Source organism: Aeromicrobium terrae (assembly GCF_008039565.1).
Taxonomy (GTDB): Bacteria; Actinomycetota; Actinomycetes; order Propionibacteriales; family Nocardioidaceae; genus Aeromicrobium; species Aeromicrobium terrae.
The window spans coordinates 167,483-276,441 of record NZ_VDUX01000003.1; the positions used below are offsets into that span (position 1 = coordinate 167,483).

The following is a 108,959-nucleotide window of genomic DNA, read 5'->3' on the forward strand; positions in this document are numbered from 1 at the left end:
TCGAGCCGGCACCGAGGTCGTCGCTGAGCTTCGCGCAACGCTCGAGGAGGCGGCTGTGCAGGTAGAAGACGTCGCCCGGGTACGCCTCACGGCCCGGCGGGCGGCGCAGCAGCAGCGACACGGCGCGGTACGCCTCGGCCTGCTTCGACAGGTCGTCGAAGATGATCAGGACGTGCTTGCCCTGGTACATCCAGTGCTGGCCGATGGCCGAGCCGGTGTACGGCGCGAGGTACTTGAAGCCCGCGGAGTCGGACGCCGGGGCGGCCACGATCGTGGTGTACTCCAACGCGCCGGCCTCCTCCAGGGAGCCGCGGACGGCCGCGATGGTGGAGCCCTTCTGGCCGATGCCGACGTAGATGCAACGGACCTGCTTCTCCGGATCGCCGCTCGCCCAGAACTCCTTCTGGTTGATGATCGTGTCGATCGCGATGGCGGTCTTGCCGGTCTGGCGGTCGCCGATGATCAGCTGGCGCTGGCCGCGGCCGATCGGCGTCAGCGAGTCGATCGCCTTGATGCCGGTGAGCAGCGGCTCGTGCACGCTCTTGCGCTGGACCACCGAGGGGGCCTGCAGCTCGAGGGCACGACGCTCGTCGGTGTCGATGTCGCCGAGGCCGTCGATCGGGTTGCCGAGCGGGTCGACGACGCGACCGAGGTAGCCGTCGCCGACCGGGACCGAGAGGACCTCGCCCGTGCGGCGGACCGTCTGGCCCTCCTCGATGCCGGAGAACTCACCGAGGATGACGACACCGATCTCGCGGGTGTCGAGGTTCAGGGCGAGGCCGAGCGTGCCGTCCTCGAACTCGAGGAGCTCGTTGGCCATCGCCGACGGGAGTCCCTCGACGTGCGCGATGCCGTCGGACGCGTCCGAGACGATGCCGACCTCTTCGGTCGAGGCCGCGCTCGGCGTGTAGTCCGAGACGAACTGCTGCAACGCGTCGCGGATCTCGTCCGGGCGAATCGTGAGTTCCGCCATGTGTCGTTCCTGCCTTCTCTGTCTGTCTTCGATGTGGTCTGTGGTCAGCCGACGAGACGTCGGCGGACGTCCTCGAGGCGCGTGGCGACGGAGCCGTCGATGACCTCGTCGCCGACGACGACCCGGAGGCCGCCGACGATGGACGGGTCCACGACGACGTTGAGCTGGACGTCGCGTCCGTAGCGTGCGGCGAGCGCCTGGGCGAGACGCCTGCGCTCGTCGTCGCCGAGCTCGTAGGCGCTGCGAACCTCCGCGAGCACCCGGTCGCGGCGGGCCGCGACCTCGTCGGCGAAGCGGTGGAGCACCGACTCGAACGCGCCCGTGCGGGCCGCTGCGGCCTGCTTCAGCAGAGCCAGCGTGGCGTCGGTGACCTTGCCGCCGAAGATCGACTCGATCAGCGGCGCCTTGCGGTCGGCCGAGATCGTGCGGTCACCGAGGACGCCGCGCAGGTCCGCCTCGTGGCGGATCAGCCGGCCGGCCTCGAACAGCTCGTCCTCCAGGGAGTCGAGCGTGCCCGCTGCCGACGCCGCCGCGACGTGGGCCGCCACGCCCGCGGCCTCGATCGTGTCGGTGAGGTCGCGCGAGGACGCCCAGCGTCCGCGGGCGGCCACGTCCAGCACGGCGAGGGTGGCCGGCGCGATCTTGTCGCCGAACACGGCCGCGGCCATGCCCGAGCGTGCGTCGGGCTCCGTGGCCGGGTCCGTGAGCATGCGGCGTACCGACGGCGTCGCGTCGAGCGCCGACGCGACGGAGAACAGCTCGTCACCGAGCTGGCCCGGCTCGCCGGTGGATCGCTCGACGACGTCGAGGACCGCCTCGCGTGACGTTGCCGATACTCCGCGCATCAGGCCTCCGACTTCGGTGCTGATTCCAGGCCGGCGATGAACTCGTCGACCGAACGCTTGGACCGCTCGTCGTCGTCGAACGACTCCCCGACGATGCGGCCGGCGAGCGTGGTGGCGATGGTGCCCACCTCGTTCTTCAGCTGCGCCAGCGCCTGGGCCCGCTCGACCTCGATCTGCGCCTGAGCGGCGGACGTGATGCGCTCCGCCTCCACGACGGCCTGCTCACGGTGCTGGGCGACGATCTGGGCGCCCTGCTCACGAGCCTCCTCGCGGATGCGCGACGCCTCGGCGCGCGCCTCGGCCAGCTGCGACTGGTTCTCGGCCTCGGCAGCCTGGGCCTCGGCCTTCAGCTTCTCGGCCTCTTCGAACTGGGCCTTGATCTTGTTCTGGCGCTCCGTCATCGCGTTGTTGATCGGAGGCAGGATCCACTTCCACAGGACGAACAGGATGATCGCGAACGAGACGAGCTCGAACAGGAACGTCGCGTTCGGCACGAGGAAGTTGTTCTTCTCCTCGGACCCGCCCTCCTCCGCGGCGGCCAGAATGATCGACGGGATCACGGATCAGGCCAGCGCGAAGACGAACAGCGCCATGAACGCGAGGTTGATGAAGTACATCGCCTCGCACAGGCCGACCGTCAGGAAGAAGATCGTCATCAGGCGGCCCTGGGCCTCCGGCTGACGGGCGACGCCCTGGATGGTCGAGCTGCCGGCCAGACCGTCACCGATGGCCGCGCCGACGGCGCCGCCTCCGAGGGCCAGGCCGCCGCCGACGAACGCGCCGGCGGTCTGAACTGCGGTATCGCTTACTGCCATGTCACTCCTTGGCTTTCACCGTCGGTCCGTCCAACGGTGGTCTGGGTGCTGCTTCTGGTGGATGTGAAGTTGTGGGGTGTTCTCAGGCGGGCTGGAGCTCGGGCTCGTGCTCCTTGGCCGGTGCCTCGTCGTGGCCACCTCCGTGGCCCTGCGCCGCCATGCCGAAGTACAGGATCGTCAGCAGGGCGAAGATGAACGCCTGGATGACGCCGATCGCCATGCCGAAGAGCTTCCACGGCACGGTGGGCAGGGGCGTCAGGTAGGCGGGCAGCAGTCCGATGATCAGCAGCATGATGCCGCCGGCGAAGATGTTGCCGAAGAGTCGCAGCGCCAGCGTGAAGGGCTTGATCAGCTCCTCCAGGATCGTCAGCGGCGCCATCACGGGGTACGGCTCGAGGAAGCCCTTGGCGTAGTCGCCGAGGCCGCGCTCGCGGACCGCGTAGACCTGCACCGCGATGATCACGACCAGGCCGAGGGCGTAGGTGAGGTTGGTGTCGGCGGTGGCCGGCGGCACCTTGTGCTCGGTGGGCACGACCTCGACCCAGTTCGAGATGAGGATGAAGACGAACAGCGTCACCGCGAGCGGGATGACGAACGGGTTGAGCTTGCCGAGGTTGGCCTCGACCTCCGTGGTGACCCAGTCGACGAGCGCCTCCCAGGCGAGCTGCATCTTGCCGGGGGTCTCGGCGCTGGCCGAGCGGCGCAGCATCAGTCCGAGCGCGATCACGATGATGCCGGCGATGACCGTCGAGGTGACGGTGTCGGAGTTGAACGTGAACGAGCCGATCGAGAACGTCGGGTGGTGGCCGATCTCGATGTCGGAGCTGACGAGGACACTCTGGGTCATGCCTTGCGGACCTCTCTGAGCAAGGGGATGGCGGTCAGGGTCAGCGCGATCATGTGGAAGATCGCGAGCCCGAAGATCACGGCGGCGCCGTCGGACCAGTAGATGAACGCGATGCCGAACGCGAGCACCGAGATGAACGCGAGCCGCAGGAGCGAGCTGGAGGCCCACGCCTGCTTGGTGACCATGTCACCGGAGGCGATGGCCTTCTGCATGGCGTACTCGGTCATCAGGTGGTTGAGCAGGCCGAGCACGAAGCCGGCGGCCAGGAAGAGGCCGATGCGCCACTCGCCCAGCGGGACGCTGATCCAGATCGCGGCGATGACCAGCGCGATGCCGAGCCAGATGGCCGGCTTCTGGTTGCGCAGGGTGCGCGCGACGCTGGCGGGCTCGGGGGGCAGCTGCGGCTCGACGGCCTCAGGCATCTCGCTCATCGGCCCCCCTCACGATCGAAGGAACGTGCGGACGCGGAGCCAGAACCCGACACCCGCGACGACGATGCCGACGGCGACGCCGACGAGCACGAAGACGGGCGAGGTGCCGGCACTGCTGTCGACCACGGCGCCGACGACGAGACCGAGGACGATGGACGCGACCAGGAAGCCACCGAGGGTGACGAGGTCGCGGGCGCCGAGCGACGTGGAGTCGTCGGCGAAACGGGCTGGATCGACGTACGCGTCATCGTCGTCGTCATCGTCCATCACCCTGACCACCTGCTGGAATTCCCGAAAAGTTCACGCTACCAAGGCACACGTCGCCCGTCATCGGGGCGTGGGTGCGCTCATGTGCGTCGGTCGTCATGTTCGGCGGCCGTCCTCGGCGAATTTCGGGGGTCGAACTCCAGGACCTGGAGTACGTGAAAACTATCACGAGCGTTCCGGACCCCCCGCGCGGGGTCAGCGTGGGGGGACCGGTCTCCAGCGGGGCAGGAGGAAGACGAATCCGGCGGTCAGGAGGGCCAGCACGACGAACCCGAGGATGGACGGCCAGCCGCTGAAGAGGGACACCACGACGGTGCCGAACGCGACGAGCCCGGCGACCGCGTACATGACCAGCACGGCGTTGCGGTGCGAGTGACCGATCTCGAGCAGGCGGTGGTGGATGTGCATCTTGTCGGGGCTGAACGGCGAGCGGCCGGCGCGCGTGCGGCGCACCACCGCGAGGGCGAGGTCGGCGAACGGCACGAGGAGCATCGCGACCGGCAGGACGATCGGCAGCAGCGACGGCAGGAAGCTCGCCTGCGCTCCCCCGATGCCCTCGGACAAGTTGGTGGCCGGGAACTGACCGGTGAGGCTGATCGAGGAGCACGCCAGCGTGAAGCCGATGAGCATCGAGCCGGAGTCGCCGATGAACATCCGGGCCGGGAAGAAGTTGTGCGGCAGTATGCCGATGCACGCCCCGGCCAGGGCCGCCGTGAGCAGGGCGGCAGCGATGGCGCGGGTCTCGCCGTTCTCGACCGCCAGCACGAAGGCGTAGACGAAGAACGCGACGGCGCCGATCGCGACCATGCCCGCGGCCAGCCCGTCGAGACCGTCGACGAAGTTGACGGCGTTGGCCGTGCCGACGATGAGGATCACCGTGAAGATCGACGCCTGCACCTGGTCGAGACCGAGCACGTTGCCGTACAGCGGCAGGTAGACGAACTGCAGGCCGAGCGCGACCACGACCACGCCGGCCAGCACCTGGCCGGCGAACTTGCTGAGCGCGTCGAGCTCGAAGAGGTCGTCGACGACACCCACCAGACAGATCACCGCCCCACCGACGATGACGGCACGGGCGTCGCCGAAGACGGCGTCCTCGGCGCGCGAGAGGAACGGCAGGTGCGTGGCCGTGAGGTACGCGGCGACGAGCCCGCCGAGCATCGCCGGGCCGCCAAAGTACGGAGTGGGGACGGCGTGGACGTCGCGGTCGCGGACCTTGGCCACCGCGCCGAAGTGCTGGGCGAGCATGCGGGCGATCGACGCCAGCAGGTACGTGACGCCCAGCGAGACGCCGAAGACGACGAGGTACTCGCGCACTAGCTCGTCTTCTCCTCCGGCGCGGCCGGCTCGATCGTGTTGTTGAAGGCGTGCAGGGTCTCGATGTCGATCGGCCCGGCACGGAGCACGCGCGGCGTGGAGCTGGTGGCGTCGAGGATCGTGGACGGGACGCCGGACGGGCTCGGCCCGCCGTCGAGGTAGACGGCGACGGACTCCCCCAGCATCGCCTCGGCCTCGTCGACCGTGGTGGCCGCGGGTTCGCCGGTGAGGTTGGCGCTGCTGACCGCGAGCGGTCCGGTGACCTTGAGGAGCGCGAGGGCACGGGCGTCGTCGGGCATCCGGACGGCGACGGTCTGGTGGGTCTCGCCGAGGTCCCAGGTGAGCGACGGCTGCTGCTTGCAGATGACGGTGAGCGGACCGGGCCACAGCGCCGTGGTCATGGCGCGCAGCCAGGACGGGACGTCGGAGCCGAGCGCCTCGAGCGTGGTGGGGGCGCCGACGAGGACCGGCGGCGGCATCTGGCGGGTGCGGCCCTTCGCCTCGAGCAGCCGCTGGACGGCCGCCGGCGAGAACGCGTCCGCGGCGAGGCCGTAGACCGTGTCGGTGGGCAGCACCACGAGCTCCCCGCGCTGCAGCGCCTCCTGCGCCGCCTCGATGCCACGGTCGAGCTCGTCGTCGTCGGCGCAGTCGAACCTCACCCCCGCAGACTACCGATCCGCTGACGAGAGACTTCCGGCACGCTGACGAGAGACTTTCGGCACGCTGACGAGAGGATTCCGGCACGTCGACGAGAGGGTTCCGGCCGGCATCCTGTGGACTCGTCACTCGCCACGTCGGGGCGATCTCACTTCGATGGCCCGATGGATTCACTGATCAACGACGGCCATCCGTTCCTGACCGTCGACGAACGAACAGCCGGAATGGCCCCACGCCAGGTTCGCGCCGCGGTGGCACGGGGCGAGCTCCGTCGGATGTATCGCGGATGCGTCGTCGACAACCGAGTCCCTGACTCTCGTCGTCTGCGCGTCGAAGCTCTCGACCTCATCAAGCCCAAGCACGGCGTCGCGTGCAACGAGACCGCCGCGTTCCTCTACGGGATCGACGCTTACAAGCCCTCGGAGCGCTTCGAGCTTCGGCCGTTCTTCGTCGTCCCACACGCCACGCCACGCATCGAACGGCCGAACGTTCGGTGTCGACAAGCGCTGATCGATCACGAGGACCTCGTCGAAGTGGAGGGAATCGTGGCCACGACTCCGGTTCGGACGACGTCGGATCTTCTCCGAGGTCTTTACCGCCCGTACGCGCTTGCCGCTGCCGACGCCTTCGCACGGGCCGGACTGATCCAGCGTGACGAGCTGATCGACTACATCGGACGGTTGAAGGGATATCGGTGGATCGTCCAGGCCCGTGGGTTGGCGGTGCTCGTCGACGGCAGGGCCGAGTCGCCGGGCGAGTCGTGGCAGCGGCTCCGCATCCATGACGCCGGCCTGCCACCGCCTGACCTGCAGGTCGAGGTCGCGCTGCCCGACGGTTCGCTGCGTCGGCTCGACCTGGCCTACCCCGAGCTCCTCATCGGTTCCGAGTACGACGGCACGATCTTCCACAGCCACGTCGACGACGTCGCTCACGACGTCGAGCGTCGACGCGAGCTGACCGAGATCTATGGATGGCGATGGGTCAACGGGACGCGAGCGCGGATCTTCGGCCCCGATCCGTCGTTCGAGATCGAGCTCGGTGAGCTGCTGGGGATTCCTCCCCTGCTTCCGCGCCGATGGGGTGGCCGCTGATCTCTCTCGTCGCGTCGCGTGCCGGAACTCTCTCGTCAGCGCGCCGGAACTCTCTCCGCAGCGCGCCGGAACTCTCTCGTCAGCGCGCCGGAACTCTCTCGTCAGCGCGCCGGAACTCTCTCCTCAGCGCGCCGGAAGTCTCTCCTCAGCGAGCCGGAACTCTCTCGTCAGCGGTTACGTGACGCCGTGGACGACGAACGCGATGGCGAGGAACTGGGCGGTGCGGCCGACGAAGACCATCGTCAGGAAGAGCCAGCGGGGCTGGCGGGAGGCGCCGGCCAGGATCGTGACCACGGCGAGGGGCGGGATGCCGAACAGTGACGACGCCATCACCGTGGCCGCTCCGAGGTAGGGGCGGTCGAGCAGGGCGAGCATCTGGTCGCCGAGCCGGCGGACGCGGGCCGAGAACGTCGAGCGGGGCGGCTTGCGCTCCACCGAGCTGCGGACCTTGGAGGAGCCGCGGCGCACCAGCTCGAACACGATCGCCTTGCCGACCACGGTGCCGACGCCGAGCGACAGGATCGTGACGACCAGCAGCGACCGGGGCACGAACGCACCCATGCCGATGACGTAGACCTCGGCGTTGAGGAAGACCGGCAGGATCCCCGAGCCGATGCCGAAGGCGAACGCGGCGCCGAGAAGTGCCAGGTCGCCGCCCATGGACGTCACCCTATAGAGCCGGAACGGCTCAGCGGACAGGACCGGGCACGTGGGCAGAACCGCGTTGCTGGCCGCTGAACGACGCGGGGCACGAACGGTCGGCGTCGAGTGGCTGCCGCACGGTGGACTGCGGGTTGGAGTCCTCCACGCCGTAGGAGCAGAGCGTGCCGAGGGCGATCAGCATGTTGGTCTGCATCCGGCCGCCTGCGAACGCGCCGACCAGGCTGTCCAGGCCCTTCGGGAACTGGACCAGCATCTCGCGGACGTGCGGGTCGTACGCCGCGAAGATCCCGGTGAAGGCGGAGAAGTCGCGCAGCAGCGGCGGAAGCGCTTCGACCATCGCGTCGGCGAAGTGCTGCAGCTCGGTCAGCTGCGCCGGGGTGGCGGCGAGGTGCTGGCGGAGCCGCGGGTCGTAGGAGTCGAGCCAGGCGGCCAGGCTGCGTGTCGATGACGCGAAGCTGCGGAAGTCGTCCGCGGTGTCGATGCCCGTGCGCAGCACGGTGCGGCCGTTCTGGAGGGTCCGCAGGGTCTCCGGCCAGACGGCGTCGAGCGTGTCGAGCAGCTCGCTGCCGGAGTCGATGACGCGGCCGAGGTCGTCGGGGTCGGCGAACGCCGCGCTCAGCTCGTCGGTGACGGTGCGCAGGTCCTTGACGTCGATCTGCGCCATCAGGCTGTCGACGGCCGCCAAGGTCTCGGCCACCGACGTCGGGGTGGACGTGTGGCTCGCCGAGATCCGGTCGCCGTCGGCCAGGTACGGCGCGCCGTCGCGCACCGGCTGCAGGTCGAGGAACTGCTCCCCCGCCGGCGAGAGCGTGCGGACGACGGCCTTGGTGTCGGCCGGGACCTTCGAGCCGGGGTTGAGCGACACGTCGGCCTCCACGTGGTCGCCGTCGAGGTCGATCGACGCGACGGACCCGACTCGCACGCCGCGGTAGGTGACGCCGGAGCCCTCGTAGAGCCCGCCGGTCTCGCTCAGCGACACGGTCACGTGGGCGGGGCGGGCGGCGATCGAGCCGCCGAGCACGGCCGAGTAGATGTACGCGACGATCAGCACCATCACCATGGCCAGCGCGAGCGCGCCGACCTTGTGCTTCAGCGGCATGTGGCGACGCATCAGCGATCACCCCCGAACAGGCCGAGCAGGCCACCGAGCAGCCCCGGACGGTCGCCCGACGAGGTGCGCGGCGCGAGGAGCTGCGGCAGGACCGGCGTGGTCAGCTTGTCGCGGAACGCCTTCGGGTCCAGCGGGTCGGGCAGCTCGAGGTTGGGCGCGTCCGGACCGGTGCCGGGCAGGCCGATCGTGAGGTTCCCGTGGAAGTGCAGGAACGTGTTCAGGTAGTCGGTCGGCACGCCCCGGTCGATGAGCTTGCCGAAGCTCACCAGCGTGTCGATGCCCGGGCCGAGGTCGTCCTTCAGCGAGTTCAGCTCGTCGAAGACCGGGGCCATCTCGCGCAGGGTCTGCAGGAGGTCGTCGCGCGTCGTCCTCACGACGTCGATGGCGACGTCGCCGAACGTGTCGACGCGCTTCAGCAAGGTGGTGAGCTCGTCGGTGTTCTCGCGGAGGACCTTCGCCGCCGGCGCGATGTCGCGGAGCGCGGCGTCGATCGTGTCGCTGCGCTCCTGCAGCGTGGCGGAGAGGTCGGCGAGCGCGTCGAGGGTCCGCCCGATGTCCTCGTGCGAGGCGTCGAACGCCTTGGCGGTGGTGACCAGACGGGCCATCAGGTCGCGCGCCGTGCCCTCGTGACCGCCGAGCGTGAGGTTGGCCTCGCGCACGATGGTCTCGAGCTGGCCCAGTCCCCCGCCGTTGATCAGCAGGGACGCCGACGTCATCGTGTCCTCGATCGTGGGCGCGGCGCTGGTGTCCTTCGGCCCGAGCCGTGCGCCGTCGCGCAGGGGCGCCGCCGACGGCTTCGCGTCGTCGATCTGCACGAACAGCTCGCCCAGCGGCGTGGTGGACCGAAGTCGCGCCGTGGCGCCCTCGTGCAGCCGGGTCGACGCGCGGACGTCGAGGCTCACCTGGGCGGTGAAGTCGACCGGCTTCACGTCGTGGACGCGGCCGATCGTGACGCCGTCGAGCTTGACCGGCGCGCCCTCGGCGAGGTTCAACGCGTCGTCGAACACCGCCTCCACGGTGTACGTGTCGCCGCCGACCCGGCTGCCGGGGAGCGGCAGGTCCTGGGCCGACGTGGAGCAGCCCGCCAGCACCAGGCCGGCGACGCTCAGGGCGACGATCCTCCTCATGGCGTCTGCACCCCCGCCAGCGCGTGGATCAGGTCGAAGATCGTGGAGACGCCCGCCTTGATCGGGTCGCAGACGCTCGGGTCGGGGGCGTTCGAGCAGATCACGTCGAGCGCCGCCTCGGTCGGGACCAGGTCGACGGGGCGCGTCATGAAGTTGAGCCGGTCGTTCTTGTCGATCGCCTGCGCGACGTTCTGCATCATCAGCGGCAGGCTCGCGACGAGCCGCTCGAGGCCCTCGCGACGCTCGACCATCCGGTGCACGATCGCCTGCATGTCGTCGACCTGGTCGACGACCGCCGCCCGGTGCTCGCGGGAGAACTCGGTGACCCGACGGACCATCGCGGCGAGCGCCTCGAACGTGGCCTCGAGCGACTCGTGCTCGTCGTCGAGCATCCCGGTGGCCCTCGAGACCTCGCTGCTGAACTCGCGGACCAGCGTGTCGTTGTCGGCGAGGGCGGCGGTGAGCGTGTCCAGGTTCTTGATCGTGGTGGCCGTGTCGCCCGAGCCCTCGTTCACGTCGTCGAGGGCGTCGGCGAGGTCGCCGAGCCCCTTGCCGATGGTCCTGCCCTTGCCGTCGAGCGTGCGGGCGGCGATCTCGAGCAGGTCGTTGACGGGCTGCGCCTTCTTGTCCGGGCCGGAGAGGTCTGCCGAGATCCGCCGCAGCGAGGCGAGCAGGTCGTCGAACTCGACCGGGGACCGGGTGCGCTGCCGCGACAGGACGGTGCCGCTCGCCAGCACGGGGCCGGAGTCGTAGACCGGCGTCAGCTCGACGTAGCGGTCCGTGGCGACCGAGCGCGAGACCACGACGGCACCGGCGTCGGCGGGGATCTTGACGCCGTCGTCGATGTGCAGGCTGACGTCGACGTGGTCGCCGCGCGGCGTGATCTTGGTGACCTCGCCGACCCGGACGCCGAGCACGCCCACGTCGTTGCCCTCGAACAGGCCGGCGGCGTCGTCGAACTGGGCGGTGACGTTGGTGCCCGACGACCCGCCGCACGACGTCAGCAGCCCCAGCGCGAGCAGCATCGCGACGGCAGCAGGGAGAAGTCGGCGGATCATTTCTGGCACACCGTCCCGCAGGCCAGGCTGTCCCAGAGGGCGACCGGCACGTGGAGGTCGATCCACGGACCGTTGCCCGCGGCGTTGGCGAAGTAGCGCGCCATCGTGCCGAGGCCGTCGATCGACGCGGTGACCTTCTTCTCCTGCTTTTTCAGGTTGGCCAGGGCCGCGTTGAAGTCCTTCATCAGCGGCTTCAGGTCGGCCTCGTTGTCGTCGAGGATCCCGGTGATCTGCTCGGCCAGCTGCCGTGAGTCGACGAGCATCGCGTGGATGACGTCGCGCCGCTTGGTGAGCTCGGTCAGCACGAGGTTCGACTGCCGCAGCAGGTCGATGATCTGCTGCGAGTTCTTGGCGAGGTCGGTGGTGAGGTTGCCGGACGCCTCGAGCAGCTGGCGCATCTGGTCGGACCGCTGGGCCGCTGCCGCGGAGAGCCGCGCGACGCCGTCGATCGCCGCCTGCGCGTCCGCGGGGGTGTCGCGCAGCGTGTCGGCGAGCGCCGACAGCGACTTCGCGACCGTGACGCCGTCGAGCTTGTCCAGCTCGCCGGTGGAGCCCTCGATGACGTCCTGCAGGTTGAACGGGACGCTGGTGTGCGCGAGCGGGATGGTGTCGTCCTTCAGCGAGCCCGGCCCGGCCGGCTCGACCTGCAGGAAGTGCGAGCCGAGCAGCGTCGCCACCTTGACCGACGCGCGGGTGTCACGGCCGAGCTTGATGTCGGAGTCGAGCGTGAAGTCGACCTTCACCGTGTGCCCGTCCAGGCTGATGCCGCGCACCTCGCCGGACCCGACGCCGGCGACCTGCACCTCCTCGCCCGTGCGCAGGCCGGCGCTGTGCTCGAGCACCGCCGTGTAGTGGGACTGGCCGAACGGGACGAAGCTGATCAGCGCGACGATCAGTCCCATCAGGCCCACGGCGACGACCCCGGCGATGCCGAGGGTGCGCTCGCTGTACCGCGTCAGGACGCTCATGACGAGCACGCCGCCGAGTAGTGGCCGCTCTTCGGGCCGAGGTTCAGGGGCTTGCCGTTCACGTCGACGGCCGCGTTGCAGATGTACATGTTGAGCCACGTGCCGTGCGACATCGGCCGCGCGAACGCCGCGGTGGCGCCCGGCAGGTTCGCGAACAGGTCGTTGATGCGCTTCATCTCCGCCACGGAGATGCGGCCGAACTCGCGGAACGCCTGGACGTCCTCGTGCAGCGGCTTGCGTGCCTCCGCCACGAGCGACGCGGTCGCCTCGGACAGCTCGCCGATGCCGTCGATCGAGTCGCCGATGCTCGTGCGCTCCTTCGCCAGCGCCGTCATGAGCGAGCGCAGGTTCGTGATGGTGTCGTCGATCTGCTCGCCGCGGCCGGCGAGGTCGACGAGGACGGGCGTCAGGTTGTCGAGCACCTTGCCGAGCACCTCGTCCTTGTCGGCCAGGTGCTCGGTGAGGGATGCCGTCTGCTCGAGGAGAGCCTCGACGGTCCCGCCCTGGCCCTGCATCACCGCGACGATCGACGAGGACAGCTGGTTGATCTGCTTCGGCTCCAGGCTGGTGAACAGCGGCTCGAAGCCGTTGAGCAGGGCAGTGAGGTCGAAGCCGGGGTCCGTGCGCTTGACCGGGATCACCGATCCCGGCGCGAGCCGCTTGGAGCTGGCCGCCCCCGGCAGCATCGCGAGGTACCGCTGGCCGAGCAGGTTCTGGTACCGCACCGACAGCCGGGTGTCCGTGTACACCGGCTGGTGCTCGCTGACGTTGAACGAGACGCGAGCCTTCGTGCCGTGCAGCTCGACCTTCTGCACCCGGCCGACGCGCACGCCGGCGGCCCGGACGTCGTCGCCCGGCCGCAGGTTGCTGACGTTCGTGAAGTCGGCCTGGAACGTGCGGGTGTCGCCGGAGACGCGGTTGAGCATCGTGTTGGCCAGCACGGCGAGCAGCATCAGGATGACGGCCGCGAAGGCGCCGAGCTTCAGGGCGTTGATGCGCACGGCCTTCATCGCGCACCACCTGCTTGGGAGAGAAGTCCGGCGATGCGGTCGATCAGGCCCGCGTCGGGATCGACCGACGGTGCACTGACCGTGCCGGCCTTGGGGGACGAGCCGCCGCCCGGGCAGTTGTCGCCGGCCGCGTCCCCGAACCGCGGGCAGTCCGCCGCCGTGTACGGCTTGTCGCCGCCGGTCTTGATGTAGACGTCGGTCTGCAGGAACGGACCGTCGGAGAAGCCGGCCGACCCGAGCTTCGCGAACTCGACGAACGACCGGAACCCGCCGGCGAGACCGCTGCGCTCGTCGTAAAGGGCGTCGAAGGCGACGGCCGAGTTGGCGAGCACGTCGACGATGTGCTGGCGCTCGGCCCGGACGAACGTGTCGGCGGTGGCCACGAGCCGGTGCGACCGCTTGAGCGTGTCGGCGAGCTCGCGCTGCCGGTCGACGACGGTGCGGGTCGTGGTCAGCCCGTCCTGGGTGGCGTCGAGGAGGTCGGGCGAGACGTCCGCGAGCGTCCGCAGGTCGATCGCGGCGAGCCGCAGGTCCTCCTGGACGAGCGGCAGGTGCGGCTCCAGCCGGGCGAGGTAGGTGTCGAGCGTCTCCAGGCTCCCGCCGAGCCGCTTGCCCTTGCCGCGGACCGCGTTGGCGATGCTGGTCAGCGTGGTGGCGAGCTTCGCCGGCTCGACGGCCTTGAGGACCCGGTCGGTGCTGTCCAGGGAGTCCTGGAGCTCGAGCGTCTTGGAGCTGCGGTCCTGCTGGATGACCTGGCCGGCCTTCAGCTGACCGGTGCGCGGCGTGCCGTCGGGCAGGACGAGGTCGACCGACGTGGTGCCGAAGACCGTGGCCGCGAGGACGCGCGCCTTCACCGTCGCCGGCACCCGGCGCGCCTGCTTCCCGTCGAGCGACATCCCGATGCGGACGCCGCCGTCCGTGGCGGTGATGGAGGTGACCTCGCCGAGGATCACGCCGCGCGACTTCACGTCGGACCCCACCGTCAGGGCGCCGCCCGCGTCGTCGACGACGGCCGACACCTTGACCCGGTCGGCGAACATCCCGCGGCCCCAGGCCAGCACGAGGGTGCCGAGCAGCGCGACGACGATCAGGCCGACGACGGCCCGCCGCACGAGCAGGGCCCGGTCGGTGGCGTCGCGGTCGATCATCTGCGGCTGGACCATGCGCTACCCCGAGATCCGCACGCCCGAGCTGCCGCCCCAGAACAGGAGGGTCATCAGCATGTCAATGAGCACGACGGCCACGATCGTCGCGCGGATGGCACGACCGGTGGCCTCGCCCACGCCCTCCGGCCCGCCGGTGGCGGTGAAGCCGTACCAGCAGTGGATCATCGCGACGGTGAACGCGAAGACGACGATCTTCACGACGGACAGCGCGATGTCGGGCCCCTGGATGAACGTCTGGAAGTAGTGGTCGAACGTGCCGCTCGGCTGGCCGAACACCACGGTGACCGCCACCCGGGTGGCGATGTACGAGCCGACCAGCCCGACCAGGTACAGCGGGACGATCGCCACCATCGTGGCCACGACGCGGGTGGCGACGAGGAACTCGATCGGCGACATCGCCATCGACTCGAGCGCGTCGATCTCCTCGTGGGCGCGCATCGAGCCCAGCTGCGCCGTGAACCGACAGCCCACCTGCGACGCGAGGGCCAGCGCCGCGATCAGCGGCGCGAGCTCGCGGGTGTTCACGACGGCGGACACGAAGCCCGTGAGCGGTGAGAGCCCGATCGCCTCCAGGCCGTTGAAGCCCTCGATGCCGAGCGAGGTTCCGGCGGACAGCGACAGCAGCACCATGACGCCGACCGTGCCGCCGCCGACCAGGATGGCTCCGGTGCCCCACGCGATGTCGGCCAGGATGCGGAACGTCTCGTTGCGATACGTGAACATCGCGGACGGCACCGCGCGGAGCACGCGGCGGACGAACGTGACCTGGGTGCCGAAGAAGGCGAGGACGTCGAGGGTGCGGTCGACCGGCCGGATGATCGCCATGGCTACGCCACCCGCTGCGGGACGAGGACGACGTATGCCTGCGTGATGGCCACGTTCACGACGGCCAGCACGATCACGCTGAGCACGACGCACTGGTTGACGGCGTCGGCGACGCCCTTCGGTCCGCCGCTGGCCTTCAGCCCCTTGTGGCAGGCGATGATCGTCGCCAGGAAGCCGAAGATCATCGCCTTGCCCTCGGCGAGCAGCAGGTCCGTGGGCTGGGAGAAGCTTGTGAACGAGCCGAGGTAGGCGCCGGAGCTGACCTTGCCGGTGCCGACGTTGAGCAGGTAGCCGGTGATCATGGCCGACACGGCCACCACGACGTTGAGCAGCGCGCCGACCGTGACGGCCGCGGCGAGACGAGGGGCGACCAGACGCTGGATCGGGTTGAGGCCCATGACGCGCATCGCGTCGACCTCCTCGCGCACCGTCTGCGCGCCGAGACCCGCACACATGGCGGACCCGACGGCGCCGGCCATCAGGAGCGACGTCACCAGCGGCGCGCCCTGGCGCAGCACGCCGATGCCGTTGACCGCACCGGTGAACGAGATCGCGCCGATCTGCTCGGCCACCGCGCCGACCTGGATCGCGACGATGACGCCGAACGGGATCGCCACCAGGATCGTCGGCAGCAGCGCGACGCGGATCATGAACAGCGACTGCTCGAGGAACTCGCGCCAGGAGAACCGCCCGCGGACGATGTCCGTCACGACGAAGACCGTCGCCTCCACGCCCATCACGATCATCGCGCCGAACGTCTTGAGTCCGGCGTCGGCCTTGTCGCGCGCGACGTCGGCGAGGTGAACCCGTGTCGTGGTCGACATGACTCCCTCTTTCACGGCTTCCTACCGTTCGGTAGGATTGGGCAACGATAGGTAGCAGTCCCCGACCTGTCAAACGAAGGAAGGCCCTGGATGTCACGCGAGAGGAGCGGTTCCACCCTGAGCACCAGGGCGGCGCACCTCGGCCCGGCCGTCCGCCGGCCACTGGTGCTCGATGCGGCCCTCGCGGTCTGGGCCGAGCACGGGTACCGGGGCACCACCATGGCAGCCATCGCAGCACAGGCGAAGGTCAGCAAGCCCGTCCTCTACGAGTGCTTCGACACCAAGGACGCCGTCCTGCGAGCCCTCCTCGACCGCGAGGAGGACCGGCTCATGCGGGCCACTCAGCAGGCGCTCACCGTCGACGCGTCGAGCGACCTGCGCACCACCGTCGCCCAGTCGTACGAGGCGTTCTTCGCCGCCGTCCTGGCCCACCCGGTCTCGTGGCGCGTGGTCTTCGACGCCCAGGGCGTGCTGCCGCAGGAGATCGACAACCGCTACCGGAAGGCGCGAGCCGTGTTCGTGCGCCAGATCGCCGAGCTGGTCCGCTCCCTCACCACCAGCGGCAAGGAGCTCACCGACGCGGAGGCCGCCGTGCTCGCGTCGAACCTGGCGAGGCTCGCCGAGGACAACGCGACGGTGCTGCTGTCCGACGAGGGGCACGACTGGACGCCGGCGACGCTCGCGGCGTTCGTCACCCGCGTCGCGCTCGACGCCTGGAGCTAGCCCGGACGGTGACGTCGCTTCGGTCGTTGACGCTTGGTCCCTAGCGCCGAAGGCGCGGGAGGGAGCTCTGCGACCGAAGGGCCTCCCGCGGCTCCGCCGCTAGCGACCGAAGATCGGCGTCAGGGCCTGCGGGCGGTCACGAAGCGCGGGCGGCCGGCGAGGTCGTCGTGGTCGCGGACGTCGGACCAGCGGGCGGCGAACACCGCCGGGGCCGACTCGCCCTGCACGTCGGCGTGCTCGGCGCCCACCGCTCCCCCGGGCTTGAGCAGCCGCCACGCGGTGGCCTCGATCATCCGCATCGTGTCGAGGCCGTCGTCGCCGGACCACAGGGCCAGCGACGGGTCGTGGTCGCGGGCCTCCGGCGCGACGCTCTCCCACGCGTCGAGCGGGATGTACGGCGGGTTGGCCACCACGACGTCGACGGTGCCGTCGAGGTCGGCGAACGCGTCGGCGGCGTCACCCTGGCGGAGGTCGATGCCGGTGCCGGCGAGGTTGCGCACCGCCCAGCCGTAGGCGGCCTCGTCCAGCTCGACGGCATGCACCCGGGCCGACGGCACCTCGTCGAGCACGGACAGCGCGATCGCGCCGGAGCCCGTGCAGAGGTCGACGACCACGGGGGCCTCGAGAGCTGCACAGCTCTCGATCGCCCAGCCCGCGAGCACCTCGGTCTCGGGGCGTGGGACGAACACGCCGGGCCCGACCTCGAGGTCGACGTAGCGGAACGCGGTGGAGCCGGTGATGTGCTGCAGCGGCACGCGGCGGGCCCGCGCGTCGATCATCTCGAGGTAGGTCTTCCGTTGGAGGTCGTTCGGCCGGGCAGCCACGGCAAGGAGAGCACGCGGCACGCCGGTGACGTGGCTGAGGAGCAGCTCGGCGTCGACGCGCGGCGACGGGACGCCGGCCGCCTCGAGCGCCGCCGTCGCGTCCTCGAGCAACCGCTTGGCGGTCACGAACCACCCTCGATGCCGGCGAGGCGCTCGGCGAGGTCGGCCTCCACGAGCGAGGCGATGACGTCGTCGAGCGCGCCGTCCATCACGGCGTCCAGGTTGTAGGCCTTGAAGCCGGTGCGGTGGTCGGAGATGCGGTTCTCCGGGAAGTTGTAGGTGCGGACGCGCTCGGAGCGGTCGACGGTGCGGACCTGCGACTTGCGCGCGTCGGAGGCTTCCGCGTCGGCCGCCGCCTGGGCGGCCTCCAGGAGTCGCGACCGCAGGATGCGCAGCGCCTGCTCCTTGTTCTGCAGCTGGCTCTTCTCGTTCTGGCAGCTGACCACGATGCCGGTGGGCAGGTGCGTGATGCGCACGGCGGAGTCGGTGGTGTTCACGCTCTGGCCACCGGGCCCCGACGAGCGGAAGACGTCGATGCGCAGCTCGTTGTCGTGGATCTCGACGTCGACGTCCTCGGCCTCCGGCATGACGAAGACGCCGGCCGCCGACGTGTGGATGCGGCCCTGCGACTCGGTGACCGGCACGCGCTGGACGCGGTGCACCCCGCCCTCGAACTTCAGCAGCGCGTACGGCGCCTCACCCGGCTCGGGCGTGCCCTTGGCCTGCACGGAGACGGTGACCGACTTGTAGCCGCCGAGGGCGGACTCGGTGGCGTCGAGCACCTCGGTGCGCCAGCCGCGGTGCTCGGCGTAGCGGCTGTACATGCGCAGGAGGTCGCCGGCGAACAGCGCCGACTCCTCGCCGCCCTCCCCGCCCTTGATCTCGACGATGACGTCCTTGCCGTCGGACGGGTCGCGCGGCACCAGCAGGCGCTGGAGCCGCTCGGCCAGCTCGGGGACACGGTGCTCCAGGTCGGCGACCTCGTCGTCGAGCTCGAGCTCACGCGCGGCCTCGAGGTCGTCCTGAGCCTGCTGCCACTCACGGTAGGTGCGGATGACGGCGGTCAGCTCGGCGTAGCGCCGGCCGACCTTCTTGGCCTGCGCGGCGTCGGCGTGCAGGGCCGGATCAGCCATGCGCTGCTCAAGGGCGGCATGCTCCTCGATCAGCGTCTCGACGGCTTCAAACACCTGCGCACCTCCTCACGAACCACGGGACAGAGAACGACGCCGACCCCTCCGGACGGAGGAGGTCGGCGTCGTGGGCGCAGCTACTTCTTGCCGTAGCGCTTCTCGAACCGGGCCACGCGGCCGCCGGTGTCGAGGATCTTCTGCTTGCCCGTGTAGAAGGGGTGGCAGGCCGAGCACACCTCGGAACGGATCGTCCCGTCGGTGGCCGTGGATCGGGTGGTGAACGTGTTGCCACAGGTACAGGTGACCTGGGTCAAGACGTAGTCCGGGTGGATGTCCTTCTTCATGATGTCCTCTCGTGGTCGCTGGGTCGGGACGCGTCGCGTTCCGTGAACCAGAACCGGGGATCAATGGTGCCAGACGGCACCAGGTACAGCGAAATCGTGGCGGTGCGTATTCCCCGGTCAGGCGGGGAGCAGAGCCTCGATGTCGTCGGCGATGTCCTCGGGCTTGGTCGCCGAGCCGTAGCGCTGGACGACGTTGCCCTCGGGGTCGACGAGGAACTTGGTGAAGTTCCACTTGATCGCGCCGCCGAGCACGCCCTTCTTCTCGGTCTTGAGCCACTGGTAGAGCGGGTGGGCGTTCTTCCCGTTGACCTCGACCTTGCTGAACATCGGGAACGTGACGCCGAAGCTGGTCTCGCAGAACGTCGCGATCTCGTCCTCGCTGCCGGGCTCCTGGTGACCGAACTGGTCGCACGGGAACCCGAGCACGACGAGGCCGCGCTCGGCGTACTGCTCGTACAGCTTCTCCAGCCCGCCGTACTGCGGGGTGAAGCCGCACTGCGACGCCGTGTTGACGACGAGGACGACCTTGCCCTTGTAGTCGGCGAGCTGCTGCTCCACTCCGTCGATCGTGGTCGCGGAGAAGTCGTGGATCGTGGTCATGTCAGCCTTCACCGTCCGTCGCGTCCTGGGGCATCGTCTTGTTGATCGACATCAGGAACTCGGCGTTGGTGGGGTTCTTCTTGAGGCGCTCGAGCATGAGCTCCAGGCCCTGCTGGCCCTCCAGGCCGGACAGGACCCGGCGCAGCTTCCAGACGACCGCGAGCTCGTCCTTGCCCATCAGCAGCTCCTCGCGGCGGGTGCTGGACGCCTCGACGTCGATGGCCGGGAAGATCCGCTTGTCGGCGAAGTCGCGACGCAGCCGCAGCTCCATGTTGCCGGTGCCCTTGAACTCCTCGAAGATCACCTCGTCCATGCGCGAGCCGGTCTCGACGAGCGCCGTGGCGAGGATGGTCAGCGAGCCGCCGTCCTCGATGTTGCGCGCGGCGCCGAAGAACTTCTTCGGCGGGTACAGCGCGGAGGAGTCGACGCCGCCGGACATGATCCGGCCGCTGGCGGGGGCCGACAGGTTGTAGGCGCGGCCCAGGCGGGTGATGCCGTCGAGCAGCACGACGACGTCGTGGCCCAGCTCGACAAGGCGCTTGGCGCGCTCGATGGCGAGCTCGGCGACCGTGGTGTGGTCGGAGGCCGGACGGTCGAACGTGGACGAGATGACCTCGCCCTTCACGGTGCGCTGGAAGTCGGTGACCTCCTCCGGACGCTCGTCGACGAGGACGATCATCAGGTGGCACTCGGGGTTGTTGGCCGTGATGGCGTTCGCGATGGACTGCATGATCATCGTCTTGCCGGCCTTGGGCGGCGACACGATGAGGCCGCGCTGACCCTTGCCGATCGGCGACATCAGGTCGATGATCCGGCCGGCCATGTTGCTCGCGTCCGTCTCGAGGCGCAGGCGCTCGGACGGGTAGAGCGGCGTGAGCTTGGAGAACTCGATGCGCTTCTTGGCCTCGTCGATCGACATGCCGTTGACCGAGTCGACCCGCACCATCGGGTTGAACTTCTCCTTGCGCTCGCCCTCGCGCGGCTGGCGGACCTGGCCGACGACGGCGTCGCCCTTGCGGAGGCCCCACTTGCGGACCATCGACAGGGAGACGTACACGTCGTTCTCGCTCGGCAGGTAGCCGGTGGTGCGCACGAACGCGTAGTTGTCGAGGATGTCGAGGATGCCGGCGGCCGGCACCAGGACGTCGTCCTCGGTGTACGTGGGCTCGCCGTCCGGGCCGCGGTTGCCGCGGTTGCGGCCACGACGGTTGCGACGGCGACCGCCGCCATCCTCGTCGTCCTGGGAGTTCTGGCCGCCCTGACGGTTGCCCTGCTGGCCCTGGTTGCGGTTCTGGTTGCCGCCCTGGCGGTTGCCCTGCTGGCGGTTGTCGTGGTTCTTCTGCTGGCCGTTCTTCGGCTCGTCCTGCGGCTGCTCGGCGGAGGGAGCGTCGTCGGTCTTCTCGACGCGCTCGGTCTTCTCGACGCGCTCAGCCCGCTCGGTCTTCTCGACCGGCTCGGTCTTCTCGATCGGCTCGGTCTTCTCGATCGGCTCGGCCTTCGCCTCCGGGGCCGGGGCGCTGCCACCGGCCTGGGCCGCCTTGATGGCGTCGATCAGCTCGCCCTTGCGCATCTTGGACGCGCCGGCGATGCCGAGACCGCCGGCGATCTCCTGCAGCTCGGCCAGCACCTTGCCACCGAGTCCGCCGCCACTCCTGCGGGCGGGGGCGGCCGGAGCGGCCGCTGCTGCCTCGTCAGGGACGGTGGGCTCGGTCGTGGTGGTATCAGTCACGTGGTTTCCTTCGTGCGAGATCACCGTCGTCCGGGACTCCGGACCTCAGGGGACGTGACCTCGTCAACAGACATCGCCCGTTGCTACGGGCTGAGTGAATGGATGGTGTCGGGGAGATGGATCTCGACTCCGACCTCGTCACTGTAACACTCCGCAACCGTCCGTCATTCCCTGACCGGCCAAACGGAGGAACGCGCGTCAGGCCTCCACGACGTGGGCGCCGCGTGCCGCGACGGCGAGCTCCTTCAGCTCCCATCCGTCCGGCGCGACGTGCTCGAGCCCGCGAGCGAACGCGAGCACCGTGGGCCCGGCGCCGGAGATGACGGCGGGCACGTTGCGCGCCCGCAGGGCCCGCACCAGTGAATAGGAGTCCGGCATCGCCGACGCGCGGTACGACTGGTGCAGCCGGTCGTCGGTGGCGGCGAGCAGGTGCTCCGGCGCCCCGGTGAGCGCGGCGACCAGCAGGGCCGCGCGACCGGCGTTCGCGGCGGCGTCGGCGTGCGGGACGTCGGCCGGCAGCAGGTCACGGGCGACCTCGGTCGAGACCGGCTCCGGCGGCACGAGCACGGTGACCGGGACGGACGTGTCGAGGCGCTGCGCGACGGCACGGTCGCCGTCGAGCCACGCGATGGTCAGCCCGCCGAGGAGGGCGGCCGCGACGTTGTCGGGGTGCCCCTCGAGCTCGTGGGCGAGCTGCAGCGCGGCGGCGTCGTCGAGCCGCTCCGAGCCACCGTCGACCAGGGCACGCGCCAGCACGATGCCGCCGACGATGGCGGCGGACGACGACCCGAGGCCGCGGGCGTGCGGGATGGCGTTCCGGCACGTCAGGCGCAGGCCGGCAGGCTGCTCCCCCAGGACGTCGAAGGTCGACCGCATGGCCCGGACGACCAGGTGGCTCTCGTCGCGCGGCACGTCGTCGGCGCCTTCACCCTCGACGACGACCTCGAGCCCACCGTCGGTGATCTCGCCGGTGAGCTGGTCGTGCAGGTCGAGCGCGAGGCCCAGCGCGTCGAACCCGGGCCCGAGGTTCGCGCTGGACGCCGGGACGGCAACCTTCATGCCAGACCGGCGGCCGATGCCGCCGCGTCGACATCGGCGTCGATGACCGAGTCGACCACCGAGTCGACGCCGGACAGAGCGGTCTCGGTGTCCTTGAGGCCGTGGCCGGTGACCGTGATGGTGATCGTCAGGCCCGGCTCGACCTCGCCGTTCTCGGCGGCCGCGAGCAGTCCGGCCACACCCGCGGCGGACGCCGGCTCGACGAAGACGCCCTCGCGGGAGCCGAGGTCGCGCTGGGCGGCGAGGATCTGCTCGTCCTCGACGGCGCCGATGCGGCCGCCGGACTCGTCACGGGCGGCCTCGGCGAGCTTCCACGACGCCGGGTTGCCGATGCGGATGGCGGAGGCGACCGTCTCCGGGTGCGGCACGGGCGCGCCCTGGACGATGGGCGCCGCGCCGGCGGCCTGGAAGCCCCACAGCTGCGGGGTGCCGTCGGCGAGACCGGTCTCGGCGTACTCGCGGAAGCCGATCCAGTAGGCGGAGATGTTGCCCGCGTTGCCGACCGGGAGGACGTGCAGGTCGGGCGCCTTGCCGAGCACGTCGATGATCTCGAACGACGCCGTCTTCTGGCCCTGGAGCCGGACCGGGTTGACCGAGTTGACCAGCGCCACCGGGTACTCGTCGGCGAGTCCGCGGGAGAGCTGCAGGCACTCGTCGAAGCCGCCGCGCACCTGGATGACCTCGGCGCCGTGCATCACGGCCTGCGCCATCTTGCCGGCGGCGATGCGGCCGTGCGGCACGAGGACGATCGGCGTGAGGCCGGCGCGGGCCGCGTACGCGGTCATGGACGCGGACGTGTTGCCGGTGGACGCGCACACGACGGCCTTGGCGCCCTCGCCGGCAGCGACCGAGATCGCGGCGGTCATGCCGCGGTCCTTGAACGAGCCGGTGGGGTTGTCGCCCTCGACCTTCAGGAAGACGTCACCGCGCACCACGCCGGAGAGCCACGCGGAGTGCACGAGCGGCGTGCCGCCCTCGCCGAGCGTGATCACCGGGGTGTGCTCGTCGACCGGGAGCCACTCGCGGTACTCCTCGATGACACCTCTCCACAGCTGAGCCACGACTAGGACATCCCTTCGACTCGCATCGCGGACGAGACGTCGCGGACCATGTCGAGCTCGCGCAGCGCGGCGACGGTGGCGGACAGCGCGGCGTCCTCGGCCTCGTGGGTGACGATGACGAGCTGGGCGTCGTCGCCGTGCCCCTCCTGGCGCACCGTCTTGATGGAGACGCCGAACTCGGCGAACGCCTGCGCGACCGTGGCGAGCACGCCCGCGCGGTCGTCGACGTCGATGGCGACGTGGTACCGGGTGCGGGCCCGGCCGATGTCGAGCACCTCGAGCTGGGCGTGGGTGGACTCCCCTGGCCCGACGACGCCGCGGACGCGGTTGCGGGCGACGGACACGACGTCGCCCAGGACGGCGCTGGCGGTGGGTGCACCGCCGGCCCCGGGGCCGTAGAACATCAGCTGCCCGGCGGACTCGCTCTCGACGAACACTGCGTTGTAGGCCTCGCGGACGCTGGCGAGCGGGTGCGTGTCCGGGATCATCGCGGGGTGCACGCGTGCCGAGACGGCCGGGCCGTCGGGCGTGTCGATGCGCTCGCAGATGGCGAGCAGCTTCACGACGCAGCCCATCTCGCTCGCCGAGCGGACGTCGGCGGCGCTGACCTCGGTGATGCCCTCACGGTGCACGTCGCCGATCGAGACGCGGGTGTGGAACGCCAGGCCGGCGATGATCGCGGCCTTGGAGGCGGCGTCGAAGCCCTCGATGTCGGCCGTCGGATCGGCCTCGGCGTATCCGAGCCGCTGCGCCTCGTCGAGCGCCTCGGTGAAGCCCGAGCCCGTGGTGGTCATGGCGTCGAGCACGAAGTTGGTGGTGCCGTTGACGATCCCGAGCACCCGCTCGACGGCGTCTCCGGCGAGCGACTCGCGGAGCGGACGGACGATCGGGATGGCGCCGGCGACGGCAGCCTCGAACGCGAGGTCGCGGTCGACCTTCTCGGCCGCCTCGTACAGCGTGGCGGCGTCCTCGGCGAGCAGCGCCTTGTTGGCCGTGACGACGGACGCGCCGTTCTCGAGCGCGGTGAGGATCAGCTCGCGGGCCGGCTCGATGCCGCCGATCACCTCGATGACGACGTCGATGTCGCCGCGGCTCACCAGGCCCTTGGCGTCGGTGGTGAACAGGTCGGCCGGCAGCTCGGCGTCGCGCTCGCGGTCGATGCGCCGCACGGCGATGCCGGCGAGCTCGAGCGGCGCGCCCACCCGGTGGGCGAGCTCGGCGGCGTCGCGGACGAGGAGTCGCGCGACCTCCGTGCCCACGACGCCACAGCCCAGCAGGGCGACCTTCAGCGGTCGGCCCGCTCCGGACGCGTCGGACGAGGGCGATGCACTCACCGGTCAAGGGTATCGGCGGGGAGCGTCGGAGGACGACGTACCCGTAGGCTTGGACACCGGCCATAGCCCCGACGCGCTGCAGTCGTTGGACGAGCCAGCGGGCGGGCACCCGACCCGCCGTCCACCCCGAGAGGTCTTGCATGCGGATCCCCGACTGGTCACGTCGCACCTGGATCGCGGTCATCGCGGTCGCCGTAGGAGCCGTCGTGATCGTGCTCGCCCTCATCGGTGGGTCAGGCGGCGACGACTCCACGAACGGGTCGAACGGCTCGTCCACGGACGACCTCCCCCAGGGCGCGCAGACGAACCTCACGCCGAGCCCGCTCCCGTCCGGCGACTTCGGCTCGAAGTCGGGCGGCACCCCACTGCTCGACACGCTGAAGAACCCGTTCTCCGCGGGGTACGGCAGCAACATCCCGCACAAGGTGACCGTCACCCTGCGCGCCGACGGCGCCTTCCGGTTCGGCATCCGGTTCCGCGACGGCAAGGGCACGATCGAGAAGCTCGCGACCGGCCAGTACACCATCACCCGCACCGTGAAGGGACAGTTCCCGGTCGCTCAGGTGGGCATGCAGAACGGGTTCGACGTCACCGGCGGCAGCTGCTCGATCACGATCGACGGCGTGGAGTTCGCCCACAACCCGTCGAGGGGACGCTTCGGCGTCGCGGTCTGTCTCGGCTGACCAGACCTCAACTATGCTTGAGGTATGTCCAACGCCGAGGTGCGCCGCCGCGAGCTGACGCCCAAGGAGGTCGCCGACCGCGCTGACGTCGCCGTGTCCGCTCTCCACTTCTACGAGCGCGAGGGCCTGATCGAGAGCCGCCGGACGTCGGGCAACCAGCGTCGCTACCACCGCGACGTGCTGCGCCGCGTGGCGTTCATCCGGTTCTCCCAGCGGCTCGGCATCGCGCTCGGCGAGATCCGCGAGGCCCTGGAGTCCCTGCCGGCCGGGCGGACGCCGACGAAGGCCGACTGGGCGGCGCTGTCCGCGCACTGGAAGGACGACCTCGACCTGCGCATCGCGCGCCTGCAGAGCCTGCGCGACGACCTCGACGGCTGCATCGGCTGCGGCTGCCTGTCCCTGCAGAGCTGCGCGATCTACAACAACGAGGACAACCTGGCCCGCTGGGGCAACGGCCCGGTCCGACTCCCCTAGCCCTGGTCGAGAGCGAGCAGGTCGTCGTCGGTCTCGCGACGCAGGAGGAGCCGGGCCTCGCCGTCGCGGACGGCGACGACAGCCGCGCGGGGCACGTGGTTGTAGTTGCTGGCCAGCGAGCGGCAGTAGGCGCCGGTGCCCGGGACGGCCAGCAGGTCGCCGGCCTGCACGTCGCCGGGCAGGTATTCGTCCTTGACGACGATGTCGCCGCTCTCGCAGTGCTTGCCTACAACGCGGCTCAGCACCGGCGGGGCGGACGACGCGCGCGAGGCGAGCGTGCACGAGTAGTCGGCGCTGTACAGGGCGGGGCGGATGTTGTCGCTCATCCCGCCGTCGACCGAGACGTAGCGTCGCGACGCCCCACCGTCGAGCGCGACCGACTTGGTGGTGCCCACCTCGTAGAGCGTGAACGTGGACGGGCCGGCGATCGCGCGACCGGGCTCGACCGAGAGACGCGGGACGTCGACGCCCATGGCCGCGCACTCGTCGTCGACGATCTTGCGGATGCCGCGGGCGAGGTCCTCGGGGGCGGACGGGTCGTCCTGCGTGGTGTACGCGATGCCGAAGCCACCGCCGAGGTCGAGCTCGGGCAGGTCGGCGCCGAGCGTCTGGACGATCTCGGCGTGCAACCGCAGCACACGACGGGCGGCGACCTCGAACCCGTCGGTGACGAAGATCTGCGAGCCGATGTGCGAGTGCAGGCCGAGCAGGCGGAGGCCGGGCGCGGCCAGCACCTGGCGGACGGCCGCGAGCGCATCGCCGCCGGAGATGGAGAAGCCGAACTTCTGGTCCTCGTGCGACGTGGAGATGTACTCGTGCGTGTGCGCCTCGACGCCGGCGGTGACGCGCACCATCACGTTAGCGGTGACGCCGAGCTCGGCCGTCAGCGCGGTGAGCCGCTCGATCTCCTCGGTGGAGTCGACGATGATCCGTCCGACGCCGGCCTCGAGGGCGCGTCGCAGCTCGGCCACCGACTTGTTGTTGCCGTGCAGGCCGATCCGCTCCGGCGGGAACTCCGCCCGCAGCGCGACGGCCAGCTCGCCGCCGGTGCACACGTCGAGGTTCAGCCCCTCCTCCGCCACCCATCGAGCGGTGGCGACGCAGAGGAACGCCTTGCCCGCGTAGTAGACGTCGGCGTCGGCGAAGGCCTCGCGGAACGACCGGGCCCGCGCCCGGAAGTCGTCCTCGTCGACGACGTAGAGCGGCGTGCCGAACTCCTCGGCCAGGTCCGCGACGGACTCCCCCGCGACCGTCAGGACGCCGTCGACCTTCGAGACGCCGGACGCCCACAGGTGCGGGACCAGCGCGTTCGAGTCCTCCGGGACGCGCAGCCACGCGGGTCCGCGGTCGCCGGCCTGGCCGTGCAGCGCACCGGCCTCGTGCGCGCGCATCACCTGCGCTCCTCTGTCATCTGGTCACATCCGTTCCGGTGCCGAGACGCCGAGCAGGCCGAGCCCGTTGGCGAGGACCTGGCGCGTGGCGGCGACGAGCACGAGCCGCGCGCGGTGCAGGTCGGTGACGTCCTCGTCGCCCTGCGGCAGCACGCGGCAGGTGTCGTAGAACTTGTGGAACGTCGAGGCGGTGTCCTCGAGGTACCGCGCGACGCGGTGCGGCTCGCGCAGCTCGGCGGCGCGCGCGACCACTCGCGGGAGCTCGGCGAGCGCCCGCAGCAGGTCGCCCTCGCGCTCGGTGGACAGCTGGCTCGCGTCGTACGACCCGTCCACCGTGATGCCGAGATCCGCGGCGTTCCGCAGGATGCTCGCAAGACGCGCGTGGGCGTACTGCACGTAGTAGACGGGGTTGTCGTTGCTCTTGCTCGTCATGTCGGCGACGTCGAGCGTGAGCGGTGAGTCGACCGGGTAGCGGATCAACGTGTAGCGGAGCGGGTCGACGCCGATCAGGTCGATCAGCTCGCGGAGCGACACGATCGTGCCGGCCCGCTTCGAGAGCTTGAGCTCCTCACCGTCCTGCAGGATCTTCACGAGCTGCCCGATGAGGACCTCGAGCTGCTCCCCCGGCGTGTCGCCGACGCAGGCCGCCATGGCGGACAGCCGGCCGACGTAGCCGTGGTGGTCGGCGCCGAGCAGGTAGATGCAGGGGTCGAAGCCGCGCTCGCGCTTGTTGACGTAGTACGCGGTGTCGGACGCGAAGTACGTGAGCTCGCCGTTGGAGCGGACCAGGACCCGGTCCTTGTCGTCGCCGAAGTCGGTGGTGCGCATCCAGGTGGCGCCGTCGGCCTCGAACAGCCGGCCCTGCTCGCGCAGCCGGTCGAAGCCGTGCTCCACGGAGTCGGAGTCGTGCAGCGAGCGCTCGGAGAACCAGACGTCGAAGTGGGTGCGGAGCTCGTCGAGCTCGGCCTGCTGCTCGGCGAGCTGGAGCCGGTACCCGGTCTCGCGGAACGTGACGAGCTGCTCGTCGGCCGGCTGGTCGAGCACGCCGGGCACCTCGGCGACGACCTTCGCGGCGAGGTCGGCGACGTACGCGCCGTGGTAGCCGTCGTCCGGCGGCTCCTCGCCGTGCGCGCGCGCCATCAGGGACGCGCCGAACACGTCCATCTGGTTGCCGCGGTCGTTGACGTAGAACTCGCGCGTGACCTCGGCGCCGGTGGCCTCGATGACCCGCGCCATCGCGTCGCCGACGGCGGCCCAGCGGGTGTGGCCGAGGTGCAGCGGGCCGGTGGGGTTGGCGGAGATGAACTCGAGGTTGACCTTCTGGCCGGCGTTGACGTCGCTGCGGCCGTAGGAGTCGCCTGCGGTGACGACCTGGCCGGCCAGTGCGCCCTGCGCACCGGCGCTGACCCGCAGGTTGAGGAAGCCGGGCCCGGCGACCTCGGCCGAGGCGACGCCGTCGTCCGTGACAATCTCCTCGGCGAGCTGCTGGGCGAGGTCGCGCGGGTTGACGCCCGCGCGCTTCGCGAGCTGCAGGGCGATGTTGGTGGCGTAGTCACCGTGCTCCCGGACCTTGGGCCGCTCGACGAGCACCGTCGAGGGGACGCCGTCGGGCAGCGTCAGGCGGCCGTCGTCGACCAGGCGGGTGAGCGCGGCGACGAGGGCGGACGAAAGCTGCTCAGGAGTCACCGACCCAGGGTATCGGCGGCCTTGCGGACGGTTTCCACGAGCACGTCCGGATCGAACGGCTTGGTGACGTAGGCGTCGACGCCGGCGTCCATCCCGCGCTGGATGTCGTGCGGGTGGTTCTGCGTGCTGACCATGACGATCGCGATGCCCGCCGTCCGCGGGTTCTTGCGGATGGACGCGACCGTGGCGATCCCGTCCTGGCGCGGCATCATCACGTCGACGGTGATGACGTCCGGCAGCACCTCGGCGCTCTCGAGCTGCTCGATCGCGTCGATGCCGTCCACGGCCTCCTCGACCTCGAATCCCGCGAGCTCGAGGTTCGTCCGGATCAGCAGGCGGATGGACGCCGCGTCGTCCACCACGAGGACCCTGGCGGGGGTGCCGGGCTCCCGGCGGCTGGTGGACTCAGGCATTGCGCCAGCGTAGTGGGCGCTGGGGTACGCTCGGTCCGGTTGCGGCCCCCGTAGCTCAGGGGATAGAGCACCGCCCTCCGGAGGCGGGAGCGCAGGTTCGAATCCTGCCGGGGGCGCCCCAATCTCTAGGACTCGGCCAGCTCGGCGTCCGAGCGCAGGACGCAGAACTGGTTGCCCTCCGGGTCCGCGAGCGTCACCCAGCCGGTGCCCGGGCCGTACTTCCCGCGGTGGTCCGCGACGAGCTGGGCACCGCGCTCCAGCAGCCACTCGACCTCCTCGTCCCGGCGACGCTCGCGCGGCCGCACGTCGAGGTGGATCCGTTTGGCCGGCAGCTCGGTGTCCGGAACCTCGATGAAGAGCAGGTGGTGCCCGGTGTCCGGGTCGTGGATCATGCACTCCTCGTGCCCCGGTTCGTTCGGGTCGTCGGGGTCCATCTCGTAGGCGAGGACCTCGCGCCACCACTCACTGAGGGCGAAGGCGTCGTGACAGTCGATGGTCGTGTGCGAGACGCGGACGGACATGGTCCGGACGGTAACGGTCGCTAGGCTCGAACGCACACCACCACGACGGGAGACCTCATGCCTACTCGCACCGCTCGCACCGCCTGGGACGGCGGCTTCCAGGACGGCACCGGCCAGGTCGAGCTCACCAGCTCGGGGGCGGCGACGTTCGACGTGTCGTGGCCCAAGCGTGTCGCCGACGACAACCACGACACCACGACGCCGGAAGAGCTCGTCGGTGCGGCGCACTCGGCCTGCTTCTCGATGGCCTTCAGCAAGGTCCTCGAGGACAGCGGCGCCACGCCGCGGTCGCTCGACGTCACGGCCGACGTCTCCTTCGGCCCGGACCCGAACGGCGGGATGAAGATCACCGGGATCAAGCTGACCGTGCGTGGCGAGGCCGAGGGGATCGACGCGGCCGGATTCGAGGAGGCCGCCCAGGCCGCCAAGGCCGGGTGCCCGGTCAGCAAGGCCCTCACCGGCGTCGACATCACCCTCGACGCCACCCTCGAGACGGCCTGACGTGACGCTGGCGCTGGTCCCGTACCGCCTGCGGGCCCAGCGCCTCGTCGGGCCTCCGCTCGACTCCCCCGCCGACGTGGTCGGCCACCTCGGTGCCGTCCAGTCGCAGGACCACGGCACGTCGCTGTGGTCCATCGGCCGTCGCTGCGACGCGACGATCACCGAGGTCGAGGCCGCGTTCGCCGCCGGCGACTTCGTCCGCACCCACGTGCTGCGCCCCACGTGGCACCACGTCCGGGTCGACGACCTGCCCGACCTGCTCGCGGTCACGTCGCCCCGCGTCCAGCAGCAGCTCGTGGGATCGGTACGGCGGATGGGGATCGACGAGAAGCGGCTCGAGACCGGGACCTCCGTCGTGGCGGAGGCGGTCCGTGCCCACGGTCCGACCACCCGGGCCGAGGTCGCCGAGCACCTCGCCGACGCCGGCCTCGAGCACACCGGCAGCCCGCTGGCGCACTACGTCATGAACGCGGAGCTCGCCGGGCTGGTCGCGAGCGGCCCCATGCGCGGCAAGCAGCACACGTACGTGCCGCTCGACCTGCCCGCGCCGCGCGGCACCGACGACGAGCGACTCGCGTGGATCGCCCGGGTCTACGCGCGAGGTCACGGGCCGTTCGACCCCCGCGACCTCGCCTGGTGGACCACGCTCACGCTCACCGACGCCCGCCGCGCCGTCGAGCTGGCCGACCTGGCGACCGTCGAGATCGACGGACAGACGCTGCACACCGACGCCGACGTCGAGCCCGTCGAGGTCCCCGCCGCGATGCTGCTGTCGAACTTCGACGAGCTGATCTCCTACACGCGCGACCCCGCTGACCTGGACCGACTGGGGCCCGGCCGCGAGCAGATCTTCCGGGCGAGCGGGCTGCTGCTCCTGGACGGGGCGCTCGCCGGCAGCTGGACCCGCACCGTGCGCCCGGAGACCGTCGAGATCGACGTCCGAGCAGTCGTCCCGGTGCCTCGGAGAGCGCGCTCGGCGATCGAGCTCGAGGCGGCCCGATTCGGCCGGTTCCTGCAGCGCGAACCGGTGCTCTCCGTCGCCTCCTGAATGGTCCGAACCTGCCCGCGCGTGACTGGCGTGCCGCGCTAGGCTGTGGACAGCGTTTCACCTGCGCACCGGCGACCTGAACGGAAGAGGCGATCGAGGCCGTGGCCGAGCCCTCACACGACACATCCACCCCTGACTTCGGCACCAACCAGTGGCTCGTCGAAGAGATGTACGACCGGTACCAGGAGGACCCCGGCTCGGTCGACGCGTCGTGGAAGTCCTTCTTCGAGAACGGCGGCTCGCCGGGCTCGAACGGCAGCGGTCCCGCCACCGAGGTGACGGCCGATCCCGCCCCGGCCCCGGCGGCCACGAAGGCCCCCGAGCCCCCGAAGCAGGAGGCGCCGAAGCAGGAGGCGCCGAAGGCCGAGCCGAAGCAGGAGGCGAAGGCCGAGCCGAAGCCCGAGGCCAAGCAGCCCGAGCCCGCCAAGCCGGCACCGGCCAAGGAGCCGGCCCCGCAGGAGACGCCGGCCGAGCCCGTGGGCCCCGGCGAGGTCGAGCGCGTCACGCTGCGCGGCGCGGCGGCCCGCACCGTCGCCAACATGGACACCAGCCTCACCGTGCCCACGGCCACCAGCGTCCGCTCGGTGCCGGTCAAGCTGCTCTTCGACAACCGCACCGTCATCAACAACCACCTCGCCCGCGCCCGCGGCGGCAAGGTCTCCTTCACGCACCTGATCGGCTACGCCGTCGTCAAGGCGCTCGCCGCGATGCCCGAGATGAACACCGGGTACGACACGGACGAGAAGGGCAAGCCGGTCCAGCTGAAGCCGGAGCACGTCAACTTCGGCCTGGCCATCGACCTGCAGAAGCCCGACGGCTCCCGCCAGCTGCTCGTGCCGTCGATCAAGGCCGCCGAGACGATGGGCTTCGCCGAGTTCTGGCAGGCCTACGAGACGATGGTCCGCAAGGCCCGCGACGGCAAGCTCGAGGTCTCCGACTTCCAGGGCACCACCGCGAGCCTCACCAACCCGGGCGGCATCGGCACCAACCACTCCGTGCCGCGCCTGATGAAGGGCCAGGGCGTCATCGTCGGCGTCGGCTCCATGGACTACCCGCCGGAGTTCCAGGGCGCGTCCGACCACACCATCGCGCAGATGGCCGTGTCGAAGATGATGACGCTGACCTCCACCTACGACCACCGCGTCATCCAGGGCGCCCAGTCCGGTGAGTTCCTGCGCCGCATCCACCAGCTCCTGCTCGGCGAGGACGGCTTCTACGACGAGATCTTCCGGGCCCTCCGCATCCCGTACGAGCCCATCCGCTGGGCCCGCGACATCGCCGTCAGCCACGACGACGAGGTGCACCGCCAGGCGCGCGTGCTGGAGCTGATCCACGCGTTCCGCGTCCGCGGCCACCTGATGGCCGACACCAACCCGCTGGAGTACCGCCAGCGCAGCCACCCGGACCTCGACACCGCGTCGCACGGCCTCACGCTGTGGGACCTGGACCGCGAGTTCGCCACCGGATCGTTCGCCAGCCAGTCGGGCAAGCGGTTCATGAAGCTGCGCGAGATCCTCGGCGTCCTGCGCGACTCCTACTGCCGCACGATCGGCCTGGAGTACATGCACATCCAGGACCCGTCCGAGCGCCAGTGGCTCCAGGAGCGCATCGAGATCGGGCACACCAAGCCGCCCCGCGAGGAGCAGCTGCGCATCCTGCTGAAGCTGAACCAGGCCGAGGCGTTCGAGACGTTCCTGCAGACCAAGTTCGTCGGCCAGAAGCGCTTCAGCCTCGAGGGCGGCGAGACCACCATCCCGCTGCTCGACGAGATCTGCGAGGCCGCCGCCGCCGACGAGCTCGACGAGGTCTGCATCGGCATGGCGCACCGCGGACGCCTCAACGTCCTGGTGAACATCGCCGGCAAGAGCCCGAGCCAGGTGTTCCGCGAGTTCGAGGGCAACATCGATCCCCGAACCGTCCAGGGCTCCGGCGACGTCAAGTACCACCTGGGCGTCGAGGGCGAGTTCACCTCGCTCGACGGCGACAAGATCAAGGTCTCCGTGGCCGCCAACCCGTCGCACCTCGAGGTCGTCGACCCGGTGCTCGAGGGCATCACCCGCGCCAAGCAGGACCGCCTCAACCGTGGCGCCGCGTACCCGGTGCTGCCCGTTCTCGTGCACGGTGACGCGGCCTTCGCCGGCCAGGGCGTCGTGGCGGAGACGCTGAACCTCAGCCAGCTGCGCGGCTACCGCACCGGCGGCACCATCCACGTCATCGTCAACAACCAGGTCGGCTTCACCACCGCCCCGTCGTCGTCGCGCTCGTCGGTCTACTGCACCGACGTCGCCAAGATGATCCAGGCGCCGATCTTCCACGTGAACGGCGACGATCCCGAGGCGTGCATCCGGGTGGCCCAGCTGGCCTACGAGTACCGGAAGACGTTCAACAAGGACATCGTCATCGACCTCATCTGCTACCGCCGCCGCGGTCACAACGAGGGCGACGACCCCAGCTTCACCCAGCCGCTGATGTACGACACGATCAACAACAAGAAGTCGGTGCGCAAGCTCTACACCGAGGCCCTGGTCGGACGTGGCGACATCACGATCGAGGAGGCCGAGGAGGCGCTGGCCGACTACCAGTCGCAGCTCGAGCGCAACTTCACCGAGGTCAAGAAGGCCGACGACACCCCGTCCGGCTACACCCGCACCCCGGACTACCCGTCCAAGCCGGAGCCGGAGGGCGAGCTGGAGACGGCCATCACGCCCGAGACGCTCAAGGCCATCGCCGACGCGTACACCGCCGTCCCCGAGGGCTTCACGGTGCACCCGAAGGTGCTCCCCCAGCTGCAGCGCCGCGCGGCGTCCATCACCGCCGGCCCGATCGACTGGGGCACCGGCGAGATCCTCGCGATGGGCTCGCTGCTGCTCGACGGGCGACCGGTCCGCATGGCCGGCCAGGACTCGCGTCGCGGCACGTTCTCGTCGCGGTTCGCCACGATCATCGACCGCAACAACGGCAGCGAGTGGACGCCTCTGGCCCACATCGACGAGGACCAGGAGACGTTCTACATCTACGACTCGCTGCTGAGCGAGTACGCCGCCCTCGGCTTCGAGTACGGCTACTCCGTCGCGCGACCGGAGGCGCTCACCCTGTGGGAGGCGCAGTTCGGCGACTTCGTCAACGGCGCCCAGTCCGTCATCGACGAGTACATCTCCGCCGGTGAGACGAAGTGGGGCCAGAAGTCCGGCGTCGTCCTGCTCCTGCCGCACGGCTACGAGGGCCAGGGCCCGGACCACTCCTCCGCCCGGATCGAGCGGTTCCTGCTGCTCGGCGCCGACGACGCGATGCGCATCGCGCAGCCGTCCACCCCGGCGTCCTACTTCCACCTGCTGCGACGCCAGTCGCTCGGCAAGGAGCACCGCCCGCTCGTCGTCTTCACGCCGAAGTCGATGCTGCGCAGCAAGGCGGCGGCGTCACAGCCCGACGAGTTCACGTCCGGCACGTGGCGCCCGGTGATCGGCGACGACACCGTCCAGGCCGACCAGGTCCAGCGTGTGCTGGTGTGCTCCGGCAAGATCACCTGGGAGCTCATGGCCGAGCGCGCCAAGCGCGAGGAGGGCCAGAACCGCACCGCCATCGTGCGGATGGAGCAGCTCTACCCGCGGCCGCTCGAGGAGCTCAACGCCGAGCTGGCGAAGTTCACCTCGGCCACCGAGGTGCGCTGGGTGCAGGACGAGCCGGCCAACCAGGGCCCGTGGCCGCACGTCGCGCTGCACTACACCGGTGCGCTCGACCGCGACCTCCCGCTGTCCCTGGTCTCGCGCCCGGAGTCGTCGGCGCCGTCGGTGGGCTCGCACAACCGGCACGTCGAGGAGCACGCGACGCTGATGGACCAGGCCTTCGCCTAGAACGCGATGTACTTCACCGATCGCGGCATCGAGGAGCTGCAGTCCCGCCGCGGCGACGAGGAGATCTCGTTCGCCTGGCTGGCCGAGCGGCTCGTCGAGTTCGTCGACCTGAACCCGGAGTTCGAGGTCCCCGTCGAGCGCCTGGCCACCTGGTTGGCTCGGTTGGATGATGAGGATTGAGTCGCTTCGGTCGCAGAGCTCCCTCCCGCGGCTCCGCCGCTAGCGACCGAGACTTCTATCGCGTCAGGACGATCTTCCCGAACACGTCGCCCTCGGCGACGGCGCGGAGGCCCTCGGCGGCCTGGTCCATGGGGATCTCGCGGTCGATGAGCGGCCGCACGCCGGTGACGTCGAGGAACTGGGCGAGGCGGTGCAGCTCGTCGCGGGTGCCCATCGTCGAGCCGACGACGCGCTTCTGCTGGAAGAAGATGTACGACAGCTCGGTCGGTGAGGCGTCGCCCGACGTCGCGCCGGAGACCACCACGGTCCCGCCAGGGCGCAGGGACTTCACCGAGTGCGACCAGGTGGCCTTGCCGACGGTCTCCATCACCGCGTCCATGCGGACCGGGAGGCGTTCGCCGGTCTCGACGACCTCGTGGGCACCGATGTCGAGCGCGCGCTTGCGCTTGTCCTCGTCGCGGCTGGTGGCGTAGACGCGGTAGCCCGCGGCACGCGCCAGCATGATGAGCGCCGTGGCCACGCCGCCGCCGGCGCCCTGCACGAGCACCGAGTCGCCCGGGTTGAGGCCGGACTGCGTGAAGAGCATGCGGTAGGCCGTGAGCCACGCCGTGGGCAGGCAGGCGGCCTCCGCCAGCGACAGGCCCTCCGGCTTCGGGATCACGTTGTGCCTCGGGACGGCCACCTTCTCGGCGAACGTGCCCTGGAACTTCTCCGACAGCAGCGACCGCCTGGGGTCGAGCGTCTCGTCGCCGCGCCACGACGGGTCGCTGATCACGGCGTGCACGAGCACCTCGTTGCCGTCCTCGTCGAGACCGGCGGCGTCGCAGCCGAGGATCATCGGCAGCGCCTCCTCGCGCAGGCCGACGCCGCGCAGGCTCCACACGTCGTGATGGTTGATGGAGGCCGCCTTGACCTCCACCGTGGTCCAGCCGTCGGGGACGTCAGGGTCGGGCCGCTCGCCCACCTCCAGTCCCGCGATCGGGTCGTCCGTGCTGAAACCGGTGGCGTAGACGGCGAACATCGAGCTCCTGTCAGTACGGCCGGCGAGCGAGTCCCTCGCGGCGGGCGGTGTCGGTGACGGCGCGCGCCACGGCGGTGGCCACGCGGGGGTCGAACGGAGACGGGATCACGTACGACTCGCTCAGCTCGTCGCCCACGAGGTCGGCGATCGCCGCGGCGGCCGACAGCTTCATTCCCTCAGAGATGCCGGTGGCGCGCACGTCGAGCGCGCCGCGGAAGATGCCCGGGAAGACGAGCACGTTGTTGATCTGGTTCGGGAAGTCCGAGCGACCGGTGGCCACGACGCGGGCGTGCCGCGTGGCGACGTCCGGGTGCACCTCCGGGTGCGGATTGGCGAGCGCGAACACGATCGCGTCGGGCGCCATCGCCGCCACCGCCTCCTCGGCGATGGTGCCGCCGGAGACGCCGATGAAGACGTCGGCACCGCTCATGGCGTCGTTGATGCTGCCGGCCTTGGCCCAGGTGGCGGTCTCGTCGGCGAGCCACTGCTTGGCGGCGTTGAGGTCGTCGCGGCCGGTGTGGATGACGCCCTGCCGGTCGACGACCGCGATCTTCCGGACGCCGGCCGTGCGCAGGATCTTCGTGATGGCCACGCCCGCGGCGCCGGCACCGGAGATGACGACCTTGAGGTCCTCGAGGTCGCGGTCGGTGAGGCGCACGGCGTTGATCAGGGCAGCGAGCACCACGACCGCCGTGCCGTGCTGGTCGTCGTGGAACACCGGGATGTCGAGCCGCTCGATGAGCCGGCGCTCGATCTCGAAGCAGCGCGGGCTGGAGATGTCCTCGAGGTTGATGCCGCCGAACGTCGGGGCCATCCGCGCGACCGTCTCGACGATCTCGTCGACGTCGGTGGTGTCGAGCGCGACCGGGATGGCGTCGACGCCGCCGAACTGCTTGAACAGCACCGCCTTGCCCTCCATGACGGGCATGGCAGCGGCCGGGCCGATGTCGCCCAGGCCGAGCACGGCGGTGCCGTCGGTGACGACCGCGACGGTGTTGGAGACCCAGGTGTACTCGTGCGCGACCTCGGGATCGGCCGCGATGGCCTCGCAGACCCGGGCGACGCCCGGCGTGTACGACAGCGACAGGTCGTGGGCATCGCGCAGCGGCACCGTGGCCGACACCTCCATCTTGCCGCCGCGGTGCAGGGCGAAGACGGGGTCGTCGGGGTCGGGCGCGTCGATTCGTGCGTCGATGTCGGAGGCAACCATGAGGTCGGGATTCTGTGAGGTTCCAGTCGGTCCACGAACCGGTGGGTCCGGGTGCGGCTCTCGGGGGCCGCGGGCCCGCCGCAGCGGAGCCGGAGAGGGATGTGAAGCCCGACGTTCAGTCTGTCACAGGGCGGCCGCGCCCTGACCGCTCGGGGCAGAAAGTGTGGTTCGTCTCCGCAGGTCGGGTGCGGGGCGTGTGACCGATTCGACAGGTGGCCGACAAGGCGAACCCTTGTTTATCACCGCAATTGTTGAAACCATGATCATGCGGCCGTGCGCCACCTGCGCAGCGTGCCGTAAATCCACCATCGGGAAGGAGAAGATCGTCATGGACTGGCGCCATCACAGCGCATGCCTCGACGAGGACCCTGAGCTCTTCTTCCCCATCGGCAACACCGGCCCTGCCATCCTTCAGATCGAAGAGGCCAAGGTCGTCTGCCGTCGTTGTGACGTCCGCGACCAGTGCCTGCAGTGGGCCCTCGAGTCCGGTCAGGATCATGGCGTCTGGGGAGGCATGAGCGAGGACGAACGTCGCGCGCTCAAGCGTCGCAACGCACGGGCACGTATTCGTACGGCCTGAGCACTCGCAGCCACGACCCCGCACCGTCCGGTGCGGGGTTCGTCATGTCACGGGGGTGTCGGTTTACCCGGTTAAGTGGGTAAACCGACGGCGCGCGTCGACGTCCCACGGCAAACCTGCACACCTCATGGCAAATTTGCCGGGTGATGTGTCGGTTTACCCACTTAACCGGGTAAACCGACCATGCCGATCACACCGTCAGGGAGATGGCGACGGTGGTGCCGCCGCGGGGGCGCTGCTCGAACGCGAGCGTGCCGCCCAGCTCGGTCTCCACGAGCGTGCTGACGATCGACAGGCCGAGGCTCTCACTGACGTCGAAGTCCTTCGGCAGACCCACGCCGTCGTCGGTGACGCGCAGCCGCAGCCGGTCGCGGATCCGGTTCACCGCCACCGTGAGCCGCCCGCCGCGCTCGGGGAACGCGTGCTGCGCGGCGTTCTGGATGAGCTCGGTGAGCACCATGGCCAGCGGCGTCGCGATCTCCCCGCGGACCAGCCCGAACGTGCCGATCCGCTCGGCCACGACGCCCTCGCCGGCGACGTCGAGCACCGTGCGCAGGAGCCGGTCGGCGATCTCGTCGAACGACACCTGCTCGTCGAACGACTGGCTGAGGGTCTCGTGCACGACGGCGATCGACCCGACCCGCCGGACGGCCTCCTCCAGGGCGGCCCGCGCCTCGGGCACGTCCATGCGGCGGCCCTGCAGCCGGAGCAGCGCCGCGACGGTCTGCAGGTTGTTCTTGACCCGGTGGTGGATCTCCCGGATCGTCGCCTCCTTCGAGACGAGCTCCCGCTCGCGGAGCCGCAGCTCGGTGACGTCGCGCAGCAGGACCACGGCGCCGTCGGACCGGCTCTCGGTGGTGAGCGGGATGACGCGCAGGAGCACGAACGCGCGCGCGTTCTCGATCTCCGCCTCGCCGGGCGACGTCCCGGTGAGGAGCCCGCGGGCGCCGCGGTCGGTGGGCCGGCGGTCGACGAGACCGGACGTGACGTCGGCGAGGTTCGAGTCGACCAGGTCGCCGCTGAGCCCCAGCCGACGGTAGGCGGACAGCGCGTTGGGGCTCGCGTAGGTGACCGAGCCGGTGGCGTCGGTGCGGATGAACCCGTCGCCGACCCGGAGGGAGTCGGCGAGGTCGGACCGCGGCCCGGGCAGGGGGAACTCGCCACGGTGGATCATCTGCACGAGGTCGTCGGCCGCCTGCCGGTACGTGACCTCGAGCGCTCCCCCGCCGCGTCCGGAGCCCGCTGCCGCCCGGATGGCCAGGACGGCCATGGCGTCGCTCTCACCCGGGACCGGCACCAGCCGCTCGTCGTCGTGCTCCGCGATGCGCCCGGACACCATGACCTCGTCCAGGGCATGGGAGCCGCTCGTCGGCACGAACGTGCCCACGACGTCCTCCAGCAGCGTCGTCGGACCCGTGGTGGGGCGGATCTGCGCGGCCGCCCACATGCCCTTGGACTCCGCGTCCGGGAGCCACAGCACGAGGTCGGCGAAGGCCAGGTCGGCGATGATCTGCCAGTCGGTCACCAGCGCGTGCAGCCGGGCGACGTCGCCGGCGGACAACGTCGTCTGGAAACGCGCGATGTCGTCCAGCGTGGGCACGTCATCAGGGTAGTGCGGACTTTGGGCCGTCCCCGGCGTCTGGCACCATGGCCACGATGTCCGAGGCGTACTGGCTGGCAGTGATGCAATCCGGTCGCGAGGTGCCGGCCGACCGGTCCCTCGACGAGCTCACCGTGGACCTGGTCGAGATGCTCGGCCACCCGAACCCGCGCCTTCGCGAGGACCTGGCCTACCCGCTGCTGACCACCTGGATCGGCAACGGCGTCTACGACGACCTGCTCACCGGCCTGGGCGACGGCATCGTCCCGGGGCTCCGCTACGGGTTGGGGCACGACGGCGACGTCTCGGTGATCCGGCGCAGCTACAGCGCACTGATGCTGGCCGAGATCATCGGCCGCGACAACGACCAGCACCTGCTGCCGGAGTCGTCGGTGCTCGACTGGGGAGACCGCGCCACCAGCTGGTACATCCGCGAGCAGGACCACCGCGGCTGGATCCCCGAGCAGGGCTGGGCGCACGCGATCGCGCACGGCGCCGACCTGCTCGCGGCGCTCGCCCGCTCCCGGCACTTCGGCCGGCTGGAGCTCACCGTGCTCCTCGACGTCATCGCCGACCGCGTGCTGACGCCGACGTCCTACATCTGGCGGCACGGTGAGGACGACCGCCTCGCCTATGCCGTCATGACGCTCCTGCACCGCAACGCCCTCGACCCGGGCATCGTCGAGCCGTGGCTCAACCGGCTGGGCCAGGGCATCAAGCCGCCGCGCACCCGCGGGCACCTGGAGGCGGAGTGGCCGTCGCCGTCGGCGGGCAACACGTCCGGGTTCCTGCGCGCGCTGCACCTGCAGCTGGCGCTCGGCGTGCAGGGCCGCGCCGACCTGCGCAGCGACGAGGAGCTGTTCGCCGAGCAGCCGGCCCACCGCGCCGACCTGCTGCTCGCCGTGCTCGACCAGATCCGCGCCGAGAGCCCATGGCTGTACCGCCCCACGACGCGCGCCAAGCCGGTCGAGTGAGGTCGAGGTTGACCGGGCAGTAACCTGCGAACATGACGCAGGCTGACGATCAGACCACCGAGAGCGCCACGACCGACGTCCACGGCGGGATCCTCGCCCTCGACGTCGCGCGGGCGCACGGGGTCGATGCCATGTTCACCCTCTCGGGTGCGCACGTGTTCCCCATGTACGACGCGGCGGTGAAGACCGAGCCGAACGTGCCGATCATCGACGTCCGGCACGAGCCGACCGCCGTGTTCGCCGCCGAGGCGATCGGCAAGCTGACCCGCACGCCCGGCCTCGCCGTGCTGACGGCGGGCCCCGGCGTCACGAACGGCGTGAGCCCGGTGGCGCAGGCGAGCTTCGCCGGGTCGCCGCTCGTGGTGATCGGCGGTCGCGCCCCGGCCGGCCGCTGGGGCAGCGGCAGCCTGCAGGAGATCGACCAGCCGCCGATCTTCACCACCATCACCAAGTCGGCCGCCACGGCACACGCCGTCGAGGACATCGCGCCCACCATCGACGAGGCGTTCACGCTGGCCGGCTCGTCGCACCGCGGCCCGACGTTCGTCGACATCCCGATGGACCAGTTCTTCGCGAGCGCGCCCGCCGCATCGTCGGCCGGCAACACCACCGCGGCGATCGAGCCCGACGGCGACGACCTCCGCCGCGTCGCCGAGCTGATCCGCGGCGCCGAACGACCCGTCCTGGTGCTCGGCACCGACGTGTGGGCCGACCACGCCGAGGAGGCCGCGCTGCGCTTCGTCGAGGAGACCGGCATGCCGGTCCTCGCCAACGGCATGGGCCGCGGCATCGTGCCCGGCGGCCACCCGCAGCTGGTGACCAAGGCACGCTCGGCGTCGTTCAACCAGGCCGACCTGGTGATCGTCGTCGGCACGCCGCTCGACTTCCGCCTCGGCTACGGCGTCTTCGGCGGGAAGGACGGCGGCACCCCGGCCCGGACCGTCCACATCGCCGACTCCCCCGGGCAGGTCTCGCAGCACGCCGAGCTCGCCGCGTCGGCGTCCGGCGACCTCACCGCGGTCTTCACGGGCATCTACGACGCGTTGACCGCCCCCGCCGAGCACGGGCGCCGTCCCGACTGGACGCCGTGGCTCCAGTCACTGCAGACCGAGGTCGCCGCGGCCAACGCGCGCGACGACGAGCTGCTGAAGGCCGAGGCCGACCCGATCCACCCGGCCCGCATCTACGGCGAGCTGCTCCCCCGCCTCGCGGACGACGCGATCGTCATCGGCGACGGCGGCGACTTCGTGTCGTTCGCGGGCAAGTTCGTCGAGCCGCAGCGCCCCGGCGGCTGGCTCGACCCCGGCCCGTACGGCTGCCTCGGCGCCGGCATGGGAGCGGCGATGGCCGCGCGCCTCACCCGGCCCTCCGCGCAGGTCGTCCTGCTCTACGGCGACGGCGCCGCCGGCATGTCGCTGGTCGACGTCGACACCCTCGTCCGCCACAACCTGCCGGTCGTGATGGTCGTCGGCAACAACTCGGCCTGGGGCCTGGAGAAGGGCCCGATGCAGCTCCTCTACGGCTACGACGTCGCCGCCGACCTCGCCCCGAGCACCCGCTACGACCAGGTCGTCACGGCGCTCGGCGGTGGCGGCGAGATGGTCACCGACCCGCGCGAGATCGGTCCGGCCCTGGACCGCGCGTTCGCGTCCGGCGTCCCGTACCTGGTCAACGTCATCACCGACGTGAACGCCGCGTACCCCCGCAACACGCTCGGTGTCTGACCTGCTCCTGCGTCGGGCCCGACCCGACGAGGCAGCGGCGGTCGGAGCGCTGACGGTGGCCGGCTACGACGCGAACGGGTACCTGGTGCGACCCGACGGGAGCCGCGACCACGACTACGCCGCCGTGCTCGGCGACGGCGCGACGCGGGCGGACGATGCCGTCGTCATGGTCGCCGTGGACGCCGACGCTCCGGACACGCTGCTCGGCACCGTCACCTGGTGCCCGGAGGGCTCGTCGTTGCGCGAGCTCGCCGTCCGCGACGACCAGGGCGAGTTCCGCATGCTCACCGTCGCCCCCGAGGCCCGGCGCCGGGGTGTCGGTGCGGCGCTGCTCGACTGGTGCGTCACGGAGGCGCGGTCCACCGGCCTGCGGGAGATCGTGCTGAGCACCTTGCCCGAGATGACGGACGCCCATCGCCTGTACGAGTCGCGCGGATTCCGCCACCGTCCGGAGCTCGACTGGGAGCCGCTCGACGGCGTCGTGCTCTGGGGCTTCTCGCTCTCGCTCTGAGCGGATCAGCAGCGCGTGCCAGAGTGTGGCCATGGCTGAACCACGCAGCGCCACCGTCACGCACACCGTCTCCGACGCCGACACCGCCGCAGCGCTGGGCAGCGGCGACCTCGCCGTGCTCGGCACGCCGCGCCTCGTCGCGTGGTGCGAGGAGGCGACCTGCGCCGCGCTGGACCTCGACCCGGCGAGCACCAGCGTCGGCACCCGGGTCGACGTCGAGCACCTGGCGGCCTCGCCGGTGGGCGCGGAGGTCACCGCCACCGCCACGCTCGTGCACGAGGACGGCCGGCTCCTGCGGTTCCAGGTCGTCGCGCACGACGCGGGCGGCACCCTGCTGGGCACCGGGGAGATCCGCCGGGTCGTCGTGGACCGTGAGCGGTTCCTGGCGCGGGTGCCCGGTGTGGGAGACTAGGACGTCCCGACAGCGTCATCAGGTGGGGAGGATCCCATGGGCAAGACCGGCCGCAAGCGCCGCGCGCGTCGCAAGAAGAGCGCGAACCACGGCAAGCGCCCCAACGCTTGACACACGAAGACCCCCGTCACCGCGACGGGGGTCCTTCTCTGTCTACTGCTGCCGGCGGCTCTGGGTGATCTGCACCTCGACGGTGCGGATCGAGTAGAGCACCTTCTCGCGCAGCGGCTGCGGGGCGACCTCGGAGCACGAGCGCGAGACGAGCGCCTTGACCACGCGCTCGAGGTCGTACTCGGTCAGGCAGTGCGAGCAGCTGTCGATGTGCGCCTGGATCTCGGAGACCGTGGCGGAGTCGATCTCCTCGTCGATGAAGGCGTACAGGTTCTGCAGGGCCTTCTCGCAGTCGGGTCCGTCGCAGGGGCTCATGCGTTCTCACCTGCTCCCGTGGTGACGGCCATGCCGCGCTCGCGCGCGTAGTCGGCGAGCCGCTCGCGCAGCTGCCGGCGACCGCGGTGCAGCCGCGACATCACCGTGCCGATGGGCGTGTCCATGATCTCGGCGATCTCCTTGTACGGGAATCCCTCGACGTCGGCGAGGTAGACCGCGTAGCGGAAGTCTTCCGGCAGCGCCTGCAGGGCGTCCTTGACGTCGCTGTCGGGCAGGTGCTCGAGCGCCTCCATCTCGGCGGACTTGAGCCCGGACGAGCTGTGGGACTCGGCGGCGGCGACCTGCCAGTCCTCGATCTCGTCGGTGACCTGCTGCGGCTGGCGCTGCTTCTTGCGGTACGAGTTGATGTACGTGTTGGTCAGGATGCGGTACAGCCACGCCTTGAGGTTGGTGCCGGGCGTGAACTGGTGGAAGGCGCTGAACGCCTTCGCGTACGTCTCCTGGACGAGGTCCTCGGCGTCCTGGGGGCTGCGGGTCATGCGCAGGCCGGCGGAGTAGAGCTGGTCCAGGAAGGGCAGGGCGTCGGCCTCGAACCGGGCCTGGCGTTGTTCAGGCGTCTCGGTCTCGAGGTCGATCTCAGGAAGCTGTGCCCCTTCTGAGGGCGAGGTGTCGGTCATCGTGCCCCAGCCTACTCCGGGGCGCAGACGGACGTCGGGGCGCTGAGCAGCGGTTGGACGTTCGGGACACGCGAGCATGTCTAGTGGAACGAGGCGCCGGTGCCGCCTATTCCGAGGCGCCGTCCTCGAGGGGGATCGGCTGGACGAGCTCGGGGCCGTTGTTGCGCACGTTGTTGACCGCCTTGGAGACCGGCCAGGCGTCCAGCAGACCGGGCGCCGCGGGGACCAGGAGGCCGAGCAGCTCGTCGGTGGGGTGTGGGGCCGGGTCGAGCCAGGCGTCCAGGTCGTCGGGCTGCACGAGCAGGGGCATCCGGTCGTGCAGGTGGCCGAGGTCGTCGGTGGCCGACGTGGTGAGGATCGTGAAGGTGATCAGCCAGTCGGCGTCGTCCGACTCCTTCCAGAACTCGTACAGGCCGGCCATCGCGAGCACGGAGCGGTCCTTGGGCGTGATGAAGAACGGCTGCTTGGGCTGCTTGCTGCCCTTCAGCGCGGGCTCGCCGCCGGCGTACCACTCGTAGTAGCCGTCGGCCGGGACGATCGCGCGGCGCCGGGCGAACGCCTTCTTGAACGCCGGCTTCTCGGCCACCGTCTCGCTGCGGGCGTTGATCATGCGGTTGCCGATCTTGCGGTCCTTGGCCCAGCTGGGAACCAGCCCCCACGTGGCGGTGAGCGCCTCCCGATGCTCTCCGTCGTCGGTGGAGCGCGTGATGACGAGTGGCGCCTCCTTGGTGGGCGCCATGTTGTAGTCCGGCTCCAGCTCGACGAACGAGTTGGCCAGCTCGACCCCGAACGCGTCGTTCAGCGACGCCGAGGTCTGCGTCGTGGCATAGCGACCGCACATGCGGCCAGACTCCCACAGCGTTCCGACTCCCATGGTCGTTGATCCTGTCGAAGCGACTCCTTTCGACAAGCTCAAGGAACGGGAGCTGCCGACCCGGTCTCGCGTCCACCCCTGGAGGCGCGGGACCGGGCCGGTCAGCGGGTCAGGCCGGCCATCGTCCAGACGACGTCGTCCTCCTCGGGCGGCAGCTCCTCGACCCACGTGCGCGGTGGAGGACTCCCCGCCGTCGTGTGTCTCAGGAGCACGCCGAGCAGGCCGAGCGTGGTGGCGTCCGCACGATCACGACGCGCCAGGACGGCGAACCGACCGGTGGCGACCTGCGCCACGGTCTCGTCGCCGGTGAACACCGTGCGCAGCGCGCCCGCGACCTCGAGCGCCCACAGGGACGACTCGAGGGCGTTGGTGGCGTCGGGCCGCGTGAGCTCGACGACCACCAACGCGTGACGGTCCGGCACGAGGTGACCCGCTCCCTCTCGGGACGCCTCGCGGTACACGTCACCCAGACGGGCGCGCAGGTGCGGCACGGTGCTCAACGACGTCAACGGGTCCTCGCACGACACGTCGTGCAGGGACCTGGACGTCTCCTCGGCCCAGGCGACGCAGGCCGCCCGGACCGTGCTGTGGTCGGGCACGCCGGCGTACGCCCGCTCCACGAGGTCGATCACCTCATGGAGCGGGACGCCCCTGGCTGCTGCACTCGCTCCCACCTCGTGTGCAACAGCGCCGACGTCGGGTCCGCCGTCGCGGACGGCGTCCACCAGCTGCTGTGCGCCGGTGATCGAACCGTCCATGACGACCTCCCCTCTCAATGGCCTGACAGTGAGGAGACGTGGGAGGACACTGGTCATGACGCGGGTCCGGCGAACTTTTTCGTGACCCGGAGCCGTGCCGCTCGTTCGAGCAGGTGACAGGAGGGGTGCACGTGTCGGACGTGGTGGAAGGCCAGGACGCGTCCGCGGCGTCGGTCGAGCTGGACGACGCCGCGCTGATCAGTGCTGTCCGGTCCGGCGACACCGCCGCGTACGGGACCCTGTTCGATCGGCACCGCGACGCGGCCACGCGGCTCGCGCGTCAGCTGTCGCCCTCCGACGCCGACGACCTGGTGGCCGAGTCGTTCACCCGGGTGCTCGCGCTGCTCCAGGACGGCAAGGGTCCGGAGCTGGCGTTCCGCGCCTACCTGCTCACGGCCGTCCGCCGCCTGCACGTCGACCGCGTGCGGTCCACGGCCAAGGTCCGGCCCACGGACGACGACGTCGAGCTCGACCGGCCGACCCCGTCCGCCGACCGCTCGGAGATCGCCTTCGAGAGCGCGGCCGCGGCCGCCGCGTACGCCGCGCTGCCCGAGCGCTGGCAGATGGTGCTCTGGCACCTCGACGTGGAGGGCGAGAAGCCGGCCGCCGTCGCGCCGCTGCTCGGGATGTCGCCCAACGGCGTCTCCGCACTCGCCTACCGGGCCCGTGAGGGGCTCCGTCAGTCGTACCTCCAGCACCACCTCTCGATCACCCAGGACGCGGACTGCCGCAGCTGCACGAGCCGGCTCGCCGCCTACGTGCGCCGTGGGCTCTCCGCGCGCGCCGGTGCCGAGGTCGAGGCGCACCTCGACCACTGCCGACGGTGCACGGGCCTCTACCTGGAGCTGATCGAGGTCAACCGTGACCTCGGCGGCATGCTCGTCCCGGCCGTGCTCGGCGTCTCCGCCACCGGCTACCTCACCGCCGCCGCTGCGGCCGGGGCCGCGGGGGTCGCCGGCACCGCGGCCGGCGCGGTCGGGATCAAGGTCGTGCTGTCCACGGCCGCCAAGGCGATGGTGGAGCCGGTCAAGGCCGCCGGGACGGCGCTCGGCCCGAGCGGGGTCGCGGCCAGTGCCGTCGTCGCCACCGTCGCGACCGCCGGCATCGTCACCGTGGCCACCCAGAGCAAGGACGTGGACCCTCCTCCGGCCGCCGTGGCGTCGTCCCCCGCGCCGACCGCGACGCCGGAGGCCTCCCCGAGCCCGACGCCGGAGCCGTCGCCCAGCGAGGAGGCGCTCGTGGTGCCGCTCCCCACTCCCTCGCCGACGCTCACACCTGAGCCCGTCGTCGAGGAGCCGGCCGCCACCGAGACCCCTGAGCCCGAGCCCACCGTGGAGCCGCCGCCCGTCGGGGTGACCGACTTCGGCATCGGCACGGCGACGGTGAGCCGCGACACCGCCTTCTGGCAGCGTCGCGTGACGGTCCCGGTCACCGCGCACGCCGAGCCGCACCCGGTGGCGCGCACCGTCTCGCTCCGCGTCGACTTCGACCGTCGTGAGCGGTTCCGCGGCACGATCAGCCCCGGGTGGGCGTGCAACGCGGCCGTGGGCCAGCGGCTCCGCAGCGTCACCTGCACCGCCACGCTCGCACCGGGCGAGGGCGGGACGCTCGTGTTCCGCGTCCTCGGCCTGTCCGCGCCCGGCACGGCCCGGGTCACCGCGCCCGACGACCCCGATCCGGCCAACGACGCCCGCCGGCTCGTCGCCAGGCTCGGCCTGCTCGCGTTGTGAACCTCTGAAGGCGTGCCAAGAATGGAGGCATGACCCTTCTGCGCTCCGTGGCCCGTCCGATGCTCGCGTCGATGTTCGTCTACGGGGGTGTGAACGCCCTGCGCAACGCCTCGGCGATGGCGCCCAAGGCGCAACCGGTCGCCGATCTCATCACCAAGGCGGCCCCCGACGCGCCGACGATCTCCGCGGCCAACCTGGTGCGGGCCAACGGCGCCATCCACGTCGTCGCCGGCACCGCGCTCGCCACCGGCCGCCTGCCGCGCCTGTCGGCACTCGTCCTGGCCGGCACGCTCGTGCCCACCACGGCGATGGGTCACCAGTTCTGGGACCAGGACGACCCCGCGGCCGCGCAGAACCAGCGCATCCACTTCACCAAGAACCTGTCGATGATCGGCGGCCTGCTGATGGCCACGCTCGACCCCGACCCGCACAAGAAGATCCTTCCCCGCCGGGCGAAGGACAAGGTCGCCGAAGGCATCGAGCACCTGAAGGGCTGACTGACGTCGGGTCTGCGGTTTACCAGGTTCAGTGGGCAAACGAGCACCCCTCCGGGCAAATTTGCCTTGAGATGTGTCAGCTTGCCCACTGAACCTGGTAAACCGCAGACGAGCGCGAGACGGGATCGGCCCTAGAGTTGGGCGCGATGAACTCACCCGCGCCCTGGCTCGCGCCGCGCTGCACGACGCCCTTGGACGCACGGGTGAGGCTGCCCGGGTCGAAGTCGCTGACCAACCGGCTGCTCGTGCTGGCGGCGATCGCCGACGGGCCGTCGGTGATCGCGCGGCCGCTCGACTCCCGCGACACGACGCTGATGGCGGACGCGCTGGAGGCGCTCGGCGCGACGATCGAGCGCGGCGACGACGCCTGGACCGTCACGCCGATCCCGGCGGACGCACCGCCACGGAACGCGTCCGTCGACTGCGGCCTGGCCGGCACCGTCATGCGGTTCGTGCCCGCGCTCGCGGCCCTCACGGCGGCGACGGTGACGTTCGACGGCGACGAGCGGGCCCGCGTGCGGCCGATGGCGACGACGATCGACACCCTGCGCGCCCTCGGCGTGACGGTCGAGGACGACGGCCGCGGCTCGCTCCCGTTCACCGTGCACGGCACGGGCCGGGTGAAGGGCGGGCCGCTCGAGGTCGACGCCTCCGCGTCCAGCCAGTTCGTCTCCGCGCTGCTGCTCGCGGCACCGCACCTCACCGAGGGCCTCGACCTGCGTCACGTCGGGCCGCCGCTGCCGTCGCTCCCCCACGTCCTGATGACCGTCACCGAGCTGCGCCGTCGCGGGGTGGTCGTCGACGACTCCACCCCCGACCGGTGGACCGTCGCCCCCGGCCCGGTCGCCGCGCTGGACGCGGAGGTCGAGGCCGACCTCTCGAATGCCGGGGCCTTCGTCGCGGCCGCCCTGGTCACCGGCGGCTCCGTGCGGGTCGAGGCCTGGCCGGAACGCACCGAGCAGGCGGGCGACGCCTGGCGGAGCATCGCGGCGGCGTTCGGCGGCACGGTGGAGCGGGACGGCACCGACCTCGTCGTCTCGGCGCAGGGACCGCTGACCGGCGTGGAGCTGGACCTGCACGACGTCGGCGAGCTGACCCCGGTCGTGGCGGCGGTGGCGGCGCTCGCCGAGGGACCGTCCCGGCTCACCGGCATCGCCCACCTCCGCGGGCACGAGACCGACCGACTGGCCGCCCTGGCCACCGAGATCACCAAGCTCGGCGGCGACGTCACGGAGCTCGACGACGGCCTGGAGATCCGGCCGCGGCCGCTGCACGGCGGGACGTTCGCCACGTACGACGACCACCGGATGGCTCATGCCGGCGCCGTGCTCGGTCTCCGCGTCCCGGACCTGTACCTCGACGACGTCGGCACCACGGCCAAGACCTGGCCGGGCTTCGCCGACGCGTGGAAGGAGCTCGTGTCGTGAGGAACGACGACGAGCACGCCGCGTTCGAGCGTCCCAAGCGACGCTCGCGACCGCGCACCAAGGACCGCCCGGACTACCGCGATGCCCCGGAGGGCCGCGTCATCACGATCGACCGGGGCCGGTACACCGTCGCCCTCGCCGAAGACGACCGCGTCATCACGGCGATGAAGTCGCGCCCGCTCGGCAAGCAAGGTGTCGTGGTGGGCGACGAGGTGAAGCTCGATGGCGACGTCAGCGGCGCGGAGGGCACCCTCGCGCGGATCGTCGAGGTCCTTCCCCGCCGCACCGTCCTGCGGCGCACGGCGGACGACGACGACCCGATCGAGCGCGTCGTGGTGGCGAACGCCGACCAGCTGGTCGTGGTCGCGGCGCTCGCCGACCCGCCGCTGCGGCTCGCCCTCGTCGACCGGTGCCTGGTGGCCGCGTTCGACGCCGGCATGGAGCCGCTGGTCTGCCTCACCAAGGCCGACCTCGCGCCCGCGGACGAGGTCGTCGCCCTGCTCGAGCCGCTCGACGTCCGCACCGTCGTCACGTCCCGCGACGGCGATCTCAGCGAGCTGCGCGACCTCCTCACCGGCCGCACGAGCGTGCTCGTCGGGCACAGCGGGGTGGGCAAGTCCACGCTGGTCAACGCCCTGATCCCCGACGCCGAACGCCGCACCAGCCACGTCAACGAGGTCACCGGCCGCGGGCGGCACACCTCCACGTCGGCGATCGCGCTCGAGCTGGACGGCGACGGCTGGATCATCGACACCCCGGGATTCCGTTCGTTCGGGCTCGCGCACGTCGACGTCGACCACGTCATCCGCGCGTTCCCGGACCTGGACGAGGCCAGCGCCGGCTGCCCCCGAGGCTGCACCCACGCGGCCACCGAGCCGGAGTGCGCGCTCGACGCCGGCGTCGCGGACGGCACCCTGCGGGCCGACCGGGTCGCCTCGTTCCGGCGGATCCTCAGCAGCCGGGACAGCGACTAAGCGTTCTCGGGCACCTCGTAGAGGGCGCTCATCGGGCAGACCGAGATGCCCTCGCGGGCGTCGTCCTCGCGTCCCTCGGGGACGTCCTTCGCCGGACCGATGTTGCTGTACCCGTCGTCGTCGAGCGTGAAGAAGTCGGCCCACACCTCCTCGCACTGCGCCTGACCCGCGCACTGGTCGTTGTCCACGCCCACCTTCATGCTCGTTCCTCTCGTCGACGGTCGTTGTCAGCAACGTACTCGTGATCAGCCTCGATGGGGCGTCACGGCTCGCGCCGGATTTCACCCGCGCGGATCGAGCCGCTACGGTGGACGACGGTCCGCCTCACGAGGGCGGGCGCCCACGAGGAGCTCTCTGTGCGTACCAGCAAGACCTACCGCATCACCGCGGCCGCCGTCATGGCGACGGTCGCCGCCGCCACCGTCGTGACGTTCGCCCGGGCCGACGACAGCCCGAAGCCGACCGCCGCTCCGGCGCTCCCGGCCGTCTCGGACACCTTCCCGGCGCCGAACGTGAGCAGCCCGGAGCCGACGCAGGACGCGGACCCCACCACGGCCCCGCAGGTCGTCGTGCCGGTCTCGCCGAGCCCGAGCGCCACCACGGCCACCAGTCGCTCGTCCACGCGCAAGACCACCAAGCCGAAGCCGACGCACTCGCCGTCGCCGTCGCCCTCGCCGAGCCCCGAGGGTCATCACCCGCTCCGCGACCTCATCGAAGCGCTCTTCGACTGACCTGTCCGGCGCCGAACTCCGGACGCCGCTTCTCCAGGAACGCCGCGACACCCTCGACCCCGTCCGGCTCCGCCGCCCGCTCACGGATCGACAGCGTCTCCGCGCGCATCGCCCGCTCCGGTGCCGGGTCAGCCGTGCTGCGGAGCAGCCGCTTCGTCGCGGCGAACGCCGCCGCCGGTCCTGCGGCCAGCTTCTGCGCGAGCGCGTCCGCAGCGCCGGCCAGCTCCGCGTCGTCGTGCACCTGGGCGACGAGCCCGGCGGCCTGAGCCTGCTCGGCGTCCAGGACGTCGTTCAGCAGGGCCAGCCGCAGCATGCGGTGCAGCCCGAGGGTGTGGACCAGCAGACTCGTCCCGCCGTCGACGCTGAAGCCGATCTTCGTGTAGCCGAGGGTGAACGACGCCGACCGCGAGGCCAGCACGATGTCCGCGGCGGCGGCCAGCGGGAAGCCGGCCCCGGCGGCGGCGCCCTGCACCACGCTGACGACCACGGCGTCATTGCGGACGAGGTCGCTCACCGCGCGGTGCAGCGCCTCGGCGAGGTCGTCGATGTACGCGCCGACGTCGTCGACGGACCCGAACGAGCCGAGGTCGCCGCCGACGCAGAAGAACCGCCCGGTCGACGACAGCAGGATCACGCGGGCGGCGTCGGAGCGCGAGCGACGCACCGCGTCCTGCAGCTCGGCCACCATCGCGGTGTTGATCGGGTTGCCGTGGTCGCCGTCGCACAGCGTGATCCGGGCGATGCCGTCGGCGAAGGCGTAGTCGACGTGAGAAGCCATGTCGGGAGCCTAGTGCGGCTCCTGATGGGTTCGGACGGTGGAGACCGGCGAAGAACTTCGGTTGGATGTGTCGTATCGGCGGCACCTCGTTCGTGGACCAGGTGAGAGGCAGTCAGCCTGCTGCCGCCGACGAGAGGAACGACCATGACGCAGTACCTGTTGTCCGTGCACCCGGACCAGTCTGTGTACGACCTGCCCGACGAGGAGAAGCAGGAGTCCTGGGACGCCACCGGCGTCTTCAACGAGGAGATCCAGGCCGAGGGCATCTGGGTCTTCGCGAACGGGCTCACCCGTGCCTCCGACGCCACGACCGTCGACGCCACCGGCAGCGAGGTCGTCGTCACCGACGGCCCGTTCGCCGAGGCCAAGGAGCACCTCGGCGGGTTCTGGATCATCGACGTCCCCGACCTCGATGCGGCCCTGGCCGTCGCCGAGCGCGCCTCGAAGGCGTGCGGCGAGGCCGTCGAGGTCCGCCCCTTCGAGGGCGAGTGAGCGCTCCCGCCGACGTCCACGCGGAGATCTCCCGGATCGTCCGCGAGGAGCACGGCATCGTGGTGGCCTCGCTCGCCCGGCGCTTCGGTGATCTCGACATCGCCGAGGACGCCGTGGCGGAGGCCCTCCTGATCGCCGTGGAGCGGTGGCCGGTCGACGGCTTCCCCCCGAACCCGGCGGCGTGGCTCACCACCACCGCCGGCAACAAGGCCATCGACCGCATCCGCCGCGAGTCCAAGCGGGACGAGAAGCACCAGGCCGCTCTCATGATCACCGACGACACCCCACCCGAGCCGACCGGGCCGGTCGAGGACGACCGGCTCCGGCTGGTCTTCACCTGCTGCCACCCCGCCCTCTCCCCCGAGGCTCGCGTGGCCCTGACGCTGCGCCTGCTCGGCGGCCTCACAGTGGCCGAGATCGCCCGCGCGTTCTTCGTCCCCGAGACCACGATGGCGCAGCGCATCACCCGAGCGAAGGCCAAGATCAAGGCCGCGAAGATCCCGTACCGGGTGCCGGACACGTCCGACCTCGCCGGGCGGCTCGGCGCCGTGCTCGCAGTGGTCTACCTCGTGTTCAACGAGGGCTACCTCGCCGGCTCCGGCGACGAAGCCCTGCGTGTCGACCTCTCCGACGAGGCGATCCGGCTCGGCCGGGTGCTGCGCCAGCTGCTGCCCGACGAGGGCGAGGTGGCCGGGCTCCTGGCGCTGATGCTGCTCACCGACGCCCGGCGCGAGGCCCGCGTCGCGGGCGGGGAGCTGGTCACGCTCGACGAGCAGGACCGCGGCAGCTGGGATCGCGCGCTCATCGCCGAGGGCCACACGCTGGTGCGCGAGTGCCTCGAGCGCGTGGCGTCCGGCGGCACCGGACCCGGTCAGTACCAGCTGATGGCGGCCATCAACGCGGTGCACACGGACGCCCCGGACGCGCGCGACACCGACTGGAGCCAGGTCGTGGCGCTCTACGACCAGCTCATGGCGGTCGCGCCCACCCCGGTCGTCGAGCTGAACCGCGCGATCGCGATGGCCGAGCTCGACGGCCCGGACGTCGGCCTCGCCCTGGTCGACCGGCTCGACCTCGACGGGTACCACGCGTGGCACGTCGCCCGCGCCGACCTGCTGCGACGCCTCGGCCGCGGGTCCGAGGCCCGGGCGGAGTACGACGCCGCGATCGCCGCGACGGAGAACCCCGCGGAGCGGGCCCATCTCACGCGGCGCCGCGACCAGATCTCGAACGCCTGAGAATTTTTTTCCGCCGACCTGTCGTATCCGGTCCCCGGCGTTCGTGGACAGGGTGAGAGGCAGCACCGGGCTGCCGCACCGTCCAGGAGCTCGACATGACCAGCATCACCGCCACCCCCTTCGGCACCACCACCCGCACCACCCGTCCCGCCGTCTGGCGCCCGACCGTCGTCGCCGGCCTCGCCGCCGCCGTCGTGACCAGCGCCCTCGCCGCGGCCCTGCACGCCGCCGGCGTCTCGTTCGAGATCGACGGGGAGGCCATCCCGACCGCGGGCTTCGCCAACATGGTCCTCATGTGCGTCGCCGCCGGCGACGCGCTCGCCCTCGGCGTCCGTCGCTTCGCGAGCGACCCGCGCCGCACGTTCGTCCGCACCACCGTCGGCCTGACCGTCCTGTCGTTCGTGCCGGACCTGACGTTCCCGATGGACGTCGAGACGCGCTGCTCGCTGATCGCGCTGCACGTCGTCGCCGCGGCCATCGTCATCCCCGCCATGGCGCGCGCCCTCGGCGAGCGACGCTGAGATCAACCCTCCTCGCTCCTCGCGGACCCGGATACCATCGGCATCCGGGGACCCGCGAGGAGGCGTCATGTCACGGACACCGGACCACGAGATCGTCGTCATCGGCGCCGGCTTCTCCGGCATCGGGGCGGCGATCGGCCTCGACAAGGCCGGCTTCACGGACTTCCTGATCATCGAGGAGGGCGACGGCGTCGGCGGCGCGTGGCACTGGAACACCTACCCCGGCGTCGCGGTCGACATCCCGTCCTTCAGCTACCAGTTCTCGTTCGACCAGCGGGACACCTGGTCCCGGGTCTACGCGCCCGGCCAGGAGCTCAAGGCCTACGCGGAGGACTGCACCGACGAGTACGGCCTGCGCGGCCGCCTCCGCCTCGGCACCCGCGTCGTCGGCGCGACGTTCGACGACACCGACCACCTCTGGACGCTGACCACCAGCGCCGGCGACGAGGTCGTCACCCGATTCATCGTCGGCGCCACCGGCGTCCTCACCCAGCCGAAGCCACCGAGCATCCCCGGCCTCGACGACTTCACCGGCACCGTCATGCACACCGCGCGCTGGGACCACGACGTCGACCTGCGCGGCAAGCGGGTCGCGATCATCGGCACCGGCGCCTCGGCGGTGCAGGTCATCCCGTCCATCGCACCGGAGGTCGAGCACCTCACCGTCTTCCAGCGCACGCCGATCTGGTGCCTGCCCAAGCCGGACGCCCCGATGTCCAGGGCCGCCCGCGGGGCGCTCCGGATCCCAGGAGCCAAGCGCGTGTCGCGGCTGATCAGCCAGGCCTACGTCGAGCTGAACTTCGCAATCCCGGCCCACTTCGAGGGCGTCGTGCCGATCGCCCGCGCCGGCGAGCGCATCGGCCGCAAGCACCTGGCGAAGTCCGTGCACGACCCGGTCGTGCGCGAGAAGCTCACCCCGCGCTACAGCCTCGGCTGCAAGCGCCCGAGCTTCTCCAACGAGTACCTGCCCACGTTCAACCGCGAGAACGTCACCCTCGAGACCGACGACATCCAGGGCATCACCGCGGCCGGCGTCCTGACGGCGAGCGGCACCGAGCACGCGGCGGACGTGCTGATCCTGGCCACCGGCTTCAAGGTCTTCGAGGTCGGCAACATGCCGCCGTTCCCGATCAAGGGGGCCGGGGGCCGCGACCTCGAGACGTTCTGGCTGGAGAACCGCTTCCAGGCCTACCAGGGCGTCAGCGTGCCGGGGTTCCCGAACTTCTTCTCGATCCTCGGTCCGTACGGGTTCAACGGGTCGTCGTACTTCAACCTGATCGAGACCCAGACGCGGCACATCGTGCGCTGTCTACGCGAGGCACGGCGCCGGAGCGCCACGCGCGTCGAGATCACCGAGCAGGCGAACGCCGAGTACTTCGCGAAGATGCTCGGCCGCCGCCACAACCAGGTGTTCTTCACCGGCAGCTGCGCGGACGCGAACAGCTACTACTTCGACGTGCACGGCGACGTGCCGTTCCGCGCGTCGGCCACCCTCGAGACGATGTGGACCAGCCGGCGCTTCGACCTCTCGGCCTACGACTTCACCGCCGCGGACGTGTACGCACCGGCCTGAGCGGGTACGCCTGCAGGAGACCGATCTCCCCCGTACAGGAAGGTCCCCGCATGCCCGAGTCCAAGAAGATCGCCTTCGTCATCGCCCCGGAGGGCACCGAGCGCGTCGAGCTCACCGACCCGTGGAAGGCCGTCGAGGACGCCGGCCACGAGCCCGTCCTGCTGAGCACCACCGACGGCAAGGCCGAGCTGTTCGACCATCTCGACCGCGCCGAGACCCAGGCCATCGACGGCCAGGTCGGCTCCGCGAGCGTCGACGAGTTCGACGCCCTCGTGCTGCCCGGTGGCGTCGCCAACCCGGACGCGCTGCGCCTCGACCAGGGCGCCGTCTCGTTCATCGCCGACTTCGTCGCCTCCGGCAAGCCGGTCGCGGCCATCTGCCACGCACCGTGGACGCTCGTCGAGGCCGACGTGCTGAAGGGCCGGCAGCTCACCTCGTGGCCGAGCCTGCAGACCGACATCCGCAACGCCGGCGGCGAGTGGGTCGACGAGCGCGTCGTCGTCGACGGCAACCTCGTGACCAGCCGCAAGCCCGACGACCTCCCGGCGTTCATCGACGCCCTGCTGGAGGCCGTCAACCACGGCGTCGCGGCGAACCCGGACGAGAACTAGTCGTTTCGACAAGCTCAACGACCGTGACACGGTCCTTGAGCTTGTCGAAAGGACGTTTGGCTACGGGATCGCGTAGTCGATCCACGCCCCACTCGCTCCGGCGGCCGCGTGCAGTCGCGCGTTCTGGTCGCCGGCGCGGGGAAGCGAGAACTCCGATCCCAGGCCGGCGCAGGCTGCTGAGGCGTCCGCGAACGCCACCGGCTCGGTCAGCGTCCACGTGCTGCCGTTGTCGGAGCAGGCGGCGGGGTGCGGGTCCGCGCACGGGGCGGCGACCCACCTGCCGTCGGCATTCTGCAGCGTGCACTCACCTGCTCCGGCCTTCGGCTCGTCCGGCGCCCAGCTCCAGAGCGTGGCCTGGATGCGGCCGTCCTCGGGCAGGATCTGGTCGAGTCCGAACAGGTTCACCCCGCACTGGGTCATCGAGTGGACCTTCTTCGGCGTGAGCGCCTCCGGGTCGACCGGCGGCCGCGTCGGATTCAGCAGCGCCGAGACCAGCGTCGTGTCCTCGAAGTAGCGGACCAGCTGCGAGGCGTAGACGTCGTCGCCGTAGGTGGCGTCGCACTGCGGGAACGGCTGGTAGCCGGACGTCGAGCCGCTCTCGACGTGGGTGGTGTCCCAGTCGAAGACGTCGGCCGACCACCCGGGCACGCAGTTGCCCACCAGCATGACCTGGGCGCCGGCGGCACGGATGTCGTCGCGGCTGACGCCGAGCGGCATGGGAGCGCAGCCGTTGGCGGCCTTGTCGGCAGGCTTCGGCCGGTAGATCAGGCTGCTGCCGTTGGGGCGCTTGAGCACCGAGTCGAGCGTGGAGATCACCGACGGGTACGCCTTGGCGTTCTTCATCTCGTCCTCGAGGTACAGCAGCACGACCTCGTCCGGGTGCGCGTTCAGCCAGCCCGCGATCTTCGGGAGGACCTTGGTGAACAGCGGCTCGAAGGTGCAGCCGAGGTCGCCGAGCTCCGGCCCCTGGCCGTGGCAGACCGTGACCCCGCGGGCCCCGAGCAGCTCGAGCCGCGGGATGAAGTGCAGGTCGAGCTCGATCGACCGGACGTCGATGTCCAGCTGCTGGGTCAGCGACAGCTGCTGGTTGGAGTCCGCGTGCGACACCGTGAAGGAGTCCGCGAGGCTGTTGAACGAGTTGTGCGTCCCGATCCACTGGGCGTCGCGCAGGGGCAGCGGGTCGCCGAGCCGGTACTGAAACTGTGCGACCTGGTGCGCCCACGACTGCAGGTACGCGTCACGCGCCGCCTGGGTGACCCGGTGCGCGAGCGGCAGGGTGCAGAGCGCGTCGGGGATGTTCACGCGGCGGCACTCGGCGCCGACGGCGTCGACCACCTTGTTCAGCAGGATGCACGGGATCGCTATCGGGCTGAGCGCGTCGCACGGGGCGGTGGGAGACGGCGGTGCCGGGACGTCGTCCGTGTCGGCCTGGGCGGCGGGAGCGGACATGACGACCAGGAGGACGGCGGCCACCGTGACCAGGGCGTGCCGCGTCCATCGGAGGGAGCGCATGAGGCACTGTTGCACAGCTCACCGACATTCCGTGAGGGTTCGCGCGAAGCGAGGAGTCAGCCGAGGCCGGCCTCGTGGGCGAGGATCGCGGCCTGCACGCGGTCGCGGAGGTCGAGCTTCATCAGCACGCGCGCGACGTGCGTCTTCACCGTCGTCTCGCCGATGAACAGCTCCGCGGCGATCTCCGCGTTGGAGAGTCCGCGGCCGAGCAGGCGCAGCACGTCGACCTCGCGCTCGGTGAGCCGGTCGAGCCCGGCGGCGGTGGGGCGCGGCGGGCCGGCAGCGTAGCGGTCGACGAGTCGCCGGGTGAGGGCCGGTGCGAGCAGGGCGTCGGCGCCGCGGGCCACCTGGCGGATGGCCGTGACGATGTCCTCCCCCGCCATGTCCTTGAGCAGGAACCCCGACGCCCCCGCCCGCATCGCGCGGTAGACGTACTCGTCCAGGTCGAACGTCGTCAGCATGAGTACCCGGGTGGCGGACTCCGACGCGGCGATCTGCTCCATCGCGGCGAGCCCGTCGACGCCGGGCATCTGGACGTCGAGCAGCAGGACGTCCGGGTGCTCGGCGGTCACGAGCTCGACGGCCGCGGTGCCGTCCGCCGCCTCGCCGACCACCTCGAGGTCGCTCTCGCCCTCGACGATCATCCGTAGCCCGCTGCGGACCAGCGGCTGGTCGTCGGCCAGCGCCACGCGGATGCTCATGCCGAGACCACGCTCGCCACCGGCACCAGCGCGCGGACCTGAAAGCCGCCGTCGCCGGTCGGGCCCCAGGTGACTGCGCCGCCACCTGCGGCGACGCGCTCCTCCAGCCCGGCCAGGCCGCGACGGGTGCCTGGTCCGGACCCGGCCGCGGTCGGCGCCGTGTTCGCGACGACCACCTCGACCGAGCCCTCCACCCGCCGCACCAGCACGTGAGCCCGGGAGCCCGGCGCGTGCCGCAGCACGTTGGTCAACGCCTCCTGCACGACACTGAAGGCCGCCGCCCGCTGGTCGGGGCTGAGGCCGTCGTCGACCTGCGCCTCGACGCCGAGCCCGGTGGCGCGCACCCGGTCGAGCAGACCGCCCAGGTCGCCGTCAGTGCCGTCCAGCGCCAGGGACGCCACCCCGCTGCGCGCGGCCGCGGCGACGGTCCGCATCACCTCACGCGCCCGCCCCGGGTCGGCATCGGCGAGCCGGCGGGCCGCACCGGCCTGCAGCGCGACGACGGTGAGGCTGTGACCGATCGCGTCGTGCAGCTCGCGCGCGAGCCGGAGCCGCTCCTCGACCACGGCACGCAGAGCCGCCGCGGCCTCCTGCTGCGCCATTAGCTCGTTGTTGGCCCGGGTCTGCTCGACCAGCCGGCTCGCCTCGTTCACCGCAAGACCGCCCAGCCAGGCCAGGAGCAGGAAGACGCCGTCGCCGAGCGGGTCGTCGGTGCCGACGCCGCCGAGCTGGCCGGCCCAGCAGACGACGAGACCGACGACGGCCACCGTGCGTGTCGACAGGGCTGACACCGCGAACGCCGCGGCGAACGCGAAGCCGGTCTCGCTCAGGCTCCCGTCGAGCGGGGCCACGCCGCGGGAGAAGATCGCGGCTCCCACCCACGCGAGCGTCACCGCGAGAACGGGGCGCCACCACGCCAGCACGAGCGGCGCGCCGACGGCGAGCGCCGCGGGCACCACCGCCCAGTCGGCGCCCACGTCGAGGACCCGTGACTCGGCCACGAGCCCCGCCACGAGCGCGCCGGCACCGATCACCGTCCACGGCTGCGCGGCGGACCGCACGACGGCGAGGTGGTCGACGTCGGCGACGTCCGGCCCCGCCGGTTCGTCGACCGGCGCCGTGAGCGTCACGACCTCCTCACGGGTGCGGGTGAGCAGCTCGCGCGCCGACGTCTCGATGGCCCCGGCGTCGCCACCGGACTCCGCCGCCGCGGCGAGGCTCTGCAGACCGTCCACGAGGGTGGGTTGCAGGCGCTCGACGGTCTGCAGCCGCTCGGTGAGGACCGCCGACTCCCGCTCCCCCTGCCGGGCTCGCAGGATCCGTTCGCGCTGGTCATGGAGGATCCGCAGGCGATCAGCGCGGATCCGCACCATCCGGCCGATCACCGTGGGGAGGACTCCGACGAAGAGCGTCACGAACAGGATGCCGCTGACGCGTGCCCAACCGGTCCGGGTGGTCACGTCGGCGAACATCACGACGACGAGCGGCAGCAGAGCCCCGAGGATGACCGACCGTCCGCTGCCGTGCGCACCGAGCGAGTACGCGGCCAGCATGAGCGCGAAGATCCAGACGCCCGCTCCGTCGGGCGACCCCGGCCAGACCAGCCCGACGACGACGGTCCCGAACACGCCGGCCACGGTGATCACGCAGATCGGGACGACCGGGCGGCGACGTCGCAGGGCGAGCGAGAACAGCCAGGACGCGCCGGCGACGTTGAAGGCGAGCAGCCCGGGCGTCGCGTGGAACCGGACGACGGACTCGATGACGGCCGCCAGCACGAAGCCGGCCGCCAGCACCAGGTCCGCGTTGATTGCGCGCCGCATCCAATCAGGTTAGGTCGCGGAGGGCCTCCTGGGGTCCTCCTTGCGGAGGACGCCCGACGGACGACGAGGACGGTCTCCGAGGCGGACGACCCGGCGTCCGGCCGTTCCTAGCGTCGATCAGGACAGCTCCACCCAGAAGGGAACTCCCATGACCGACTCGATCAGCACCCTCCCCGACCGGGCTCGCACCGACGCGTCGTCGCTGCGCCTGCTCAACGGCTCGCTCCTGCTCGCCGCCGCCTGCTCCGTCGTCATGTTCATCACCTTGAACTTCACGACGACCAGCGACCGCGACTTTCACCACACGGCCGACTACTGGCTCACGGGCAACGGCCTGCCGTTCGCGCTCGCCGGCATCGGCATGGTCCTCGCGGTCCATCGGCTGCACCACGGCGCCGACGGGCGCCTCGGGACCGTCGGCACCTGGATCAACACCATCGCGCTGGTCGAGCTGTTCGTCCAGTGCACGGCCTCGTTGTTCGAGTCGTCCGAGGTCCGCTGGGGTCCGTCCTACCCGGTCTTCACCGCGCTGACGTTCCTCGGCGTCGCCCTGGTCGCCGCGGGTGCCTGGCGGGCCGGCCTGGTGCCACGCTGGCTGCTCGGCGTCTGGCCGCTCGCCTGGGTCCTCGGCAGCTTCGCCGCCTTCGGCCCGATGCCGCTGGTGCTCATCGCGTTCGTCGGCGTGCTCGGCGTCGCGCTGAACCAGCGGACCGGCCGCCGCTGACGGTCAGGGGCGGGCCCGCGGCACCGCGACGTACTGGGTCTCCAGGTACTCGTCGATGCCCGTGGGTCCGCCCTCGCGTCCCAGCCCGGAGGCCTTCATGCCCCCGAACGGAGCCGCCGGGTCGGACACGACGCCCTGGTTGACGCCGACCATGCCGGTCTCGAGCCGTTCGGCGAACCGCAGCGCACGGTCGAGGTCGGCGGAGTACACGTAGGCCGCGAGGCCGAACTCGGTGCCGTCAGCCCGCTGGAACGCCTCCTCCTCCGTGGCGAAGGTGCTGACCGCGGCGACCGGGCCGAAGATCTCCTCGGCCGCGATCCGGGCAGTCTCGGGCACGTCGGCCACGACGGTCGGCGCGTAGTAGAAGCCGCCGCCGTCGAGCCGCCGGCCGCCGGTCACCACCCGGGCGCCGTGCGCCACGGCGTCGTCCACCAGTCCGGCGATCTTCTCCAGCGCTGGTGCGCTGATCACCGGGCCCACGTCCGTCGCTGGGTCCGTGGCCGCGCCGACCACCGACACCGCCATCCGATCGGCGAGGCCGTCGACGAACGCGTCGGCGACCGACTCGTGGACGAGGAAGCGGTTGGCCGCCGTGCACGCCTGACCGACGTTCCGGAGCTTCGCGATCATCGCGCCGTCGATCGCCCGCTCCACGTCGGCGTCCTCGAGCACGACGAACGGGGCGTTGCCGCCCAGCTCCATCGACGTGCGCAGCACGCGCGGCGCGGCGTCGGCCAGCAGCTGCCGGCCCACCGCGGTGGACCCGGTGAAGGTGAGCTTCCGCAGGCGCGGGTCACCGAGCAGCGGACCGGTCACCTCGGCCGGGCGCGTGGTGGTGACGACGTTCAGCACGCCGTCCGGCAGCCCGGCCTCGGCCAGCAGCCCGGCCAGCTCCAGCGACGTCAGCGGCGCGAGCTCCGCCGGCTTGAGCACGACGGTGCACCCGGCCGCCAGCGCGGGGGCGACCTTGCGGGCCGCCATCGCGAGCGGAAAGTTCCACGGCGTGATCGCGAGCACCGGTCCCACCGGGCGGCGGGACGTGACGATCCGTGACGCCCCGCTCGGCGACGGGCCGAACGACCCGTGCAGCCGCACCGCCTCCTCGGCGAACCAGAGGAAGAACTCCGCGCCGTAGGCGACCTCGCCCCGCGCCTCGGCCAGGGGCTTGCCCATCTCCAGCGACATCAGCGTCGCGAGCGACTCGGTCCGCTCGAGCAGCCGGTCGTGGACGGCCCGCAGCACCGCAGCCCGTTCGCGCGGCGACGTCGCCGCCCACCCGGCCTGGGCCCGGGCCGCGGCGTCCATCGCGGCACGGGCGACCTCGGGGCCGACGTCGGCGACCTCGGCGAGGACGCCGCCCGTGGACGGGTCGAGCACCGCGAAGTGCTCGCCGGCCTCGACCCACTCGCCGTCGACGAACGAGCCCGTGGGCCCGACCGCCAGGTCAGTGCTGATTGGCCTGCACCTTCAGGAAGTGCTCGACGGCGGCCTCGGCCACCTCGAGGTCCTGGATCGCGGTACCCGAGCTGATGCCGATGCCGCCGACGACCTCGCCGTCGACCTCGACCGGCAGACCGCCGCCGATGATCGAGAACCGGCCGCTGTTGGTGTTGTGGATGCCGAACGTCGGCTCCCCCGGCACGCAGAGCTGGTTGTAGACGTGGGTGCCCTTGCGCGCCGTCGCACCCGTCCACGCCTTGTCGATCGCGGTCTGGATGCTGCTGACCTTGGCGCCGTCCATCTGCTCGAACAGGATCAGGTGGCCGGCCGGGTCGGTCACGGCGATGCTCATCGGGATGCCCATCTCGACGGACTTCTCGCGCGCGCCGTCGACGAGGACGGCCGCGTCGTCGCGGTCCAGGCGGGTGGTGGTCAGCATCAGCTCTCCTTGGTGGGTCGGTCGGTCATCAGGTCGGTGGTCATCAGGTAGGACTTGAGCGCGTCGAGGTCGTCGCCCTCGATCGGCCGGTACGGCGGGTACGGGTCGCCCGCCGGGATGCCGAGCAGGTTCATCGACGCCTTCATCGTCGGCAGGAGCCCGTGCTTCATCCAGCGCGCCGGGTACAGCGAGAACTGCTGCTGCAGCCGCGCCGCCTCGGCGTATTCGCCGGCCTGGAACGCCTCCAGGAGGAAGCGGGCGATCCGCGCGACCGGCGGCGGCAGCGTGACGCCGGAGCCGCCCAGCTGCAGGGTGGCCAGCATCATCTGCACCGTCGTGAAGTAGTGCGCGAGTCCCTCGCGGTCGATCTCCTCGATCAGCCGGCCGACGCGCGACAGGTCGCGCGAGCTCTCCTTCACGTACTGCACGGCCTCGTGCGACGCGAGCGCGATCGTCGCGTCGACGGACACGTTAGCCCCGGAGCCGGGGTTCAGGTAGAGCATCACCGGCAGCGAGGTCTCCTGCGACACGAGGTCGACGTACCGCTCGAGGTCCTGGGCCGTCGGCTCGCCGCCGAACGGCCGCAGCGGCATGAGCAGCTGGATCGCGTCCGCGCCCGACTCCTCCGCGAGCTGCGCCAGCCCGGCGCTGACCTTGAACGACGGGTGCGAGACGCCGACGACCACGGGCCGGCGACCGCCGACCAGCTCGATCGTCCGCGTGATCAGCTCGCGCCGCTGCGGCAGGTCGAGGTACTGGTACTCCTGCGCCTCGACGCCGGCCGCGATCACCATCGCGGCGTCGCAGTCCTCGACCACGTAGTCGACGCCCTGGGCCAGCGCGTCGTAGTCGACCGTCTGGTCGGCCGCGTACGGCGTCAGCGGCGGGACGACGAGCCCGGGGATCCTCAGGTCGCCGCTCATACGAGGGACGCCCGCTTCTTGAGCTCGTCGACCTGGAAACCGGCCACCGAGCGGTAGCGCTCGCCGATCGCCTTCAGCTCCTCGTCGGAGATGAGGTCGCTGAGCTGGTCGAACGGCTTGTCGCCGCTGCGCTCGTGAACCTCGCGCAGGATCGCGTCCGGCGGGTTGGCCCGGTTCATCCGGACGACCTTCGCCGTGGCCTCGACGCGCACGCCGTCGTACTCGCGCAGCGCCTCCTCGGTGACGCCGTGGCGCTTGATCGCGCCGGCGAGGAAGCGGGCGTCGAGGATGGCCTGGCCGGCGCCGTTCGAGCCGCGCGGGTACATCGGGTGCGCGGCGTCGCCCAGCAGGGTGGCCCGGCCGAGCGTCCACGTCGGCAGCGGGTCCCGGTCGACCATCGGGTAGATCATGATCTTCTCGGTCTTCTTGAGCATGCCCGGGATGTCGAGGAAGTCGAAGTCCCAGTCGGCGTAGTAGGAGTAGAAGTCCTCCAGCCGGCCCTCGGCGTTCCAGTCGTAGGAGTCCGGTCGCGGGCGCTCGAGCGTGGCGACGAAGTTCATCAGCTGATTTCCCTGGCCGTCGATGTCGTCACGGATCGGGTAGACCATCAGCTTGCCCACGCTCATCCAGCCGATGCGGATCGTGTTCGCACCGCTCAGGAACGGCGGCATGGGGGTGGCACCGCGCCAGATCGTCAGGCCGGAGTAGATCGGGTCGCCCTCGTCGGGGTAGAACGTCGAGCGCAGCACGGACTTGATGCCGTCGGCGCCGATCAGCATCGAGGCGCGGACGGACGGCAGCTCGTTGCCCTGCGGATCGACGAAGTGCGCCGTCACCGCGTCGTCGTGCAGGTCGACGTCGACGAGACGGTGGCCGGTGACCACGCTGTCCTGACCGAGCCGCTCGCGGACGGCGTCCAGGAAGACCATCTGCATGTCGCCGCGGTGCAGCGAGAACTGCGGCCACGGGTAGCCGGCCGCCTCCCCCGCCGGCTCGGTGAAGATGTGCTGGCCGAAGCGGTTGTAGTACGACGCGTCCTTGGTGCGGATGCCGACCTGGTCGAGGGCCGGCACCAGGTCGAGCTCGTCGAGCTCGCGGACGGCGTGCGGCAGCAGGTTGATGCCGACGCCGACGGCCTTGAGCTCCGGCACGGCGTCGTAGACGCGGCAGCTCACCCCGATCTCGTGAAGGCTGAGAGCGAGGATCAGGCCTCCGGCGCCCGCTCCGACGATGAGGACCTCGGTCTCCTGAGGTGGTTGCACGATGGGCTCCTTGTGGGATGGATCACTAAGATATGTGACTTAAGTTAAATAATTAGCGGCAGCACGTCAACCCCATGCGGGGGATTGATGGGTGCGCTAGCCCCGGTCGGCGTCGACGGCGGAGCGGACCAGGCTGATGACGGCGTCCACGTCGGACTCCACGAGCGGCACGCCGACGTAGAAGGCCATGACGGTGAGGGCCGCGGCGCGGTCCTCCTCGGTCAGCTGGGAGTGGAAGTACCCGACGTGGCGGCGCAGTCCCTCCGACACCCGGAGCAGGACCCCACGGCCCTCGTCCGTGGCGTCCACGAGGATCACGCGGCGGTCCTTCTCCGACGCCCGCCGCTGGACGAGCCCCTTGTGCTCGAGCTCCTGGACCAGGCGCGACGCGAAGGCCGACGTGACGTCCAGCCGGTCGGCGATGCGACTCACCGCCAGCGGCCCCTCGGTCACTCCCCCGCCGACGATCTGGATCAGCGCCTGGTGCTGCAGCGGCTCGAGGTCGGCCTGGCGGGCGACCTCGTCGAAGATCCGGAACGTGCGGCGGATGATGTAGCGCGCGCGGGCGACGCCCTCGAAGTAGGCGTCCTGCTCGTCGCGGGTGCGTCCGGCACCGCCGTGGAGCGCGGCGATCGTGGCGGAGACGCCGGGACCGACGTCCTCACCCTGGTGCCGGGACAGTGTTCCCACTGGCCTACCTACTCTCCGAGCCCTGCGGACGGTGTGTGCAGTGGACATCTTCCTCCGCTCGGCGGGCGACACGCCGGTTTCCAGCGAGTTCGGCGCGCCCCGCTCGGTGTTCGGGTCGCGCTCAGCCATGGAGCGCCTCCCGTGCGTCGTCGAACCGGGGGACGCCGCCGGCGACGAACCGGGTGCTCTCGTTGAACCAGGCCTTCTCCGCGAGCCGCTCGCGGCCCGGGGTGTCCACGGCGGCCTTCCGCTCCGGCGACGACAGCGCCGACTCGTCGGCCAGCCGGTGCAACGCGACGCGCGTCCACCCCGTGTTGGAGTCCGACACGTCGATGAGCCGCACGCCGAGCCACGCGTCGGCCTTGAGCAGGCCGGGGACGTGCTCGCTCTCGTACCAGGCGTCCAGCTCGGCCATGTCCTCCGCGGGCGTCGTGAACGCGACGACGAACAGCAGGGGCGCCGGGCCGGCGGCCTCGCCGTGCTCCTGCACGACCTCGCCGGTGACCCGGACGAACTGCCGGAGCCCGCCCATCCGCGTCTGGGTGGCCTCGGCGGTGGCCGCCTGCAGCTCCTTGTACTTGGGCGTGGTGAGGACGTCCAGGTCGTCGAGCTCGTAGACGAGGATGCCGCGGTCGGGGTCGTCCTCGGTCCGGTACCGGTGCGCGTCGGTGAAGCCGGGCACGCCCAGGCGGCCGGTCACGTGCTCGGCCTCGTACCAGGAGTAGAAGTCCGGCACGTCGGACGGCTCCGGACGCAGGACGGCGAGCAGCACGGCACTCATGAGGACGTTCCCTTCGAGGTCAGGGCCGCGTCCGGGTGCGCGGCCTCGGTGGTGCGCCGGCGCTGGACGGACCAGCAGCCGGTGATGACGACGAGCAGCGCTGTGAGCGCGCCCGCGTAGGACCAGGCGCCGGCATAGCCCGACGCGGAGTCGACGACCACGCCGAACGTGATCGGGCCGACCATGAAGCCCAGGTAGAGCCCGAGTGCGGCGCGGCCCGTGGCACGGCCGACGGAGCCCGCGTCCGCGGACCGGACCACCGACGACATGATCACGGCGTTCGCCGCGAGGGCGCTGAAGCCGAATGCGACGGCGCCGAGCCACATCAGGACGTCGGGGCCGGGTGCTGCGACACCGCAGCAGGCGATGCCGAGCCCGGCGAGCAGTGCCAGGCCCATGAGCAGGAGCGGCACGTCCTCGACACGGTCGATGACGCGACCCCAGCCGAGCCGGGCGGCGACGCCGGTGCCGCCGAGGACCGCGGCCACCAGGCCGGCCTGACCGACGGGCAGGCCGATCGAGTCGTGCGCGAACAGCGGCAGGTAGACGTTGACGGCCTGGATGACGGCGCCGACGACGAACGCGTAGGCGGTGAGCCACCAGACGGCGGCGTCGATCCGGGCGGGGCCGCGCTCCGACGTGGCGGACGGAGGAGCCTCCGGCCCGACCACCCACGCGGTGGCCATCAGACCCAGGACGGCGAGGACGACGCAGACCAGAACGGCGGGCCGCCAGCCCAACGCGACGGCGAGGCCGGGCAGCGCGAGTCCGGCGAGCACCTGGCTCCCCTGCACCCCGGACTGCTTGGCCCCGATGACGACGCCCTGGTTCCCGCGGTCGACGCCGCGCGCGACCGCGAGGTTCGTGGACGGGTTGGAGATGGCCACGGCGAGACCGGCGAGCGTGACGCCGACCAGCAGCGTGAACAGCGAGCCGCTCAGCCCCACGGTCACGATGGCCGCGCCGGCCGTGATGAACGTCCACTGCAGCATCCGGCGCGGGCCGAGCCGGTCGGTGAGCCGTCCGGCGACGGGCGTGCCCACCGCGGCGGCGCCGAACGCGACCAGCCAGAGCTCACCGAACTGCGTCGCCGAGAGGTCGAGGTCGTCGACGACCAGCGGCCCCAGCGCGCTCAACGAGTAGTGCGCGAGCGGCCCGACGCCCATGGCAAGGGCAAGGTAGCCGGCGAGGGCGGGGACGCCGACCGGCCGCGTGGTGGTGCTCGTCATCCGGTGACGTGCGGCTCCCGCACGCTCTCCAGGAGCGACGTCCGGCGCAGGAACCTGCGCTGGGACTCCTCGTCCGCGGCGATCTCGCGGAGCTCGTCCAGGCGCTGCGCCCGCAGCTCCGGGTCGGTCTCCTCGAGGCGTCGCTTGTTGCCGACGGTCTGCTCCTGCACGTAGCGGATGTTCAGGTCGCGGCGGCGCGTCTCGTAGGCGTCGAGGACGTCGGTGGACGCGCCGCCCTCGTGCGCCCGGAGCGCCTCCATGAGCTCGACGGCGTCGTGGATGCCGCAGTTCAGGCCGAGGCCGCCGATCGGGTTGTTGACGTGGGCGGCGTCGCCGGAGAGCAGCACGCGGCCGACGCGGAACTTCTGCGCCACCCGCTGGTGCACCCGGTAGAGCTTCCCGTGCACGACCTCGCCGGCCGACGCACCGGGCCAGACGGCCTCCATGCGGCGGCGCACGGACTCGTCGCTGAGCGCCTCCTCGTCGGACTCCCCTGGACGGGCAGGAAACACGACGCGCCAGCGACCCTTGAGGTCGTCGCCCGCCACCTTGAACAGGTTCGACCACTCCACCGGGTCGGCGAAGTACGCGCGGTAGCTGCAGTCCATCGCCTCGGCGAAGTCGAAGAGCGTGGTCAGGACGACGAACCGCTCGTCCCACGTGTAGCCCTCGAACTCGATGTCCATCGACTTGCGCACCGTGCTTCGCGCGCCGTCGCAGCCGATGACCCAGTCGCCGGCGAGGTCGACCGGTCCGCCCGGGCCCTCGGCGTGCACCGTGGCGGTGCCGGCCGACTGCTCCACGCCGGTGACGCGGGTGCCGAGCCGGACGTCGACGTTCGGCAGCGCTTCCAGGCGGTCGAGGCCGAGCCGGGCGATCTTGTGCTGCTCGGTCTGCACCACGAACGGGAAGCGGGTCTCGTCGCGCAGGACCTCGTGGTCCAGCCGGGCGACGAGGCTGCGGTTCGGCTTGTCCCAGAAGTCGAAGTACCGGGCGGTCAGGCCGAGCCGCAGGACCTCGTCGAGCAGCCCGAGGTCGTCGAGCATCTCCAGCGTCGGCGGGTGCAGGGTCGAGGCGCGGGGGTCGTCCTGCACCTCGGTCGCGGCCTCGACGATGGTGACGTCGAATCCGCTGCGCGCGGCGTCCAGCGCCGCGACGGTCCCCACGGGACCGCCACCGACGACGATCACGTGGGTCATCGCAGCTCCTCCAGGTACGCGAGCGACTCCTGCAGGCTCACGACGTCGGCGTACTTCTGGTCCATGTCGAGCAGGTTGACGCGGTGCGACAGCTGGATCCGGTCGAACGTGCACTCGGCGATGACGCCCATGCGGTAGTTCAGCGAGAACCCGTCGAGCACGGTCGCGCGCACGCAGCCGCTCGTCGTGGATCCGCAGACCAGAACGGTGTCCGCGCCCAGCTCGACGAGCAGGCTCGCCAGCTGCGTCGCGAAGAACGCGCTCGGCTTGGGCTTGGCGATCACGATGTCGGCCTCGGTGGGCGCAATCTGCGGCATGATCCGGTTCCCCACGCCACGGTGGGCGCCGGTGTCCTCGCCGCGCCGGCGGTTCTTGTCGGCCCACCGGCCGGAGTCGAGCCCGTCGGGCCGCGGGTCCTGACCGGTCGTGTAGATCACCGGGATGCCGGACCGCCGCGCGGCGTCGATGACCCGCCGCAGGTGCGGCAGCGCCTCCCACGCGTGCTCGCCACAGCTGTTGCGCCAGGTCTGCACCGACTCGAGGATCGGCGCGGGCTGGTCGCCGCAGAAGTTGTGGTTCACGTCGACGACGAGGAGCACCGGGGACGCGCCGAAGCCCGCCCGCTGTCCGTAGCCGGCCGCCGCCAGGACCTCCCGCTCGTGCTCGGAGAGCAGATCGGTCGGCGTGGCGACGTCGGCGTTCTGGACCACCGTCACTCCGGGTCCCTCCCGCCGCTCACGCCGGCGTACCAGGGCGCCACGCGGGACTCGAGCCAGCCGACGCCGCGCGTCAGGCCGACGCCGAGCGCCATGAGCACGACCACCGGGACGAACAGGGCCGACGTGTCGAACTGCTGGCCGGCGTTGATGATCAGGCCGCCGAGACCGCCGATGGACGTGAAGAACTCGGCGATGACGATGCCGATGACGGCTCGGCCGATGCCCAGGCGCAGGCCCGTCATGATGTGCGGGACCGTCGACGGCAGGATGATCTTGCGCATCACCGCGGCCTCGCTGGCCATGAAGGACTTGCCCACCTCCACCAGCGACTTCGGGACGGAGTTCACCCCCGCCCACGTGCTGATGACGATCGGGAACACGGTCATCACGACCACGACGGCGACCTTCACCGAGAAGCCCAGGCCGAACCACAGGATGAGCAGCGGGATGAACGCCACCATCGGCATCGCGTATCCGGCGGTGATGTAGACGCCGAACGCGGCCTCGACGATGCGGTAGCGGCCGAGCACCAGTCCGAGCGGGATGCCGCCCAGCGCGGCGATCAGGTAGCCGAGCGCCAGCGGCTTGAGGCTGTCGAACAGCGCTGTCTGCAGCGTCCCGTCCTGCACCTCCGCCTTGAACGTCTTGGCGATGTCGGTCGGGTAGGACGCGAAGATCGGGTCCATCCGCCGGCCGAAGAACTCCCACGCGAGCATGAGGACGACCAGCGACGCGATCGTCACGAACGTGTAGCGCCGGTTCCACAGGAAGCGGCGCCAGAAGCCCCGTCCGGCCTCGGCGGTCTCCGCGGTCGTCGCGGTGCTGCTGGCGATGCTCATCGCTCCTCCTCACGGGGCGCGTCCCCGTGGACGCCGGCCATCAGCCGGCTCCAGATCGCGTAGCGGGTGTGGGCGAACTCGTCGAGGCCGCGGATGGCGAAGAAGTCCTCGCGCGGGCCCTTGATCGGGATGTCGAAGATCGTGTCGACACGGCCCGGGTTGGGGGCCATCAGCACGACCCGGTCGGCCAGCAGGACGGCCTCGTCGAGGTCGTGCGTGACGAAGACGATCGTCTTGCCGGTCTCGCGGTGGATGCGGAGGACCTCCATCTGGAGGCCCTCCCGCGTCTGCGCGTCGAGGGCGCCGAACGGCTCGTCCATCAGCAGGACCTCGGGCTCGATGCTGAGCGCGCGGGCCAGGCCGACGCGCTGCTTCATGCCTCCGGACAGCTGGTCGGGACGACGGTCCATCGCGTTGCCCAGGCCGACGAGCTCGAGCTTCTCCGTGGCGATCCGGCGGCGCTCGTCCGCCGGGACCCCCTTCACCTCGAGGCCGAACTCGACGTTCTGCAGCGCCGTGCGCCACGGGAACAGCTCGGCGTGCTGGAAGACCAGCCCCCGGTCGTACCCGCAGCCGGTGACGACCTTGTCGCCCACCGTGACGGTGCCGCTGGACGCCTTCTCCAGGCCCATGATGATGCGCAGGAGCGTCGTCTTGCCGCAGCCGCTCAGGCCGGTGAGGGCGACGATCTCGCCGTCCTCGACCTCCAGGGACACCCGGTCGAGTGCCTGGACCGTCGACGTCGACTTCCGCTCGGTGATGGTGAACCGCTTCGACACCTCGTCGATGACGACGCGGGGCCGGCGGCCACCGTCTGCTGGTGTGGTCATGGGTTCACTGTCGAGCGTGCTGGTGGTCATGTCACTTCTCCAGACGCTTCAGAGCCGCCTGCTGGTACTGGTCGTCCACGAGCGACTTCACGTCGACCGGCTTCTTGAGCTGGCCGGACTCGCGGAGGATCTTCTCCAGGTACTCGAGCTTCGGCATGTCCACGCCGCCGTCCGGGTCGACGAGCTTCTTCTGGATGATCAGGTCCTGCGTGTAGGTGACCATCGGGTCGTCCGGCGAGACCTTGGCGGCCTTGGCCGAGATCGCAGCGGCCTCGTCCGGGTGGTCGTAGGCGTAGCGCAGGCCCTCGATCAGACCGGCCATGTATCGGGTGGCCAGGTCGCCCTTGTTCTTCAGGCTGTCGTTGCGGGCGATGATCATGTACCGCGGGTAGTCCGGGATGACGTCCGCCGAGAGGGCCAGCACGTTGAGGCCGTCCTTCTCCGCCTTCGGCACGAAGTCCGTCGCGTCGGCCGTGGCGGCCACGGTGCCGGCCTTCACCGCGCGGTACCGGTCGGGGTTGCCGCCCGCGTTCACCGGCTTGATGTCCTTCCAGTCGACGCCCGCGTCGGACAGCATCAGCTGCGCGACGAGCGCCGGGAGCCCGGCCGGCGACGAGATGCCGATCGGCTTGCCCTTGAGGTCCTTGATGCTCTTGTACTTGCCCTGGGCGAAGATCGCGAACGGCATGCCCGCCATGGACGAGCCGATCACCTTGGCGCCGAGACCGCCCCGCGCCTCGGCGAGGTACAGGCCGCCCGGGCTCTGCTCGATGGCGTCGACCTCACCGGCGGCCAGGGCGGGGTACACCTGCTCCGCACTCTTCAGCTCGACGAACTTGACCTTGACGCCCTGCTTCTCGTAGAAGTCCTTCTCCTCCGACATGCGCAGGAAGCCGCAGTCGCTCGTGCACGGCATGCGGCCGACGACCCAGGTCTTGTCGTCGCCGCCACTGCCGGATCCCGAGCCGCACGCGCTGAGCGCGAGTGCCGCCATCACGGCGACCGCGGTGGCGAGGCTGGAGAGTGCTCTCGTCTTCATGGGGGGCTCCTGGTAATTAGTTAACTGAAGTTGATGATTTGAGTGAATGATCGGTACCGTAACGGGTTCGCCTGTGATGGACAACACATCAGCCGAACTTTCTTCAAAACCCCTGATCAGAGAGGGGAGATCAGGCCTTGTAGCGGACCTCGAACGTGAGACAGCCGTCCTCCGAGGTCCACGGGCCGTGCTCCATGCCGGGCGGCCGGCAGGCGAAGCTGCCGGCCACGAAGGTCTCGTCCAACCGGGTGTCGTGGAGCGACCCCTCGAGGACGTAGACCTCCTCCCAGAAGTCGTGGACCTGGACGCCGTTGGGCGTCGTGTCGGTCCCGGGCTCGAACCGCAGGATGCGGGTCGCCACTCCCCCGTCGCCGTCGCGAGCCAGGATGCGCTCGGTCAGCTCGGGCACCACGCCTTCGCACGGGGTGAACTCGACGGTGTCGACGGGACGGAACTCCAGCTCGGGCTTGGCCATGGTGCTGCTCCTCAGGTGCGTGGGGTCAGGGCTGTGCGTTCAGGGTTGGGTGGCCGGGGTGGCCACGGCGGTGTCGAGGTCGGTGCCGGCCCCCGGCAGGCCGGCCCACTCCGCGAAGTCGCGGAGGCCGGCGAGAGCGGCGGGTGAGATGGCGGGCTCGTAGAACGGCAGGTCGCGCTCGATGATCCCCGCGATGAGTCCGGTCTCCATGTCCGGGAACAGCCCGGTGGCCACCTTCGTCGCGAGCGACGGGTCCTCGCGCAGGGCGTCCTGTGCGCGCACGAGGGCTCGTACCGCCGCCGCGGCGACGTCGGGCTGCTCCTCGGCCAGCTTCCGCGTGGTCATCAGGGCCGGGAACGTGGTCAGCGCCGGTTCCTGCTCGCCACGACGCGCGTCGAGGATCACCTTGCCGACGCCACGCTGGACGGCCACCTCCGCGCCCATGCCGTTGGCCCAGAACGCGTCGATGCGCCCGTGCGCGAGGGCGTCGGCGGCCGTGACGCCGAACGAGACGGAGTCGGAGTCGGTGCCGGGCACCGGGGCGATGTCGATGCCCCGCTCCTCCACGTCGATGCCGGAGAGGGCGAACAGGCGGCGCAGCCCGTCGTCGGGCCCGGGGGCCGCCCCGATGCGGAGGTCGCGCAGCGACGACCAGGTCCCCGGCTCGAGCTCGGAGTCCGCCGGGACGACGAGGAACCAGTACATGTGCTGCGCGAGCGCGGCGAGGAGCACGGTGTCCGTCCAGCCGCGGGCGTCGTAGAGCGGAGCGTGCGCGGCACCCGCGAGGAGGTCGATCTCGCCGTCGCGCAGCGCGCCGGCGGCGTCGGTGACGGGGAACCGCAGCTCGAGGGTGACGTCCAGTCCCTCGTCGCGCAGCGTCCCGAGCTCCACCGCCGCGACGGCGGGGAAGTACGAGTTGGAGATCAGGTCTGGAACGGCGAGACGCACGTGGAACTCCTCGGTCGAATGTGATTTAGTTAACGCAAGTACCATACTTAAGATCAAGGATTTGTCGAATGTCCCTGGCAGACCAAGGTGCGGCCGCCGTGATGCGGTCCCTGGCTGATCGCGAGCCGGCGCTGCTCGTCGGGGACGACTGGTCCCCCGCCCGGTCCGGGGAGGTCCGCGAGACCGTGGACCCGTCCACCGGGTCACCCTTCGCACGCTACGCCGTAGCCGGACCCGCGGACGTCGACGCCGTGGTCGCGGCAGCGCGCGAGGCTCAGCCGGCGTGGGCCGCACTGCCCGTGCAGGCGCGCGCGACCTGCCTCGAGCGGCTGGCCGACGTCATCGAGGAGCACGCCGAGGAGATCGCCCTCGTGGACGCGATCGACGCCGGGCTGCCGGTGGAGCGGATGCTCGGCGACGTCGCCGGTGCGGTCCGCGCGCTGCGCGGCTGGCGCGGCGTGGCCGAGACCCTGCGCGGCGAGGTGCTCCCGGACCCGGACGTCCTCCACTACACGCGGTACCGCCCGTTCGGGGTCGTCGCCAAGATCGTCGCCTACAACCACCCGTTCCTGTTCGCGGTCAAGGGCAGCCTCGCCGCGCTGGTCGCGGGCAACACCGTCGTCGTGAAGGCCGCGGACCAGACGCCGATGTCGGCGCTGCTGCTCGCCGACCTCGTGCGCGGCGTCTTCCCGCCCGGCGTCTTCTCCGTCCTCACCGGTGACGGCCGGACCGGCGACGCCCTGGTCACCCATTCCAACGTGCGGCGCATCGGCTTCACCGGCAGCGCCGCGACCGGACGCCTCATCCAGCGCCGCGCGGCCGAGGACGCCGTCCGCTCGGTGTCGCTCGAGCTCGGCGGCAAGAACGCGATGATCGTCTTCCCCGACGTCGACGTCCCGCGCGTCGCCCACGAGGTCGTCAAGGCGATGAACCTGCGGGCCAACGCCGGCCAGTCCTGCGGCTCCACGTCGCGACTCTTCCTCCACGACGAGGTCCACGACGTCTTCGTCGACGCACTCCGCCAGGAGCTCGAGGCGTTGACCCTCGGTGCTGCGTACGACCGCGCCGCCGACATGGGCCCGGTGATCTCCGCCCAGCACGCCGAGCGCGTCCGCGGGTTCATCGACGAGGCGTCCACGTCCGCGAAGCTCGTCACGGGCGGCCTCGACGACCGGCGCGTGCCCGACCGCGGCTTCTTCGTCGCCCCGACCGTGTTCACCGACGTCGACGACCAGGCCCCGCTCGCCACGGACGAGGTGTTCGGTCCGGTCATCGCCGGCTTCCGCTGGAACGACCGCGACGACATGCTCCGTCGCGTCAACGCCGTCGACCACGGCCTCACCGCGAGCATCTGGACGCGCGACGTGTCCGAGGCGATTCGCACGGCCGACGCCGTCGAGTCCGGCTACGTCTGGGTGAACGACAGCACCACCCACTACTGGGGCACCCCGTTCGGCGGCTGGAAGGACAGCGGCCTCGGCCGGGAGGAGTCCCGCGAGGAGCTGCTCGGCTACCTGCAGCTGAAGAGCGTGCACGTCCGGGTCGACGACCCCACCACGAAGGAGAACCGATGAGGACAGCGCTGGTGCAGGTGGAGAGCCCGCTCGACGAGCCCTGGCAGGAGCGGGTCGAGCGCGTCGGCTCGCTCGTGTCCGGGCTCGACGCGCCCGACCTGGTCGTGCTGCCCGAGCTCTGGGCCACCGGCTACTTCGCGTTCGACGGCTACGACGAGCTGGCACAGCCGATGACCGGCCCGCTCGTCGAGACGCTGCGCGGCTGGGCCAGTGACCTCGGCATCCACCTGGCTGCCGGCAGCGTGCTCGAGCGCGACGAGACCGGCCGGCTGCACAACACCGCCCTGCTCATCGGGCCGGACGGCGAGCTCACGCTGACGTACCGGAAGGTGCACGTCTTCGGCTACCAGTCGTTGGAGTCGAAGCTGCTCAGCCCCGGCGACGACGCGACCGTCGCGGAGACGGACCTCGGCACCGTCGGCATGACCACCTGCTACGACCTCCGGTTCCCCGAGCTCTACCGCCACCTCGTCGACCAGGGCGCGCGGATCGTCATCGTGCCCGCCGCCTGGCCGGCCCCGCGCCTGGAGCACTGGCAGCTGTTCACGCGCGCCCGAGCCGTCGAGGACCAGGTCGTGCTGATCGCGTGCAACGCGGCGGGTCGTCAGGGCGACGTCGAGCTCGCCGGCCACAGCGCGGTCATCGACCCGTGGGGCCGCGTGCTCGCCGAGGCCGGGTCCGACGAAGAGGTGGTCGTCGTCGACGTCGACCTGGACGTCGTGGACGCCACCCGCATCGAGTTCCCGGTGCTCGACGACCGTCGGCTCCGGACCACCAGCACCTTCGCCCGAGAGGACCTCGCATGACCACGCTCACCGTCGCCGGCAGCCAGGAGACCCTGACGCTGACCGACCCCCGGCTCGTCGTGGCCGGCTACACGGCCCGCGACCAGGCTGCCGTCCGCGCCCACATCGACGAGCTCGCCGCGATCGGCGTCGCTCCCCCGCCGGCCGTGCCGATGTTCTACCCCCTCGACGCGTCGCTCATCACGACCGACAGCGCCATCACGGTGGCCGGCGCGCAGACGTCCGGCGAGGTCGAACCGATCGTGGTCTGGTGCGGCGGGCAGCGCTACCTCGGCATCGGCAGCGACCACACCGACCGCGAGCTCGAGACCGAGAGCGTCGCCGACTCGAAGGCCGCCGCACCGAAGCCCATCGGCAGCAGCGTGCTGCCGCTCGACGACGCCGTGGCCCGGTGGGACGACATCGCCGTCCGCTCGTGGGTCGACGGCGAGCTGTACCAGGAGGGTCAGCTGTCCGCGATGCTCCGGCCCGACGACCTCATCGGCATGCTGACCGAGCGCGGCGAGCAGCCCACCGGGGACGCCGTGATGTTCTGCGGCACGGTTCCGCTGCTCGGTGGCACGTTCGTGCACGGCACGAAGTGGCGCATGGAGCTCGGCGTGCCCGGCGGCGACGCGATCACCCTCGAGTACGAGGTGTCCGTCTCCGGCTGATCAGCTCGCGGTCGCCGTCGTGCGGATGACGTCGGCGACCACGTCCGGGCAGTCGTGGTACGGCAGGTGACCTGCGTCGAGCGTGACGTGCCGGGCCTGCTTCAGCGCGGCGCGGGCCCGCGGCGCCTGCCGCTTGAACGGGAGGATGCGGTCCGCGTCGCCCCAGGCGACGGTGACTCGCGCGTCGTCCAGCTCGTGGCCGTCGACGAAGGTGTAGCCGTCGAAGGCCTTGAGCGCCGCGGCGAACGCCGGCGCGGCGAACGCGTCGCGGAACATGGCCCGGACGTCGTCCGCAGGGATCGAGGCAGGTCGCTTCACCATCACCCGGAGCGCGAACAGGCCGGGACGGGTGAGGGCCGCCGTGATCACGCTCGACTGGATCCGACGCGGCGTGTGGGCGAGCGCGCCGAGGACGGTCTGGGTGTAGCGGCGCTCAGCCGGCGTCCAGAACCCGGCCGGCGAGATCGCCGTCGCGGAGCGGACCGCCCCACGACGGGCCAGCTCCAGCACGATCGCGCCGCCCATCGAGTTCCCGGCCACGTGCGGACGGTCGAGCCCCTGCTCGGCGAAGAAGGCCTCGAACGCGTCGGCGTAGGCACCGATCGTCGGCTCGACGCTCTCGGGCAAGCGCTCAGACCTCCCGAAGCCGGGCGAGTCGCAGGAGTAGATGTCGAAGTCGTCGAGCCGCTCCATCACCGGCAGCCAGGCCTGCGCGTGGTGCCCGACGCCGTGCAGCAGCACGAGCGGCGGGCCGTCGGCCGGCTGTCGGAGGTGATGCATCACCCGTGCTGCGCCGTCCAGCCCTCGGCCTGCTGGTGCACGATGCTGACCAGCTTCTCCAGGCCGAGATTGACGTCGAACAGGTGCGTGCCCCACGTCGGCGGGAACTCCAGCGGGCGGCGCGACTGCGGACCCACCGGGTCGTAGCGGAAGACGTGCGTACCGCGGATGGTCTTGCACGCGCCCTGGTAGCGGTCCGGCGGGCTCACCCACGTCGTGTCGGCCTTCGGCACCTTGAGCTTCACGCTGTAGGCGATGCCGATGCTGATCGGCCCGGGCGCGAACGGCTCGCTCGGGACGGTGACGCCGAACTCGCGGTGGTCGCCGCTGATGACGGCAGGGTCGGTGCAGGCGACCTCGCGCGGCGCCGGGCCGCGCTTGATCTTCACCAGGGGCGTCAGGAGGTCGATCTGCGCGTTGCCGAAGAACGGGATCACCGGGTCGGACGCGTAGGTCGAGTAGGCCACGACGCAGCCGACCTGACCCTGCTCCGTGCAGATCGGGATGTTCGCGAAGTCGCCACCGGTGGTGCTGCCCTTGGCGGTCAGCACGTTGCCGCCGAGCAGCAGGGCACCGACGAGCTGGTCGCGCACCGCCGGGTTCGGGTCGATCTCCTGCTGGATCAGCTTGCGTAGCATGATCGATCCCTGCGAGTGACCGATGAGCACGACGCCACGGCCGTGGTTGTCGTGGGCCAGGTAGTCGTTCCAGGCGTTGAGCACGTCGCGGTAGGCGAGCCGGTCGGTGCCGATCACGCCGCCGGGAAGACCAGCGAGGGTCATCTGCCGGTAGACCGGCGCGAACATCCGGCACTGGCTGGAGAACCGGGCCGCTTGGTACTTCGCGATCGACCGCACCTCCGGCGTCGCCCGACGGCGGGCGTTGAGGAACGGGTCGTTGGAGACCGTCGGATAGACGAAGAAGCAGTCGACCGGGCGCTCGTCCTCGGCGGGCCGCGGCAGCGTGCTCACCTCCGACGTCCCGTCGGCGTGCTGGTACGTGGTGTCGAGGCCGATCTCGCACGGGTTGTCGGCCAGGCCGGGCCGGCAGAGCCAGAGGATCGGGTCGGGAGCGGCGGAGGCCGGGACGGTCACCAGGAGCGGGGCGACGAGTGCCACGGCGAGCAGGACGATGCGTCGGGTCACGGCGAGAGTTTCCCACGACAACCGCCTCGGACGCGCTGACTAGTCTCAGCACATGGCCACCGTCATCCTCGTCCGGCACGGACGCTCGACCGCGAACACCAGCGGGGTGCTGGCCGGCCGGGCCACGGGCATCACGCTCGACGAGACCGGGGAGCAGCAGGCCGCGCGCGTGGCCGAGCGGCTCGCCGCGATCCCGCTCGTCGGCGTCGTGTCGAGTCCGCTGGAGCGCTGCCGTCTCACCGCGCGCGCGATCCTCGAGCGCCAGGAGGGCGGGCTCGAGCTGATGACCGAGCCCGACGTCATCGAGTGCGACTACGGCGAGTGGGAGGGCCAGGAGATCAAGGACCTCGCCAAGCAGGACCTCTGGACCCTGGTGCAGACGCAGCCGTCGTCCGCGCGGTTCCCCGGGGGCGAGTCGCTCGCCGAGATGCAGCACCGGACGGTGGCCGCGGTCCGCCGGCTCGACGCGGCGTTCGAGGCCGAGCACGGCACGAGCGCGGTCTGGGCCCTGGTCAGCCATGGCGACCCGATCAAGTCCGTCCTGGCCGACGCGCTCGGCATGCATCTCGACCTGTTCCAGCGTCTCGACGTCCATCCCGGATCGGCGTCGGTCGTCCGACACGGGACGCAACGGCCCGCCGTGATCGCCGTCAACACGGCCGAGGGCGACCTCGGCTGGCTGGCGTCGAAGCCGGAGGAGTCCGACGCCCGTGTCGGTGGTGGAGACGCCTCCTAGGATTGACGACATGAGCACCGTCGTCCACGGATTCGACTGGCCGGACCGGTTCGTCGTCGGCACGGTCGGCGAGCCCGGGGAGCGCACGTTCTACCTCCAGGCCCGCATGGGTTCGGAGCTGGTGAGCGTCGCGCTGGAGAAGCAGCAGTCCGCCCTCCTCGCCGATCGGATCGAGGAGATCCTCGACGACCTGATGACCGAGGACGGCAACCCGTTCAGCATCCCCGCCACGGCGCCCGACGGCCTGATCGACAACGACCCGCTCGAGCAGCCAGTCGAGGAGCAGTTCCGCGCCGGCGCGATGGGGCTGGGCTGGGACCCGTCCACCGCGCAGATCGTCATCGAGGCGTTCCCGCTCGTCGACCTCCCCGACGACGCGGACGAGTCCGAGCTCGTCGAGATCGAGCCGGAGGAGGTCCTCGTCGTGCGGATCCCCGTCGGCAGCGCTCGGGCGTTCACCCGGCGCACGCGCGACGTCGTGCTGGCCGGCCGTCCCATCTGCCCGTTGTGCGAGCAGCCCATGGACGCCGACGGCCACGTCTGCACGTTGCCCGAAGGGTTCCAGTGACGGTCGAGGTCGACCTGGCCGGGGAGCTCGAGCTGACCGGCCGGATCGTCCCGGCGTCCAACGCCACCTTCGTCGGCACCATCGGCGACGTCCGCGTCGTCTACAAGCCGGTCGCCGGGGAGCGCCCGCTGTGGGACTTCCCCGACGGCACGCTCGCGCTGCGGGAGGTGGCGTCGTACCTGGTGTCGGAGGCGTTCGGCTGGGACGTCGCGCCGCGCACCTGGCTGCGCGACGGCCCACACGGCGTCGGCATGGTACAGCTCTGGAAGGAGCCCGACCCGGCGCAGGAGGCTGTCACGGTGGTGGCGGCCGGTGAGGTGCCCGAGGGCCTGCTGCACGTCTTCGACGGTCTCGACGGCGAGCAGCGCCCGGTGTCGCTCGTCCACGAGGACTCCCCGGCCCTGCGCCGCATGGCCGTGTTCGACGTCGTGGTCAACAACGCCGACCGCAAGGGCGGCCACGTGCTCGAGATGCCCGGCGGTCACCGGCACGGCGTCGACCACGGGCTGACGTTCCACGACGAGCCCAAGCTGCGCACCGTCCTGTGGGGCTGGCTCGGCCAGGAGCTCAGCGACGACGAGCTCGCCGGTGTCGAGCGCGTCCGGGCGGCCCTGGACAACGAGCTCACCGCGGCGGTGGCCGACCTGCTCAGCCCGCCCGAGCTCGACGCCCTCGTCGCGCGCTGCGACCGCCTGCTCACCGAGCGCCGCTTCCCGGGACCCGAGGGCGACATGCCCGCCGTCCCGTGGCCCCCGTTCTGAACGACTACCCCTCCGGCCCGACCAGCCGAGGCGTCCAGGTGATGGTGAACCTCACCCTGCGATCCCCGCGATGAGCGAAGACGACGTACGAACCCGTCGCGCTCATGCCGAAGTGCACGAGGCGAGCGACTTCGACGAGGCTCGGGGCGACTCCGAGCGCGCCCACGGCCGAGAGGACAGGAGCCAGGGCTTCCTCTGCCGGGCGCAGCGACCTCGACCGCATGGGCAGACCGCGGATGGCGAACCGCGCGGCGAGCCAATCGCTCGACGAGACCGCCGGAGCCGAACCCAGGTCCGGCCAGTCCGGGAACGTCGCCACCGAGCTCCGAAGCTCGTCGATTCGCTCAGGCTCGAGTCCGAGCTCGGCCTGCGACGACAGCTGGCCGTCGTCGAACCGGGGTCGTCGAAACATGCAGACACCGTAGGGCTGCGAGCGAGGTGTGCACCGACGTTTGCCGCCTCGACGCCGGAGACGGGTCGGCATGAGGAGGCCCGAGCGGGCGGTGCGTAACCGGCAGACCTCGGGCCTCAGGTTCGAGGTCATTATCACTCCGTCAGACGCGCTCGTCGAGTTCTCGGGGGACGGCGACGACGTCGACGAGGGCGCCGTTGCGCAGCACCGTGATCTCGACGCGCTGGCCGATGGCCTCCTCGACCATGAAGCGCTGCAGCTCGGTCGCGGACCGGACCGGCTCGCCGGCGGCCGCGACGATGAGGTCGCCCCGACGCAGGCCGGACGACGCCGCCGGGCTGCCCTTCACGAGCTCGGCGACGTAGAGACCGGTGCGTTGGCGGAACCGCTCCGCGACGTCGGCGGGCAGCGGTCGCTGCGACCCGGCGACGCCCAGCCATGCGCGCCGCACCCTGCCGTTCCGGGTCAGGGCGTCGATGATCGTCCGCGTCGTGGGGTTGATCGGCACGGCCAGCCCGAGGCCGACACCCGCGACGGCGGTGTTGACGCCGACGAGGTGGCCGCGGCTGTCGGCGAGCGCTCCTCCGCTGTTGCCGGGGTTGAGCGCGGCGTCGGTCTGGATGACCTCGTCGACGACGCGACCGTTGCTCGTCGGCAGCGACCGACCGAGCGCGGACACGATGCCGGCGGTGACGCTGCCGGCCAGTCCGTGCGGGTTGCCGAGCGCGACGACGATCTGACCGACCTGCAGGGTCCCGGCGTCGCCGTACGGGACGGGCGGGGGGACGTCGCCGCGGGCGCGCAGCACCGCGAGGTCGGACAGGGGGTCGGCCCCGATCACGTCGGCCACCGTCTCGCGACCGTCGGCGAACTCGGCCAGCACCTCGGACGCGTGCCTGACCACGTGGGCACTGGTGAGCATCAGCCCGTCCTCGCCCACGACGCTCGCGCTCCCCGCACCCCGGGACCGCGCGGTGCGCACCGACAGGCTCGCGACGCTCGGCGCGACCGCCGCCGCGACGCGGGTGATCACCTGCGAGTACGCGTCCAGCGCCTCGTCGTCAGCCGGGACGTCGGGCTCCATGCGTCATGGAACCACGCGGCGCCGCCGGTGAATCCCACCGTTCACTCTCGGCGGAACGGTTGACGAGCGACTCCGTAAGTCGTAACTTACGGTTCGTGGCAACTAACGAAAGCGTATCACCGTGGGACCTGCTGGGTGACCCCACCCGCCGGGCCATCGTCGAGCGCCTGGCCACGCAAGCACTCGCGGTCGGGGAGCTCGCCGACCATCTCCCGGTCAGCCGCCCCGCCGTCTCCCAGCACCTCAAGGTGCTCAAGGACGCCGGCCTGGTGTCCGACCGGGCCGACGGGACCCGCCGCGTGTATCGCCTCAATCCCGCCGGCGTGAGCGCGCTGCGCGACCAGCTCGACACCTTCTGGCAACGGGCTCTGTCCGGCTACCAGGACGTCGTCGAGGACGACACGACTACTCAGGAGGACTCATGACCGAGACCACGTCCGCCCCTGTGGTGCGCCGACAGATCGTCGTCGACGCACCACCGGAGAGGGCCTTCGACGTCTTCACCGAGCGCTTCGGCGACTTCAAGCCGAAGGAGCACAACATCATGGCGTCGCCGATCGCCGAGACGGTCTTCGAGCCGCGGGTCGGCGGCCACATCCTCGACCGCGCCGAGGACGGCACCGAGTGCCGCTGGGCCCGGATCCTCGCGTTCGACCCGCCGCACCGTGTGGTGTTCAGCTGGGACATCGGCCCGCAGTGGACCGTCGAGCCGAATGTCGAGAACTCCAGTGAGGTCGAGGTGACCTTCGTCGCGGACGGCCCCGACCGCACCCGCGTCGAGCTGGAGCACCGGAACCTCGACCGGCACGGCCCCGGCTGGCAGAGCGTCGCCGACGGCGTCGCGGGCGACGGTGGTTGGCCGCTCTACCTGGACCGCTACTCCGCGCTGCTGTCCGGCTGACCTGGAAGCGTGTGCTTGGCTGGACCGATGACCATCGACGACTGGCTCGGGCAGGCGATCGATCTGGCGGTGAAGAACGTCAGCGACCAGGGCGGTCCGTTCGGCGCGGTAGTGGTCCGCGACGGCGAGGTGATCGGCGAGGGCACCAACCGGGTCACCGCGACGCTCGACCCCACCGCCCACGCGGAGGTCGTGGCCATCCGCGACGCGTGCCGCCGGACCGGCGAGTTCGCGCTCACCGGCGCCGTCCTCTACGCGTCGTGCGAGCCGTGCCCGCTCTGCCTGGCCGCCTCGCTGTGGGCGCGGGTCGACCACGTGGTCTTCGCGGCCACGCGTGAGGACGCCGCGGCGGCGGGCTTCGACGACGCGCGCTTCCACCGAGCCCTGACGGCAAAGCCGGAGGCGTGGGCCGACACGCTCGAGCACCGCGACCACCCCCGGAGCGGCGACCCGTTCGCCGCCTGGCACGCCGACGCCAGCCGCGTGCCCTACTGACCGCAGATTTTCTCCAAGCCTCACTCGTATAAACTGGTGTCATGCCGGACACCACCGAGGCGATCGTGCTCGCCGTGTTCATCCTGGCGACCAGCATCTGGATCGGCGGCTACGTCGCCATCGCGGTCGTGGGTCGCGCCGCCACCTCGACCCTCGACACAGCGTCCCGCGTCGCGTTCTTCCGTTCCCTCGGCCGGCTCTACGTCTGGGTGGGCGTCCCGGCCCTCGCCGTCGCCCTGGCCACCGGTGCGGTGCTCACCCGCGAAGTCGACGCGGACGGAACCTACGCGGCGCTGGTCGCCGTGCTCGTCGCCCTGGTGGGCGGCCTCATGATGGCCGTCGCACAGGCGCGCCGGATGACCCGGCTGCGCCAGCGCCTGCTGGACTCCCCGGCCGACGCCTCGCTGCAGGCGCGAGTGGCCCACGGCGGCCGGACCGCCGGGCTCCTGCGCGCCGCCCTCGGCCTGCTCAGCATCGCCGCCGTGGTGCTCGGCTCCTTTCTCGCAACCTGACACGGAGGTGTCCGCATGAAGACCATCGACCTGGCTGAAGTTCTGACCCAGGAGCATCGCGAGATCGATGCCGGGATCGAGGCGTTCGTCCGCAGCCTCGCCGCCGGCTCGGTCGAGCCCGACCCGCTGGTGGGCGCCATGGCCGCGCTCCGGCGCCACATCTACCTCGAGGAGACGCTCCTCTTCCCGCCGATCCGTCACGCAGGGATGTCGATGCCCCTGCTCGTGATGGCCAAGGAGCACGGTCTCCTGTGGCGGCTCATGGACCACCTCGACTCCCTGCTTGCGGCGCAGGACGTGGACGCACTGCAGGTCCGGTGCGAGGAGCTCCAGCTGATCCTCGATCAGCACAACCGCAAGGAGGAGCCGATCGTCTACCCGCGCAGCGCCGGCGATCTCACGTCGGAAGAGGCCCAGGTGCTCGCGCAGTTCGTCGAGTCCGGGTCGACGCCCGACGGCTGGGTGTGCGAGGCCGTCGGCTGATCAGCCCGGGACCGTCGCGACGGTCAGGAGCACGGCGGAGTCCTCCAGTGCCTCGAGGTCGTGCCGCATCCGAGGGATCGCGACGTGGCCTCCGGCGCTGACCTCCCACTGGTCGGAGCCCGCGGTCAGGAGCACCCGTCCGCGCAGCACCTGCAACGTCGCCTCGCCGGGACTGCCGTGCTCGCCGAGCGCGTGCCCGGCAGCCAGGGCCAGCACGGTCTGGCGCAGCGCGACGTCGGCGCCGCCGTGGATCGTCCGGGCCGCCCGGCCCGACGTCGCAGCGCGAGCCGCGTCGACCTGCGTCTCGGCGAGCTCCGTCAACAACACGACCTCGGGCGTCATGACCCGACCGCCGCGAGGTGCGCCGTGCACAGGTCCGGCTGGGCGAACGGCACGAGCCGCTCGACCGTGACGTCGGCGTCCAGCGCCTCCAGCACGCCGCGCATCAGCCCGAGGTGGACGGGGCAGACGACGTCCGCGCGATCGTCCACGAGCTCCAGGAACGGGCAGTGCCGCAGCCCGATCACGGGCAGGCCCTCGCCCTCGAGCAGCTGGGGCGCGAAGTCGAGGTCCTCAAGGACGTCGACGAGCTGCGCGACGGGCTGGCCCTTCCCTGGCACCACGCCACGTCCCCAGGCCCGTCCGGCCTCCACCGCCCGGCGTCGCGGGCTCTTCTCCGAGGCGAGTCCGGCGGCCAGCACCTCGGCCAGCATCCGGTAGTGCCGCGGCCCGGTCGGGTCCATCGCCCTCACTGCGGCGAACAGCTGCGGTGGCCGTCCCGGGCCGCGACGCTCCGGTGCCACCTGCGCCACGCGGCCGTCCTCGACCAGCGTGTCCAGGTGGAAGCGCACCGTGTTCACGTGCGTGCCGAGCGCGTCGGCGATCTCCGCGATGCTCATCGGCGCCTCGTGGTCGCGCAGCAGGACCAGGATCTCGTCGCGTCGGCTCATGGCCTACAGTTTACACAAATTGGACTTGTATAAATAGGAGGCGCGCGATGACGCAGACGACGAACGAACCCGGGACCCAGGAGGTCGACGTCCGCGGCATGCGCAAGCCGGACAAGCACCCGACGATCTTCGCCGCCTACGCCGCTCTCACGGTCGGCGACTCGTTCGTGCTGGTCAACGACCACGACCCGCAGCATCTTCACGACGAGCTCGAGGCCGACCACGCCGGCAGCTACGACTGGGCCTACCTCAACCGGGAGCCCCGCGACTGGCGGATCCGGATCACCAAGCTCGCCAGCACTCCCCTGCCGCGCGTGCTCGTCGACACCACCGCGATCGCCGCCGACCCGACGGTCGCCGACGCCGCCGGAGCCGCGTGGCGACTCGAGGCGAAGGACCGCGACCTCGACTCCAACCTGATCGTCGTCCCGCCGAACCAGGTGATCGACGCCCACGCGGGGCCTGATCTGGACGTCCTCGTCCACGTCCTCGCCGGCCGCGGCACGCTCGCCACCGAGCTCGGCACCGTCGAGCTCAGGCCCGGCCAGCTGCTGTGGCTGCCTCGCCGGTCGCTGCGCGCGTTCACCGCCGGCCCGGACGGCCTCCGCTACCTCACGGTGCACCAGCGCCGGCAAGCACTCGTCCTCGCGCCGACCCGCTCGGCCGACTGACTCAGCGCAGCGGGTCGAAGCTGTCGAGCAGCCGCTCCGACGAGCCGCGGGCTACCCGCTCCGCGAGCAGCCGGCCGGTGAGCGGGCCGAGCGCGATGCCCCACATGCCGTGACCACCGGCGACGTAGACACCGGGCGTCTTGGTCGCGCCGACGAGTGGCAGGCCGTCGGCCGTGCACGGGCGGGAGCCGACCCACTCGTTCGTGCGGGCGTCCCAGTCGACGCCACGCAGCAGCGGGGCTGCGGCGTCGACGATCGCGCGGATGCGGCGCGGGTCGGGCGGCGCCTTCGGCCGGCGGAACTCCATCATCCCGGCGACGCGGAGACCAGGGTTTCCGTCGGCGTCATGGATGGGCGTGCAGGCCACACGCTGGCTCGGGAAGTACACCGGGTTGGATGGCGGCGACTCCGGCCGCACGAAGAAGCTGTAGCCGCGGCCGGCCTGCACGATCGTCTTCACGCCGTGCGGGCGGGCCAGCCGGCCGAGCCAGGTGCCGGTCGCGACGACGACGGCGTCGGCCTCGATCACGTCGCCGTGCAGCGGTGTGACGCGCACGCCGGACCCGGCCTGCTCGACGGAGACGACCTCCGTCGCGGTCTGCATTGTCCCGCCGCGCGCCTGGACCGCCTCGGCGAGCGCGTTGACGAACCGGCCCGGGTTGATGAACCGCTGGCCGCGCAGCAGCACGCCGTGCGTCACCTGCTCCGACAGTGCGGGCTCGATCTCGCGCAACGCCGCCCCGTCGACGAGCTCGTACTCGGTGCGGCCGCCCACCTCGGCGACGTGCTCGAACTCCTGCACCAGGCCGTCGCGGTCGCTCTCGGACAGGAAGGCCGCGACGAACGGGTCGGCCGGGAGCGTCGACGCGTCGACACCGCCCAGGGTGAGCTCGTCGAACGCGTCGAGCGCGCTGCGATTGGCCTCGGCGAAGACCGCCATCGCGGCCCGCCACTTCTTCGGCGTGCAGTGCCGCGCGAAGTCGGCGAGGAACGTCAGCAGCTGGCGGTTCGTGGTGACCGGGACGTAGACCGGCGACGACGGGTTGATCACGGCCTTCACGCCCATGCCCAGGATCGCGGGGTCCGGCAGCGGCAGCGTGAGAGCCGGCGCGAGCCAGCCCGCGTTGCCCCACGACGACCCCGCCGCGACGCCCTCACGGTCGACCACCGTGACGCGCACGCCCTGCTCCTGCAGGAACCAGGCCGTGGCGAGCCCGACCATGCCGGCGCCCACCACGACGACGTGCTCGGGTGCGCGTGCGTCGGTCATGGGGCCACTCAACCACTGTCGGGGCCCGCAGCCGCACCGGGTCGACCTACACTCCCGGCATGCACCGCATCTACACCGTGAGCGTCGCGTCCGTGTACCCGCACTACGTGACGAAGGTGGAGAAGAAGGGGCGCACGAAGGCCGAGCTCGACGAGGTCATCGAGTGGCTGACCGGCTTCGACGGGCCCGCACTCCAGCGACACCTCGACGACGGCACCACGTTCGAGGAGTTCTTCGACCAGGCGCAGCTCAACCCGAACGTCTCCCTGATCACCGGGACGGTGTGCGGCGTGCGCGTCGAGGAGATCGAGGATCCCCTGATGCAGAGGATCCGCTACCTCGACAAGCTCGTCGACGAGCTCGCCAAGGGCCGCCCGATGGAGAAGGTGCTCCGGGCCTAGCCGCGCTGAGCAGCCCAGGTCCGCGCGAGCTGCATCTCCAGCGCCGGATAGACCACGAGGTACCGGAACGGCTTGATGAACGCCATGTACGCCTCCTCGAACAGTCCCCGCGGCTTGACGTAGACGGCCATCTGCCCCTGGTACGTCCCGTCCTCCCGGCGCGCCCAGCCGAGGTGCATGACGCCGTGCACGGTCTTGTTCGACACCTCGGCGGCCAGCTCGTCCTCGATCTTGTACAGCGGGACGAACGGGACGCTCGCGAACCGCACGTCGTCGGCCGTGCCGCGCAGGTCCGCCGGCAGTCGGCCGACCAGGCTGGTCTCCGACGTTCCCGGGATCGGATCGCCGCTCAGCCCGACGTCGTCGGAGATCTCCCCCAGGTTGAACCACCGGCCGAGCAGGTCGCGCGCCTGCCAGAGGAAGCGCGCAGCGCGGTTGTTCGCGTGCGCCGGGTCGCCCGAGGTTGCCAGCGCAACGGCCCGGTCGAAGTCGTCGATGGTCCCGGTGATCTCCGGCAGCACCCAGACGTCCTCGAGCGTGAAGTCGCGGACGATCTCGTGGATGCGCCACGGCCGGTCGAGGTGGACCCGGTTCGGTACTCGCATCGTCCTGCTCCATCCATACGCTGTCGTATGTTCATGTTGCCGCCGCATCGAGCGCGCGTCAATACGGTGGCGTATAGATTAGGTCACATGGCGACAGTGAAAACTCCCGCCGAGGCGTGGATCAGTGCCGGCCTGCGCGCGCTCGCCCGCGGTGGTCCCGACGCCGTGCGGATCGAGCCGATCGCCGCCGACCTCGGCGTCTCCAAGGGCGGCTTCTACTGGCACTTCGCCAACCGCGCGGCGTTCATCGAGCGCATGCTCGACACCTGGGAGAAGACGGTCGTCGAGGATGTCATCGCCGAAATCGACAGCCACGGCGGTGCGCCGCGAGACCGCCTGCGAGAGCTGTTCCGGATGGCGCAGGCGTCAACACGGTCGACCGACGGCCTTGGCGTCGAGCTCGCGATCCGCGACTGGTCGCGTCGCGACAAGGCCGTGGCCAAGCGGCTGCGCGGCATCGACGACCGCCGCATGGCGTACATGCGTTCCCAGTTCTTGGAGTTCAGCGCCGACGACGAGGACGCCGAGGCCCGCGCCCTCCAGGTCTACGCGCTGATGGTCGGCGGCTACTTCATCGCCTCGTCGAACCCCGACCTGCCGCGAGCTCAGGTGGTGCGCCGGGCGCTCGAGCTCCTGCTCGCCTGATCCCGCCCGGCCGCCTCCAAGACCCACGGGTTCTCTGCGAGACGCTCAGTGGACCCGTCGATCAGCGAGCTGGCCTCATGCTCGTCGGTCAGGTTCCGGCTGCACGATCGACCGCGCAACGGCGAGATACCGCGCCAGGAAGACATCCTCGGGCAGCTCGCCGTCCGAGTGATACCAGCTGGCCACGCCCAGACAGAGCGAGGTGATGGCCCGGCTCGCATCGATCGGGTAGGGAGTCTGGAACAGGCCGGCGGCCACGCCGTCGGAGATGACGACATCCAGCATCCGGTTCAGCTCCTCCTTGCGCGCCACGTAGCGAGCACGATGATCGGCGGAGAGGTTACGCAGCTCGTTCGCCGACAGCATGGCGCCCTTCTGCCGGTACATGTGGAACCGGAGCAGCGACTCCACGAGCAGGTCGAACTGCCCGGCCACGTCGTCGCCCGCCTCGGCTACTGCGAACCGGCTCCGCTCGATGAGCTCGTCGACCACGACCATCATGAGGTCGAAGAGGATGTCCTCCTTCGACTTGTAGTGGTGATACAAGCCGGGCACCGAAAGGCCACAGCGCTCAGCGAGCTGCCTGATCGAGGTGCCGTGGAACCCCTTCTCCGCGAACGTGTCGAGTGCAGCGGAGAGGATGCGGGAGATGCGCTGCTCCGAGTAGACCCGCCACGTCCGGTAGTCGTCGGTCGGTTCGACGTCGTCCTGACCGGCCGAGGCCGCACGCTCGCTCGCGAAGTTCACGATCCAGTCCAGCGCCGCAGGATCATCGACGGCGGCCGCGCTGATCACCTCGCCGGTTCGTTGGCCTGCCAGGAGACGCTTGACCGGGACCTCGAGCTTCTTCCCGGTCTTGGTGTGCGGCAGGATCGGCGCCACGATGACCTCGTCCGGAACGTGTCGCGGAGAGGTGTGTTCGCGCAACCGATCCCTGACCCGCCGATCGATCTCGGCCTCGTCGACGGCGTCTCGATCACCAGTCACGACGACGAACAGCGGCATCCAGTAGCCGCCGTCGGCACCCTCGACCCCGACCACCAGCGAGTCGAGGACCTCAGGCAAGGACTCGACGGCCTCGTAGATCTCGGCACTGCCGAGGCGGATCCCGTTGCGGTTCAGCGTCGCGTCTGACCTACCGTGGATGATGATCGTGCCCCGGTCGGTCAGCGTGATCGAGTCGCCGTGTCGCCACACTCCCGGGAACTCGGCGAAGTAGGTGTCTCGGTAGGTAGAGCCGTCGGGGTCGTTCCAGAACCCGATCGGCATCGACGGCATCGGCTGCGTGATCACCATCTCGCCACTCACGCCCGGCGGAACCGGGCGTCCGTCATCACCCCACACCTCCAGCGCGACCCCGAGGGCCGGACCACTGATCTCCCCGTCGTAGACCGGCAGGATCGGGTTGCTCGAGACGAAGATGCCGACGATGTCGGTGCCACCGCTGGTCGAGCCGACCTGGACACTCTCACTGACGTGGTCGCGGATCCAGCGGTTGGCCGCCGAGGGCAGGATCGAACCCGTGACGCCGATCATCCGCATCTGCGAGAGATCGAGGTCACGGCCGGGCTCGCAACCCGCCTGTTCCGACGCCCGGAGGTAGCCGGGACTCGTCCCGAACACCGTGACGCCCAGGTCGGCAGCGATCTGCCACAGCCGAGCGGCTGAGGGCTCGATCGGGTTCCCGTCGTAGAGCACGATCGTGGCCCCGTGCAACAGGCCACACACCTGCGCGTTCCACATCATCCAGTTCGGGCTGGTGTACCAGAAGAAGATGTCGTCGGACCGAAGATCGAGGTGGAACCCCGGGGACGCGAACTGTTCCAGCAGGGCACCCCCATGACCGTGGACGATGCCCTTCGGCTTCCCCGTGGTGCCTGACGTGAACAACACCCACAAGGGGTGGTCGAAAGCCACCGGCACCACGTCGACATTCCCGACGCCGTCGACAGCCTCGTCCCACGTCATGGAGAAGTCGCCGTCGACCGGGAGGGACAGACCGGCGGTCGACACCGTGATGGTGTGTCGCACCGTCGGCAGCAGCTCACGGAGAAGACGCACTTCATGGCGTTGGTCGTGAACGACGCCCTTGAAGAAGTAGCCGCCACCACAGATCAGCACCTTCGGCTCCAGCTGGGACAACCGGTCCGCGGCCGCCCGAGCGGTCAGGTCCAAGCCGGCCTGCGACCAGGTGGCGCCGATCCACGCGGTCGCCATGAACGCGATGACGCCTTCAATCGAGTTCGGGAGGTAGGCCACCACTCGGTCGCCGGTCTCGACGCCTAGGGCACGGAGCCGGGACGCCAGGGCCAGGACCCGGCGGCGAAGCTCCCCGTGCGAGATGGAGGTGGTGGCGCCGTCCTCAAGCACCATGACGACGGCGTCACGATCAGGATCAGGGCCACGCAGCAGGTGCTCGGCGAAGTTCAGCGTGCCGCCCGGGAACCATCCGGTGTCCGGCATCGGCGCGCCGTCCCACACGGCGTCGGGCTCACGATGGAAGCGGACCTCGAAGTATCGCGCGACTGCCTCCCAGAATGCGTCCGGGTGCGACGCAGCCCAGTCCTGAATCTCGTGGAAGTCCGTGACGTCCTGGAACGACGCGACACCGTGGTCGATCAACCACCGTGCGAACGCGACGATCCGAGCGTTCTCGATCTGCTGTGGCGTCGGCACCCAGGACGGCTCGACCGGTTCCTCCATCACGCTCCGACTCAGGTCCGTGATCACGTTCTCGACCATGGCCGCCCCCTGCTCGTCACGCTCGCCGGGGCCACAGCGAGCCCCGGGTGATCACGACATCCATGGCGACGGCCACCACGAGCACCCCACCTGTGGCGAAGTTCTGAACCTCAGGCGAGTATCCGAGGAGCTGCACACCATTGCTGATCGATCCGATCACCAGCGCGCCGAGGAGAGCGGACCAGACCGATCCTCGCCCGCCGAACAGGCTGGTGCCACCCACGACCGCTGCCGCGATCGCATTCAGCATCAGGGGTCCTCCGCCTGACGAGTTCGACACACTCAGAAGCCTCGCCGCGTCGACCACGCCCGCGATCGCTGCGCAGAACCCCAGGATCGCGAACGAGTAGATGATCATGCGACTCACCGGGATTCCCGCCCGCCTGGCCGCGTCCCGGTCACCGCCGACCGCATAGAGATGGATGCCATACCGGGTGCGCGTCGTGACGTACGCGGCGACGATCAGCATGGCACCGAGGATGACGACTGGCAGCGGGAGACCGTCGGCCCTGGACAGGACCGTCACACCGCCGAACACGGCCACACCGATGACCAGCGACAGGACACCGGCCCAGATCCGGTCGTTCGACGAGCCTCGGGCATGGATCCACCGGCTGATCGTGTAGCCGACCCAGACGACTCCGGCCACGAGGTAGGCGACTGTCGTCGGAACGTCCGCGCTCGCGATCTCGGCATAGTCCGTTCCGCCGACGCTGACGGTGAACTCCGGCGGCAGGACGACGAGCAGCAAGCCCTGGAACACCACCATGCCGCCCAGCGTGACGATCAGGGACGGCACTCCGAAGACCACGATCACGGCTTGGATCACCATGGCGATCATGCCGAGTGCGATGCCCGCCGCCAAGGCCAGATAGATGTTCCATCCCGACGTGACGGCATAGTTCGCCACGACCGTCGCGCAGACGCCCGACAGGATCGCCGACGACAGGTCGATCTCGCCGACGAGAAGGACGAACACGATGCCCAGGGCGAGCATCGCGGTGGTGGCGATCTGAAGGATCAAGTTGGTGATGTTCTGCGAGCTGAGAAATGCCTCGTTGCGCGTGTAGAAGAAAAGCCAGATCGCCCCGAGAACCATCAGGACCGGAATGTTGCTGAGACGGTCCTCGAAGATCCCCGCGAGCCGCGACCAGGCTGGCGCGCCGTCAGTGCGGCCGATCTGGGTGCTCATGCGACACCCTCGTGTGCGCCGGTGATCGCAGCGACGAGGTCGCTGGACGTGTAGTCGCCGCGGGAGAACTCCGCAACCTTCGACCCGAGCCGAAGGACCACCACGCGATCGGCCACGTGCTGGACGTCCTTGAGGTCGTGAGAGATCACCAGGACGCCTCGGTTGTCCTCCTTCAGTCGCAGGATCAGATCGAGCACCTCAGCGCGTTGCGAGACCCCCAACGCTGCCGTGGGCTCGTCGAGCAACACGAGGCTCGGATCGGAGACCAGCGCCCGGCAGATGGCGATTCCTTGCCGCTGCCCACCGGACATGCCCCCGACGGGCGCCGTGAAGGACCGCAGTCGCACGGACATGCTGTCCAGGACCTCGCGCGCTCGGCGCTCCATGGCACGCCGACGCAATGTCCGCCCCCTCCACCAGGGATCCGTCTCTTCCAGGCCGAGGAAGAGGTTCTTGACGGCGTCCAGGTTGTCGCACAGCGAAAGGTCCTGGTAGACGGTGTGGATTCCGACCGCCGCGGCGGCGCGGGGCGAATCCAGTCGCACCTCGACACCGTTGACGTGCAGGACGCCACTGTCGGGGCGCTGGACGCCTGAGACGACGTTCACGAGCGTCGACTTGCCAGCACCGTTGTCACCCACGAGAGCGATCACCTCTCCCCGTCGCAGGTCGAGATCGACCTCGTGGAGGGCCCGGACGCCGCCGAAATGCTTGGACACACCGGAGATCTGGAGGAATGGGGTCGTCGTCGCGCTGTCGGCCGATGGTGGCACGGCGGGAGGCATGTGAGGTCCTTTGGTCGGGGTGATGGCGGGGCGGCCGTGGAGGTACGACCGCCCCGCCGATCGAGGCAGATCGGCCGGACTACCCGACCTTCTCCTTGCAGGTCGGCGTGTCCTTCGCCGGGCCGGTGCAGATCTGCTTCCAGGTGAAGATGCCGAGATCGACGGCGGTCTGGACGGCGTCACCGGGATCCTTGCCCTTCTCCAGGTGGATCAACGTCGACGGAAGCTTGGCGGTCGGCACCTGGGCGCCGCCGTTGTCGACCACGTCCTTCACCAGGTCGGCCGGCGGCTTGTCGCCCGCGATGGCAGCCAGGGTGATCTTCGCGGCCGCCTCGGCCTCGACGGAGAACGCCTTGAGCACGTTGTCCTGCTGGTCGCCGGTGAGCATGTACTGCAGGCCGGTCAGCTCCGGATTCTGGCCGCCGTAGACAGGGATCTTCGCGTCCTTGCTCTTGAGAGCGGCGATGACACCTGCCGTGATGCCGTCGTAGAAGCCGAGGAACGCATCGACCTTGCCCTGCGTCTTCGTCAGGCACTGGTCAGCCGCCTTCTGAGCGTTGTCGGGCGCCCAGTCCTTCACGTAGTCCTCGCAGACGACCTCGATGGAGCCGTCGTCGATGAGGGGCTTGAGCGCACTGTCCTGACCCTTGAGCATCTGAGTGGTGTAGACGTCGCCCTTGTTGCCGTAGAGACGAGCGATCTTGACCGGGGTGTCACCGAGTGCCCCGCTCTTGACCTGCGAGGCGAAGTAGTCACCCTGCAGCACGCCGACGGCGTCCGGATCGAAGATGACCTGCGCGTACATCTCACCCTTCAGCGGTGGGTTCTCGTAGCCGATGACGGGGACCTTCGCGGCCTTGGCCGCGTTCAGCAGGCCCTCGCTGGTGTTCGGATCTGCGGCGACCACGACCAGCGCATCCGCACCGGCAGCGATCGCGGCGTTCGCCTGCGACAGCTGCGTGGCAGAGTCGCCCGCGGCGTTGACGAACTTCACCTCGACGTCGCCATCGAGCTTCTGGATGGCCGCCTTGAAGTCGGGACCGTCCTGCTCGATGTATCGCGTCGGCGTGGTGTTCGGCGCCATGAAGTACACCAGCTTCTTGTCGCCGCCCCCGCTCTTGTCATCCCCCGAGCTTCCCCCACAGGCCGACAGCACCAGGCTTGCGCCGGCACCGATCGCGAGGATCTTCAGCGCCACGCGCCACCTCTTGGTCTGGGACATCGCTTGCTCCTTCACCTATTTCCTACGAGCTGAGTGTTGACGACGGATGACGCCAGAGCGCCGCGCCGCCGCTGCCCGCGAACGGGCCGGTGTTCAACGGGGCACGACTCCCTTCTGTCGGGCAGTGATCTGCAGGGCGAGATGCTTGGAGTAGATGCGCACCCACGCGAGCGGGCCGGCCATGAACCAGAAGCCGGGCGCCCCGGTGCGCCGGTACAGGCCACTGATCTCGCCGTCCTCGTCGATGCCCAGGACAGGCGGACAACGGTCGGCGACCTCGTCACCGAACAGCCGCCTCGCGGTCTCGCGCATGTTCTTGTACCCGGTCGCGAGCACGACGAGGTCCGCATCGATCTCGCGGCCGTCCGTCAGGCGCACTCCTGCGTCGGTGAACTCCGCCAGACCGGCACCCTGGACCAAGCTGACCTTGCGCTCGGCGATCAGCCGCGAGCAGCCGACATCGATGTAGTAGCCACCGCCACGAGCCAACGCGTACCCCATGAGGCCGGTGCCGTCCGGCCCGTCGTTGCGCCGGAACCCGACGGCATCCAGGGAGGCCAGCAGGTCGGCATCGAGCGCGGCGGTCGCCTTGGTTCCCTCGACGGCGTACTCCAGCACCAACGGCCACGGGGTGGCGCTCGCCATCAGATCGGCGTACTCGGTCGGCGGGCCGCCCTCGACGAAGTTGGCGCCGAAGAGCGCCGGGATCCCGAACTCCTGGCTCATGATGTACGTGGACGAGCGCTGCACCAGCGTGACGTCGGCGCCCGACTCGAAGAGGTCCTGGACGATGTCGTGCGCGCTGTTGCCGGCGCCGATGACGACCACCTTCTTGCCGCTCCAGTCTGCGCCCGACGTGTGGGCGCTGGAGTGGTAGGTGACGCCTGCGAATCGATCACGGCCCGGCACCTCGGGAAGGTTCACCTCAGCTGCCGCACCGGTTGCCAGGATCACGTCCTGGGGGCGCACCACCCGCTCGCCGTGCGGAGTGCGGATCCGAAGGGTCCAGCGGCCGTCCCCGGCGTCGTACGAGCTGTCGAACATGTCCGCCTCGGTCCAAACGTTGAGCTCCATCGCCTCGGCGTAGAACTCGAACCAGTCGGCGATCTTGTCCTTCGCGGAGTAGATCGGCCATGAGTCCGGGAACGGCAGGTAGGGGAGGTGGTCGGCCCAGACCGGGTCGTGCAGGACCAGAGAGTGGTACCGCTTGCGCCAGCCGTCACCCACCCGCTCGCTCTTCTCGAGCACCAAGGTGTCCAGACCCATGAGGGTGAGGTTGGCTGCGACGGCCAACCCACCCTGCCCGGCACCGATCACGACCACGTCCGGTTCGCGATCCGCGAAGCTCACGTCGACGAGACGCTGGTCCTTCCAGTTGTGCGTCGATCTCGCCCCCTCCACGTGCCGGGGCCCGATCGGACGCCGGCTGCCGAGCGCGCGCTCGTGACCCTTCACGTCCTCCATGCCGGTCATCACGGTGGACGCCCGCCAGCCACCGTCGACCTGGGTCAGCCGTGCCACTCCTCGGCACCATGCCGTGGTGGTCTCAAAGGTGAAGACACCTTCGACTCCGCCCTCGATCGGGTGCGGCTCGAATCCAGCATCGAGCTCAAAGCGGGTTGGCCGAGCTTGCCGCACGTGGACGTCGAGCAGCGACGTGATGCGCTCCGAGCCGTGATACGTCCCGAGGTCCCACGACAGGGCCAACAGGTCCCGCCACCAGCACTCCTTCGTCAGCGTTGCCGTGGCCTCCGTGACGGATCCCGACTCCATCGCCGCAGCGAAGTCCCGAAGCCAGTCAACGAATACGCGCGCAGCATCGTGGTCGACCGCAACGCGAGTGGTATCCACCGACATTTCGTTGCCCTTTCAGTCCGACCGAGCGCTCGCTCGGTCGGCTGAGTGTGACACGGCCCACACAGGCTTGGCAAGGGTTCTCGGGCGAAGGCCATGAGCACGTCGCGACGAGGCAGTGCAGCTGTCGACCGGCCGCGAGGGATCCTCGTCAGCCAGAGCCGCGTGCCGCACGAACCTCCTTCGGCGGCGCGTCGAACCAGCGACGGCACGCGCGGGTGAACGCGCTCTGCTCGCTGAACCCGAGGAGCCCGGACAGCTGACCGAACGACATGTCCGTCTCCTGGAGCCGCCGCAGCGCCTCCTCGCGACGCACCTCGTCGACGAGCGTGGCGAACGTCGTGCCCTGCTCGGCGAGCTGGCGCTGGAGCGTGCGTCGATGTTGCGCGAGATGGCCGGCGACGAGGTCGAGGTCGAGCGTCCCGGTCGGGAGCATCCGGCGAATCAGCTGCACCACGGCGTCCGTCGTCGCGGTCTCGACCGGGACGGCGATCGTGCTCAGGTAGTCCTGCACGACCGCGTGCACCGAGCCGTCGGCGCTCAGCCGCCGGGTCAGCACGGACGCGGGGAACCGGAAGCCGTAGACGTCGGCGGAGCAGTCCACACGGCAGCCGAAGTATTCCGCGTAGCTCTCCGGGTCGACGAGCGGCTCGTGCCGCAGCTGTACCGAGACCGGGTGGAAGTCGGATCCGGCAAGCAGCTGGAACACCCGGACCGAGACGCCCAGCCCGAGCTCGGCCGCCTGGCGGTGCGGCGGTGGCCGCTCGTCCACCAGGCGCCAGGTGAGCTGAGCCATCGACTCGCCCGGGACCGCCTGGACTCCCACGGCGAGCGCCGGGCTGTAGACGTTCATGTACCGCTCGATCGACTGCAGCGCGGCGCCCACGGTGGCCGCGGTCCGGGCCGCGACGCCGAGCGGTCCGAGGATCTCCAGGCCCTGACGCTCGGCGAGCCGCCGGCCGAGGTCGCCCGCACCGGTCGCCGTGGCCGCCGCCTCGAGCACCGCGACGACGCTGCGGTAGCTGATGAAGCTGTCGTGGTCGCCGATCGTGTCGGGGCTGAGGTGAGCCATCCGCAGCAGCGCGTCACTGTCGCCGCCGAGGTCGTCGACGAGCTCGCGAAAGCCCAGCAGCGACGTGCCACGGATCAACGCCATGTCGTCCAGAGTCAAGAACGTGTCGTGTGAAGTCAAGACTCAGACCCCATCCCGTCGTCACCGTGGAGTCATGACCCGTTTCGACATCACCCAGACGAACGCCGCCGTCGAGCGGCTCATCGAGACCACCGAGAACCCCCGGCACCGGTGGCTGCTGCACGCCTACAACCGGCACCGCTACCTGGAGATGGCCGGCCGTTGGCAGGAGATCTTCGCGCCGGAGATGACGGTCGAGCACCCCGTCTACCACTTCAACGTCTTCGGCATCAACACTGTGCTCGACGGTGCCGAGGCCGTGCAGGCGGTCTACGACGAGTGGGCCCGCACCGCGCAGTGCGTGTTCTACGCTGGCGACGAGAAGCTGGCCGTCGGCGACAACATGATCTGCTCGACCGCCACGATCTACCAGCAGACCCCCGGCGCCCTGCTCGCCGAGGCCGGCGCGCCCGTCGACCCCGGCGCGCACTACCTCGTCGGCAACGTCGAGCACATGATCTGGCCGTACGACGACGAGGGCCGGCTCGTCGGCGAGGACGTGTGGGAGATCGACGAGTCCACGCGACAGATCATCCCGCTCGACCCGACCGAGGTGCTCACCGTCGAGATGTCCGCGAAGCTGCTCGACCCGCTGATCAAGCCGCTGCCCGCTCGCACCTTCTGAGCACAGAGCAGTGGGGGCGACGCCGCCCGCGTCGCCACCCAGAGCGACAGCGGATCCGGCCGTGCCGGCTCTACACTGTCGCGATGGTGAGCGGCACCCCGCAGGCGGCACGTGAGGCGCGGTTCTGCCGCGCCGACGACGGCGTGCGGCTCGCCTGGGCCCGGCACGGATCGGGGCCGCCGCTGCTGATCGCGTCGTGCTGGCTCAGCCACCTGCAGCACGACTGGGAGAGCCCGGTCTGGCGGCACTTCCTCGACGCCCTCGGCGACGTGGCCACGGTCGTCCGCTTCGACGAGCGCGGGTTCGGGCTGTCGGAGTGGGAGGTTGACGACTTCTCCCTCGAGCGTCGGGTCGCCGACCTCGAGACCGTGGTGGAGGCCGCAGGCCTCGACCGGTTCGCGCTGATGGGCATGTCCGGCGGCGCGCCCGTCGCTCTTGCCTACGCGCACGCGCACCCCGAGCGGGTGTCGCAGATGATCCTCTACGGCGGGATGGCCGGCGCCGGCATGAACGACGACCCCGAGGCCGAGACCGCCTTCCTCGCGATGATCCGTGCGGGCTGGCAGCGACCCGACTCCACGTTCCGCCGCGTCTTCACCACGTCGTTCATCCCGGACGCCACGGAGGAGCAGATGACGTGGATGGACGAGCTGCAGCGCACGTCCACGAACACCGAGAACGCCGTCTGCAGCCGTGTCGCCCGGCACCAGACCGACGTGACGCCGCTGCTTCCCGAGATCGCGACGCCCACGCTGGTGCTGCACGCCGACGGTGACCGCGTCGCCTCCACCTGGGGGCCGAAGCTGGCGACGCAGCTGCCGAACGCACGACTCGTCATGCTCCAGTCGCGGAACCACATCCTGCTCGCCGACGAGCCGGCCTGGCCGGTGTTCCGCGACGAGGTCACCGCTTTCCTGGCCGACGGCCAGCCGAGGACGACGGTCGAGAACCTGTCGGCTCGTGAGCGGGAGATCCTGCTGCTCGCTGCCGAGGGCCTCGACAACACCGAGATCGCCGAGCGGCTCACGCTGAGCGTGCGCACGGTCGAGCGGCACTTCCAGAACGTCTACCTCAAGCTCGGTCTGCAGGGCCGCACCGCGCGGGCCGCCGCCGTCGCCCGCGTGCTCGCCTGACCGCGTACGCGTCAGCCGCCATCAGGCCATGAACGACAGCGAATAGCTACGCGTCCGCGCGGACGCGACCGAGGGTCCCCGATTCATAGCGTCTCCGTCATCACCGCCCCGGATGAAGGAGACAGAGATATCACGCAAGGCAGTGGTCAGCCTGACCACCGGCATGGAGGATCCCGAGAAGGTCATGGTGGCCATGCTGGTCGCGGTCGGTGCGGCGGAGCAGGGCCGACCGACGCTGATGTTCCTCACCAAGGACGCCGTGCGTCTCGTGCAGCGCGGCGTCGCGGTGGGCCAGGCGTGCGAGGGCTGCCCGCCGCTGCCCGACCTGTTCGCCCGCTACGCGGCGGCCGGCGGCACGTTCCTCGCCTGCCCGATCTGCGTCAACGCCCGTGCGCTCGACCCCGACCAGTTCCTCGAGAACGCGACGGTGGGCGGCACGGTGCCGATGTGGGAGTGGATCGGCGACGAGGGCGCGACGGCGTTCAGCTACTGACCGCGTCCATGCGCTCGATTAACGTCAGGGTCATGGCAATCGAGCGCATGGACAACGTCGGCATCGTCGTGGAGGACCTCGACGAGACCATCGCCTTCTTCACCGAGCTCGGGATGGAGCTGGAAGGGCGAATGGTCGTCGAGGGCGACTGGGCGGAGACCGCGGTCGGCGTCAGGGACATGACGTGCGAGATCGCGATGATGAAGCTGCCCGACGGCCCGGGGCGGCTCGAGCTCTGCACGTACCACTCCCCCGACATGGTGCGGCCCGGCCCGCCGGTGCCCAACACCGTCGGCTTCCACCGGGTGATGTTCGCCGTCCACGACCTCGACGACACGATCGAGCGTCTGCAGGCGCTCGGCGGCGAGCTGCTCGACGGGGTCGGCGACTACCAGGGCGCGATCCGGATCTGCTACCTCCGTGGACCGTCCGGGGTCGTCATCGGGCTGGCCGACGACGTCGGCTGAGGGTCCGGCAGCGCTCGACGGACTTCTCCAAAGCTCCGCGCGGGTTGGTTGCGTCGTGCGACCCTCCACATACGCGTCAATCGGGTGACGACTCATCCCCCTCCTAGGAGTAGTCATGAAGACACGACTGATCGGCGTGGCCGCCGCGACCTGCGCTGCCGCCTTCGCCCTGAGCACCAGCCCCGCTGCAGCCGAGGCTCCTCAGCCCACGGCCCAGGTCGCCGGGCACCTCGTCGCCGGACCCGGAGCCGCCAACGTGAAGGTCACCTACAGCTGCTCCAGCAGCCCAGGCTCGGTCTCCCACCTGTACGTCGGCGTCAAGCAGGGTCCGCAGGTCAACGCGACGAATCACACGTCCAGCCAGTGGGCGAACACCTTCTACAGCACGAACTGGAAGTCCGACGCCGGACCGAACGCGCTGGTCTGCGACGGCAAGACCCACACGCAGAACATCATCCTGAAGAAGCAGCCGGGCTTCCCGGCCGCAGTGCCGAACCTGCACAAGGGCACGGTACTCGTGCAGCTCTGCGTCTACGACAACGTGACCGCGTTCAGCGAGCAGGGTGAGCCTCTCGACGGCGGCTTCGCGTTCGACTACTCGATGCACGACGTCCAGGCCGGCAAGTAGCACGGCCCGCGGGTGGGGTCGTCTCCGGACGGCCCCACCCGTTCGACGTCGTGACGGCGTCTGCGGGCCGATCTAGAGTTGAGGCATGTGCCGGAACATCATCCCGCTGAACAACCTGGAGCCGGCGGCGACGGACGACGAGTGCCAGGACGCGGCGCTGCAGTTCGTGCGCAAGATCTCCGGCTCCAACAAGCCGTCCAAGGCCAACGAAGAGGTCTTCAACCAGGCCGTCGACGAGATCGCCCAGTCGGTGCGCCACCTCCTCGACCACCTGGTGACGCCTGCCAAGCCCAAGAACCGCGAGGCCGAGGCGAAGAAGCGGCAGGCCCGGTCCGCCGACCGCTACGAGGCGATCCGCGTCTACCAAGAGGCCAAGAAGAAGGCCAGGAGCGCCTGACTCAGAGCTCGAGGAACACCCGCAGCGCGGACACGAACGCCTCGGGCTGCTCGGAGTGCACCCAGTGGCCCGCGCCCTTGATGGTGACGAGGCGCGTGCGCGGGAAGTAGGAGCGCATCCGCTCGGCGTGCCGGTCCTGGATGTAGTCGGAGTGCTCGCCGGCCACCCACAGCACGGGGTGGTCGAACGTCGCGTCGACGAACGGGAAGTCGCCGATCGTCGGCAGGTCGCGCCGCAGGACGTCGAGGTTCGCCTGCCACTCGTAGCCGTCGGGTGCCGACCGCAGGTTCTGCAGGAGGAACCCGCGGACGGTGTCGTCGGGGATCTTCTCGCGGAGCTGCTCGTCGGCGTCGGAACGCCGCTTCAGGGTCTTCACGTCGATGGACGCGAGGCTGCTGAGCAGGTGCTCGAACTCGCCGGACCCGCCGTTCGGCTCCGGCGCGATGTCGGCGACGACGAGGCGGTCGACGAGCTCCGGACGTGTCAGCGCGAGCACCATCGCGACCTTGCCGCCCATCGAGTGCCCGATCACGTGCACCGGCCCGTCGGCGGCGAACCCGCGCTCGAGGTGCTCGGCGACGTCGGCGGCCATGTCGCGGTAGTCGGCGCGCTGGGTCCAGGCGGAACGGCCGTGGTTGGGCAGGTCCACGAGCAGCGACGTCGCCTCGGGCTGCAACGCCTTGGCCACGCGGGTGAAGTTCTTGCCCTGGCCGAACAGGCCGTGGAGGAAGACGACCCGGGCCCCCGACTCGCCGATCTGGGTGGAGTGGATCGCCGCGCTCACGCGCCTGAGCCTACGGGTCGCGCTGGTTGAGGGCCGGTCCGGCGGGTACTCCACCCGGGACCGCATCACTTCACTCACAGGGGAGCTCATGTCCAGCACTGCATCCGACAGCCAGGCCGAGAAGCTCGCGCGCAGCGCAGCGGCGGCGGTCGGGGTCGTCTTCCTGCTCGTCGGCGTCCTCGGGCTCATCCCGGGCATCACGACGGACTACGACACGATGACCTTCGCCAGCCATGACAGCGAGGCCCAGCTGCTCGGCATCTTCCAGGTGTCGATCCTGCACAACATCGTGCACATCCTGTTCGGCATCGCCGGCCTCGTCGCCGCCCGCAACGCCCGCGACGTCCCGACGTTCCTGTTCGGCGCCGCCGCGGTCTACGCCGTGCTCACCGTCTACGGCATCGTGATCGACAAGACCAGCGACGCGAACTTCGTGCCGCTCGACTCCGCCGACAACTGGCTGCACCTCGTGCTGACCGTCGCGCTCGCCGGCCTCGGCCTGGTCGTGCGTCGCCGCCTCGCGGCGCCCGCGTCGACGCGGTAGCTCTCAGGTCGACAGCCTCTGTCCGGTTTCCGTGTCGAACACATGGGCCTTGTCGAGGTCGACGGCCAGGCGCAGGACGTCGCCCTTGCGGACCGAGTAGCGATTCGCGACGCGCACGATGACGTGGTGGGGCGTGGCCTCGTTGCTGCTCGTGCCGTAGGCGAAACCGTCGGCACCCAGCTCCTCGACGACGTTCACCTCGATGGAGATGCCGTCCTCCTCGGCCGGGACGATCCGCCAAGCCTCGGGGCGCACGCCGATGGTCACGCGCCCGTTCCGCGGCCAGCTACCGGGCGTGCCGGACAGGGTGTATCCGCCGACGCGCACCGCACCGTCGTCGATCACGCCGTCGAGCAGATTCATCTGCGGCGAGCCGATGAACCCTGCGACGAACAGGTTGGCCGGACGGTCGTAGAGCGCGAGCGGTGTGTCGACCTGCTGCAGCACACCCTCGTTCATGACGGCCACGCGATCGCCCATCGTCATGGCCTCGACCTGGTCGTGCGTGACGTACACCGTGGTGACGCCGAGCTCACGCTGCAGGCTCGCGATGTCCGTTCTGGTGCGGACGCGCATCTTGGCGTCGAGATTCGACAGAGGTTCGTCCATGCAGAATACCGACGGCTCGCGCACGATCGCACGACCCATGGCGACCCGCTGACGCTGTCCGCCGGACAGCTGCTTGGGCTTGCGGTCGAGATACTCCTCGAGACCCAGCAGCTTCGCTGCCTCCTGGATCTTCCGATCCCGCTCCGACTTCGGGACCTTGGCCATCCGAAGGGCGAAGCCCATGTTGTCGCCCACCGTCATGTGCGGGTAGAGCGCGTAGTTCTGGAACACCATCGCGATGTCACGAGCCGCCGGCGGCAGCTGCGAGACCTCACGGTCGCCGATGTAGATCTCGCCGGTGTCGACCTCCTCGAGGCCGGCCAGCATCCGGAGAGTCGTCGACTTTCCGCAGCCGGACGGACCGACCAGCACCATGAACTCGCCGTCGTGGATCTCCAGGTTTAGGCCGGACACCGCCGCGGCGTTCGTGCCGGCGTAGCGGCGCGTGGCGTCTCGAAAGCTGATGCCTGCCATCTCAGTTCTCCCTATTCATTGGCGAGCGCTCCTCCGGTGAGCCCGGCAACCATGTACTTCTGCACCGCGAACGCGAAGATGCAGATCGGCACCACCGTGACGGTCGCGACGGCGGCGATCTGGCCCCAGAAGGTGCCGATCGGGGTAAGGAGGTTCGGGATGCCGACCGGCAGCGTGGCGGTGTCACGGCTGGTCAGGATCAGCGCGAAGAGGAATTCGTTCCAGGAGTTGATGAGCAGGAAGATCGCGGTGGCAGCGATGCCTCCCTTGGTCAGAGGCAGGACGACGCGGAAGAACGCCGCGGTCTCCGAGCAGCCGTCGAGTCGAGCCGCCTCGTCGAGCGATGTCGGCACCGCGAGGAAGAACCCGCGCATCATCCACACCGTGAACGGGATGGCGAACGTGAGGTGCGCGGCGACCACGGCAAGGTAAGTGCCGGACAGCCCCACCTTGTTGGCGAGCACGAACAGCGGCACCGAGAGCACCATCGCCGGCAGCAGGCGGGCGGACAGCAGTGCGAGCAGGAAGGCGCCCTGGAACCGCGACCCGTGCCGGCTCAGCCGGTAGGCCGCCGGGATCCCGACGAGCAGCGCGACGGCGCTGGAGATGACCGCGATGATCACCGAGTTCTGAAGGTTGGCGCCGAAGCCCTTGTCCTGGAACGCCACCGTGTAGTTGTCGAGTGTCGGCTTGAAGAACACCGTCGGCGACGTGGTGAAGATGTCGACCCGATTCTTGAACGAGCTCATGACCAGCCAGATGACCGGCGACAGGTACGCAAGGAACAGCGCGACCACGACGAGGGCGATCAGCATGCGTCCGGTGCGACCCATACGGCGGGCTTTCGGGTTGACGGTCGTGGCGGTCACCGTGCCGTCTCCTTCCTGCGCAACGAGCGGTACATGAGGAAGCTGAGGGCCAGCACCGCCGCGAACGTCACGAGGCCGAGCGCTGCGCCATAGCTGAGGTCCCAGTTCAGGAAGCTGACGCGGTACTGGTACAGGTCGTTGACCGCCGTGGCGGAGCCAGGCCCGCCGCCGGTGAGCACGAAGACCTTGTCGAACTCGCGGATCGCCTCGGTGGCTCGGAACAGGATCGCGATGCCCAGGATCGGGCGGAGCAGCGGCAGGGTGATGTGCCAGTACACCTGTCTCGTCGAAGCTCCGTCGATGCTGGCGGCTTCGAGCGGCTCCTTCGGGATCGTCTGCAAACCGGCCACCACCATCAGCGCGACGAACGGGAACCACTCCCACACGTCGATGAAGATCAGGGCGACGAGCGCGCCCACCGAACCATTGAGCACGCCGTCCCCTCCGGCGACGTGCAGGGTGTTGAACACCCAGGTCAGGTAACCGAACTGGGCGTTGAGCGCGAAGTTGAACATCAGGCCGACCACGAGCGGGGTCAGGATCATCGGGAGCAGCAGCGCCGACGTCGCGAACCGACGCATCCGACGCAACCGGTCGATCGCGATCCCGACCACGACACCCAGGACCGTCTCGAGGCTGACGGCGACGACGACGAAGATCGCCGTGACGATCAGCGAGTGGTGGAAGTCGCCGTCATGGAGGATCCGCTGGTAGTTGTCCATCCCGACCCACTGGCCCGTGTGGTTCGGGATGATCGGGCTGTACGACTGGAAGCTGAGCTTGATGCTGTAGGCCAGCGGGAACAGCACCACCAGACCCAGCACGAGCAGGCTCGGGCCCTGCGTGACGATCGGAGCCAGCCACCGGCGCCGCCGAGGGACACCGGGCCGGCCTCCCGGCCGCACCGGCGACGGCAGGCGCCGGTGCGGCCGTTCAGCCAGCTGGGCCTCGGTCACGGTTCGTCCTCACTGGTAGGTGACGGGCAGGGATCCAGACATCAGGTCTTCGATCTTGGACTGCGCGTCGTCCAGTGCGGACTGGGGGCTGGTCTGACCGCTGAGGGCCCGGGAGAGCGCCAGCGCCATTGCGTCAGAGATGCCGCTCCACTGCGGGATCCGCGGTCGCGACTTCGCCTCCTTCAGGCTCTGGAGCTCCTGCTTCCAGTACGGAAGCGAGCTCACCAGACTTGCGTCGGTGAACGTCGAGGTGAGCGCCGGGAGGCCACCCTGCTCGGCCAGCGCCTTCTGCGTGGTCGTCGACAGTGCCCACGCCATGAACAGCCGGCCCGCCTCCTCGTTCTTGGAGTCGGCGTTGATGGAGTACGTCCAGCTGCCGAGGTGCGCCTCGGGCTTGTCGCCCTCCTTCTCGACCGGGATGTCGGCGTAGCCCATCTTCCCGACGACCTTCGACGCCGACTTGTCCTCCATCGCGCCGGCCGTGTCACCCCAGGTGATGGCCTGCGCGGCGAGGCCTTGCTGCAGGTCGGCGGTGGTCTCGTCCCACGTGGCGGAGGTGAAGCCCTTGGGGGCGAACTTCGTCAGCTCCTTCTCGTAGGTCAGCGCGTCGACATTGGCCTGCGAGTTGATCGCCGGCTTGCCGTCGGTGAACAGGTCGCCGCCCTTGGTCCAGCTGTAGTTCATCCACTCCAGCACGGTGGCGACGTGCCGCTTGCCGGCGACCGTCACGCCGTGGAGCGCGTCCTTCAGCTTCGCGCCGCCGGCCTCCGCGCCCTTCGGGCGGTTGAAGAACTCGGCGATGTCGCGGTATTGGTCCCAGGTCTTGGCCGGCGCCAGGTCGTAGCCGTACTTCTTCTTGAACGCGACCTTCTCGTCGGCGTTGTCGAACAGGTCCTTGCGGTAGAACATCATCATCACGGCGCTGTTCGACGGCATGCCGTACCAGTTGTCCTTCCACTTCGACGACGCCTCCCACAACGCAGGGATGATGTCATCGGCGGAGAAGTCGTCTCCGGCACCCTTCGCGTCACCCTTCAGGAAGTCGTTCTCCGGGGCGATGTACTTCTTCTCCGCGAACGCGCCGAGGTACTCGTACGGGATCGAGAGAACGTCGTAGTTGCCCTTGTGTGTCGTGAAGTCGAGCACGGCCTTCTGCACGAGGCTGTCGTACGGCGCCTGCTCGAGGTTGACGGTGATGCCGGTCTTCTTCTCGAAGTCGGGCAGCTGCTTCTCGAGGATCTGGGTGTTGGCGGTGGCTTCGCCGATGACGTTCAGCTGCGTGCCCTCGTAGGCACGGCTCCAGCCGTCAGCGCCGGTCTCGGAGCTCCCGGAGTCGCCCGAGCCGCTGGAGCAGCCGGCCATCGTGACGGAGAGCGCGGCCGCGACGACGGCGGCGAGGATGGAGGTCTTGCGATTCCTGCGGGTCATGCCTGGCTCCTTCGAGTGGTCGGCCTGCGTGGGAATCTACGTGCGCCCGGAGTGGTGGTGAAGTTGCAAGATCGCATCGGCTGATAACCGCAGGCTATGGATGACCGCCGAGGCCGGTGGCGTCAGGCGAGGACGTCGTCGAGGGTGACGGCCTCGATGTCGTGCGCCTCGCCGACCGGTGCGTTCGTCAGCGACCCGGCGTGCGTGTTCAGACCAAGGGCGAGCGACCGGTCGTCGCGGCACGCCTGTTGCCAGCCCTTGTCGGCGAGGGCCGTCACGTACGGGAGCGTCGCGTTGGTGAGCGCGTAGGTCGACGTGTTGGGCACCGCGCCGGGCATGTTCGCGACGCAGTAGAACGTCGAGCCGTGCACTTGATAGACCGGGTCATCGTGCGTGGTGGCGTGGGTGTCCTCGAAGCAGCCGCCCTGGTCGACGGCGATGTCCACGAGCACCGATCCCGGCTTCATCTCCGCGACCAGGTCGTTGGTGACGAGCTTCGGCGCCTTCGCGCCCGGGATGAGCACCGCGCCGATCACGAGGTCGGCCTCGAGCACCTGCTGCCGGATCGCGAGCTTCGACGACGCGAGCCCGTGCACCCGGTTGTTGTAGCGCCAGAAGGACATGCGCAGCTTGTCGAGGTCGGTGTCGAGCAGCGTGACGTCGGCGCCCATGCCGAGCGCGATATTCGCCGCG

Annotated in this window: 123 protein-coding genes and 1 tRNA gene (2 of these 124 running past the window's edge); 47 read left to right on the forward strand and 77 right to left on the reverse strand. The window is 70.5% G+C overall.

The annotated features are described in order from the left end of the window. From atpA to FHP06_RS16110, 10 genes are all read right to left on the reverse strand, one after another. Positions 1-973 carry the 5' portion of a F0F1 ATP synthase subunit alpha gene (gene atpA, locus FHP06_RS07450; RefSeq protein WP_147685385.1) on the reverse strand. The gene continues 668 nt to the left of window position 1, outside the view, so only the first 973 of its 1,641 coding nucleotides appear in the window; its start codon is at positions 971-973; its stop codon lies beyond the left edge, outside the window. Positions 974-1,017: 44 nt separating this feature from the next. After that, positions 1,018-1,818 (reverse strand): F0F1 ATP synthase subunit delta, encoded by an 801-nt coding sequence (locus FHP06_RS07455; protein ID WP_147685387.1) that lies wholly within the window; start codon positions 1,816-1,818, stop codon positions 1,018-1,020. Beyond that, positions 1,818-2,378, reverse strand: coding sequence for a F0F1 ATP synthase subunit B (locus FHP06_RS07460; protein ID WP_222706406.1), 561 nt, complete (start codon positions 2,376-2,378; stop codon positions 1,818-1,820). The genes FHP06_RS07455 and FHP06_RS07460 overlap by 1 nt, the downstream gene beginning before the upstream one ends. 3 nt (positions 2,379-2,381) lie before the next feature. Next, entirely contained in the window at positions 2,382-2,633 is a 252-nt protein-coding gene (locus FHP06_RS07465) for a F0F1 ATP synthase subunit C (protein ID WP_147685389.1), read from the reverse strand. 82 nt (positions 2,634-2,715) lie between these two features. Beyond that, on the reverse strand, positions 2,716-3,480 hold the full coding sequence (gene atpB, locus FHP06_RS07470; RefSeq protein WP_147685391.1) for a F0F1 ATP synthase subunit A: 765 nt from the start codon (positions 3,478-3,480) through the stop codon (positions 2,716-2,718). After that, entirely contained in the window at positions 3,477-3,911 is a 435-nt protein-coding gene (locus tag FHP06_RS07475; protein ID WP_147685393.1) for a hypothetical protein, read from the reverse strand. The genes atpB and FHP06_RS07475 overlap by 4 nt, the downstream gene beginning before the upstream one ends. Before the next feature lie 9 nt (positions 3,912-3,920). After that, complete coding sequence (locus FHP06_RS07480) at positions 3,921-4,178, reverse strand: AtpZ/AtpI family protein (RefSeq protein ID WP_147685394.1); 258 nt, start codon at positions 4,176-4,178, stop codon at positions 3,921-3,923. A gap of 195 nt (positions 4,179-4,373) precedes the next feature. Next, positions 4,374-5,495 (reverse strand): glycosyltransferase family 4 protein, encoded by a 1,122-nt coding sequence (locus tag FHP06_RS07485; protein WP_147685396.1) that lies wholly within the window; start codon positions 5,493-5,495, stop codon positions 4,374-4,376. After that, positions 5,495-6,154: an L-threonylcarbamoyladenylate synthase gene (locus tag FHP06_RS07490; RefSeq protein ID WP_147685398.1), complete on the reverse strand. Its 660-nt coding sequence runs from the start codon at positions 6,152-6,154 to the stop codon at positions 5,495-5,497. Before FHP06_RS07490 ends, FHP06_RS07485 begins: the two co-directional genes overlap by 1 nt. A gap of 168 nt (positions 6,155-6,322) precedes the next feature. Further along, positions 6,323-6,670, reverse strand: a complete 348-nt coding sequence (locus FHP06_RS16110; protein ID WP_222706407.1) for a hypothetical protein — start codon at positions 6,668-6,670, stop codon at positions 6,323-6,325. Between the two features lie 27 nt (positions 6,671-6,697). Here FHP06_RS16110 and FHP06_RS16115 point away from each other — a divergent pair, with 27 nt between their 5' ends. Further along, a complete protein-coding gene (locus tag FHP06_RS16115; RefSeq protein WP_222706408.1) occupies positions 6,698-7,243 on the forward strand; it encodes a hypothetical protein in 546 nt (181 codons plus the stop codon). 174 nt (positions 7,244-7,417) lie between these two features. Here the strand turns inward: FHP06_RS16115 and FHP06_RS07500 are convergent, their stop codons facing one another. From FHP06_RS07500 to FHP06_RS07540, 9 genes are read right to left on the reverse strand one after another with little or no spacing between them, the layout of a single operon-like run. Beyond that, positions 7,418-7,903 (reverse strand): YqaA family protein, encoded by a 486-nt coding sequence (locus tag FHP06_RS07500; protein ID WP_147685402.1) that lies wholly within the window; start codon positions 7,901-7,903, stop codon positions 7,418-7,420. A 28-nt stretch (positions 7,904-7,931) separates the two neighbouring features. Then, complete coding sequence (locus tag FHP06_RS07505) at positions 7,932-9,005, reverse strand: MCE family protein (RefSeq protein WP_187271836.1); 1,074 nt, start codon at positions 9,003-9,005, stop codon at positions 7,932-7,934. Between the two features lie 11 nt (positions 9,006-9,016). Next, positions 9,017-10,144, reverse strand: coding sequence for an MCE family protein (locus FHP06_RS07510; RefSeq protein ID WP_147685405.1), 1,128 nt, complete (start codon positions 10,142-10,144; stop codon positions 9,017-9,019). Continuing rightward, on the reverse strand, positions 10,141-11,202 hold the full coding sequence (locus tag FHP06_RS07515; RefSeq protein WP_147685407.1) for an MCE family protein: 1,062 nt from the start codon (positions 11,200-11,202) through the stop codon (positions 10,141-10,143). The genes FHP06_RS07510 and FHP06_RS07515 overlap by 4 nt, the downstream gene beginning before the upstream one ends. After that, positions 11,199-12,170, reverse strand: coding sequence for an MCE family protein (locus FHP06_RS07520; protein ID WP_147685409.1), 972 nt, complete (start codon positions 12,168-12,170; stop codon positions 11,199-11,201). Before FHP06_RS07520 ends, FHP06_RS07515 begins: the two co-directional genes overlap by 4 nt. Then, positions 12,167-13,180: an MCE family protein gene (locus tag FHP06_RS07525; protein ID WP_147685411.1), complete on the reverse strand. Its 1,014-nt coding sequence runs from the start codon at positions 13,178-13,180 to the stop codon at positions 12,167-12,169. The genes FHP06_RS07520 and FHP06_RS07525 overlap by 4 nt, the downstream gene beginning before the upstream one ends. After that, positions 13,177-14,343, reverse strand: coding sequence for an MCE family protein (locus tag FHP06_RS07530; protein WP_147685413.1), 1,167 nt, complete (start codon positions 14,341-14,343; stop codon positions 13,177-13,179). The genes FHP06_RS07525 and FHP06_RS07530 overlap by 4 nt, the downstream gene beginning before the upstream one ends. A gap of 3 nt (positions 14,344-14,346) precedes the next feature. Then, the gene (locus tag FHP06_RS07535) at positions 14,347-15,171 is read right to left on the reverse strand and encodes an MlaE family ABC transporter permease (RefSeq protein WP_147685415.1); all 825 of its coding nucleotides are present in this window, start codon (positions 15,169-15,171) and stop codon (positions 14,347-14,349) included. A 2-nt stretch (positions 15,172-15,173) separates the two neighbouring features. Beyond that, entirely contained in the window at positions 15,174-15,995 is an 822-nt protein-coding gene (locus FHP06_RS07540) for an MlaE family ABC transporter permease (protein WP_147685416.1), read from the reverse strand. Positions 15,996-16,085: 90 nt separating this feature from the next. On the opposite strand from FHP06_RS07540, the gene FHP06_RS07545 reads away from it, so the two are divergent. Further along, entirely contained in the window at positions 16,086-16,718 is a 633-nt protein-coding gene (locus FHP06_RS07545) for a TetR/AcrR family transcriptional regulator (protein WP_147685418.1), read from the forward strand. A 119-nt stretch (positions 16,719-16,837) separates the two neighbouring features. Here the strand turns inward: FHP06_RS07545 and prmC are convergent, their stop codons facing one another. The 8 genes from prmC to FHP06_RS07585 form a co-directional block, all read right to left on the reverse strand. After that, positions 16,838-17,668, reverse strand: a complete 831-nt coding sequence (prmC, locus tag FHP06_RS07550; protein ID WP_147685420.1) for a peptide chain release factor N(5)-glutamine methyltransferase — start codon at positions 17,666-17,668, stop codon at positions 16,838-16,840. Beyond that, positions 17,665-18,729: a peptide chain release factor 1 gene (gene prfA, locus FHP06_RS07555; protein WP_147685422.1), complete on the reverse strand. Its 1,065-nt coding sequence runs from the start codon at positions 18,727-18,729 to the stop codon at positions 17,665-17,667. The genes prmC and prfA overlap by 4 nt, the downstream gene beginning before the upstream one ends. A gap of 80 nt (positions 18,730-18,809) precedes the next feature. Beyond that, a complete protein-coding gene (gene rpmE, locus FHP06_RS07560) occupies positions 18,810-19,016 on the reverse strand; it encodes a 50S ribosomal protein L31 (RefSeq protein ID WP_147685424.1) in 207 nt (68 codons plus the stop codon). A gap of 117 nt (positions 19,017-19,133) precedes the next feature. Further along, positions 19,134-19,616 (reverse strand): glutathione peroxidase, encoded by a 483-nt coding sequence (locus FHP06_RS07565; RefSeq protein ID WP_147685426.1) that lies wholly within the window; start codon positions 19,614-19,616, stop codon positions 19,134-19,136. 1 nt (position 19,617) lies between these two features. Continuing rightward, positions 19,618-21,345: a transcription termination factor Rho gene (gene rho / locus FHP06_RS07570; protein ID WP_222706409.1), complete on the reverse strand. Its 1,728-nt coding sequence runs from the start codon at positions 21,343-21,345 to the stop codon at positions 19,618-19,620. Between the two features lie 198 nt (positions 21,346-21,543). Further along, positions 21,544-22,404, reverse strand: a complete 861-nt coding sequence (gene thrB, locus FHP06_RS07575; protein ID WP_147685429.1) for a homoserine kinase — start codon at positions 22,402-22,404, stop codon at positions 21,544-21,546. Continuing rightward, entirely contained in the window at positions 22,401-23,465 is a 1,065-nt protein-coding gene (thrC, locus tag FHP06_RS07580; protein WP_147685431.1) for a threonine synthase, read from the reverse strand. Before thrC ends, thrB begins: the two co-directional genes overlap by 4 nt. Before the next feature lie 2 nt (positions 23,466-23,467). Beyond that, positions 23,468-24,799 (reverse strand): homoserine dehydrogenase, encoded by a 1,332-nt coding sequence (locus FHP06_RS07585; protein WP_147685434.1) that lies wholly within the window; start codon positions 24,797-24,799, stop codon positions 23,468-23,470. Between the two features lie 140 nt (positions 24,800-24,939). On the opposite strand from FHP06_RS07585, the gene FHP06_RS07590 reads away from it, so the two are divergent. Together FHP06_RS07590 and soxR are read left to right on the forward strand one after the other, a co-directional pair. Next, on the forward strand, positions 24,940-25,482 hold the full coding sequence (locus FHP06_RS07590; RefSeq protein ID WP_147685436.1) for a hypothetical protein: 543 nt from the start codon (positions 24,940-24,942) through the stop codon (positions 25,480-25,482). Between the two features lie 24 nt (positions 25,483-25,506). Continuing rightward, the gene (gene soxR / locus FHP06_RS07595; RefSeq protein WP_147685437.1) at positions 25,507-25,956 is read left to right on the forward strand and encodes a redox-sensitive transcriptional activator SoxR; all 450 of its coding nucleotides are present in this window, start codon (positions 25,507-25,509) and stop codon (positions 25,954-25,956) included. On the opposite strand, the gene lysA is transcribed toward soxR, so the two are convergent. From lysA to FHP06_RS07610, 3 genes are read right to left on the reverse strand one after another with little or no spacing between them, the layout of a single operon-like run. Next, positions 25,953-27,350: a diaminopimelate decarboxylase gene (gene lysA, locus FHP06_RS07600; RefSeq protein ID WP_407921282.1), complete on the reverse strand. Its 1,398-nt coding sequence runs from the start codon at positions 27,348-27,350 to the stop codon at positions 25,953-25,955. The two genes, soxR and lysA, sit on opposite strands and share 4 nt — an antisense overlap. A 21-nt stretch (positions 27,351-27,371) precedes the next feature. Further along, entirely contained in the window at positions 27,372-29,033 is a 1,662-nt protein-coding gene (gene argS / locus FHP06_RS07605) for an arginine--tRNA ligase (protein WP_147685441.1), read from the reverse strand. Next, positions 29,030-29,446 (reverse strand): response regulator, encoded by a 417-nt coding sequence (locus tag FHP06_RS07610; protein ID WP_147685443.1) that lies wholly within the window; start codon positions 29,444-29,446, stop codon positions 29,030-29,032. The genes argS and FHP06_RS07610 overlap by 4 nt, the downstream gene beginning before the upstream one ends. 44 nt (positions 29,447-29,490) lie before the next feature. On the opposite strand from FHP06_RS07610, the gene FHP06_RS07615 reads away from it, so the two are divergent. After that, positions 29,491-29,562 (forward strand) — tRNA-Arg (locus tag FHP06_RS07615). 9 nt (positions 29,563-29,571) lie between these two features. On the opposite strand, the gene FHP06_RS07620 is transcribed toward FHP06_RS07615, so the two are convergent. Next, complete coding sequence (locus FHP06_RS07620) at positions 29,572-29,967, reverse strand: VOC family protein (protein WP_147685445.1); 396 nt, start codon at positions 29,965-29,967, stop codon at positions 29,572-29,574. 57 nt (positions 29,968-30,024) lie between these two features. Between FHP06_RS07620 and FHP06_RS07625 the strand changes: the two genes are divergently transcribed. The 4 genes from FHP06_RS07625 to FHP06_RS15980 all read left to right on the forward strand — a co-directional run bounded on the left by FHP06_RS07625 (position 30,025) and on the right by FHP06_RS15980 (position 35,547). Beyond that, a complete protein-coding gene (locus FHP06_RS07625) occupies positions 30,025-30,468 on the forward strand; it encodes an OsmC family peroxiredoxin (protein ID WP_147685447.1) in 444 nt (147 codons plus the stop codon). 1 nt (position 30,469) lies between these two features. After that, positions 30,470-31,516: a winged helix DNA-binding domain-containing protein gene (locus FHP06_RS07630; RefSeq protein ID WP_147685449.1), complete on the forward strand. Its 1,047-nt coding sequence runs from the start codon at positions 30,470-30,472 to the stop codon at positions 31,514-31,516. Between the two features lie 101 nt (positions 31,517-31,617). Then, on the forward strand, positions 31,618-35,367 hold the full coding sequence (locus FHP06_RS07635; protein ID WP_147685451.1) for a multifunctional oxoglutarate decarboxylase/oxoglutarate dehydrogenase thiamine pyrophosphate-binding subunit/dihydrolipoyllysine-residue succinyltransferase subunit: 3,750 nt from the start codon (positions 31,618-31,620) through the stop codon (positions 35,365-35,367). A 6-nt stretch (positions 35,368-35,373) separates the two neighbouring features. Continuing rightward, positions 35,374-35,547 carry a DUF6104 family protein gene (locus tag FHP06_RS15980; protein WP_187271837.1) on the forward strand — a complete coding sequence of 58 codons (174 nt, stop codon included), beginning with the start codon at positions 35,374-35,376 and terminating at the stop codon, positions 35,545-35,547. Positions 35,548-35,602: 55 nt separating this feature from the next. Here FHP06_RS15980 and FHP06_RS07640 read toward each other — a convergent pair whose 3' ends face one another. Together FHP06_RS07640 and FHP06_RS07645 are read right to left on the reverse strand one after the other, a co-directional pair. After that, complete coding sequence (locus tag FHP06_RS07640) at positions 35,603-36,568, reverse strand: zinc-binding dehydrogenase (protein WP_147685453.1); 966 nt, start codon at positions 36,566-36,568, stop codon at positions 35,603-35,605. A gap of 10 nt (positions 36,569-36,578) precedes the next feature. Then, on the reverse strand, positions 36,579-37,778 hold the full coding sequence (locus tag FHP06_RS07645; protein ID WP_147685455.1) for an NAD(P)-dependent malic enzyme: 1,200 nt from the start codon (positions 37,776-37,778) through the stop codon (positions 36,579-36,581). Between the two features lie 328 nt (positions 37,779-38,106). On the opposite strand from FHP06_RS07645, the gene FHP06_RS07650 reads away from it, so the two are divergent. Beyond that, positions 38,107-38,358 (forward strand): WhiB family transcriptional regulator, encoded by a 252-nt coding sequence (locus FHP06_RS07650; protein ID WP_147685963.1) that lies wholly within the window; start codon positions 38,107-38,109, stop codon positions 38,356-38,358. 190 nt (positions 38,359-38,548) lie between these two features. Here FHP06_RS07650 and FHP06_RS07655 read toward each other — a convergent pair whose 3' ends face one another. Beyond that, entirely contained in the window at positions 38,549-39,958 is a 1,410-nt protein-coding gene (locus FHP06_RS07655) for a sensor histidine kinase (RefSeq protein ID WP_147685457.1), read from the reverse strand. 56 nt (positions 39,959-40,014) lie between these two features. On the opposite strand from FHP06_RS07655, the gene FHP06_RS07660 reads away from it, so the two are divergent. The 5 genes from FHP06_RS07660 to FHP06_RS16330 are packed head-to-tail and all read left to right on the forward strand — an operon-like array spanning position 40,015 to position 43,690. Next, positions 40,015-40,932, forward strand: coding sequence for a DUF2785 domain-containing protein (locus tag FHP06_RS07660; RefSeq protein WP_147685459.1), 918 nt, complete (start codon positions 40,015-40,017; stop codon positions 40,930-40,932). Between the two features lie 32 nt (positions 40,933-40,964). Next, positions 40,965-42,656 carry an acetolactate synthase gene (locus FHP06_RS07665; protein ID WP_147685461.1) on the forward strand — a complete coding sequence of 564 codons (1,692 nt, stop codon included), beginning with the start codon at positions 40,965-40,967 and terminating at the stop codon, positions 42,654-42,656. After that, positions 42,649-43,167: a GNAT family N-acetyltransferase gene (locus FHP06_RS07670; protein ID WP_147685462.1), complete on the forward strand. Its 519-nt coding sequence runs from the start codon at positions 42,649-42,651 to the stop codon at positions 43,165-43,167. The genes FHP06_RS07665 and FHP06_RS07670 overlap by 8 nt, the downstream gene beginning before the upstream one ends. A 31-nt stretch (positions 43,168-43,198) precedes the next feature. Then, a complete protein-coding gene (locus FHP06_RS07675; RefSeq protein ID WP_147685464.1) occupies positions 43,199-43,579 on the forward strand; it encodes a thioesterase family protein in 381 nt (126 codons plus the stop codon). A 36-nt stretch (positions 43,580-43,615) separates the two neighbouring features. After that, positions 43,616-43,690, forward strand: a complete 75-nt coding sequence (locus tag FHP06_RS16330; RefSeq protein WP_407921286.1) for a 50S ribosomal protein bL37 — start codon at positions 43,616-43,618, stop codon at positions 43,688-43,690. 42 nt (positions 43,691-43,732) lie between these two features. On the opposite strand, the gene rsrA is transcribed toward FHP06_RS16330, so the two are convergent. The 4 genes from rsrA to FHP06_RS07695 form a co-directional block, all read right to left on the reverse strand. Further along, positions 43,733-44,005 carry a mycothiol system anti-sigma-R factor gene (gene rsrA, locus FHP06_RS07680; protein ID WP_147685466.1) on the reverse strand — a complete coding sequence of 91 codons (273 nt, stop codon included), beginning with the start codon at positions 44,003-44,005 and terminating at the stop codon, positions 43,733-43,735. After that, positions 44,002-44,643, reverse strand: coding sequence for a sigma-70 family RNA polymerase sigma factor (locus tag FHP06_RS07685; RefSeq protein ID WP_187271838.1), 642 nt, complete (start codon positions 44,641-44,643; stop codon positions 44,002-44,004). Before FHP06_RS07685 ends, rsrA begins: the two co-directional genes overlap by 4 nt. A gap of 106 nt (positions 44,644-44,749) precedes the next feature. Continuing rightward, positions 44,750-45,517 carry an SOS response-associated peptidase gene (locus FHP06_RS07690; protein WP_230973440.1) on the reverse strand — a complete coding sequence of 256 codons (768 nt, stop codon included), beginning with the start codon at positions 45,515-45,517 and terminating at the stop codon, positions 44,750-44,752. 101 nt (positions 45,518-45,618) lie between these two features. Further along, complete coding sequence (locus FHP06_RS07695; protein WP_147685470.1) at positions 45,619-46,275, reverse strand: hypothetical protein; 657 nt, start codon at positions 46,273-46,275, stop codon at positions 45,619-45,621. 131 nt (positions 46,276-46,406) lie between these two features. Between FHP06_RS07695 and FHP06_RS07700 the strand changes: the two genes are divergently transcribed. The 4 genes from FHP06_RS07700 (at position 46,407) to rsgA (ending at position 50,903) form a co-directional block, all read left to right on the forward strand. Then, complete coding sequence (locus tag FHP06_RS07700) at positions 46,407-48,005, forward strand: sigma-70 family RNA polymerase sigma factor (RefSeq protein WP_187271839.1); 1,599 nt, start codon at positions 46,407-46,409, stop codon at positions 48,003-48,005. 29 nt (positions 48,006-48,034) lie between these two features. Beyond that, positions 48,035-48,502, forward strand: coding sequence for a DoxX family protein (locus FHP06_RS07705; protein ID WP_147685473.1), 468 nt, complete (start codon positions 48,035-48,037; stop codon positions 48,500-48,502). A 146-nt stretch (positions 48,503-48,648) separates the two neighbouring features. Next, the gene (gene aroA, locus FHP06_RS15985; protein WP_187271840.1) at positions 48,649-49,929 is read left to right on the forward strand and encodes a 3-phosphoshikimate 1-carboxyvinyltransferase; all 1,281 of its coding nucleotides are present in this window, start codon (positions 48,649-48,651) and stop codon (positions 49,927-49,929) included. After that, the gene (rsgA, locus tag FHP06_RS07710; RefSeq protein ID WP_187271841.1) at positions 49,926-50,903 is read left to right on the forward strand and encodes a ribosome small subunit-dependent GTPase A; all 978 of its coding nucleotides are present in this window, start codon (positions 49,926-49,928) and stop codon (positions 50,901-50,903) included. The genes aroA and rsgA overlap by 4 nt, the downstream gene beginning before the upstream one ends. Here rsgA and FHP06_RS07715 read toward each other — a convergent pair. After that, positions 50,900-51,103, reverse strand: a complete 204-nt coding sequence (locus FHP06_RS07715; protein WP_147685475.1) for a ferredoxin — start codon at positions 51,101-51,103, stop codon at positions 50,900-50,902. The two genes, rsgA and FHP06_RS07715, sit on opposite strands and share 4 nt — an antisense overlap. Positions 51,104-51,259: 156 nt before the next feature. On the opposite strand from FHP06_RS07715, the gene FHP06_RS07720 reads away from it, so the two are divergent. Beyond that, positions 51,260-51,634: a hypothetical protein gene (locus tag FHP06_RS07720; protein WP_147685477.1), complete on the forward strand. Its 375-nt coding sequence runs from the start codon at positions 51,260-51,262 to the stop codon at positions 51,632-51,634. On the opposite strand, the gene FHP06_RS07725 is transcribed toward FHP06_RS07720, so the two are convergent. Continuing rightward, positions 51,612-52,412, reverse strand: coding sequence for an enoyl-CoA hydratase/isomerase family protein (locus FHP06_RS07725; RefSeq protein ID WP_147685478.1), 801 nt, complete (start codon positions 52,410-52,412; stop codon positions 51,612-51,614). The two genes, FHP06_RS07720 and FHP06_RS07725, sit on opposite strands and share 23 nt — an antisense overlap. Before the next feature lie 144 nt (positions 52,413-52,556). On the opposite strand from FHP06_RS07725, the gene FHP06_RS16120 reads away from it, so the two are divergent. From FHP06_RS16120 to FHP06_RS07745, 5 genes are all read left to right on the forward strand, one after another. After that, positions 52,557-52,904 carry a YciI family protein gene (locus FHP06_RS16120; protein WP_222706410.1) on the forward strand — a complete coding sequence of 116 codons (348 nt, stop codon included), beginning with the start codon at positions 52,557-52,559 and terminating at the stop codon, positions 52,902-52,904. Beyond that, on the forward strand, positions 52,901-54,142 hold the full coding sequence (locus FHP06_RS07730) for an RNA polymerase sigma factor (protein WP_222706411.1): 1,242 nt from the start codon (positions 52,901-52,903) through the stop codon (positions 54,140-54,142). The genes FHP06_RS16120 and FHP06_RS07730 overlap by 4 nt, the downstream gene beginning before the upstream one ends. Positions 54,143-54,237: 95 nt before the next feature. Continuing rightward, complete coding sequence (locus tag FHP06_RS07735; RefSeq protein ID WP_147685482.1) at positions 54,238-54,663, forward strand: DUF6069 family protein; 426 nt, start codon at positions 54,238-54,240, stop codon at positions 54,661-54,663. Positions 54,664-54,730: 67 nt separating this feature from the next. After that, positions 54,731-56,236 carry a flavin-containing monooxygenase gene (locus tag FHP06_RS07740; RefSeq protein ID WP_147685484.1) on the forward strand — a complete coding sequence of 502 codons (1,506 nt, stop codon included), beginning with the start codon at positions 54,731-54,733 and terminating at the stop codon, positions 56,234-56,236. Positions 56,237-56,286: 50 nt separating this feature from the next. Further along, positions 56,287-56,847, forward strand: coding sequence for a type 1 glutamine amidotransferase domain-containing protein (locus FHP06_RS07745; protein ID WP_147685486.1), 561 nt, complete (start codon positions 56,287-56,289; stop codon positions 56,845-56,847). Between the two features lie 60 nt (positions 56,848-56,907). Here the strand turns inward: FHP06_RS07745 and FHP06_RS07750 are convergent, their stop codons facing one another. From FHP06_RS07750 to FHP06_RS07760, 3 genes are read right to left on the reverse strand one after another with little or no spacing between them, the layout of a single operon-like run. Next, a complete protein-coding gene (locus FHP06_RS07750; protein ID WP_147685488.1) occupies positions 56,908-58,359 on the reverse strand; it encodes a hypothetical protein in 1,452 nt (483 codons plus the stop codon). Between the two features lie 56 nt (positions 58,360-58,415). Further along, positions 58,416-59,060: a response regulator gene (locus tag FHP06_RS07755; protein WP_147685490.1), complete on the reverse strand. Its 645-nt coding sequence runs from the start codon at positions 59,058-59,060 to the stop codon at positions 58,416-58,418. Then, on the reverse strand, positions 59,057-60,883 hold the full coding sequence (locus FHP06_RS07760; RefSeq protein ID WP_147685492.1) for a sensor histidine kinase: 1,827 nt from the start codon (positions 60,881-60,883) through the stop codon (positions 59,057-59,059). Before FHP06_RS07760 ends, FHP06_RS07755 begins: the two co-directional genes overlap by 4 nt. Before the next feature lie 148 nt (positions 60,884-61,031). On the opposite strand from FHP06_RS07760, the gene FHP06_RS07765 reads away from it, so the two are divergent. Then, positions 61,032-61,607 carry a hypothetical protein gene (locus FHP06_RS07765; RefSeq protein WP_147685494.1) on the forward strand — a complete coding sequence of 192 codons (576 nt, stop codon included), beginning with the start codon at positions 61,032-61,034 and terminating at the stop codon, positions 61,605-61,607. A 3-nt stretch (positions 61,608-61,610) separates the two neighbouring features. Here FHP06_RS07765 and FHP06_RS07770 read toward each other — a convergent pair whose 3' ends face one another. The 14 genes from FHP06_RS07770 to FHP06_RS07835 all read right to left on the reverse strand — a co-directional run bounded on the left by FHP06_RS07770 (position 61,611) and on the right by FHP06_RS07835 (position 74,420). Continuing rightward, positions 61,611-63,062: an NAD-dependent succinate-semialdehyde dehydrogenase gene (locus FHP06_RS07770; RefSeq protein ID WP_147685496.1), complete on the reverse strand. Its 1,452-nt coding sequence runs from the start codon at positions 63,060-63,062 to the stop codon at positions 61,611-61,613. After that, entirely contained in the window at positions 63,052-63,486 is a 435-nt protein-coding gene (locus tag FHP06_RS07775; protein WP_147685498.1) for a GlcG/HbpS family heme-binding protein, read from the reverse strand. The genes FHP06_RS07770 and FHP06_RS07775 overlap by 11 nt, the downstream gene beginning before the upstream one ends. Beyond that, positions 63,486-64,409, reverse strand: coding sequence for a dihydrodipicolinate synthase family protein (locus FHP06_RS07780; RefSeq protein ID WP_147685500.1), 924 nt, complete (start codon positions 64,407-64,409; stop codon positions 63,486-63,488). The genes FHP06_RS07775 and FHP06_RS07780 overlap by 1 nt, the downstream gene beginning before the upstream one ends. Further along, complete coding sequence (locus FHP06_RS07785) at positions 64,406-65,671, reverse strand: flavin-dependent oxidoreductase (protein ID WP_147685502.1); 1,266 nt, start codon at positions 65,669-65,671, stop codon at positions 64,406-64,408. The genes FHP06_RS07780 and FHP06_RS07785 overlap by 4 nt, the downstream gene beginning before the upstream one ends. Before the next feature lie 96 nt (positions 65,672-65,767). Next, positions 65,768-66,490: a MarR family winged helix-turn-helix transcriptional regulator gene (locus FHP06_RS07790; protein WP_147685504.1), complete on the reverse strand. Its 723-nt coding sequence runs from the start codon at positions 66,488-66,490 to the stop codon at positions 65,768-65,770. Next, on the reverse strand, positions 66,483-67,142 hold the full coding sequence (locus tag FHP06_RS07795; protein WP_147685506.1) for a hypothetical protein: 660 nt from the start codon (positions 67,140-67,142) through the stop codon (positions 66,483-66,485). The genes FHP06_RS07790 and FHP06_RS07795 overlap by 8 nt, the downstream gene beginning before the upstream one ends. Further along, entirely contained in the window at positions 67,139-68,371 is a 1,233-nt protein-coding gene (locus FHP06_RS07800) for an MFS transporter (protein WP_147685508.1), read from the reverse strand. Before FHP06_RS07800 ends, FHP06_RS07795 begins: the two co-directional genes overlap by 4 nt. Continuing rightward, positions 68,368-69,570: an FAD-dependent oxidoreductase gene (locus FHP06_RS07805; RefSeq protein WP_147685510.1), complete on the reverse strand. Its 1,203-nt coding sequence runs from the start codon at positions 69,568-69,570 to the stop codon at positions 68,368-68,370. The genes FHP06_RS07800 and FHP06_RS07805 overlap by 4 nt, the downstream gene beginning before the upstream one ends. Continuing rightward, a complete protein-coding gene (locus FHP06_RS07810) occupies positions 69,567-70,286 on the reverse strand; it encodes an isochorismatase family protein (RefSeq protein ID WP_187271842.1) in 720 nt (239 codons plus the stop codon). The genes FHP06_RS07805 and FHP06_RS07810 overlap by 4 nt, the downstream gene beginning before the upstream one ends. Then, positions 70,283-71,128 carry an ABC transporter permease gene (locus FHP06_RS07815; RefSeq protein ID WP_147685514.1) on the reverse strand — a complete coding sequence of 282 codons (846 nt, stop codon included), beginning with the start codon at positions 71,126-71,128 and terminating at the stop codon, positions 70,283-70,285. The genes FHP06_RS07810 and FHP06_RS07815 overlap by 4 nt, the downstream gene beginning before the upstream one ends. Further along, positions 71,125-71,958, reverse strand: a complete 834-nt coding sequence (locus FHP06_RS07820; RefSeq protein WP_147685516.1) for an ABC transporter ATP-binding protein — start codon at positions 71,956-71,958, stop codon at positions 71,125-71,127. Before FHP06_RS07820 ends, FHP06_RS07815 begins: the two co-directional genes overlap by 4 nt. 31 nt (positions 71,959-71,989) lie before the next feature. Further along, the gene (locus tag FHP06_RS07825) at positions 71,990-72,997 is read right to left on the reverse strand and encodes an ABC transporter substrate-binding protein (protein WP_147685518.1); all 1,008 of its coding nucleotides are present in this window, start codon (positions 72,995-72,997) and stop codon (positions 71,990-71,992) included. Between the two features lie 130 nt (positions 72,998-73,127). Further along, the gene (locus FHP06_RS07830) at positions 73,128-73,472 is read right to left on the reverse strand and encodes a cupin domain-containing protein (RefSeq protein WP_147685520.1); all 345 of its coding nucleotides are present in this window, start codon (positions 73,470-73,472) and stop codon (positions 73,128-73,130) included. A gap of 39 nt (positions 73,473-73,511) precedes the next feature. Then, a complete protein-coding gene (locus FHP06_RS07835; RefSeq protein ID WP_187271843.1) occupies positions 73,512-74,420 on the reverse strand; it encodes an ABC transporter substrate-binding protein in 909 nt (302 codons plus the stop codon). A gap of 68 nt (positions 74,421-74,488) precedes the next feature. Here FHP06_RS07835 and FHP06_RS07840 point away from each other — a divergent pair, with 68 nt between their 5' ends. From FHP06_RS07840 to FHP06_RS07850, 3 genes are read left to right on the forward strand one after another with little or no spacing between them, the layout of a single operon-like run. Then, on the forward strand, positions 74,489-75,994 hold the full coding sequence (locus FHP06_RS07840; protein ID WP_147685524.1) for an aldehyde dehydrogenase family protein: 1,506 nt from the start codon (positions 74,489-74,491) through the stop codon (positions 75,992-75,994). Next, the gene (locus FHP06_RS07845) at positions 75,991-76,800 is read left to right on the forward strand and encodes a carbon-nitrogen family hydrolase (protein ID WP_147685526.1); all 810 of its coding nucleotides are present in this window, start codon (positions 75,991-75,993) and stop codon (positions 76,798-76,800) included. Before FHP06_RS07840 ends, FHP06_RS07845 begins: the two co-directional genes overlap by 4 nt. After that, positions 76,797-77,453 (forward strand): DUF2848 family protein, encoded by a 657-nt coding sequence (locus FHP06_RS07850; RefSeq protein WP_147685528.1) that lies wholly within the window; start codon positions 76,797-76,799, stop codon positions 77,451-77,453. Before FHP06_RS07845 ends, FHP06_RS07850 begins: the two co-directional genes overlap by 4 nt. Here the strand turns inward: FHP06_RS07850 and FHP06_RS07855 are convergent, their stop codons facing one another. Both FHP06_RS07855 and FHP06_RS07860 read right to left on the reverse strand, forming a co-directional pair. Next, positions 77,454-78,233, reverse strand: a complete 780-nt coding sequence (locus FHP06_RS07855) for an alpha/beta fold hydrolase (RefSeq protein ID WP_147685529.1) — start codon at positions 78,231-78,233, stop codon at positions 77,454-77,456. Next, the gene (locus FHP06_RS07860) at positions 78,233-79,378 is read right to left on the reverse strand and encodes a DUF3089 domain-containing protein (RefSeq protein ID WP_187271844.1); all 1,146 of its coding nucleotides are present in this window, start codon (positions 79,376-79,378) and stop codon (positions 78,233-78,235) included. The genes FHP06_RS07855 and FHP06_RS07860 overlap by 1 nt, the downstream gene beginning before the upstream one ends. A gap of 52 nt (positions 79,379-79,430) precedes the next feature. Between FHP06_RS07860 and FHP06_RS07865 the strand changes: the two genes are divergently transcribed. From FHP06_RS07865 to FHP06_RS07875, 3 genes are read left to right on the forward strand one after another with little or no spacing between them, the layout of a single operon-like run. Further along, on the forward strand, positions 79,431-80,114 hold the full coding sequence (locus tag FHP06_RS07865) for an MSMEG_4193 family putative phosphomutase (protein WP_147685531.1): 684 nt from the start codon (positions 79,431-79,433) through the stop codon (positions 80,112-80,114). A 10-nt stretch (positions 80,115-80,124) separates the two neighbouring features. Further along, positions 80,125-80,682 (forward strand): DUF3090 domain-containing protein, encoded by a 558-nt coding sequence (locus tag FHP06_RS07870; protein ID WP_147685532.1) that lies wholly within the window; start codon positions 80,125-80,127, stop codon positions 80,680-80,682. Beyond that, positions 80,679-81,443, forward strand: coding sequence for an SCO1664 family protein (locus tag FHP06_RS07875; RefSeq protein ID WP_147685533.1), 765 nt, complete (start codon positions 80,679-80,681; stop codon positions 81,441-81,443). Before FHP06_RS07870 ends, FHP06_RS07875 begins: the two co-directional genes overlap by 4 nt. Before the next feature lie 4 nt (positions 81,444-81,447). Here FHP06_RS07875 and FHP06_RS07880 read toward each other — a convergent pair whose 3' ends face one another. Then, the gene (locus FHP06_RS07880; RefSeq protein WP_147685534.1) at positions 81,448-81,855 is read right to left on the reverse strand and encodes a hypothetical protein; all 408 of its coding nucleotides are present in this window, start codon (positions 81,853-81,855) and stop codon (positions 81,448-81,450) included. A gap of 142 nt (positions 81,856-81,997) precedes the next feature. Next, on the reverse strand, positions 81,998-82,939 hold the full coding sequence (locus FHP06_RS07885; protein ID WP_147685535.1) for a S1C family serine protease: 942 nt from the start codon (positions 82,937-82,939) through the stop codon (positions 81,998-82,000). Between the two features lie 95 nt (positions 82,940-83,034). On the opposite strand from FHP06_RS07885, the gene FHP06_RS07890 reads away from it, so the two are divergent. From FHP06_RS07890 to FHP06_RS07910, 5 genes are read left to right on the forward strand one after another with little or no spacing between them, the layout of a single operon-like run. Further along, a complete protein-coding gene (locus tag FHP06_RS07890) occupies positions 83,035-83,364 on the forward strand; it encodes an ArsR/SmtB family transcription factor (RefSeq protein ID WP_230973442.1) in 330 nt (109 codons plus the stop codon). Further along, the gene (locus tag FHP06_RS07895; protein WP_147685536.1) at positions 83,361-83,840 is read left to right on the forward strand and encodes an SRPBCC family protein; all 480 of its coding nucleotides are present in this window, start codon (positions 83,361-83,363) and stop codon (positions 83,838-83,840) included. The genes FHP06_RS07890 and FHP06_RS07895 overlap by 4 nt, the downstream gene beginning before the upstream one ends. Before the next feature lie 27 nt (positions 83,841-83,867). Then, complete coding sequence (locus FHP06_RS07900; protein ID WP_147685537.1) at positions 83,868-84,335, forward strand: nucleoside deaminase; 468 nt, start codon at positions 83,868-83,870, stop codon at positions 84,333-84,335. Between the two features lie 41 nt (positions 84,336-84,376). Continuing rightward, on the forward strand, positions 84,377-84,847 hold the full coding sequence (locus FHP06_RS07905) for a hypothetical protein (RefSeq protein WP_147685538.1): 471 nt from the start codon (positions 84,377-84,379) through the stop codon (positions 84,845-84,847). 15 nt (positions 84,848-84,862) lie between these two features. After that, positions 84,863-85,330, forward strand: a complete 468-nt coding sequence (locus tag FHP06_RS07910; RefSeq protein WP_147685539.1) for a hemerythrin domain-containing protein — start codon at positions 84,863-84,865, stop codon at positions 85,328-85,330. Here FHP06_RS07910 and FHP06_RS07915 read toward each other — a convergent pair whose 3' ends face one another. Further along, positions 85,331-85,672, reverse strand: coding sequence for a cupin domain-containing protein (locus tag FHP06_RS07915; protein ID WP_147685540.1), 342 nt, complete (start codon positions 85,670-85,672; stop codon positions 85,331-85,333). Continuing rightward, positions 85,669-86,280, reverse strand: coding sequence for a helix-turn-helix transcriptional regulator (locus FHP06_RS07920; protein ID WP_147685542.1), 612 nt, complete (start codon positions 86,278-86,280; stop codon positions 85,669-85,671). The genes FHP06_RS07915 and FHP06_RS07920 overlap by 4 nt, the downstream gene beginning before the upstream one ends. A 47-nt stretch (positions 86,281-86,327) precedes the next feature. Here FHP06_RS07920 and FHP06_RS07925 point away from each other — a divergent pair, with 47 nt between their 5' ends. Further along, positions 86,328-86,951, forward strand: a complete 624-nt coding sequence (locus tag FHP06_RS07925) for a DUF2249 domain-containing protein (protein ID WP_147685544.1) — start codon at positions 86,328-86,330, stop codon at positions 86,949-86,951. A 1-nt stretch (position 86,952) separates the two neighbouring features. On the opposite strand, the gene FHP06_RS07930 is transcribed toward FHP06_RS07925, so the two are convergent. Beyond that, on the reverse strand, positions 86,953-88,221 hold the full coding sequence (locus tag FHP06_RS07930; RefSeq protein ID WP_147685546.1) for an NAD(P)/FAD-dependent oxidoreductase: 1,269 nt from the start codon (positions 88,219-88,221) through the stop codon (positions 86,953-86,955). A 59-nt stretch (positions 88,222-88,280) separates the two neighbouring features. Between FHP06_RS07930 and FHP06_RS07935 the strand changes: the two genes are divergently transcribed. Further along, positions 88,281-88,622: a DUF2200 domain-containing protein gene (locus tag FHP06_RS07935; RefSeq protein ID WP_147685548.1), complete on the forward strand. Its 342-nt coding sequence runs from the start codon at positions 88,281-88,283 to the stop codon at positions 88,620-88,622. Here the strand turns inward: FHP06_RS07935 and FHP06_RS07940 are convergent. After that, positions 88,619-89,227 carry a DUF2867 domain-containing protein gene (locus FHP06_RS07940; protein WP_147685550.1) on the reverse strand — a complete coding sequence of 203 codons (609 nt, stop codon included), beginning with the start codon at positions 89,225-89,227 and terminating at the stop codon, positions 88,619-88,621. The genes FHP06_RS07935 and FHP06_RS07940 overlap by 4 nt on opposite strands. 87 nt (positions 89,228-89,314) lie before the next feature. Here FHP06_RS07940 and FHP06_RS07945 point away from each other — a divergent pair, with 87 nt between their 5' ends. Next, positions 89,315-89,872, forward strand: coding sequence for a TetR/AcrR family transcriptional regulator (locus tag FHP06_RS07945; RefSeq protein ID WP_147685552.1), 558 nt, complete (start codon positions 89,315-89,317; stop codon positions 89,870-89,872). Between the two features lie 75 nt (positions 89,873-89,947). Here the strand turns inward: FHP06_RS07945 and FHP06_RS07950 are convergent, their stop codons facing one another. From FHP06_RS07950 to FHP06_RS07975, 6 genes are all read right to left on the reverse strand, one after another. Next, positions 89,948-92,614 (reverse strand): acetoacetate--CoA ligase, encoded by a 2,667-nt coding sequence (locus FHP06_RS07950; RefSeq protein WP_147685554.1) that lies wholly within the window; start codon positions 92,612-92,614, stop codon positions 89,948-89,950. A 16-nt stretch (positions 92,615-92,630) separates the two neighbouring features. Then, positions 92,631-93,806, reverse strand: a complete 1,176-nt coding sequence (locus FHP06_RS07955; RefSeq protein WP_147685556.1) for a sugar ABC transporter permease — start codon at positions 93,804-93,806, stop codon at positions 92,631-92,633. After that, positions 93,803-94,591: an ATP-binding cassette domain-containing protein gene (locus FHP06_RS07960; protein WP_147685557.1), complete on the reverse strand. Its 789-nt coding sequence runs from the start codon at positions 94,589-94,591 to the stop codon at positions 93,803-93,805. Before FHP06_RS07960 ends, FHP06_RS07955 begins: the two co-directional genes overlap by 4 nt. A gap of 79 nt (positions 94,592-94,670) precedes the next feature. Beyond that, positions 94,671-95,813 (reverse strand): substrate-binding domain-containing protein, encoded by a 1,143-nt coding sequence (locus tag FHP06_RS07965; protein ID WP_147685559.1) that lies wholly within the window; start codon positions 95,811-95,813, stop codon positions 94,671-94,673. A gap of 93 nt (positions 95,814-95,906) precedes the next feature. After that, on the reverse strand, positions 95,907-97,586 hold the full coding sequence (locus FHP06_RS07970; protein ID WP_187271846.1) for a flavin-containing monooxygenase: 1,680 nt from the start codon (positions 97,584-97,586) through the stop codon (positions 95,907-95,909). A 232-nt stretch (positions 97,587-97,818) separates the two neighbouring features. After that, a complete protein-coding gene (locus FHP06_RS07975) occupies positions 97,819-98,823 on the reverse strand; it encodes an AraC family transcriptional regulator (RefSeq protein ID WP_187271847.1) in 1,005 nt (334 codons plus the stop codon). A gap of 70 nt (positions 98,824-98,893) precedes the next feature. Here FHP06_RS07975 and FHP06_RS07980 point away from each other — a divergent pair, with 70 nt between their 5' ends. The 6 genes from FHP06_RS07980 (at position 98,894) to FHP06_RS08005 (ending at position 102,602) form a co-directional block, all read left to right on the forward strand. After that, positions 98,894-99,484: a hypothetical protein gene (locus tag FHP06_RS07980; protein ID WP_147685563.1), complete on the forward strand. Its 591-nt coding sequence runs from the start codon at positions 98,894-98,896 to the stop codon at positions 99,482-99,484. An 83-nt stretch (positions 99,485-99,567) separates the two neighbouring features. Further along, complete coding sequence (locus FHP06_RS07985) at positions 99,568-100,617, forward strand: alpha/beta fold hydrolase (RefSeq protein ID WP_147685565.1); 1,050 nt, start codon at positions 99,568-99,570, stop codon at positions 100,615-100,617. 112 nt (positions 100,618-100,729) lie between these two features. Then, a complete protein-coding gene (locus tag FHP06_RS07990; RefSeq protein WP_222706413.1) occupies positions 100,730-101,110 on the forward strand; it encodes a DsrE family protein in 381 nt (126 codons plus the stop codon). 32 nt (positions 101,111-101,142) lie between these two features. Further along, entirely contained in the window at positions 101,143-101,577 is a 435-nt protein-coding gene (locus FHP06_RS07995) for a VOC family protein (RefSeq protein ID WP_147685567.1), read from the forward strand. Between the two features lie 115 nt (positions 101,578-101,692). Next, positions 101,693-102,205: a hypothetical protein gene (locus tag FHP06_RS08000; RefSeq protein ID WP_147685569.1), complete on the forward strand. Its 513-nt coding sequence runs from the start codon at positions 101,693-101,695 to the stop codon at positions 102,203-102,205. A gap of 85 nt (positions 102,206-102,290) precedes the next feature. Further along, on the forward strand, positions 102,291-102,602 hold the full coding sequence (locus FHP06_RS08005; RefSeq protein ID WP_147685571.1) for a DUF2277 domain-containing protein: 312 nt from the start codon (positions 102,291-102,293) through the stop codon (positions 102,600-102,602). Position 102,603: 1 nt separating this feature from the next. On the opposite strand, the gene FHP06_RS08010 is transcribed toward FHP06_RS08005, so the two are convergent. Continuing rightward, entirely contained in the window at positions 102,604-103,386 is a 783-nt protein-coding gene (locus tag FHP06_RS08010; protein WP_230973443.1) for an alpha/beta fold hydrolase, read from the reverse strand. 88 nt (positions 103,387-103,474) lie between these two features. On the opposite strand from FHP06_RS08010, the gene FHP06_RS08015 reads away from it, so the two are divergent. Then, complete coding sequence (locus FHP06_RS08015) at positions 103,475-103,930, forward strand: DUF4383 domain-containing protein (protein WP_147685573.1); 456 nt, start codon at positions 103,475-103,477, stop codon at positions 103,928-103,930. 3 nt (positions 103,931-103,933) lie between these two features. Here the strand turns inward: FHP06_RS08015 and FHP06_RS08020 are convergent, their stop codons facing one another. From FHP06_RS08020 to ald, 5 genes are all read right to left on the reverse strand, one after another. Further along, positions 103,934-105,013, reverse strand: coding sequence for an ABC transporter ATP-binding protein (locus FHP06_RS08020; RefSeq protein WP_147685575.1), 1,080 nt, complete (start codon positions 105,011-105,013; stop codon positions 103,934-103,936). 11 nt (positions 105,014-105,024) lie between these two features. After that, positions 105,025-105,882 (reverse strand): carbohydrate ABC transporter permease, encoded by an 858-nt coding sequence (locus FHP06_RS08025; RefSeq protein ID WP_147685577.1) that lies wholly within the window; start codon positions 105,880-105,882, stop codon positions 105,025-105,027. Further along, positions 105,879-106,838, reverse strand: coding sequence for a carbohydrate ABC transporter permease (locus FHP06_RS08030; RefSeq protein ID WP_147685579.1), 960 nt, complete (start codon positions 106,836-106,838; stop codon positions 105,879-105,881). Before FHP06_RS08030 ends, FHP06_RS08025 begins: the two co-directional genes overlap by 4 nt. A gap of 9 nt (positions 106,839-106,847) precedes the next feature. Then, positions 106,848-108,266, reverse strand: a complete 1,419-nt coding sequence (locus FHP06_RS08035; RefSeq protein WP_147685580.1) for an extracellular solute-binding protein — start codon at positions 108,264-108,266, stop codon at positions 106,848-106,850. A gap of 122 nt (positions 108,267-108,388) precedes the next feature. Continuing rightward, positions 108,389-108,959, reverse strand: the 3' portion of a protein-coding gene (gene ald, locus FHP06_RS08040) for an alanine dehydrogenase (RefSeq protein WP_147685582.1). Its footprint extends 545 nt past the window's final position; 571 of the gene's 1,116 nt are visible here — the last part of the coding sequence; its start codon lies beyond the right edge, outside the window — the gene reads right to left on this strand; it ends in the stop codon at positions 108,389-108,391.

Bases quoted from the DNA above. Each gene is read 5' to 3' on its own strand.
- FHP06_RS07845 (WP_147685526.1), top strand. From the start codon at position 75,991: ATGAGGACAGCGCTGGTGCAGGTGGAGAGCCCGCTCGACGAGCCCTGG.
- FHP06_RS07910 (WP_147685539.1), top strand. From the start codon at position 84,863: ATGAAGACCATCGACCTGGCTGAAGTTCTGACCCAGGAGCATCGCGAG.
- FHP06_RS07895 (WP_147685536.1), top strand. From the start codon at position 83,361: ATGACCGAGACCACGTCCGCCCCTGTGGTGCGCCGACAGATCGTCGTC.
- FHP06_RS07740 (WP_147685484.1), top strand. From the start codon at position 54,731: ATGTCACGGACACCGGACCACGAGATCGTCGTCATCGGCGCCGGCTTC.
- FHP06_RS07885 (WP_147685535.1), bottom strand. From the start codon at position 82,939: ATGGAGCCCGACGTCCCGGCTGACGACGAGGCGCTGGACGCGTACTCG.
- FHP06_RS07925 (WP_147685544.1), top strand. From the start codon at position 86,328: ATGACGCAGACGACGAACGAACCCGGGACCCAGGAGGTCGACGTCCGC.
- FHP06_RS07565 (WP_147685426.1), bottom strand. From the start codon at position 19,616: ATGACCACGATCCACGACTTCTCCGCGACCACGATCGACGGAGTGGAG.
- FHP06_RS07960 (WP_147685557.1), bottom strand. From the start codon at position 94,591: ATGCCTCCCGCCGTGCCACCATCGGCCGACAGCGCGACGACGACCCCA.
- FHP06_RS07815 (WP_147685514.1), bottom strand. From the start codon at position 71,128: ATGAGCATCGCCAGCAGCACCGCGACGACCGCGGAGACCGCCGAGGCC.
- FHP06_RS07900 (WP_147685537.1), top strand. From the start codon at position 83,868: ATGACCATCGACGACTGGCTCGGGCAGGCGATCGATCTGGCGGTGAAG.
- FHP06_RS07795 (WP_147685506.1), bottom strand. From the start codon at position 67,142: ATGAGTGCCGTGCTGCTCGCCGTCCTGCGTCCGGAGCCGTCCGACGTG.
- FHP06_RS07970 (WP_187271846.1), bottom strand. From the start codon at position 97,586: ATGGAGTCGGGATCCGTCACGGAGGCCACGGCAACGCTGACGAAGGAG.
- atpB (WP_147685391.1), bottom strand. From the start codon at position 3,480: ATGACCCAGAGTGTCCTCGTCAGCTCCGACATCGAGATCGGCCACCAC.
- FHP06_RS07660 (WP_147685459.1), top strand. From the start codon at position 40,015: ATGTCCGAGGCGTACTGGCTGGCAGTGATGCAATCCGGTCGCGAGGTG.
- FHP06_RS07880 (WP_147685534.1), bottom strand. From the start codon at position 81,855: ATGTTTCGACGACCCCGGTTCGACGACGGCCAGCTGTCGTCGCAGGCC.
- FHP06_RS07790 (WP_147685504.1), bottom strand. From the start codon at position 66,490: ATGGCTGAGCGCGACCCGAACACCGAGCGGGGCGCGCCGAACTCGCTG.
- FHP06_RS07950 (WP_147685554.1), bottom strand. From the start codon at position 92,614: ATGGTCGAGAACGTGATCACGGACCTGAGTCGGAGCGTGATGGAGGAA.
- FHP06_RS07685 (WP_187271838.1), bottom strand. From the start codon at position 44,643: ATGACCGACACCTCGCCCTCAGAAGGGGCACAGCTTCCTGAGATCGAC.
- FHP06_RS07915 (WP_147685540.1), bottom strand. From the start codon at position 85,672: ATGACGCCCGAGGTCGTGTTGTTGACGGAGCTCGCCGAGACGCAGGTC.
- rsrA (WP_147685466.1), bottom strand. From the start codon at position 44,005: ATGAGCCCCTGCGACGGACCCGACTGCGAGAAGGCCCTGCAGAACCTG.
- FHP06_RS07760 (WP_147685492.1), bottom strand. From the start codon at position 60,883: ATGCGGCGCGCAATCAACGCGGACCTGGTGCTGGCGGCCGGCTTCGTG.
- FHP06_RS08035 (WP_147685580.1), bottom strand. From the start codon at position 108,266: ATGACCCGCAGGAATCGCAAGACCTCCATCCTCGCCGCCGTCGTCGCG.
- FHP06_RS07640 (WP_147685453.1), bottom strand. From the start codon at position 36,568: ATGTTCGCCGTCTACGCCACCGGTTTCAGCACGGACGACCCGATCGCG.
- FHP06_RS08015 (WP_147685573.1), top strand. From the start codon at position 103,475: ATGTCCAGCACTGCATCCGACAGCCAGGCCGAGAAGCTCGCGCGCAGC.
- FHP06_RS07820 (WP_147685516.1), bottom strand. From the start codon at position 71,958: ATGACCACACCAGCAGACGGTGGCCGCCGGCCCCGCGTCGTCATCGAC.
- FHP06_RS07465 (WP_147685389.1), bottom strand. From the start codon at position 2,633: ATGGCAGTAAGCGATACCGCAGTTCAGACCGCCGGCGCGTTCGTCGGC.
- FHP06_RS07830 (WP_147685520.1), bottom strand. From the start codon at position 73,472: ATGGCCAAGCCCGAGCTGGAGTTCCGTCCCGTCGACACCGTCGAGTTC.
- FHP06_RS07665 (WP_147685461.1), top strand. From the start codon at position 40,965: ATGACGCAGGCTGACGATCAGACCACCGAGAGCGCCACGACCGACGTC.
- FHP06_RS07780 (WP_147685500.1), bottom strand. From the start codon at position 64,409: ATGAGCGGCGACCTGAGGATCCCCGGGCTCGTCGTCCCGCCGCTGACG.
- FHP06_RS07675 (WP_147685464.1), top strand. From the start codon at position 43,199: ATGGCTGAACCACGCAGCGCCACCGTCACGCACACCGTCTCCGACGCC.
- FHP06_RS07705 (WP_147685473.1), top strand. From the start codon at position 48,035: ATGACCCTTCTGCGCTCCGTGGCCCGTCCGATGCTCGCGTCGATGTTC.
- FHP06_RS07940 (WP_147685550.1), bottom strand. From the start codon at position 89,227: ATGCGAGTACCGAACCGGGTCCACCTCGACCGGCCGTGGCGCATCCAC.
- FHP06_RS07965 (WP_147685559.1), bottom strand. From the start codon at position 95,813: ATGTCCCAGACCAAGAGGTGGCGCGTGGCGCTGAAGATCCTCGCGATC.
- FHP06_RS07520 (WP_147685409.1), bottom strand. From the start codon at position 12,170: ATGAGCGTCCTGACGCGGTACAGCGAGCGCACCCTCGGCATCGCCGGG.
- FHP06_RS07920 (WP_147685542.1), bottom strand. From the start codon at position 86,280: ATGAGCCGACGCGACGAGATCCTGGTCCTGCTGCGCGACCACGAGGCG.
- FHP06_RS07715 (WP_147685475.1), bottom strand. From the start codon at position 51,103: ATGAAGGTGGGCGTGGACAACGACCAGTGCGCGGGTCAGGCGCAGTGC.
- FHP06_RS07755 (WP_147685490.1), bottom strand. From the start codon at position 59,060: ATGAGCATCCGCGTGGCGCTGGCCGACGACCAGCCGCTGGTCCGCAGC.
- FHP06_RS07935 (WP_147685548.1), top strand. From the start codon at position 88,281: ATGCACCGCATCTACACCGTGAGCGTCGCGTCCGTGTACCCGCACTAC.
- FHP06_RS07735 (WP_147685482.1), top strand. From the start codon at position 54,238: ATGACCAGCATCACCGCCACCCCCTTCGGCACCACCACCCGCACCACC.
- FHP06_RS07745 (WP_147685486.1), top strand. From the start codon at position 56,287: ATGCCCGAGTCCAAGAAGATCGCCTTCGTCATCGCCCCGGAGGGCACC.
- FHP06_RS08020 (WP_147685575.1), bottom strand. From the start codon at position 105,013: ATGGCAGGCATCAGCTTTCGAGACGCCACGCGCCGCTACGCCGGCACG.
- rpmE (WP_147685424.1), bottom strand. From the start codon at position 19,016: ATGAAGAAGGACATCCACCCGGACTACGTCTTGACCCAGGTCACCTGT.
- FHP06_RS07695 (WP_147685470.1), bottom strand. From the start codon at position 46,275: ATGGACGGTTCGATCACCGGCGCACAGCAGCTGGTGGACGCCGTCCGC.
- FHP06_RS07850 (WP_147685528.1), top strand. From the start codon at position 76,797: ATGACCACGCTCACCGTCGCCGGCAGCCAGGAGACCCTGACGCTGACC.
- FHP06_RS07985 (WP_147685565.1), top strand. From the start codon at position 99,568: ATGGTGAGCGGCACCCCGCAGGCGGCACGTGAGGCGCGGTTCTGCCGC.
- FHP06_RS07500 (WP_147685402.1), bottom strand. From the start codon at position 7,903: ATGGGCGGCGACCTGGCACTTCTCGGCGCCGCGTTCGCCTTCGGCATC.
- FHP06_RS07540 (WP_147685416.1), bottom strand. From the start codon at position 15,995: ATGTCGACCACGACACGGGTTCACCTCGCCGACGTCGCGCGCGACAAG.
- FHP06_RS07995 (WP_147685567.1), top strand. From the start codon at position 101,143: ATGGCAATCGAGCGCATGGACAACGTCGGCATCGTCGTGGAGGACCTC.
- FHP06_RS07525 (WP_147685411.1), bottom strand. From the start codon at position 13,180: ATGAAGGCCGTGCGCATCAACGCCCTGAAGCTCGGCGCCTTCGCGGCC.
- FHP06_RS07650 (WP_147685963.1), top strand. From the start codon at position 38,107: ATGGACTGGCGCCATCACAGCGCATGCCTCGACGAGGACCCTGAGCTC.
- FHP06_RS07505 (WP_187271836.1), bottom strand. From the start codon at position 9,005: ATGCCGCTGAAGCACAAGGTCGGCGCGCTCGCGCTGGCCATGGTGATG.
- FHP06_RS07475 (WP_147685393.1), bottom strand. From the start codon at position 3,911: ATGAGCGAGATGCCTGAGGCCGTCGAGCCGCAGCTGCCCCCCGAGCCC.
- FHP06_RS07765 (WP_147685494.1), top strand. From the start codon at position 61,032: ATGACCGACTCGATCAGCACCCTCCCCGACCGGGCTCGCACCGACGCG.
- FHP06_RS07825 (WP_147685518.1), bottom strand. From the start codon at position 72,997: ATGAAGACGAGAGCACTCTCCAGCCTCGCCACCGCGGTCGCCGTGATG.
- FHP06_RS07945 (WP_147685552.1), top strand. From the start codon at position 89,315: ATGGCGACAGTGAAAACTCCCGCCGAGGCGTGGATCAGTGCCGGCCTG.
- FHP06_RS07990 (WP_222706413.1), top strand. From the start codon at position 100,730: ATGAAGGAGACAGAGATATCACGCAAGGCAGTGGTCAGCCTGACCACC.
- FHP06_RS08000 (WP_147685569.1), top strand. From the start codon at position 101,693: ATGAAGACACGACTGATCGGCGTGGCCGCCGCGACCTGCGCTGCCGCC.
- FHP06_RS15980 (WP_187271837.1), top strand. From the start codon at position 35,374: ATGTACTTCACCGATCGCGGCATCGAGGAGCTGCAGTCCCGCCGCGGC.
- FHP06_RS16120 (WP_222706410.1), top strand. From the start codon at position 52,557: ATGACGCAGTACCTGTTGTCCGTGCACCCGGACCAGTCTGTGTACGAC.
- FHP06_RS07980 (WP_147685563.1), top strand. From the start codon at position 98,894: ATGACCCGTTTCGACATCACCCAGACGAACGCCGCCGTCGAGCGGCTC.
- FHP06_RS07725 (WP_147685478.1), bottom strand. From the start codon at position 52,412: ATGGCTTCTCACGTCGACTACGCCTTCGCCGACGGCATCGCCCGGATC.
- FHP06_RS07455 (WP_147685387.1), bottom strand. From the start codon at position 1,818: ATGCGCGGAGTATCGGCAACGTCACGCGAGGCGGTCCTCGACGTCGTC.
- FHP06_RS07855 (WP_147685529.1), bottom strand. From the start codon at position 78,233: ATGCATCACCTCCGACAGCCGGCCGACGGCCCGCCGCTCGTGCTGCTG.
- FHP06_RS07975 (WP_187271847.1), bottom strand. From the start codon at position 98,823: ATGGCGTTGATCCGTGGCACGTCGCTGCTGGGCTTTCGCGAGCTCGTC.
- FHP06_RS07865 (WP_147685531.1), top strand. From the start codon at position 79,431: ATGGCCACCGTCATCCTCGTCCGGCACGGACGCTCGACCGCGAACACC.
- soxR (WP_147685437.1), top strand. From the start codon at position 25,507: ATGTCCAACGCCGAGGTGCGCCGCCGCGAGCTGACGCCCAAGGAGGTC.
- FHP06_RS07870 (WP_147685532.1), top strand. From the start codon at position 80,125: ATGAGCACCGTCGTCCACGGATTCGACTGGCCGGACCGGTTCGTCGTC.
- FHP06_RS07805 (WP_147685510.1), bottom strand. From the start codon at position 69,570: ATGACCCACGTGATCGTCGTCGGTGGCGGTCCCGTGGGGACCGTCGCG.
- FHP06_RS07645 (WP_147685455.1), bottom strand. From the start codon at position 37,778: ATGGTTGCCTCCGACATCGACGCACGAATCGACGCGCCCGACCCCGAC.
- FHP06_RS07905 (WP_147685538.1), top strand. From the start codon at position 84,377: ATGCCGGACACCACCGAGGCGATCGTGCTCGCCGTGTTCATCCTGGCG.
- thrB (WP_147685429.1), bottom strand. From the start codon at position 22,404: ATGAAGGTTGCCGTCCCGGCGTCCAGCGCGAACCTCGGGCCCGGGTTC.
- FHP06_RS07800 (WP_147685508.1), bottom strand. From the start codon at position 68,371: ATGACGAGCACCACCACGCGGCCGGTCGGCGTCCCCGCCCTCGCCGGC.
- FHP06_RS07930 (WP_147685546.1), bottom strand. From the start codon at position 88,221: ATGACCGACGCACGCGCACCCGAGCACGTCGTCGTGGTGGGCGCCGGC.
- FHP06_RS07545 (WP_147685418.1), top strand. From the start codon at position 16,086: ATGTCACGCGAGAGGAGCGGTTCCACCCTGAGCACCAGGGCGGCGCAC.
- FHP06_RS07535 (WP_147685415.1), bottom strand. From the start codon at position 15,171: ATGGCGATCATCCGGCCGGTCGACCGCACCCTCGACGTCCTCGCCTTC.
- FHP06_RS07480 (WP_147685394.1), bottom strand. From the start codon at position 4,178: ATGGACGATGACGACGACGATGACGCGTACGTCGATCCAGCCCGTTTC.
- FHP06_RS07625 (WP_147685447.1), top strand. From the start codon at position 30,025: ATGCCTACTCGCACCGCTCGCACCGCCTGGGACGGCGGCTTCCAGGAC.
- FHP06_RS07610 (WP_147685443.1), bottom strand. From the start codon at position 29,446: ATGCCTGAGTCCACCAGCCGCCGGGAGCCCGGCACCCCCGCCAGGGTC.
- FHP06_RS07690 (WP_230973440.1), bottom strand. From the start codon at position 45,517: ATGGGAGTCGGAACGCTGTGGGAGTCTGGCCGCATGTGCGGTCGCTAT.
- FHP06_RS07515 (WP_147685407.1), bottom strand. From the start codon at position 11,202: ATGATCCGCCGACTTCTCCCTGCTGCCGTCGCGATGCTGCTCGCGCTG.
- FHP06_RS08005 (WP_147685571.1), top strand. From the start codon at position 102,291: ATGTGCCGGAACATCATCCCGCTGAACAACCTGGAGCCGGCGGCGACG.
- aroA (WP_187271840.1), top strand. From the start codon at position 48,649: ATGAACTCACCCGCGCCCTGGCTCGCGCCGCGCTGCACGACGCCCTTG.
- FHP06_RS07750 (WP_147685488.1), bottom strand. From the start codon at position 58,359: ATGCGCTCCCTCCGATGGACGCGGCACGCCCTGGTCACGGTGGCCGCC.
- FHP06_RS07510 (WP_147685405.1), bottom strand. From the start codon at position 10,144: ATGAGGAGGATCGTCGCCCTGAGCGTCGCCGGCCTGGTGCTGGCGGGC.
- FHP06_RS07530 (WP_147685413.1), bottom strand. From the start codon at position 14,343: ATGGTCCAGCCGCAGATGATCGACCGCGACGCCACCGACCGGGCCCTG.
- FHP06_RS07620 (WP_147685445.1), bottom strand. From the start codon at position 29,967: ATGTCCGTCCGCGTCTCGCACACGACCATCGACTGTCACGACGCCTTC.
- FHP06_RS07775 (WP_147685498.1), bottom strand. From the start codon at position 63,486: ATGCTGACCACCACCCGCCTGGACCGCGACGACGCGGCCGTCCTCGTC.
- FHP06_RS07590 (WP_147685436.1), top strand. From the start codon at position 24,940: ATGCGGATCCCCGACTGGTCACGTCGCACCTGGATCGCGGTCATCGCG.
- FHP06_RS07840 (WP_147685524.1), top strand. From the start codon at position 74,489: ATGTCCCTGGCAGACCAAGGTGCGGCCGCCGTGATGCGGTCCCTGGCT.
- FHP06_RS07955 (WP_147685556.1), bottom strand. From the start codon at position 93,806: ATGAGCACCCAGATCGGCCGCACTGACGGCGCGCCAGCCTGGTCGCGG.